This is a genomic window from Pseudomonas sp. RL (assembly GCF_000647775.1).
In the GTDB taxonomy this organism is placed as follows: Bacteria; Pseudomonadota; Gammaproteobacteria; order Pseudomonadales; family Pseudomonadaceae; genus Serpens; species Serpens flexibilis.
Map to the genome: position 1 here is coordinate 1 of NZ_JBOY01000004.1, position 107120 is coordinate 107120.

Genomic DNA, 107120 nt, shown 5'->3' on the forward strand with positions numbered 1-107120 from the left:
GGCCGACCTGGACGCCGCGCTGGCCCTGCTGCGCCACGCGCGGCCACGCATCGTGCTGCACGACGCGCATCTGCGTGTGTTGCGCCAGCTGCCGGCACGCCACGCGGTTCGCCAGACGGAGCCTGTACATGTCTGAGTTTTCCGCATCGGTGTGCGCCAGCCTGCTGCGCCAGGGCCGCACGCTGGAGCGGGCCAGTCGCCTGCTGGGACTGACCGGCCTGCTGGCCGGCGGCGTCCAGGCGCTGAGCGGTCCGCCGCACGTGCCGTTCGGCCTGCTCTGCCTGGGCGTGTTCCTGCTCTGGCTGACGCAACTGTACTGGGCTCTGCGCGTGGCCTTCGACGCCGAGCTGTTCGACCGGCTGGCCGGTAGCGACACCCCGTTGCCGACTCTCGATAGCGCGCTGCGCGAACTGGGCCTGAAACCGGCCGGCCAGGACAGCCGTACGCTGCCGGCCCGTTGCCAGGCCGCGCTGCGCCTGCTGCGCAGGCAGGGCGTACTGCTGGCTGCCCAGGGACTGCTGGCCGGCGCCGCGCTGCTGACCGTTCTGCTGATCTGAAGGAATCCCCCCATGCTGAGCCTATTCTGCGCCTTCACCATCACCTCCGCCGCCCGCCTGCTGACTGGCGCGCGCAGCCTGTGGCTGGGCTGCCGGCCCGAGGCGGTGCAGCGCATCTACTTTGCCAACCACAGCAGCCATATCGATTTCCTGCTGCTCTGGTCGGCGCTGCCCGCGCCGCTGCGCGCGCGCACCCGGCCGGTGGCCGGCGCCGACTACTGGCTGAAGAGCCGGCTGCGCCGCTACCTGATCACCCGGGTGTTCAACGGCGTGCTGGTCGACCGGGCCGGCGAGGCCGGCGGCAATCCACTGCAGCCATTGCTTGACGCGCTGGAGCGGGGCGATTCGCTGATCTTCTTCCCGGAAGGCACGCGCAACCGCGAGGAGGGCCTGCTGCCGTTCAAGAGCGGGCTCTATCACTTGGGGCGGGCGCAGCCGCAGGTGGAACTGGTGCCGGTGTGGATCGCCAACCTCAACCGGGTGATGCCCAAGGGCCGCGCCATCCCCCTGCCGCTGCTGTGCACGCTGAGCTTCGGCGCGCCGCTGGCGGTGGGCGACGACGACAAGCCCGCCTTCCTGGAACGCGCCCGCGCGGCGCTGCTGGCCCTGGCCCCGGAGCATGCCTGAGATGGATCGACATACCCTCCTGCTGTTCGCCGGCATCGGCGCCCTGCTGCTGCTCGCCTCGCTGATCGGCTGGCTGCTCAAACGCCGCGCCGGCGGACCGAGCCCGACCATCGACAACCTCAACGCGCGCATCGCCGCCTGGTGGATGATGGTGCTGGTGATCGGCGGCGCCTTCCTGCTCGGGCATGGCGCGGTGACCCTGCTGTTCGCGCTGGTGTCGTTCTACGCGCTGCGCGAGTTCATGACCCTGACGCCGACCCGGCAGAGCGACTACTGGCCGCTGGTGGCGGCGTTCTATGTGGTGCTGCCGGCGCAGTACCTGCTGATCGGCTACGGCTGGTACGGACTGTTCTCGATCTTCATCCCGGTCTACGTGTTCCTGCTGCTGCCGATCCTCGCCTCGCTGGGCGGCGACACCACGCACTTCCTGGAGCGCGCCTCCAAGGTGCAGTGGGGGCTGATGATCGCGGTGTTCTGCATTTCCCACGTGCCGGCGCTGCTGACCCTGGAGATCGCCGGCTACGAGGGGCGCAACCTGTTGTTGATCGCCTGGCTGGTGCTGGTGGTGCAGCTATCGGACGTGCTGCAGTACGTGTGCGGCAAGCTGGCCGGCAAGCACAGGATCGCGCCGCGGCTATCGCCGTCGAAGACTGTGGAGGGCTTCGTGGGTGGCGTCGCGCTGGCCACGCTGGTCGGCGCGCTTTTGTGGTGGATCACCCCGTTCAGCTTCTGGCAGGCGCTGGGCCTGGCGCTGGTGGTCAACCTGCTGGGTTTCTTCGGCGGGCTGGTGATGAGCGCCATCAAGCGCGATCGCGGCGTGAAGGACTGGGGACACATGATCGAAGGCCACGGCGGCATGCTCGACCGGCTGGATTCGGTGTGCTTCGCCGCGCCGATCTTCTTCCACCTGGTGCGCTACTACTGGACCTGAATCACTCCAGCACCCTGACCTTCGCCGCGCCCAGCGCGTAGGCGGCATCGGCCGCCGCGTTGCTGGCCGCCTCGATGCGCAGGCGGCCGTCGACCTCCAGCGGCGCGTAGATGTCGTCGATGCGGATGCCCTTCGGGTAGCGCACCAGCACGATCTGGTTGGGCGGCGGCGGCGGCACGTGGATGCAGGCGCCCGGATAGGGCACCAGGAAGAACTCGACGAAACGCCCCTGTTCGTCGCTTTCCAGCGGCACCGGGTAGCCGGCCAGGCGGATCTCCCGGTTGTCAAGGGCCGCGACGGTGCGGGTGGAGTACATGACTTCGGGCAGGCCGGGCGCCTGCTTCAGATAGCCGCCCCCGTCGCTGAAGCCCTGGGCCTCGGCGCCGATGTGTTCGATTTCCGGCATGGCTTCCAGCGCCGCCAGATCCTCGGGCGGCAGCAGCTCCAGCCAGTCCAGCTCGGCGGGCGCGGCGTGCAGCGACAGGGAAACGGTGAACAGCAGCGGAATGAACAAATTTCGCATGGACGACTCGGCTCATGGACAGGACGGGGCCGCGCGCGACCCCGACAAAGACAGCGGCGTGAGGGTCAGGTTCGCTTGCGCGTCACCATGCCATAGATCACCAGCAGGATGATCGCGCCAATCACCGCGCCGATGAATCCGGCCGGCTCGCCAGCGTCGTAGAAGCCCACCGCCTGGCCGCCGTAGGTGGCCAGCAGGGCGCCGCCGATGCCCAGCAGGATGGTCATGATCCAGCCCATGCTGTCGTCGCCCGGTTTGAGGAAGCGCGCGATCAGCCCGACGATCAGGCCGATGATGATGGTTCCAATGATGCCCATGAGTCCTCCGTCCCAACGGGTTGCGTGGCGGTTGCCACTCCGTTGCTTGGGACCGTTGGGCTGCCGGGCAGTTCGCGGCGGTGCACTGCAGTGATTGTGGGAGCGGACTTGTCCGCGAGCTTCCGGGTGCGGCCTGCAGCCTGGCCGGCGCTGGAAAAGCTCGCGGACAAGCCCGCTTCCATCAGATCCACTCCCAGAGGAGAGGGGGCAGTTCTCAGCCCCTGGCGATCAGCGCCTGCACTTCGGCGATGCGTGCCTGCAGGGTGGCGGCGTCCTGGCAGCGCAGGGTGGCGTGGCCGACCTTGCGGCCCGCCTTGAACGCCTTGCCGTAGTGGTGCAGGTGGCAGTCGGCGATACGCAGCACTGCATCGGTCGGCGGCACCGAACCCAGGAAGTTGAGCATGGCGCTCTCGCCCACCTTGGCGGTGGAGCCCAGCGGCAGGCCGGCCACGGCACGCAGGTGGTTCTCGAACTGGCTGCACTCGGCGCCCTCGATGGTCCAGTGCCCGGAGTTGTGCACACGCGGGGCGATTTCGTTGGCCTTCAGGCCGCCGTCCACCTCGAAGAACTCGAAGGCGAGCACGCCGACGTAGTCGAGCTTGGTCAGCACGCGGCTGATGTAGTCCTCGGCCAGCCCCTGCAGCGGGTGGTCGGTGCTGGCGATGGACAGGTTCAGCACGCCGCCCACGTGGGTGTTGTGGGACAGCGGGTAGAAGCGGGTTTCCCCGTCGCGACCGCGCACCGCCACCAGCGACACCTCGCCGGTGAAGGGCACGAAGCCTTCGAGGATGCAGGGCACGCTGCCCAGCTCCGCGAAGGCGCCGCTCACGTCGGCGGGCTGGCGCAGGACCTTCTGGCCCTTGCCGTCGTAGCCCAGGGTACGGGTCTTGAGCACGGCCGGCAGGCCGATGGCGGCCACGGCGGCGTCCAGGTCGGCCTGGGACTGGATGTCGGCGAACTCGGGAGTCGGAATGCCCAGTTCCTTGAACAGGGACTTCTCGAACCAGCGGTCGCGGGCGATGCGCAACGATTCGGCGACCGGGTAGACCGGCACGTACTGGGACAGGAACGCCACGGTTTCCGCCGGCACGTTCTCGAACTCGAAGGTCACCAGGTCGACGCTCTCGGCCATGCGGCGCAGCGCCTCGGGATCGTCGTAGCCGGCCAGCAGGTGTTCGCCCAGCGCGGCGGCGCAGGCGTCCGGCGCGGGGTCGAGGAAGACGAAGTTCATGTCCAGCGGCGTGCCCGCCAGCGCCAGCATGCGACCCAGCTGGCCGCCACCGATTACACCGATTTTCATGGTCGTGTCCTTTGCGTTACGCCTGACGCGGGTCCGGGTTGTCCAGCACCGTACGGGTCTGCTCCTCGCGGAACTGCTTGAGGGCCGCATGGTACTGAGGGTGCTTGCCGCCGAGGATGCTCGCCGCCAGCAGCGCAGCGTTGATGGCGCCGGCCTTGCCGATGGCCAGGGTGGCGACCGGGATGCCACCGGGCATCTGCACGATGGACAGCAGCGAATCCACACCCGAGAGCATCGACGACTGCACCGGCACGCCGAGCACCGGCAGGTGGGTCTTGGCCGCGCACATGCCCGGCAGGTGGGCCGCGCCGCCGGCGCCGGCTATGATCACTTCGATGCCGCGCTCCTCGGCCTGTTCGGCGTACTGGAACAGCAGATCCGGGGTGCGGTGCGCGGACACCACCTTCACCTCGTGGGGAATACCGAGCTTCTCCAGCATCTCCACCGTATGACTCAGGGTGCTCCAATCGGACTTGGAACCCATGATCACGCCAACCAGTGCGCTCATCCTCGTGCCTCTTTGCGGTGCGCCGGTCGGCGCGCTCAAAAACCAACAAGCCACGCGGCTCGGGCGTGGCTTGTCATGTCGGGGCAAACCAGCGGGCCGGCTGGCTTGAAGGCGCGGCATTATACCGGAAAGGCGCGGCTGTCGCGCCTGTGGCTTGTCGGCAGGTGTATCCGCTCGTTGGCCCCTGCTCCGCCATTTGCTGCCACACTCTGCCGAGCCGCCTCGTCACCCGGAGATCCCCATGACACGTCTCGTTTCCTTTTTGTTGCTCAGCCTGAGCCTGTTTTCCATCGGCCCTCTGCAGGCCGCCCGGCTGGAGGCCGCCGCGGTGGCCGCGCCAGATCGTCACTCGGCCGAGGTGGCCGCCCAGGTGCTGCGGCGCGGCGGCAACGCGGTGGACGCCGCCGTGGCCACCGGCTTCGCCCTGGCGGTGACCCACCCGGAGGCCGGCAACATCGGTGGCGGCGGCTTCATGACACTGGTGGTGGACGGTCAGGGCTATTTCCTCGACTACCGTGAGATGGCGCCCCAGGGAGCCCGACGCGACATGTACCTGGACGAGAGCGGCGAGGTGGTGGCGGATCTCAGCACCGTCGGCGCCCGGGCCGCCGGCGTGCCCGGCACGGTGATGGGCCTGTGGGAAGCGCACCGCCGCTTCGGCAGCCTGCCGTGGGCCGAGCTGCTGACCCCGGCCATCGTACTGGCGCGCCAGGGCTTTATCGTCGACGAGCGGCAAGTGGCGGAGCGCGACGGAGCGGCGAAGTTCTTCGCCGGGCGCACCAATTTCGATCGCTACTTCGGCGGCATGCAGGCTGGCAAACGCTTCGTCCAGGAAGAGCTGGCCCAGACGCTGGAGCGCATTGCGGACCGGGGGCCGGAGGATTTCTACCGTGGCCGCACCGCCGAACTGCTGGTGGCGCAGATGCAGCGCAGCGACGGGCTGATCAGCGCCACCGACCTGCACGCCTACCGCGCCATCTGGCGCGAGCCGCTGCGCTTCGAGTGGCAGGGCCAGGTGGTGTATACCGCGCCGCCGCCCAGCTCTGGCGGTATCGCGCTGGCGCAGTTGCTCGGCATCAAGGCGCTGCGCGCACAGGACTTCGCCGGCGTGCCTCTCAACTCGGCGCGCTATGTGCACCTGCTGGCGGAAATCGAGAAGCGCGTGTTCGCCGACCGCGCCGACTATCTCGGCGATCCGGACTATTTCGACGTGCCCACCGCGCAGCTGACCGCCCCCGAGTACCTGCAACGCCGCGCGGCGGAGATCGATCCGCAGCGCATCTCGCCGACCGAGGCGGTACGCCCGGGGCTGGAATCGCCGCAGACCACGCACTTCTCCATCATCGATGCCGACGGCAACGCAGTGAGCAACACCTACACCCTGAACCTGGATTTCGGTAACGGGCTGGTGGTGGAAGGCGCGGGCTTCCTGCTCAACAACGAGATGGACGACTTCAGCGCCAAGCCCGGCGTGGCCAACGCCTTCGGGGTGATCGGCAGCGACGCCAACGCCATCGACGCCGGCAAGCGCATGCTGTCGTCGATGAGCCCGACCATACTGACCCGCGACAGCCAGGTGACGCTGGCGGTGGGGACGCCCGGCGGCTCGCGCATCTTCACCACCGTGTTCCAGGTATTGAGCAACCTTTACGACCATGGCCTGCCGCTGCCCGAGGCGCTGAAGGCGCAGCGCGTGCATCACCAGTTGCTGCCCAGGGACACGATCTTTCTCGACCCCCATTCGCCGCTCAAGGGCTCGGCCGCCCAGGAACTGCGGGCGATGGGCTATACGCTGACCGAGCAGGGCTGGCCGATGGGCGACGTGCAGGCGGTGCAGGTGCTCGACGGCCGGCCGCTGCCGGCTTCCGACCCGCGTGGCCGCGGGCAGGCGCTGATCGTTGAGGTCAACCGCGCGCCCGAGGCGGAAAGCACAGCACCGGCTGCGCTGTAACCGTAGGGTGGATCGCGCTTCACCGATCCACCAACGCGCCGCAGGCGCGCCGTGCCGGCGCGTTGGTGGCCAATGGAAAACGTTGACCACCCTACGGTGGGCTGGGCGTAGGATGGTTCGCGCTTTATCGAGCCACCGAGCGCGCCGCCAGGTGCGGCGCGTCGATGGCCAATGTTGTCCACCCTCCCCGGGCGCGCCTACGCCGGCTCGGCGCCCGCCTCCATCAGCTTGCGCCATAGCAGCCGCACCTGGGCCTTGCGCACCAGGGCGCAGCGGTGCAGGCGGATCTCCAGCGGCACGCGCCAGCTGGCGTCGCCGCACTCCACCAGTTCGCCGCGCGCCAGTTCGGCCTCGACGCTCAGGCGCGGCACCCAGGCGACGCCCAGGCCCTGCAGCGCCATGCTCTTCAGGCTGTCCGCCATCGCTGTCTCGTAGACGGTGACGTAGCGCAGGTTGCGCTGGCGCAGCAGCGCGCCCACCGAACGGCCGAGGAAGGCCCCGGCGCTGTAGGCGAGCAGCGGCACGCTGGCGCTGTCGTTCAGGTCGAACAGCGGGCGGCCCTGGGCATCCGGGGCGCACACCGGGATGATCTCGCTGTTGGCCAAGTGCAGCGAAGGGAAGATTTCCGGGTCCATCTGGAGCACGGCATCCGGATCATGGAACGCCAGCATCAGGTCGCAGGTGCCCTCACGCAGCGCATGCACCGCCTCGCCCACGTTGGTGGCCACCAGGCGCGAGGCGAAATGGATGCCGTCGTTGCGCAGCCCAGCCACCCACTGGGGAAAGAAGCCCAGTGCCAGGGAATGCGCGGCGGCCACCTGCAGTACCTCGCCCTGCTGGCCTTCCAGGTGATGCAGATGACGCAGCGCCTCGCCGAGCTGCTCAACCACGTTGCGCGCGGTGACCAGAAACAGCTGGCCCGCCTCGGTGAGTTCCACCGGCGAATGGCTGCGGTTGACCAGCGTCAGACCGACGGTCTCTTCCAGACTGCGAATTCGCCGGCTGAAGGCCGGCTGGGTCACGAAACGTCGCTCGGCAGCCTTGGAAAAGCTGCGCGTGGTGGCCAGCGCGACAAAATCCTCCAGCCACTTGGTCTCCAGATTCATGCCATTCCTCGTTCCGTTCGGCGGGCCTGGAAAAGTCACAGCAAGGTTATGCCGTTTGTGCATGGGACAGCAATTAAAGGCATTGGTCGACGATCGGTCGCAGGCCCTATGATTCGGGCGTTCGCAGACACAACCTGCCTCTCGATTACTTGTCATGGTCATGCAGACAAGGCCGACCCCTCAGGGCGCCCCAACTCCTGACCACACGCGCCAAAAGCGCCACCTAGGAGTACCTGACATGCGCACCAACGCACGCCCGATGACCACCGCCGTCCAGCCCCCCGCCCGCTACATGCCGTTCCTCGGCCTGGCCTTCACCAGTTCCAAGGCAAACCGCACCGCCAAGGCACTGGCCGCCGCCACCCAGCGCGTTTAAGTTGTTCCCAGGGCCATCATGCCCCTGGGAGGAACATGCACACACTGATTCTCTACACCGGTGGCACCATCGGCATGCACGCCAGTGCGGGCGGTCTGGTGCCCGCCGGTGGCTTCGAAGCCCGCCTGCGGGCCGAAGCGGCCCGCCGTCCGGACGCCTCTGCTGTTGAGTGGCGTTTCCGCGAACTCTCCCCGCCCATCGACAGCGCCAACATGAGTCAGGCCCACTGGCTGGCCATGCGTGACGTCATTGTCGAAGCCGTCGAGCGGGACGCTTTCCAGGCAGTGCTGGTGCTGCACGGCACCGACACGCTGGCCTACAGCGCCGCCGCCCTGAGCTTTCTGTTGCTTGGCCTGCCCGTTCCGGTCGTGCTGACCGGCTCCATGCTGCCCGCCAGCGTGCCCGGGAGCGACGCCTGGGACAATCTGTTCGGCGCCTTGCGGCATCTCGCGGAGGGTGCCGCTCCGGGCGTGCATCTGTTCTTCCATGGCCATCTGCTGCAGGGCACGCGGGTGACCAAGCGCAGCAGTGAGCAGTTCGACGCCTTTGCCGAGGCCCTGCGCCCCGTCGCGCATCCTCGATTCCTGTCCCCGCCGGCACCCGATTACCGTATCCCGCGCCGGGAAGTGAACCTGGCTTGCCTTCCCCTATACCCCGGTCTGCGCGCCGAGCATGTGCAGGCCCTGCTGGACACCGGGCTGCAGGCCTTGCTGCTGGAGTGCTACGGCAGTGGCACGGGCCCGGCCGATAACGCCGCGCTGATCGAGGTCCTGAGCCAGGCCCACACACGCGGTGTGGTCCTCGCTGCCATCAGCCAGTGCCCGGAGGGCCGGGTGGATTTCGCCACCTACGCTGCCGGCAGCCAGTTGGCCGCCTGCGGCGTGATCAGCGGTGGCGGCATGACCCGCGAAGCCGCCCTGGCCAAGCTGTTCGCCCTGCTGGGCGCGGGCCTGGACCCGGCAACGGTCGAAACCCTGTTCGGCGAAGACCTGTGCGGAGAGCTGACCGGGACGGGTGCTTGCCACTAAGCTAGGCGCGTCTGTGCTTGTCGAGGAGATGCGTCATGAGCCGCCGATTACCCGTGGAAATCCGCCCGGTCGGGCCCGACGACCATGACGCCTGGCTGCCCCTGTGGCAGGGCTACCAGCGCTTCTACATGATGAGCCTGGAGCCGGCGGTCAGCGCCGCCACCTGGCAGCGCTTCCTGGATGCCAGCGAAGGACAGCACGCCGCCCTCGCCTGGGCCGATGGCCAGGCAGTGGGCCTGGTGCACTGGCTGTACCACCGCAACACCTGGACGCTGAATCCGGTCTGCTACCTGCAGGACCTGTTCATCGCCCGTGACCTGCGCAGCCAGGGCGTCGGTCGGCAGTTGATCGAGCATGTCGAGCAGCAGGCCCGCCAGGTGCCCTGCGACGAGCTCTACTGGCTGACCCACGAGACCAACACCAATGCGATCCGCCTGTATGCACGGGTGGCCGAGCGCACGGGCTTCGTGCAGTTCCTGAAGACGCTCAAGAGCTGAGATTCCGGCCGACTGAAAGCAAAATGGGGGCAGATCGTCGTACCGGCGTCATGGCCCGGAGCATCACTCGTGCCAGCGCCGCTCACTGTTTTCCAGCAGGCTGGCGGCCTGTTCCGGACCGTTGCTGCCGGCCGGGTAGGGCTTCGGACGCTGGTAGTACTCCTGCCAGCCCTGCAGGATCGGATCGATCCAGCGCCAGGCGGCTTCCACCTCGTCGCGCCGCATGAACAGCGTCGAGTCGCCCTCGATCACGTCCAGCAGCAGCCGCTCGTAGGCATCCCAGCGCCGACGCTGGCGGAAGGCATCAGCCAGGTTGAGGTCCAGCTCCACCGGCTCCAGGCTCATGCCCTTGCCCGGCTGCTTGGCCATCAGTTGCAGGCTGATGCGCTCCTCCGGCTGCAGGCGGATGATCAGCCGGTTGGCCTCGCTGCCATTGAACAGGCGGTGCGGCACTGGCTTGAACTGGATGACGATCTCCGAGGTCTTGCGCGCCATGCGCTTGCCGGTGCGCAGGTAGAACGGCACACCGGCCCAGCGCCAGTTGTCGATCTCCGCCTGCACGGCGACGAAGGTTTCGGTGTCGCTGTCGTTGTCGACGTTCTTCTCGAAGTAGTAGGCCGGCACGTCATGCCCGCCGATGCGCCCGGCCACGTACTGGCCACGCACCGTCTTGTCCTGCACATCCAGGCCAGTGATCGGCTTGAGGGCCTCGAGCACCTTGACCTTCTCGCTGCGCACCGAATCGGCGTCGAAACGCACCGGTGCCTCCATGGCCACCAGGCACAAGAGCTGCAGCAGGTGGTTCTGCAGCATGTCGCGCATCGCGCCAGCGTTGTCGTAGTAGGCGCCGCGGTTTTCCACGCCGAGGGTCTCGCACACGCTGATCTGCACGTGGTCGATGTGCCCGGAACGCCACACCGGCTCGAACAGGGCGTTGGCGAAGCGCAGCGCCATGAGGTTCTGCACCGTTTCCTTGCCCAGGTAGTGGTCGATGCGGAAGATCTGCGGCTCATCGAACGCCTGGCCAATGCCGGCGTTGATCGCCTGGGCCGAGGCCAGCGAGCGGCCGATGGGCTTTTCCAGCACGATGCGGGTGTGCTCGCCGGTCAGCCGGGCCGTGGCCAGCGAGGCGGCGATGTCCTGGAACAGGTCCGGCGCGGTGGCCATGTAATAGATGCGCCCGCGCCGGCAAGCGCCCTGCTCCAGGTAGCGGGCCAGGCGGCCGTAGTCGGCGCTCTGGCTGGCGTCCATGGCCAGGTAGTCCAGGCGCGCGGCGAAGCCCTGCCAGGCCTCGTTGTCGAAGGTGGCGCGCGGGATGTGTGCGCGGCAGTGGCGCTCGGCCAGGGCCTGATAGGCGGCCCGCTGCAATGGCGTGCGCGCCAGCGCCAGGATGCGCATGTCCGCCGGCAGACGGCCATCGCGATGCAGGTGATACAGGGCCGGCAGCAACTTGTGCAACGCCAGGTCGCCTGTGCCGCCGAAAACCAGCATGTCGCAGGGAAGTGTCACCGGTCACGCTCCAGAGTTGGCCTCGTGCTGGCGGTGTCATGTAGTATTACTACAAAACCCACTACAGCCCCGGCCGCCGATCATACCCGAGTCCTGCCCTTGAATCTGTTGCAACACATCGCCCAGTCCCGCCACCTGCTCCGCAAGTCGGAGCTCAAGGTCGCCGACCATCTCCTGCTCGATCCCGCGGCAGTCATCCACAGCTCCATGGCGGATCTGGCGCACAGCGTTGGAGTCAGTGAGCCCACCATCGTGCGCTTCTGCCGCGCCATCGGCTGCACCGGTTTCCAGGATCTCAAGCTCAAGCTGGCGCAGAGCCTGGCCGCAGGCGCTAGCTTCGGCCAGTTCGCCATTCGCGAGGATGATTCGGTCACCGACTTCAGCCTGAAGATCTTCGACACCACCCTGCACACGCTGATGGAGGTGCGCGAGCGGCTGAACGTGCAGTCGCTCGAGAAGGCCATCGCCGCCATCGCCAAGGCGCAGCGCGTGGAGTTCTACGGCTTCGGCGCCTCCGGCGCGGTGGCCACCGACGCGCAGCACAAGTTCTTCCGCCTGCTGCTCACCGCCGCCGCCTATTCCGACCCGCACATGCAGGCCATGTCGGCGGTGACCCTCAAGCCGGGCGACGTGGCCATCTGCATCTCGCAGTCAGGCCGCTCCAAGGACCTGCTGACCACCGCGCACCTGGTACGCGAAACCGGCGCCACGCTGATCACCCTCTGCCCGGGGCAGACGCCACTGGCCGAGCTGTCGGACGTGAACCTGGCCATCGACGTGCAGGAAGACACCGAGATCTACACACCGCTCACCTCGCGCATCGCCCACCTGGTGGTGATCGACGTGCTGGCCATGGGTGTGGCCATGTCCCGCGGCCCGGACCTGGTCGAGCACCTCAAGAGCGTGAAGCGCAGCCTGCGCAGCCTGCGGCTGTCGCCCAAGTCGGTGAAGAACCTGGAAGAGTGAGACGCACGGTTCGTAGGGCGGTCAGCGCTTTCCTGGCCGCCGGCCGGCATCCACACCGGCGGACAAGAACAACGTTGTCCGCCCTACGGATTCGATGCGGCTCCGCAGCCGCCTGTCATCCTTAACCCGCCTGTCAGCGAACCGTCCCGCAACCGTCATGTCCTTTTGCAAGGCTGAAGCTCCCACATACTCGGGAGACTTCGCCATGCACCGTCACGTCGATACCTACCCCCAGGATGATGCCAAGGCCCGCCGCAAGCAGGAGGAAATCCGCCGCATGCGCTACCGCCGGGCCATCGAGCGCTACTGGGAGGAGCGCCAGCTGCGCGCCACGCTGACGCCCTACTGAACCCGCTGCGCGAAGCGCTCGGCCAGCGCGGTGAGGCTGCCGCGCTCGCGGCGCACGAAGTCGAAGAACGCCTGCGCTACCGGCGACAGCTGCTTGTCGCGCGCATGCACCACGCACCAACTGCGCCGCAGCGGCAGCTCGGCCACCGGCAACTCGACCAGCTCGCCATCGGCCAGCTCGCGGCGCACCGCGTGGCGCGGCAGCAGCGCCAGGCCCAGTCCGGCGATCACGCCTTCGCGCTGCGCTTCCAGCGAACCGAGCTCCAGCGTCTGCGGGAAATGCGCGCGCTTCTGGTGGCAGTACTCCTCCGTCACCGCGCGCGTGGCCGAGCCCTGCTCGCGCACCAGCAGCAGGTGGCTGGTCAGGTCCTGCAGCTGCAGTCCGGAGCGTTGCGCCAGCGGATGGTCCGAACGCGCCACGGCGATGATCGGGTTGTCCAGGAACGGCAGGAACTCCAGCCCCATGTCGGCCGGGACCATGGTCATGATCAACAGGTCGTCACGGTGCACCGACAGGCGCTTGAGCGCCTGAGCATGGTTGACCACGGCCATCTGCAGGCTGACCTCCGGGTGGCGCGCCCGAAACGCCGCAAACAGGTGCGGCACGAAGTACTGGGCGCTGGTTTCCACCGCCAGGCGCAGCTGGCCCTGCAGTGAGCCGCGCAGGTCGGACAGCTGCATATCGAGGTTTTCCAGCCGACCGAGGACATCCAGGCAGGCACGCTGCAGTGCCTCGGCAGCTTCGGTCAGGTGCAGCTTGCGCCCCACGTACTCGAACAACGGCTGGCCGACCAGCTCTTCCAGCTGGCGCATCTGCAGGCTGATGGCCGGCTGGGTGAGTGCCATGGCCTCGGCGGCGCGACTGTAGGAACGGTGGTCACAGACGGCCAGGAACACCTGCATCTGGCGCAGCGTCAGGCGGTTCAGCGATTTGCGCATGGGCCTCGTTGCCTTTAGTGGGGTGCGGTTTCCAGCCGGATATAAGGAATTACTTATTAACTGGCAAATAAATATTGATTTTTCTTAATCGCGGCACTGGGCGTAGGGTAACGCCATCGAATCCGCTGCGGCGGATCGCGTTTCTGAGGCGAGGACTACAACAGTGATCAAGAAAATCCTCATCGCCAACCGCGGCGAGATTGCCGTGCGCATCGTGCGTGCCTGCGCCGAGATGGGCATCCGTTCGGTGGCTGTGTACGCCGAGGCCGATCGCCATGCGCTGCACGTCAAGCGCGCCGACGAAGCCTACAACCTCGGCGATGACCCGTTGGCCGGCTACCTGAACCCGCGCAAACTGGTGAACCTGGCGGTGGAAACCGGCTGCGACGCGCTGCATCCCGGCTATGGCTTCCTGTCCGAGAACCCTGAACTGGCGGAGATCTGCGCTGCGCGCGGGATCACCTTCATCGGACCGTCCGCCGAGGTCATTCGCCGCATGGGCGACAAGACCGAGGCGCGCCGCTCAATGATTGCCGCCGGCGTGCCGGTCACCCCGGGCACCGAAGACAACGTCGCCGACCTGGCCGATGCACTGCGCGAGGCCGAGCGGCTCGGCTACCCGGTGATGCTCAAGGCCACCTCCGGCGGCGGCGGACGCGGCATCCGCCGTTGCAACGACCGCGCCGAACTGGAATACGCCTGGCCGCGCGTGATCTCGGAGGCCACCAAGGCCTTCGGCAACGCCGAGGTGTTCCTGGAGAAGTGCATCGTCAACCCGAAGCACATCGAGGCGCAGATCCTCGCCGACCGCTTCGGCAACACCGTGCACCTGTTCGAGCGCGACTGCTCGATCCAGCGCCGCAACCAGAAGCTCATCGAGATCGCCCCCAGCCCGCAGCTGACCCCCGAGCAGCGCGCTTACATCGGCGAACTGGCGGTACGCGCCGCCAAGGCGGTGGGCTACGAGAACGCCGGCACCGTGGAGTTCCTGCTCGCCGAGGGCGAGGTGTACTTCATGGAGATGAATACCCGCGTGCAGGTGGAACACACCATCACCGAGGAAATCACCGGCATCGACATCGTCCGCGAGCAGATCCGCATCGCCTCGGGCCTGCCGCTGTCCGTGCAGCAGGACGACATCCAGCATCGCGGCTTCGCCCTGCAGTTCCGCATTAATGCCGAGGACCCGCGCAACAACTTCCTGCCCTGCTTCGGCAAGATCACCCGCTACTACGCCCCCGGCGGCCCGGGTGTGCGTACCGACACGGCGATCTACACCGGCTACACCATTCCGCCGTACTACGACTCGATGTGCCTGAAGCTGATCGTCTGGGCGCTGACCTGGGAAGAAGCCGTCGCCCGCGGCTCGCGCGCGCTGGACGACATGCGCCTGCAGGGGGTGAAGACCACCGCCACCTATTACCAGCAGATCCTGGCCAATCCGGATTTTCGCAGCGGCCGCTTCAACACCAGCTTCGTCGACGAGCACCCGGAACTGCTGAACTACTCGATCAAACGCAAGCCGGGCGAACTGGCCCTGGCCATTGCCGCGGCGATCGCCGCCCACGCCGGCCTGTGAGGGACTGAACCATGACCAAGAAGATCACCGTTACCGACACCATCCTGCGTGATGCGCACCAGTCGCTGCTGGCCACCCGCATGCGCACCGAGGACATGCTGCCGATCTGCGACAAGCTGGATCGCGTGGGTTACTGGTCGCTGGAAATCTGGGGCGGCGCCACCTTCGACGCCTGCGTGCGCTTCCTCAAGGAAGACCCGTGGGAACGCCTGCGCCAGCTGCGCGCCGCGCTACCCAACACCCGTCTGCAGATGCTCTTGCGCGGCCAGAACCTGCTCGGCTATCGCCACTACAGCGACGACGTGGTGGAAGCCTTCGTCGCCAAGGCGGCCGAGAACGGCATCGACGTGTTCCGCATCTTCGACGCCATGAACGACGTGCGGAACCTGGAAACCGCCATCCGCGCGGTGAAGAAGGCCGGCAAGCACGCCCAGGGGACCCTCGCCTACACCACCAGCCCGGTGCACACCATCGACGCCTTCGTCGAGCAGGCCCGGCAGATGGCCGCCATGGGCGTGGACTCCATCGCCATCAAGGACATGGCCGGCCTGCTGACGCCCTACGCCACCGGCGCGCTGGTCAAGGCCCTCAAGCAGGCGCTGCCGCAGCTGGAGGTGGTGGTGCACTCCCACGACACCGCCGGCGTGGCCAGCATGTGCCAGCTGAAGGCCATCGAGAACGGCGCCGACCGCATCGATACCGCCATCTCCAGCCTGGCCTGGGGCACCAGCCACCCAGGCACCGAGTCGATGGTCGCCGCCCTGCGTGGCAGCGAGTACGACACCGGCCTCGACCTGGAGCTGCTGCAGGAGATCGGCCTGTATTTCTACGGGGTGCGCAAGAAGTACCACCAGTTCGAAAGCGAATTCACCGGCGTGGATACCCGCGTGCAGGTCAACCAGGTGCCGGGGGGGATGATTTCCAACCTGGCCAACCAGCTCAAGGAGCAGGGCGCCCTGCACCGCATGGACGAGGTACTCGCGGAAATTCCGCGGGTGCGCAAGGACCTTGGCTACCCGCCGCTGGTCACCCCGACTTCGCAGATCGTCGGTACCCAGGCGTTCTTCAACGTGCTGGCCGGCGAGCGCTACAAGACCATCACCAACGAGGTGAAGCTGTACCTGCAGGGCCGCTACGGCAAGGCGCCGGGCGAGGTGAACGAACACCTGCGCTTCCAGGCCATCGGCCATGAGGAGGTGATCGTCTGCCGTCCGGCCGACCTGCTCAAGCCGGAAATGGACCGCCTGCGCGCGGAGATCGGCGGGCTGGCAACGTCCGAGGAGGACGTGCTGACCTTCGCCATGTTCCCGGACATCGGCCGCAAGTTCCTGGAAGAGCGCGCCGCCGGCACCCTGACCCCGGAACCGCTGCTGCCGATGTCCAACGGCACCGGCGCCAGTCCGGCCGACGAGGGCGTGCCCACCGAGTTCATCATCGATGTGCACGGCGAGACTTACCGCGTGGACATCACCGGCGTGGGCGTGAAAGGCGGCGGCAAGCGCCACTTCTTCCTGTCCATCGACGGCATGCCCGAGGAGGTGGTGTTCGAGCCGCTCAACACCTTCGTGGCCGGCGGAGCGGGCAACCGCAAGCAGGTCAGCGCCCCCGGGGATGTCAGCACCCACATGCCGGGCAACATCGTCGATGTGCTGGTCAAGGAAGGCGATGTGGTCAAGGCCGGCCAACCCGTGCTGATCGCCGAGGCGATGAAGATGGAAACCGAGGTACAGGCGCCGATCGCCGGCACGGTAAAGGCCGTGCATGTGGCCAAGGGGGACCGCGTCACGCCGGGCGAAGTGCTGATCGAGATCGCCGGCTGATTCCCAACACAGTTTCCTCATCGGGGAGCAGGATGCTCCCCTTTTTTATGGAGGGCTTTTTGTGGGAGCGGACGCGTCCGCGAGCCTTCCGGCGACCGCCCAGACTGTCGAGCCCAACAGCTCGCGAATGAATTCGCTCCTACAAAAAGGAGTGGGCCGCCCTGCTGCGCAGCCTGCCGCCATCCGCCGCGCAGCTTGTTGCGCAATTTCCCGTGACACGCCGCACACCGCGCCTGCAACAGGCTTCCAACCCATTGATGCAAAAGACTTTTATGCTTCAGGCACGCCGCTTGCCATGGGATCGGGGCAACCCTACCCATCTACAAGGAGCGTACCCATGCCAACTCCCGCCTACCTGACCATCGAGGGCAGCAAGCAGGGCCTGATCACCGCCGGCACCTTCACCGAGGATTCGGTCGGCAACATCTTCCAGGAAGGCCATGAGGACCAGATCCTCGTCCAGGCCTTCAGCCATCAGGTGATCATTCCCCGCGACCCGCAGTCCGGCCAGCCGACCGGCCAGCGCGTGCACAAGCCGCTGATGGTCAGCAAGGTGTTCGACAAGTCGTCGCCGCTGATCTTCAACGCCCTGACCTCCGGCGAGCGCCTGAACAAGTGCCGCCTGGAATGGTTCCGCACCTCCTCCACCGGCACCCAGGAGCACTACTTCACCATCGAGCTGGAGGACGCGGTGATCGTCGACGTGCAGTCGCGCATGCCCAACTGCCAGGACCCGGACATGACCCACTTCACCCACCTGGAAGACGTCTATTTCACTTACCGCAAGATCATCTGGACCCATGAAGTCGCCGGCACCTCCGGCTCGGACGACTGGCGCGCGCCGAACGTGTAAGCCTGGAAGGGCGCTCCGCAACCGGGGCGCCCTCGCCGACAAGGAATGTCTATGTCGAGCCCCCGCTTCAACCTGTCGCTGGCTGACCTGGAGCTGCAGGTGCTGGCCTTCGAGGCCGTGGAAATCATCGGCCAGCCCTACTCCATCGACCTGCACCTGGTCAGCCGGCAGCCGGACCTCGACCTGGCGGCCCTGCTGCGTCAGCCGGCCTGGCTCGATCTCGGCCAGGGCCGCGGCCTGCATGGCCTGGTCTGGCGCGTCGAGCAGACCCAGTGCACCGTACATATCAGCCATTACCGCATCGAGCTGCGCCCCGCACTTGCCTGGCTGGAGCAGCGGCGCAACTGCCGCATCTACCAGCAGAAGAGCGTGCCGCAGATCCTCCGGCAGCTGCTGGCCGAGCATGGCATCCAGGGCGACGCCTGCCAGTTCCCAGAAGCGGAGTATCCCGCCCGCGAGTACTGCGTGCAGTACGCGGAAAGCGACCTGCACTTCCTGCGGCGGCTGTGCGAAGAGGAAGGCCTGCACTACCACTTCCGCCACAGCGCGAAACAGGGTCATGTGCTGGTTTTCGGCGATGATCAGACGGTCTTTCCTCGGCTGTGCGCGCTCCAGCCGTTCCGGCCCGACAGCGGCCAGCCGCAGGAAACTCCGGCCATCCAGCGCTTCACCGTGCGCCTGGAAAGCCGCAGCGACACCGTGACCCTGCGCGATCATGACGAGCGCCAGCCCCGCCTGCAGATGCAGAGCAGTGCCTCGCAGGCCGACACGCCTTCCAGCACCGGTGAGCAATACCACTACCCGGGCCGCTTCACCGATCGCAGCCGCGGCACCCAGCTCGCCCGTCGCGCACTGGAAGGTCTTCAGCATGATGCCCTGCGCGCCGAAGGCAGCAGCAGCCAGCCCTTGCTTGCCAGCGGTCACTTCCTGGAGCTGCAAGGCCATCCCCGCGACGACTTCAACCAGCTATGGCTGCTCACCGAGGTTCACCACCAGGGCTACCAGCCGCAAGTGCTCGAAGCCTTAGCCGGCCACCGCGAATCCGCACCCGCGGACCCGCCCGGCTACCGCAACCGCTTCGTCGCCATCCCCTGGCAAGCGCCCTACCGCCTGCCCTGCCTGCAGGCCAGACCCAGCCTGCTCTCTGCCCAGACGGCGGTGGTCACCGGACCGGACGACGAGGACATCCACTGCGACGAGCTGGGCCGCGTCCAGGTGCGCTTCCACTGGGAGCGCGAAGCCGCTGCCGATACGCACAGCCGCGCCTGGCTGCGCGTGGCCAGTGGCTGGGCCGATGACCAGTACGGCGCCCTGCTCATCCCACGTGTCGGCATGGAGGTGCTGGTCAGCTTCCTGGATGGCGACCCTGACCGCCCGCTGGTCACCGGTTGCCTCTACCACGCCGAACATGAACCGCCCTGCCCGCTGCCGGACCAGCGCGCCTGCAGTGTGTTCCGGACCCGCAGCTCGCCCGGCGGCCAAGGCTTCCACGAACTGCGCATCGATGACCGCCAGGGCGCCGAACGCATCCACGTACACGCCCAGCGCGACTGGGAACAGCACATCAACCATGACCATCGCCTGTGGATCGGCAACCAACGCCACTGTACCGTCGCGGGCGACAGCCACAGCGCGCTCAAGGGCGAGGAACACCGCATCACCCACGGCAACCGCCTGGCGGAGCTCAGGGCCGACGACCACCTCACCGTGCAGGGCAGCCAGCACCTGAAGCTGGGGGCCGGGCAGTTCATCGAGGCCGGTCAGGAAATTCATCTCGCCAGCGGCGAGAAGATCGTCCTGCAAGCCGGCAGCGAACTGACCCTCAAGGTCGGCGGCAGCTTCGTGAAGCTGGACGCCAGCGGCGTGACGCTGGTGGGGGCGCAGGTGAGGCTGAATTCGGGCGGAAGCGCGGGGAAAGGCGCCGGGGCGCAGCCATTGCTGCCGCAGGTGAGTGAAACCGACACGCCACCAGCGGCGAGCGAACGTTCGGCATCCCACCAGGCCGCTGGGCAGCACAGCGATCTCGACGCTGCTGAGCCGGGTGAACGAACCCTGATCGTCGACGTCTGGGGCGATCCCGCGCTCGGCAGCCAACTGCAACTGCTTGATCCCAAGGACCAGGGTCATGAGTGAACTGAAGGACCAGACCATCGAGCAGGGCGTACGCAAGCGCACCGAGTATGACGACGCACGCCAGGCACGCCTGGTGTTGAACATCGCGCGCAGCGACGGCGGCACCCTGACCATCCCGTTGCTGGACGACGCGCGCAGCACGACAGAACAACCGGATCTTCAGAAAAACACCCTACTCGCCGTCCTGCCGCTGGCCCGCCTGCCGGGGTACGACAGGCAGAACGAAGCGCCCAAGGGGGCACTGCCCCGGCCGGGTCGCATCTATGTCTTCTGGGGGAACCGGCTGTGGCGCGAGCTGGAGGCTGATGGCACGGGACAGCTGTTCGAAGTAGACCTGGCCCATTGGCGCAAGCAGGCCGAACAGGGGCTGGACGCCGACGAACGCCCACCCGTCGGCGCCCGCCAGTACCTGATCCTGCTGCCCATGCTGCTGCAGGGCCGGGCGATCGCCGGCGAACTGCACATGGCCTACAGCGAACTGCCGTGGACCTGGGAGTACATCGCGTGGTTGGAGCAGGAGGTTGGGCGCATCAGACAACGCTGTAACCCGCTCGGCCCAACCTGGTCGGCGGCTCTGGTGGGACCCGAACGCTGGCGGGCCACCCAGGCCATGCCGGTAATCCCCATCACCCGCATCAGCAAAGGCCTACGTGCCCGCGACCCACACCTGGAAAACTTGCTCGAAGATCCCCTGCTCTTCCATGCAGGAGCCACGGACTTCCCACTCACCTCCCTGGTCAGGCAGCGCGAACAGCGCCAAACGGAACTGGCCGGTTTTCTGAAGGCTCCGCCGCCCGGGCCGCTGCCGGCGTTCCCGGACCATCCGGACTTGTTGAGCGAATACCAGTTGCGCGACTACCCACAACTGATCGGCGTGATGCTGGAGGATCCCTTGTTCGCCTTGCGACATGCGGTCGTCCAGTCGCGCCTCGCCGCCGAGCTGCTGCAAACGCTCAACGCCCTGGTGCCGCACCAGGAATTTGGTCGGTATGCCGAGCTGCTGTATCAAACAGTCATGCCCGCCCAGAGTCCTCTCAATGAGTTGAGGAGGTATGTCGGTATCGGCGACCTGAAAAAGGCCACTCTGCATGACGAGCGAGAATACGCCCGAGAACAGCTCTACCAACACCAAGAACACATCCTGAGGCTGGTCGAGCGACTGCCTCCCTTCTGGAACGATTTCCAACACAGCCACGATGAGCGGCTGATGGAGCCTTATGCCCAACTGGTCGAGCTGCTGGAGATACTCAATCGCTCCCCGAACGGCTGCGACCCACGCTGCATCGAGCCGGAGGACAGTAAAGTCAGTGCTGGCGTGAACCGACTCACCCGGCAACTGATCGAGGCTACCCATGCGCTGACCAAGGGCTTGATGGGCGCAGGGGAGGAGTTGCCAGAAACCGCCCGCCGCCTGCGGGCCCTGGCCGACAACCCCATGGACGTAAACGCTGAACGCTTGGGGCTGAGTGCCCTGAGTCTGTTCAATCACACCTATGCGGGTCAGAACCTGACGCTGGCCATTGATGAACTGCTCAATCATGTCGCCAATGCCAGCGCGCTGGCCGTGAAACGCCTAGCCGAGAGTGACAAAACCATTCAAGTGCAGTTGCACCGCAGCTTTGCGCCCAGTTTCTCGTTGCTGCAAAAACTGCACAGTCTGGCCAGAAGGCTCAAGCTGCTGCCCCAGGCCGAGGCCCTGGAAAAAAACCTGGTGGTGCTGGGCGCCCATGGCGACGGTTTCAGCTTCGGCTTGACGGCAGCCGAGCGCGCCACCCTGACCCGCACCGAGGACTATCGAAAGGCAAGCCTTCAGGGGCGCAGCGGGCAGACGCTGGTTACCAGCAGTGGCAAGGAAGCCGAGCGCTTGGGCTTTGCCCAAAAAGAGCTGGGGAAGGTCATGGTGGTGGCGGCGGAAGCCGATGATCCGCTGCTGGCCGAATACAGAAAATGGCGTGTTGGCACTACTCGTCTGGATGCCGCCAGAAGCCTGTCCGAGGGCAAAAGCCTGCCTGTTCTGGCAACGGTGTTTGCGGGGTTTAATTTGTATGCGAATACAGTGGGGGCGATGCATTTAAAGAGTAGTGGAGAAAAGAGCCGATATAACGCAGGAATAGCAGGAGCATTGGCTGACCTGGCAATTGCCGGCAATAACGTGGCGCTGAAGCTACTGGCTGATTCCAAAATGACAACTCACCCCTGGTATGTCTTCTGGGAACAGCGTGGCTTTCAAACCACCGGATTTTGGGCGGAGAACCTGGTCAAGCGCACCGGTGGCAGCAGCCTGTTGAGCTATGGCCGTTTTGGTTCGGCATTTGCGATGGGCATAGTTACCGCAGGCCTGTTTCTCTGGGATGCCGGTCGCGCCCTGCGCGACGGCGAGGACGACATCGCCACCGCCCATCTAGTCGCCGCTACTGGCTCGGCCATCTGGGGTTTCTACACCATCGGCCTGCTGGCCAGCCCCTGGCTGCTCGGGTTGGGGGTGGGCCTGCTGGTCACCGGGGTCGTCGGTACGGTGCTACTGGCCGATGGCGCCGTGGAACAGGCGATCAAGCACGGTCCCTTTGGCATCGAGCCGCGTCTCCCTCATATGAACGATCCCTTGCAGGCGTATCAGCAATTGCTCGGAGCGCTGGGTGAGCCGCGTGTACGGTTGGAGCGCCTGCAGCACTGGCAACAGCAATCCAGCGAGGAGGATCACAAGCAACTCCACGCTGCGTTGCAGGAAGCGCGTATGCACCTGGAACCGAACGACTGGGCTGTGGAACTGAGCACGCCATTACTGAATCAATTCCGCACTGTTCAGGAGTGCAAGCTGATCGCCGTCGAAACGGAGCACAGACGCAGCGATACTTCAGGTTGGACCCAGCATCCGCGACTCAATCCAATCGCAAAGCTCGGGCCGATACGGCTGACCGATAACCGTATGCTCTTCATCTATTCCGCCCTGCACGAAGCAAGCTCCGGGTATGACACACGCCCATATCGTCACCCGCCAACTTACAACCTGAAAGTCTATATCCAACTTGAACTGGGCAAATCGGACGAGGACAAGCACGACCTCTTCCCCGGTTACAACCAGATTGTTCTTCCCCAACCACAGCCGCGCCAATGGCAGGCGTTTACCGCGGCACGCACACTGGATGTAAATGCCGACAACATTCCTTACTGGTTGATTGCACAACGAGCCTTTGCGAAATGAAAACCCCCATGTCCCCCACGATCTACGCCGACTCGGCCTACCGCAGCACGGATATTCCTGCACAGCCGCCGCATAAATGGAGCCAGGATGCCAATCGCTCCAGTCTGACCCGTATTCCATTGCACTGGGGAAACTATGCCAATTTGGAAGGTTGGAAGGATGTGGATGCTCAGTTAAGGCCGAACCAAGCTGGCTTTCTGGACGGGAACCAAGAGAATGATTTGTATATCAATCATAAGCGCTGGAATTTTGATAACACCGCCAAGTGGCTAATCCTGCACCCTTTTCTAAAGTTCAGTTCGATTGTTGGGATCCCGTGGCTTTTGTGGTTGATAGCCATTTCAATGCCAAAAAATTCCGCATCATTTCTTTCGGCATTTACCGCAGTTGCAATGATGGGATTAAGCTTGTGGTTAATAGGAAAGGAAAAGCCCAGTTTTAAATATTATTTAATTCAAACCGGTATCGGGCTTCTCGTTGGCTTAACAATGTCGATTCTGGAATATCAGTCCTCCGATGACCCGGATTATTTATGGGCGTGCCTCGGCATGGCCTTCAGCGTCTTTATGGGTCTGATCGGCTGGGATTACCTGCTCGACCTGTACCTGCGGGTCTTCAAGCACGACGGCAGTGGCTTCAATCGCCAGACCGGCATGCTCACCATTGGGCGCCGCTTCCAGAAGCCCTTCACCGCGCCCTTCTATGAGTTCGACGCAACCACGCAGTACCGGCCCGGCCCCCATGGCAGCGGCGGCTACGCTATCTGGCTGCACCATCGCTACACCACGATGGAAGTCTGCCTCGGCGCCAAGCTGCACTCCTTGGACTTCAGCCTCAACGAGGCCATGGCCTTCTGGGACACCCTGCAACGCTACATGGATGTCACCCAGCCCTTGCCTGATCTGCCGATCCTCGAGCAGTTCCGCCACCTGGACCCCACCACGGCGACCCATGACCGGGAATACCGGCGCAACCCACGCCACTGGCGCGACATGAATCATGCGGACTGGGAAAGCCACGGCCGTGGGGAAATGATGCAGCGCACCCGCAACCATAAATGGCAAACACGGCCATGCATCCTGCAAGCGAGGATCGACCCCAACCTCACCATCGAAGCCTATTACCGCTGCCAGGAAGCCAAGGGCATTCAGGCCACACCCCAGGCCGAGGATTTCACCTTCAGCCGATGCTGATCTCGGGACCCAACCCGAGCATCCGCCCATCAGGCCCTGCAGTCTCGGCAGGTGCAGCCGCCTTGGACCGGGCGCGCCGGCGCTAATGCATATATCCCCTTATGGAATATAAAAATTCTTAAAAGATATTTTTAAGAATAAGAAAGCCTCTCTATAGTCCGCTCCACCCTCCCCCGGGGAGGGGAATCCGATGGAGCACTTCCCATGAGCACAACGCCCCGCAGCCTCGACGTGCCGGCCGAAGACGCTTCCTTGCTGCGCGAGATTCATGCCGCCCTGCGCAACCTGCGCTACGGCTCGGTGGAGATCACCGTGCACGACAGCCGTGTCGTGCAAATCGAGCGCAAGGAAAAGTACCGGCTGAGCGAGCCGCGCAAGTAATCGCCGAAGAACAACGACACGGCCCGACTGGACAACCGGAGGGCGCGCCCAGACGCACCACTGCCGCAATCCGAATCCGTCATTCCAGGAGCTTCACATGTCCATTCGCCGTTTCGCGTTCGCCGCCCTCGCCGGCGCGCTGTTCACCACCCAGGCCCTGGCGGCCGACACGCTGCTCAACGTGTCCTACGACCCGACCCGCGAGCTGTACCAGGAATTCAACTCCGCCTTTGCCCAGCACTGGAAAGCCCAAGGCAAGGGGGACGTCACCATCCAGCAATCCCACGGCGGTTCGGGCAAGCAGGCCCGCTCGGTGATCGACGGCCTGCGCGCCGATGTGGTGACCCTGGCGCTGGCCGGCGACATCGATGAACTGCACCGCCTCGGCAAGCTGATCCCCGCCGACTGGCAGTCGCGCCTGCCGGACGCCAGCACGCCCTACACCTCGACCATCGTGTTCCTGGTGCGCAAGGGCAACCCCAAGGGACTGAAGGACTGGGGCGACCTGGTGAAGCCGGGCGTGGAAGTCATTACCCCGAACCCGAAGACCTCCGGTGGCGCGCGCTGGAACTTCCTGGCCGCCTGGGCGTGGGCCAAGAAGCAGTACGGCAGCGATGAGAAAGCCCAGGAATACGTGACCCAGCTGTACAAGCAGGTGCCCGTGCTGGATACCGGGGCCCGCGGCTCGACCATCACCTTCGTGAACAACCGGATCGGCGACGTGCTGCTGGCCTGGGAGAACGAGGCGTTCCTGGCGCTGAAGGAGGAAGGTGGCGACGCGCTGGAAATCGTCGTGCCGTCTCTATCGATCCTCGCCGAGCCGCCGGTCGCCGTGGTGGACCGCAATGTCGAGCGCAAGGGCACGCGCGAACTGGCCACCGCATACCTGAACCACCTGTACAGCGTAGAGGGCCAGCACATCGCCGCCAAGAACTTCTACCGGCCGCGCAATGCCAAGGTGGCCGCCGAGTTCGCCGAGCAGTTCCCGCAACTGGAACTGGTGACCATCGATGGCGCCTTCAATGGCTGGAAGGAGGCGCAACCGAAGTTCTTCAGCGATGGCGGCGTGTTCGACCAGATCTACCAGGCCCACTGACGGTAGGGGTATTCCATGTTGCGCCGCACCTCCCCCGTCATCCCCGGCTTCGGACTGACCCTCGGCTACACGCTGTGCTACCTCAGCTTCCTGGTGCTGATTCCGCTGGCCGCGCTGTTCGTGAAGACTGCCGAGCTGACCTGGGAGCAGTTCGTGGCCATCACCACCTCGGCGCGCGTACTGGCAGCGCTGAAGCTCAGTTTCGCCACCGCGTTTGGCGCCGCGTTGCTCAACGGGGTGATCGGTACGCTGCTGGCCTGGGTGCTGGTGCGCTATCGCTTCCCCGGCCGCAAGCTGATCGACGCGCTGATCGACCTGCCGTTCGCCCTGCCGACCGCCGTGGCCGGCATCGCGCTCACCGCGCTGTACGCGCCCAACGGCCTGATCGGCCAGCTCGCCAGCGCCGTGGGCCTGAAAATCGCCTATAGCCCGCTGGGCATCACCCTGGCGCTGACCTTCGTCACCCTGCCCTTCGTGGTGCGCACCCTGCAGCCGGTGCTGGCCGACATCCCCCGGGAGGTCGAGGAGGCCGCCAGTTGCCTGGGCGCCAAGCCGCTGCAGGTGTTCCGCCACGTGTTGGTGCCGGCGCTGCTGCCGGCCTGGCTCACCGGTTTCGCCCTGGCCTTCGCGCGGGGCGTGGGCGAATACGGCTCGGTGATCTTCATCGCCGGCAACATGCCGGGCAAGACCGAGATCCTGCCGCTGCTGATCATGGTCAAGCTCGACCAGTACGACTACGCCGGCGCTACCGCCATCGGTGTGCTGATGCTGGTGGTCGCCTTCATCCTGCTGCTGCTGATCAATCTGCTGCAGCGCTACATCCGGAGCCGCTGAGGAGCATGCCCATGAGCAGTCTTTCCGTGGCGGTGCCGCTTCCCGCCGTTGCCCGCCAGGCCCCGCTACAGTGGGGACGCCTGACGCTGATCGGCGCCGCGTGGAGCGTGTTCGCCTTCTTTCTGCTGCTGCCGCTGGTGATCGTGCTGACCGAGGCCCTGCAGGCCGGCGTCGACACCTTCTTCAGCGCCATTTTCGAGCCCGATGCCCTCGCCGCCCTGCGCCTGACCCTGCTGGCCGTGGCCATTTCCGTGCCGCTCAATGTGCTGTTCGGCGTGGCCGCCGCCTGGTGCGTGAGCAAGTACGAGTTTCGCGGCAAGAGCATTCTGGTGACCCTGATCGACCTGCCCTTCTCGGTGTCGCCGGTAATTGCCGGTCTGGTCTATGTGCTGCTGTTCGGCGCCCAGGGCCTGTTCGGCGAATGGCTGCTGGAGCACGACATCCAGATCATCTTCGCGGTGCCGGGCATCGTGCTGGCCACGCTGTTCGTCACCGTGCCGTTCGTGGCCCGCGAACTGATCCCGCTGATGCAGGAACAGGGCACCCAGGAAGAGGAAGCCGCTCGCCTGCTGGGCGCCAGCGGCTGGCAGATGTTCTGGCACGTCACCGTGCCGAACATCCGCTGGGGGCTGATTTATGGCGTGGTACTCTGCACCGCTCGCGCCATGGGCGAATTCGGCGCCGTGTCGGTGGTGTCCGGGCACATTCGCGGCCTGACCAACACCCTGCCGCTGCATGTCGAAATTCTCTACAACGAATACAACCACGTCGCCGCGTTCAGCGTCGCCAGCCTGCTGCTGGCACTGGCCCTGGTCATCCTGCTGCTCAAGCAATGGAGCGAATCGCGCATCAACCGCCTACGCCACAGTGGCGCGGAGGAATAAACCTGTGAGTATCGAAGTCCGTAACGTGAACAAGCAGTTCGGCGCCTTCCGCGCGCTGAACGACATCAACCTGGATATCCACAGCGGCGAGCTGGTCGCCCTGCTCGGCCCGTCCGGCTGCGGCAAGACCACCCTGCTGCGCATCATCGCCGGCCTGGAAACCCCGGACAGCGGCTCGATCGTGTTCCACGGCGAGGACGTCTCGACCCGCGACGTGCGCGACCGCAACGTCGGCTTCGTGTTCCAGCACTACGCGCTGTTCCGCCACATGACCATCTTCGACAACGTCGCCTTCGGCCTGCGCATGAAGCCCAAGTCGGAACGCCCGGACGAAGCCACCATCGCCCGCCGCGTCAAGGAGCTGCTGGAGATGGTCCAGCTCGACTGGCTGGGCGACCGCTACCCCGAGCAGCTGTCCGGCGGCCAGCGCCAGCGCATCGCCCTGGCCCGCGCCCTGGCGGTCGAACCCAAGATCCTGCTGCTCGACGAGCCCTTCGGCGCCTTGGACGCCAAGGTGCGCAAGGAGCTGCGCCGCTGGCTGGCGCGCCTGCACGAGGAGATCAATCTCACCTCCGTGTTCGTCACCCACGACCAGGAGGAAGCCATGGAAGTGGCCGACCGCATCGTGGTGATGAACAAGGGCGTGATCGAGCAGATCGGTTCGCCGGCCGAGGTCTACGAGCACCCGGCCAACCCGTTCGTCTACCACTTCCTCGGCGATGCCAACCGCCTGTACATGGGCGAGGAACACCACATCCTGTTCCGTCCCCACGAGATCTCGCTGTCGCGCAGCGCCGCGGACGAGCATCGCCCCGCCGAGGTCCGCGACATCCGCCCGCTGGGCGCCATCACCCGGGTGACGCTGAAGGTGGACGGCCAGGAAGAGCCCATCGAGGCCGAAGTGGCCAAGGACGACGCCAGCCTGGTCGACCTGGCACGCGGCCAGACGCTCTACTTCAAGCCCAAGGCCGGCGTGCCGGCCCATCTGTCCTGAGGACGAGGCAGCGCTCACAAAACCGGCGTCAGGGATGACGTTGCGCTATCACGGGGGTTAGGCTGTCACCGACTGCCGTCACCTGCTCACTACAACAATTACAGGAGCACCCCCATGCATCGCTTCGCCCCGTTGCGCCGAGGGCTCGGCGCTATCCTGATGCTGCTGGCCACCCTGCCCGCACATACCTTTGCCGCCCCCACCCCCGTCGAGCGCGCGCAGATCCAGGCCACGCGCGCCACCAGCAGTCTGATGCTGGTACGCGGCGAAGGCTTCCAGAAGGCGCATCTGCAGCGCCTGGAAGAAGACCTGCAGGCACTCGGCCAGGCCATGCAGGCCCTGGTTCCGGACGAAACCCTGCGCCGCCGCCATCAGGCGCTGGTCGACCAGTTGCGACAAGGCGTCGACTTCGGCCCTGGCGAGGAAAACATGCCCTGGCGCTACCCCGAGGCGCTGAGCCAGGCGCTGCGGGATTTCCTTACCGGCCTGCGCGCGCACCCGGACGCCACGCCCGCCGAACTGGCCGCCAAGATCGAGTACCTGTCGGTGCAGTACCTGAGCCGCGCCTATTTCGGCAACTTCGAGATCGCCCGCGAGCAGCCGAACGCCTACCTGGGTCAGGACGAGCGCACCCTGGTGCCGGCGATCGACAAGGAAGTGGAAACCCTGTCGGGTCAGAACCCGGAACTGGGCGACAAGCTCAAGACCCGCTGGAATTACCTGCGTAACGCCTTCATGGACATGAACAGCCAGAGCACGGCCATGGTCAGCCTGTCCGGCCGCCCCTTCGCGCCACTGGCCGTGGACCGCCACACCCGCAACCTCAGCGAGCAGTGGATGGCGCTGGAGTAGGCGCCGCCCCGGCGGACAAAGACAACGTTGTCCGCCCTACACCGAAACTACCCGTAGGGTGGACAGCGCTTTTCCTGTCCACCAACCGGTGTGCACCGCCCTGGCGGACGAGCATCAGGCCAACTCGGCGAAGCACTCCGCCAGAATCGCCAGGCCACGCTGCAGCTGCTCGTCCGGCACCGTCAGCGGCACCAGGATGCGGATAACGTTGCCGTAGCTGCCGCACGACAACAGGATCAAGCCCTTCTCCCGCGCGCGTGCCACGATCTTTCCGGTCAGCTCGGCCGCAGGCTTATGCGGGTCACCGCCCTCGCACAGCTCCATCGCCACCATGGCGCCCAACCCGCGCACTTCGGCGATCACCGGATGCTTGCCCTGCAACTGCCGCAGGCGGGCGGTCATCATCTCGCCCAGCGCACGGCTGCGCGCCAGCAACTGTTCCTCCTCGAACACCTCCAGCACCGCCAGCGCCGCCGCGCAGGCAATCGGGCTGCCGGCGTAGGTGCCGCCCAGCCCGCCGGGGGCGATGACGTCCATGATCTCCGCCTTGCCGCACACCCCCGAGAGCGGGAAGCCACCGGCGATGGACTTGGCGAAGGTAGTAAGGTCCGGCACCACGCCCAGCTGCTCCATGGCGAAGAAGCTGCCGGTGCGCCCGGCGCCGGTCTGCACCTCGTCGGCGATCAGCAGGATGCCGTGCTGGTCGCACAACGCGCGCAAGCGCTGCAGGAAGTCCTTGGGCGCCACATGGAAACCGCCCTCGCCCTGCACCGGCTCGATGACGATGGCGGCGATGTCGCGCGGCTCGGCGTCGTTCTTGAAGATGCGCTCGATGCTGGCGATGGCGTCATCCACGCTCACCCCGTGCAGCGCGCAGGGGTACTGGGCGCGGAACACGCCGCCGGGCATCAGGCCCATGCCGGCGGCATAGGGCACCTTCTTGCCGGTCAGCGCCAGGGTCATCATGGTGCGACCGTGGTAGCCGCTGGTGAAGGCGATCACCCCGGCGCGGCCGGTGGCGGCGCGGGCGATCTTCACGGCGTTTTCCACCGCCTCGGAGCCGGAGGTCACCAGCAGGGTCTTCTTGGCGAAGTCGCCGGGCACGCGGGCGGCGATCTTCTCGCAGAGCTCCACGTAGGGCTCGTAGGCCAGCACCTGGAAACAGGTGTGCGACAGCTTGCCCAGCTGCGCTTGCACGGCGGCCACCACCTTCGGGTGCAGGTGGCCGGTATTGAGCACGGCGATGCCGCCGGCGAAGTCGATGTACTCGCGGCCTTCCACGTCCCAGACGGTGGCGTTCTCCGCCCGCTCGGCGAAGATCGGATGAATCTGCCCCACCCCGCGCGGCACGGCGGCCATGCGGCGTTGCATCAGCGTTTCGTTGCTCTTGCTCATGATCGTCCTCACAGCCCCAGACACAGGTATTTGAGTTCCAGGTATTCCTCGATGCCGTACTTGCTGCCCTCGCGGCCCAGGCCCGAGGCCTTGACGCCACCGAACGGCGCCACCTCGTTGGAGATGATTCCGGTGTTGATGCCAACCATGCCGTACTCCAGCGCCTCGGCGACGCGGAACACCCGGGACAGGTCGCGGGCATAGAAATAGGCGGCCAGGCCGAACTCGGTGTCGTTGGCCATGGCGATGACTTCGTCCTCGCCCTTGAAGCGGAACAGCGGCGCCAGCGGGCCGAAGGTTTCCTCGCGGGACACCCGGGCGTTGCGCGGCACGTTGACCAGGATGGTGGGCTCGAAATAGCTGCCGCCCAGCGCGTGGGGCTGGCCGCCCAGCACCACTTCGGCGCCCTTGCCCAGGGCGTCGTCGATATGCTCGCGGACCTTGGCCACTGCCTTGTCGTCGATCAGCGGGCCGGTGGTCACGCCGGCCTCCAGGCCGTTGCCGACCTTCAACTTGCTCACCGCCGCCTTGAGCTTCTCGACGAAGGCGTCGTAGACGCCTTCCTGCACGTACAGGCGGTTGGCGCATACGCAGGTCTGCCCGGCATTGCGGTACTTGGAGGCCATGGCGCCTTCCACCGCCTTGTCCAGGTCGGCGTCGTCGAAGACGATGAAGGGCGCGTTACCGCCCAGTTCCAGGGACAGCTTCTTGATGTCCGGCGCACATTGGGCCATCAGCTGGCGGCCAATCTCGGTGGAGCCGGTGAAGGACAGCTTGCGCACGATGGGGTTGCCGGTCAGCTCATTGCCGATCTCGCTGGCCGAGCCGGTCACCACGCTGAGCACCCCGGCGGGAATGCCGGCGCGCTCGGCCAGGGCCACCAGCGCCAGCGCGGAAAAGGGGGTTTGCGACGCGGGCTTGACCACCATGGTGCAGCCGGCGGCCAGCGCCGGGCCGGCCTTGCGGGTGATCATCGCGGCCGGGAAGTTCCACGGGGTGATCGCGGCGGTCACACCGATCGGCTGCTTGATGACGATCAGGCGCTTGTCGGCCTGGTGGCCGGGAATGGTGTCGCCATAGACGCGCTTGGCCTCTTCGGCGAACCACTCGATGAAGGACGCGGCGTAAGCGATCTCGCCCTTGGCCTCGGCCAGCGGCTTGCCCTGCTCCAGGGTCATCAGCCGGGCCAGATCGTCCTGGTTCTCCATCAGCAGCTCGAACCAGCGGCGCAGCTTCTGCGCGCGCTCCTTGGCCGTGAGTGCGCGCCAGGCCGGCAGCGCGCGGTTGGCGGCCTCGATGGCGCGGCGGGTTTCTGCAGCGCCCAGCTTCGGCACCGTGCCCAGCACTTCACCCGTGGCGGGGTTGTTCACGACGATGGTCTGGCCGCCGTCGGCGTCGACCCAGGCGCCGTCGATGTAGGCCTGCTGACGGAACAGCGTGGAATCGTTGAGTTGCATGGCAGTCTCCCAGCGCCGCTGCGCTTCAGGAATGTTTGAAATTTCAAACGCAATCCTAGGATTGGCCACTGGGAAGGGCAATAGACGTTTGAAAAATTCTACGGCAACGACCCTCTCGCCGCCGTTTGAACCCCGCCGCACCGGCGCCGTGGACGCCCGCGGGCGAGATGAGTATCATGGCGGCGCTCAACGCATCCGTAGCTCAGCTGGATAGAGTACTGCCCTCCGAAGGCAGGGGTCGTGGGTTCGAATCCCGCCGGATGCGCCATCTATCAGTTTCTAGCTGTCTCTACCAGTCTACGAAACGCCCTGAAAAGCCCGCCCCGTGCGGGCTTTCTTGTCTCTGGCTGTCTCGCCCAGGCTTTCAGCCGGGTGACCGTGGCGTTTTCATCGCCCAGGCAATCAGGGTTTTTTCCACATCGTCCTTCGACAGGTATTCCTGTTCCAGACGGCCGCGCTCCCGCGTCAGCAGGTACCGGTAGAAGCTGGCCTCGTCCGGCTCCAGCCCCTCGGGGACGGCGCCCTGCGCCTTGACCGGCTCGACGACCGCGCGGGTTGATTCGTATCGATCGAAAAGCGACCTTTCCATCAGCAACGCCTGGACATCCGGTTGCCGTTGCCTCGCGCGCGCCAACATCAGCAATCCCCAGGTGTCCATATCGCCCCAGTAGCCGAGCGACTTGTCGGCCAGATGAACGGAAGCAAGCCACCGCAGATCCAGGCCCGCGCCGAGGACGGCGATGGTGTCGGGCAGGTCCGGCAGCAGATGAATGCATTGCTCGTTCTCCACCACCAACACACGGGAACAGGGCAAGTCGACTTCCGCCAATTCGGCGGTGGTCAGCCTGAGCCTCTTGAACGGTAGAAGGCCGGGCGACAGCGGAGCCAGCAGCACCCAGTGGCTATTCTCGTCGAAGGCGTCCAGGAAGGTGGCCAATCCTTGCGCAGAGACCTCGCCTTCAAAGCGCTCGTCCATAAGCCTGGTCAGCAGGGCGGCATTGCGCTCGAAAAACTTGGTGTCCACACCCTGCTCGGCCAGCAGGCGCAGCGGCCGCCCCTGGGCGCATCCCGGAGAGAGTCGGGCCGCCAGCCGTGCGGCGGTGATGACTTCGCTGGCTGCCTTTCTCAGCCAGAGACCGCGCTGGCTAACCAGCATCGCGTGAAAGGCGCTGTCGGTCTGTTCCACCAGCGCCTCGAGCATCCGATATTCCCGCGCCACGTCTGGATCGCCCGTGGCGGCAACCCACTCCGACGGGTTGCGCAGTCGCCAGGTCATGGGCATCTGGATCGGTTCGAGAGCGGCACGGTAACCGACCGGTTCCCATTCGACCTCGCCGATCCGCACCCGCCGCCACGCGTCGACATGCCCCCGCACCACCTGTGGATTGGCGGCGATAAGGCCCGCCGACGGCCTGCCGATGGTGAGTTCGAGGGGCCAAGCGCCGCGGCCAAGCAACCGTTCACGTCGAATACCCGGCTGCCGCCACTGGCGAGCCAGTCCCTTGCCGATCTCAGCGGGCGACTTCATGGCGGGCCTGGCGGTGGCGCTGGTGGTATTCGTCCAGGGTTTCCCAGCTCAACGAGGTCAGGCTGGATTCCTGGCCCCGGCGGTGGACCACAATGGCCGAGCGCGTGTGATGGCGCAGCAGGCGCATTTCCTTGTTCGGGGTAATGAACACCGCGTGCAGGCCGAATTCCCGCAGGGCGGCGATAATGCGGCCGGCGACCGCCTGGGAACTGCGCGAAAACGCCTCGTCGAGAACAATGGTGCCGAACAGCGGCCGGCTGCTGCCGTCGGGGCAGAGCGCGTAGCTCAGGGAGGCGGTGAGCACGTAGGAGGCGATGATTTCCTTTTCGCCGCCGCTGCCGCCCTGGGAGCCCGTTCGGGTTTCAATGATCTCCCCGCTCTCGCGATCGATCACCGAGACAGCGAACTCCAGTCGGAAGCGTGGGTCCAGAAGCGCCCGGGCGCCCTGGGTTCGGCTATGTTCGCAGGCGTTTCTCAACAGCCCCACGAGCTCCTGCAATGCCTTGTAGTGGCTCTCACCCTCATCGTCGATAAAGCGCGCCGAGTTCAGATGCCGCTGCGCGCGTTGCAGCGTGCGCACGCTTTCATGAACCACCTTGCCGGCGACCAGGCGCAGATAGCGGCCCGGCTGAAAGTCGACACGCTGCATCGTGCTGTTCAAATCCTCCAGGCGCTCCTCGATCATCGACACTTCGTGGTCGATGTGGCTGAGCAACTGGGTGACTCCGTCGTCGGAGGATCGATTGAGATATTCCAGAAAGCGCTTGAGCTTCTCGGGCAGCGCCTCCTCGGTCAGCACGCGCAGGCGCTCCAGGTACTTGGGTATGTCCACCAGCTCCCGCCCGACTTCCGCAAGGGCTCCGGTGTCCACCTTCAGCGCGTCGGACATGCGCTTGGCGAGTTCCACTTGCTGGGCGGCCAACTTGTCGCCGAGGGACTTGAGCTGTTGCTGAAGCTCACGCGAATGGGCGCGCTCCCGCTCGGGGATATCGCCCAGGTCCGCGGGCGCCAGGGTGGGAAAATGCGCCGTCGCCAGCTCCCGCTCCGCATCGCTCAGGCCCTTTTCGGCAGCGCGATACGCCTTGTCGGCGCTGGCTGCGGCCTGGTCAAACCGCGTTCTCAACTCGGCGCACTGCCTGATCAGTTGGCGGAGCTGACGCTCCAGCGACTCGCGCACACGCTCGGCTTCATCCAGTTCATCCTTGACCCCCGCCACATCGGAGTCGGGGCGCGTCAGGGAGGTCAGTTGCGCCCGCAGCGAATCCAGTTGGGCCTGTGCGCCCGGCAGATCAATGGTTTCGAAGCGCAGCTCTTCGAGGCTTTTCAACAGCGAGCCGTCGGCCTCCAACTGACGGACCTCGTCTCGGGCCGCACTCAACGCCTGCCGGGCGGGCCCGAGCTGCCCCTGCGCCTCCCGAATCTGCTCGGCCAAAGCGGCCAGGCGGTCGCGGTTGTCGAAACCGGTGAGCCAATCCTGGTCCAGGCGCCTCTGATCCTGCTTTTCGAAGAAGCGCTCCTTGCCCGACATCAAGCCCTGAATCGTCATGGCATGGTGCGTCTGGCGCAGTTGCTCCGGGCTTTCGACACAGTGGCGATCATGGCCCGCCAGCAGCGCCTTCACGGTTTCCCGGTACGGATGCGGCTTGAAGGTCAGCTTGCGGACAAATCCATCTTCGAAGAACACCGGCGATGTTGCCGGCTCCTTCACCTCCAGCAGGCGAACATGCAGGTGGTTGTGTCGCTGATTCACCCAATGCAATGCGGCCCGGGATGCCTCCCCCGGCACCAGGATGCGCAGCCGGTGGCTGCCAATGGCCCGCTCGACGGCGCCTCGCCAGGCCTGTTCCTCGGGCTTGATCTGAACCAGTTCGGCGACGAAGGGCAGGGCCGATTCCTCCAGCCCAAGTTCCTGCGCCAGGGCGCTGCGAAAGGCATGGAATGGCCCGGGTACGTTCGAACCAGGCCGACTCTCGACCTCCGCCTGATCCCGCTGCAACGCCTGGAGTCGATCGGCCAGCTCCCTCTCGGCGACCCCCGCCGCGAATGCCTGCGAGCGCGCGCGCTCGATCCGGGTACCGAGGGCTTCCAAGCGACCGGCGAGCTGTTCCTGGTTGCCTTGCAACGCCGCCGCCGAGAGTTCATCCGACATGTCCAGGCGCTTGGCCAAACGGCGATATCTTTCGGCCTGCACCTTCCGTTCGTCATGGATCGAGACCCAGTCCGCGATGCGTCCGCGCAACTGATCGATCCCGGCTCCGCCCACCTGCAGATACCGCTGGCGTTGCTGGTCAACCAGCATCCTCTGGGCATCCAGGTGGCGCTGGCATTGCTCCCGATCCCGTTCGGCCTGCTCGCAAGCGTTCTCCAGTCGGTTGGTTTCTGACAGCCAAAGGCGATGCCCCTGCTCGGCAAACCACGTCGGCAGGATGCCTTCAAGCGCCTGTTTCTCCCGCAATTGTCCCTGCAGGTCCCGGTGTCGCTCCCAGCCCTCCGCCACCGGCTGCAACGCACGCTGCTGTTTCCGGGCGACCTCCAGCTCTCGGTGGATGTCGGTCAGATCATCGAAACTGTCGACAACCTCGGCGGCCCGCTCAAAGGCCGAACGATCATCCAGCACCAGCTCACGGAAAATTTCGTCGATGCTGTTGAGCTGCTTCAAGCCGGCGGCGCGATTGAGCAGGGTGAAGGCGTTTTCGCCAACCTCGAAGTAGTCCCTCAACCTGGCCAGGAAGGTTTTTTTGCTTGAATACGGCCAGACACCCGTGCCGTCCTTCCCCATCTGGCGCAAGGCCCGCATGCCACCCGCTCGGTACTGACCGAGCCAGTGCTCCAGGGTCTGCTCGGGTGATTCGCTCAACAGCCAGAGCTTCTTCAGATCCGAGGCCGAGGAACTCGTGCCCTCGAACCAGAGCACCGTCCCCAGGCGTACCTGTGCGCCATCCCGCTCCAGGGTGGCGGCGATCGCGGTGACCGTCTTGCCCTGGCGAGCAATGTGGGACTGTTCCACCCCACCATCCCCGGGGCCGGAAATACCCCGCACGTAGGAAACCAGATCGCGATCGCTTTCATGCCCCCCGGTGGAGGCCAGGTTATAGCGCGGGTTGGCGCACAACAGGGTCATCAGCGCGTCCACCAGAGTGGTTTTTCCGCTACCCGTTGGGCCGATCACAGCGGTGCCGGCGGGATCGATCTCCGCACGGTGATATCCCCGGAAGCCGCCCCAGTTATAGAGTTCGAGGCTGGTCAGGATGAAGGTCTCGCTTCGAGGCCAGGGTGCCGCCTGCGTCATGCCATGTCCTCCTCGCCCTCGGGAGCCGCCGCACCTTTCGTCTGTTCGCGCAGCCACACTACCAGCGCCTGAAGATTTTCCGGGTTCGCCAGATGGGTAATGATGGGGCGAATGACGACGCGATCATGCGCGTCCAGAGCCGATACCAGGCCATGTCCCTTCAACTGATCCAGCAGCGTGATGACGCGGTTGCGCTCCTTCGCCTCGCTGCCCAGCTCCCCCAGGTAAACCTGCAACTGGGGGATCAGCTCATCCACGGCAACGAGCGCCTGACTGGCGCCGGTGCCGCTTTCCTGTTCGTAGGCAATGAACTGCTGGCGCAATACGGCAATCAGCAAGGACTGCTCCAAGCTCAGCCGTTGCCGGCGCACCAGCGGGTGTGACCACTCATCCTGCTCGGCCAGGTCATCCTGGCGAACGGTGATGAACACCAACCCGCGCACCTCATCGACCCCCATGGCAAGATCGAGCGGCTCCAGAATGTTGGCCACCTCCTCGGCGTGGGAAAGCGCCGAGCGATACAGGTTGGGTTTGTGACTCTCTTCCAGCAGCCCGTACTTGAGCATCTCCTGGACCGCTTCGCGCACCCGTTTCGGCGTCGAGCGCTCATCGGCGACGCTCAGCGCCGCAGGTTCGTCAGGCAGGTTGCCATCCGGCGCGGAGGCCTGCGCCAGCCCCTCCGTATCCGCGCCGGTAGCGCCGCTCATCCGATCAAAAATCCCCGCCATGCTTACAGCTCCCAATCAATGTCCTTGAGCGCCTCGGGATCGAGGCCGGCATACGGCAGGTCAAAGCGCCAGTGTTGCGCATCCGCATCGACCAGATCGACGATCTGACGTTCCTCCGCCAGCACCTCGATACCCGCCTCACGCGCCATGGCCAGCCAGAGCGCGAAGGTCTCCAGATCATGGGTTGGCGGCAGCAGAGAGGCGAGTTCTCCAAGGCTGACCACCCGGTCCCGCTCGAGCAATACCTGCAGCGTTTCCTGGATCAGCGCCTCGCGATCCAGCCCGTCGAAGGCGGCCCAGAAATCATCATCGATCTGTTCCAGTCCGGCGGCCCTGGGGTGTAGGTCCAGCTCGTCCGCCTCGCCATCATCCTGTGCCTTGAAGCGCAGACGTTCGATGGCCGGAACACCCGTGATGGCGACGCCAACGGGCGGCAGGCAAACAGGCTGGCGGCGCACCGACTGGCGTTGCCAGTCGACGCCGAGCGCCAGGTTGAAGAAGTCGTTGAGTAAGTGGCCAACGCGGTGGTGCTCGGCGGCCAGGCCCGTTTTCATGAAGCCGCGCACATCGCGCTCGCTCCTGGCGCGCGCCTGCAGCACGGCCTGCGATTCACGCACCAGACGCAGCGCCAGCCAACGCAGCTCAAGTTGCTGGGGGCGGCTCAGCGCCTTCGGCGCCGCGGGGTGGCGGAGGATGGTGCGCAACCGTTCGCGCATGGCATCCAGCTCGATGGACTGCCGCAATTGCTGCTGGAAGCTCTCGAATACTCGACCCTCCGGCGTGTTAAGCAGCGTTTCCTGGCTATCCAGCAGCCGATCGACAATTTCACCGCGGTGGGATTGCTCACTGATGATGGAGTGCCTCAGGGCGCGATCCGCCTCGCGCCAGGAATCCTCAACCCGCCGAAAATCCGCGCGCAAGCCGGTGGCGAGGTTATAGACCTCGCGTATGCCTTCCACCGCCTGCGCTTCGCCCAGCACGACGACATGCCCGGCTTCCACCTGTTCCAGCTCATGCTCCAGAGCCTGTATCCTGCGTCGCAGACTGGCAATGCGGCTGGTCGGACTGGGATTCAGTCCGGTTTCCAGGTTTTCGATTTCGCGCTGCACCACCGAAAGCCGGGACGCGGTCGACGTCATGATCCGGCTGTCCAGCGAATCCACGAACTGAATGGCCGACTCCAGAGCATCCGTTGCGTAGATGCGTCCTTCGCGTTCGACGACCAGACGACGCTTGATCCATTCACGCAGTTCACGGCCCGCCTGTAGATGCGTTGCCTCCGTTTCGATCTGGTAAAGCTCCTGACTGGCATAAGCCGTCAGCATGTCGGCCAATGCCTGTAGCGCATCGTCATAGGGAACCCCGTCGTGCGCCTGCACGAACAGTGTTCTCAGGCATCCCAGTACCAGCGGTGCGCGACGCGACGCGAGCAAAAGCCAAGCGGGATGCTGGTTGCGGGCGGATACATAGCGTTCTGAACGCTGCTGCGCGTTTTCTTCCACGGGCCACTGTTCCTGGGGGTCCAGAACGGATCACCAAAGTAAATCATGGCCTCATGATACGTGCCTACCTTGCGGGTGGGCATGTATGCCTAAGCTACACCCCACCCAAGCAGTCGCGCGCCACTTCCGCTGAACAACGTCCTGGTTTACCCATTTTGGGAAACTCCGAAAAAGCTTCCTGATTTGGCAAAATCCGTAGACTTCACCCGCCGCCTCGTTCGCTGATACCCATGCCGCGCGTGCATCCACCGCGCTGAGGCAACTGGAAATGGCCGAGCTATATCAGACCAGTAAGCAGAACATCGGCAAGCACATCCAAGCCAACATCGCCGATGGGGAGCTGGCCGAAGGGGCAGTGAGCAGTCAAAAAAAGAAACACTGATCGCATCGGATTCACAACCGCGGCTACGACCGCCCCCGCCTAGCCCCCGGCCCGAATAGTCTCCATAATCGGCCCACATCGTCGGGCCGCGACGCCTGTCCGCCACACCGAATCCCTCCACCGCCCCATCCTGGACCCGATGAAGACACCGAAACGACTGGAGCCTCTCCAAGAGGACGGCCTGATTGACGAAGTGGTTCGCCCGCTGATGAGCGGCAAGGAAGCGTCCGTGTACGTCGTGCGCTGCGGTGACGAGCTGCGCTGTGCCAAGGTGTACAAGGAGGCCAACAAGCGCGGCTTCCGCCAGGCCGCCGAGTACCAGGAAGGCCGCAAGGTACGCAACAGCCGCGCCGCCCGGGCCATGGCCAAGGGCTCCAGATACGGTCGCAAGGAACAGGAAGAAGCCTGGCAGAACGCCGAGGTGTCCGCACTGTTCCGCCTGGCCAACGCCGGCGTGCGCGTCCCCAAGCCCTACGATTTCCAGGACGGCGTGCTGCTCATGGAGCTGGTCACCGACGGCTACGGCGAGGTGGCGCCGCGCCTCAACGACGTCGACCTGCTGCCGGAGGATGCTCGCGAATTTCACGCCTTCATGATCGGCGAGATCGTCAAGATGCTCTGCGCCGGCCTGGTGCATGGCGACCTGTCGGAATTCAACGTGCTGCTCGGCCTCGAGGGCCCGGTGATCATCGACCTGCCCCAGGCCGTGGACGCCGCCGGCAACAACCACGCCTACAGCATGCTGGAGCGGGACGTGGCCAACATGGCGGCCTATTTCGGGCAATACGCCCCGGAATTGCGCGACACCCGCTATGCCCAGGAAATGTGGGCGCTGTACGAGGAAGGCAAGCTAGTGCCCGAAACACCGCTGTCGGGCGAGTTCGCCGACCCCGAGGATGCGGCGGATGTCGACGCGGTGCTGCGGGAAATCAAGGCGGCCCTCGCCGATCAGGCACGCAAGGAAGCGGCGTTGAAAGAGACGGAGGAAACCGAGCCCATGCCGCCGTGGATGGCTTAGCGGAGTCGCAGGCACCTGCGGTTCCGGGGCGACAGCTGTCTGCCCAGCAACGCCTCATGGACGAGTTCCCTTTTCTTCTTAAGCAACAAAAACCCTGGGGCGTGAGCAATGGGTATCACCTACCGACCGGACGACGACCTGGCCTTTCTCCAATACTGCACCGAAGACGATATTCGTCAGTTGGCCGAATTCATCATCTATGACAAGGACGGCGATGAGCGCATCGCCAGCGAGATCCTGGCCGACCCGGACTTCAAGGCGCGCAACGGCCAGCCCGATCAGTGGCGCAAATCCTGGAAGCTGGTCGCCGGCGAGTTGCAGCATTTCGGCGGCGATACGCTGGTCAACTTGTTCAGGCGTCAGGGTGTTCCCTATCGGGAAGTGCTCACGGATGTCTGTGGCAAGCTGAAGGTGAAGTACGACAAGCAAGGCAGCACCTACGACGTAGAGAACAGCCTGATCGAGCGGCTGGTCGAGCTGTCCTGGAGCGAAATGTCGGAAGACCAGCGGCAGGCCACCCTCGACAGCCTCGAAATGGAAGCGCTGGGAGGCGCTGGCTGGAGTCTGGTCAATAAAATGATCCGCAGCAGCTCGGGTTCCCTCGCGTGGTCGTCCTGGCTGGCCCAGTCGGCTCAGGCCGTCTTCTCTCCCTTTTCGCTGAAGGCGGTTGGCGCCGGCGCAGTCGGTCTCCTCGCCCAACGCGGCGCGGGGGTCGTTGCCGGCCCCCTGGCGGCAGTTGCTCTGGCCGTACCGATGATCACCGGCACCGCCTACCGGGTCACCGTGCCCGCCACCATTCAAATCGCCTATATGCGCCGCAAGTACGAACAACAGGACCGCTTCTGATGAACGCCACCGTAGATCTGCTGCAAAAAATCTGGGTACTCGACGAGGCGGCCCTGTCCGACAAGCTCCGCGAGGCGCTGGCCTCAGGCAAGGCCGTCATTCACGACGGCGTCGCCTACTGGGCGGAGGGCAGCGGCAAGAAGGGCATCATCCAGCACCTGCCCTTCAAGGAAACGGCCATCAAGTCCGCCGAGGAAGCCATCAAGGCGGCGCAGATGACCACGGTAATCGCCACCGCCGCTTCGACCTGCATCATTCTCGGCGCGCTGATCATCCAGACCCGCTACCTGGCGGCGAAACTGGACCGCATCCAAAGCACGGTGGACGAGATTTCCCGCGATCTGCATGCACAGAACATCGTCTACTACATGGACAAGATCACCGATTACATCGGCGGTGTCGAAGTCGCCCGCACGCTGTTGAAAGACCGCAGCCTGGCCGACGAAATCCGCGAAGTGGCCTATCCGCTGCTCGCCTCCGTGGCCGCCAAACGCAACCACGCGCTCTCGTTCATCGACAACATCCTCAACCTGGCGCGCAACACCCAGGAACTGAGCAACCGGCACTACGAACTGGTGATCAACTTCGCCCACATGATGATGGAGATCATGCCGCTGGGCATTCACACCGAATACCTGCTGGCCTCGCGCATCGGCAAGCCCCGCCTGGCCGAGCAGATCCTGCTGGACGGAACCCAGCGCTACGAGGCCGCCATGGGCCTCTACAAGGGCTTCCTGAACGAACAGCATCGGGCGCTGGTGCGCGGCAGCATCGGTGACAAGGCGGAAATCTTCCATCGCATCGAACACAAGGCCGAGCAACTGATCGGCTCCGAGGAAAATCGCCTGCTGCTCTCCCTGCCATCGGGACGCCTGGCCGTGGAACCGCCCGACCACGCGCGTTGACGACAACCGAGCGGCAGTCCCGGGCCAACGCCCGTGGCTGACACCGGAACAATCATGGCCATTGGCCGGCCATCTTGGTTAAGCTCCCCCGTGCCGCAGTCGCACCAAGGATCGAGCATGGCCGCCAGCAGTAACTTCGCCTTCCTCCAGGAACACGACCCCGTCTTCCTGCAGCTCGCCAGTACCGCTGAACAGGTCTTTGCCAGCGACCCCAACACCACGCTGATCAAGCTGCGCCAGCTCGGCGAGGCGCTGGCACAGGACCTGGCCAGCCGCGCCGGCATCGAATTCGACGCCACCACCACCCAGGCCGATCTGCTCTACAAGCTCGGCCGCGAGATCCAGCTCGATCGCAACATCGTCAGCCTGTTCCATACCCTGCGCATCGAGGGCAACAAGGCCACCCACCAGTTCCGCACCCAGCACCGCGAGGCGCTGGACGGGCTGAAAGTCGCCCGTGAACTCTGCGTCTGGTACCACAAGGCGCTGGGCAAGGCGGGCAGCGGCTTCAAGGCCGGCGCCTTTGTCATGCCCAGCGACCCGAGCGCGCCGCTGCGCGAACTGCACGGCGAGATCGAGCAGCTCCGAGCGCGCCTGCTCGAATCGAACGAACAGCTGGAGTCCAATCAGCAGCTCGCCGAGCTGCTCAGGCGCGAGGCCGAGGAATACGCCGTACTGGCCGAGCAGATGGATGCCGAAGCCCGTCGCTATAAACAGCAGGCCGCCGCTCACGAAGCGGAGCTGGCCCGATTGCGCGCCGAGCATGAACACAGCCTGAAAGCCCTGCGCCAGGAGCTGGAAGCCCAGCCCCAGGCCAGCCAGCAGGTGCTGCACAAGACCCAGCAGGCCAGCAGCAGCTTCGATCTGTCGGAAGACCTCACCCGCATCCTCATCGACCAACAACTGATCGACGCCGGCTGGGAAGCCGATTCGCTCGACCTCACCTACAGCAAGGGCGCGCGCCCGGAAAAGGGCAAGAACAAGGCCATCGCCGAATGGCCGACCAGCAGTCCGAAGGCCTGCGCCGACTACGTGCTGTTCATCGGCCTCACCCCGGTGGCCATCGTCGAAGCCAAGCGCAAGCGCATCAACATCGCCGACCGCATTCCCCAGGCCGAGCGCTATGCCCGCGACTACCGCGTCAGCGCCGACCAGCACGCCGCCTGGCAATTGGCCGGTCAGGGCCAGCCCTGGACCGACGGCCAGGGCGGCGGTTTCCAGGTACCCTTCGCCTTCGCCTGCAACGGCCGCCCATACATCAAGCAACTGGCCGAACAGTCCGGCACCTGGTTCCGCGACCTGCGCAGCCCGGCCAACATCCGTCGCCCGCTGCCCAGCTTCCATACTCCGCAAGGCCTGCTCGACCTGCTCAAGCGCAGCCGCGAAGACGCCGAAGCCCGCCTCAAGCAGGAAGGCTTCGCTTATCTGAGGCTGCGCCCCTATCAGGAGAAGGCCATCCAGGCCGTGGAACAGGCACTGGCCAACCAGCGGCGCGAGTGCCTGCTGGCCATGGCCACCGGCACCGGCAAGACGCGCACAGTCATCGGCCTGCTCTACCGCTTCCTGAAAGCCGAGCGCTTCAAGCGCATCCTCTTTCTGGTCGACCGCACCGCCCTGGGCCAGCAGGCGCTGGAAGCCTTCAACGACATGACCCTGGAGCAGAACCAGACGCTGGCGCAGATCTACGACATCAAGACGCTCGGCGACATGGCCGCCGAAGCCGCCACCCGCATGCAGGTGGCCACCGTGCAGGCGATGGTCAAGCGCATCTTCCAGTCCGACAATCCGCCGCCCATCGACCAGTTCGACTGCATCATCGTCGACGAGGCCCACCGCGGTTACACCCTCGATCAGGAAATGACCGAGGGCGAACTGGCGGTGCGCGATGTCAGCCAGTACCTCTCGCAATACCGCCGCGTGCTGGACTATTTCGACGCCTGCCGCATCGGCCTCACCGCCACCCCGGCCAAGCACACCAGCGAGATCTTCGGCCGCCCGGTGTTCACCTACAGCTACCGCGAAGCCGTGGCGGACGACTGGCTGATCGACCACGAACCACCGATCCGCTACGTCACCCAACTGGCCAAGAACGGCATCCACTTTGCCCAGGGCGAAACCGTCAACCTGCTCGACGCCCAGACGGGGGAAATCGAAACCGCCGAGCTGGAGGACGAGCTCAATTTCCACATCGAGTCGTTCAACCGCAGCGTGATCAACGAATCCTTCGACCGGGTGATCTGCGCGGAGCTGGCCAAGGACCTCGACCCGTTCGGCGAAGAGAAGACCATGGTCTTCTGCGTCAGCCAGAAGCACGCCGAGCGCGTGAAGAACCTGCTCGACGAAGCCTTTTCCGAGCTGTACGAGGCGCAGTACAACCAGGCCGCCGTGCAGATCATCACCGGCCAGAGCGACCGTGTGGAACAGCTCATCCGCTGCTACAAGAACGAGCGCTTTCCCAACATCGCCATCACCGTCGACCTGCTCACCACCGGCATCGACGTGCCGCGCATCGGCAACCTGGTGTTCATGCGCCGCGTGCGCTCGCGCATCCTCTACGAGCAGATGAAGGGCCGCGCCACCCGGCGCTGCGACGAGATCGGCAAGACCGTCTTCCGTATCTTCGACCCGGTGGACCTGTACGCCGCGCTGGAGCCGGTGGACACCATGAAGCCGCTGGTGAAGAACCCGGACATTCCGCTGGAGCAGCTGGTGACGGAGCTGACCGACAGCGCCAGCCTGGAGGCTCCCGGCAGCCAGGAAGGCAGCAGCCATGCCCATGACGTGCTCGACCAGCTCAGCCAGCGCATCATGCGCATCCTGCGCAAGGCGCAGCACAAGGCCGAACACAAGCCGACGCTCAGGCAGCGGCTCGGCGAACTTGAGGAACTGTGGGGCGTCCCGCCCGCCGAGCTGCACAAGCACCTGCATGACCTGGGTCCTCAAGAGGCCGCACGGTTCGTGCGCACCCACACGCGCCTGCTGGAACAACTGGCCAACGTGCAGGCCCTGCTGGCCTCGGAGAATTACCCGGTCATCTCCACTCACCAAGACGAACTGCTGTCCCGCGAGCAGAACTACGGCCAGCATCAGAAGCCGGCGGACTACCTGGAAGACTTCAACGCCTTCATCCGCAACAAGCTCAACCAGTCCGCGGCGCTGGGCGTGGTGGTCAACCGTCCCCGCGACCTGACCCGCGAGCAGCTGCGCGAAGTGCGCCTGCTGCTGGACGACGCCGGCTTCAGCGAAGCCAGCCTGAAGAGCGCCTGGCGCAACGCCACCAACCAGGACATCGCCGCCAGCATCATCGGCTACATCCGCCAGGCCGCCATCGGAGAGGCGCTGATGCCCTTCGAGCAGCGCGTGCAGCAGGCCATGCAGCGCATCTACGCCCTGCACGCCTGGACCCAGCCCCAGCGCAAGTGGCTGGAACGCCTGGCCACGCAGCTGGTGCATGAAGTAGTGCTCGACCGCGACCAGCTCAACGAAGCCTTCGCCACCCACGGCGGCCTGCGCCTGGTGAACAAGCACCTGGATGACCGGCTGGATACCGTGCTGGAGGTGCTGAATGAGCACCTGTGGCCGCGGGTCGGCTAGCCGGTGAGCCGAATAGCTCGCATAATCGGCTCACCCAATGAGCCGAATAGACCGGTTATTCGGCTCACGCCCGATTGAGACGCCCATGCATACCTGGATCTGGCAGCACCCCGACTGGCCCCGTTTCACCTGGCAGGCTGACCGTCTGGCCGCCCCGCTGCGCGCCTGCGCCCAGGCCCAGGGTCAGCTGCTGGGCATGGCCGGCGCGGTCGGCCTTGAGGCCGAGGCGCACAACAGCCTGGATACGTTGCTGCAGAACATCGTCACCTCCTCGGCCATCGAGGGCGAAACGCTCAATGTCGGCTCGGTACGCTCCTCGTTGGCCCGCCGTCTGGGCCTTGCCGTGGAAGGCCGGCCCAGCCCGCGCAGCGAAGGCCTGGCCGAGCTGTTGCTCGACGCCACCCGCCATTACGACCAGCCGCTCACCGTCGAACGCCTGTACACCTGGCATCGCTGGCTGTTTCCGGCGGATGACTTCCCCCTGGCCAGCCGCGTCCGCGTGGGCGATCTGCGCGGCGAAGAGCCCATGCAGGTGGTGTCCGGTCGGCAGGATCGGCCCACCGTGCATTTCGAGGCACCGCCGCGCCAGGGACTGGAAGAGCAGCTCGCCGCGTTTCTGCGCTGGTTCGAACAGAGCCGCCACGAGGCCAGCCTCGACCCGCTGCTGCGCGCCGGCATCGCCCATTTCTGGTTCGTCACCCTGCACCCTTTCGATGACGGCAACGGCCGCCTGACCCGCGCGCTCACCGACCTGGCGCTGGCCCAGGGCGAACGCCAGGCCATCCGCTTCTACGCCATGTCGGCCAGCATTCTGGAGGATCGCGCGGGCTACTACCGCGTACTGGAAGCCAGCCAGAAGGCCGGCCTGGACATCACCGACTGGCTGGAATGGTTTCTCGCCACCTTGCTGGACAGCCTGGAGCGGGCCCTGGCGCGCATCGACCGCGTGCTGGTCAAGGCGCGCTTCTGGCACGCGCACCGCGACGTGGCGCTGTCCGCCGAACAGGTGAAAGTCCTCAACCGCTTGCTCGACGGCGGCGAACGCGGCTTCGAAAGCGGCATCAGCGCCGCCCAATACCAGGCGGTGGCCCAGGTTTCCAAGGCCACCGCCACCCGCCACCTGAGCGACCTGCTCGACAAGGGCTGCCTCGTGCGCCTGCCCGGTGGCGGACGCAGCACCCGCTATCAGATCAACCGGCCCGGCGGCACCAGCCCGGCCCCGACCCCGAGTACCCCATGACCCAATCCGACATCGTCCAGAAGCTCTGGAACCTCTGCGATATCCTGCGTGACGACGGCATCAACTACAGCGATTACGTCACCGAGCTGGTGCTGCTGCTGTTCATCAAGATGGAATACGAGCAGACCCAGAGCGACAGCCGCTTCGCCCACCGCCTGCCCGAAGGCGCGCGCTGGCCGGACCTGACCGGCAAATCCGGGCTGGGGCTGCTCAACCACTACCGCAAGATGCTGCTGGAGCTTGGCCAGAGCCACGACCCGCTGATCGCCGCCATCTACGCCGACGCGCAGACCCGCCTCAAGGAACCGCGCCACCTGGAGCAACTGGTCAGGAACCTGGACGAACTGGACTGGTTCAGCGCCAAGCAGGACGGCCTGGGCGACCTCTACGAAGGCCTGCTGGAAAAGAACGCCGGGGAAACCAAGTCCGGCGCCGGCCAGTACTTCACCCCGCGCCCGCTGATCGACAGCATCATCCGCTGCATCCAGCCGCAGCCGAGTGAAATCATCCAGGACCCGGCCGCCGGTACGGCGGGCTTTCTGATCGCCGCCGACGCCTATATCAAGCAGCACACCGACGAGCTGTTCGAGCTGCCGCTGGACAAGCAGCTGTTCCAACGCCGCAAGGCGTTTATCGGCATCGAACTGGTGCCCGGCACTCGCCGCCTGGCGCTGATGAACTGTCTGCTGCACGGCATGGAAGGTGACGAGGAAGGCGTGGTGCGCCTGGGCAACGCCCTGGGCCAGACCGGCGCCAGCCTGCCCAAGGTGGACGTGATCCTGTCCAACCCGCCGTTCGGCACCGCCAAGGGCGGCGGCGGCCCGACCCGCGACGACCTCACCTACAAGACCAGCAACAAGCAGCTGGCCTTCCTGCAGCACATCTACCGGGGCCTGAAACCCGGCGGCCGCGCCGCCGTGGTGCTGCCCGACAACGTGCTGTTCGAGGCCGGCGTGGGCACCGACGTGCGCCGCGACCTGCTGGACAAGTGCAACCTGCACACCCTGCTGCGCCTGCCCACCGGCATCTTCTACGCCCAGGGCGTGAAGACCAACGTGCTGTTCTTCCAGAAGGGCACTGCCGACGATCCCTGGCAGAGCGAAGGCTGCACCAAGCGGGTATGGATCTATGACCTGCGCACCAACATGCCCAGCTTCGGCAAGCGCACCCCGTTCGGCGCCCAGCACCTGAAGCCCTTCGAGGACGCCTACGGCAGCGACCCCAACGGCAACAGCCCGCGCACGGAGAACGTGGAAGGTGCCGGCGAGACCAGCCGCTTCCGCTGCTTTACCCGCGAGCAGATCCGCGAACGCGGCGATTCGCTGGACATCAGTTGGCTCAAGGACGCCGACAGCCTGGACGCCGCCGACCTGCCCGCTCCGGACGTGCTGGCCGGCGAGGCCATGGCAGAGCTGACCGAGGCGCTGCGCGAGCTGGATCAGCTGATGCAGGCGCTGGGGGCCGGGGATGAGGCGGAGCAGCAGAAGCGGATGCTGGCGGAGGTGATGGGGTTGGCGGTGGTGGAGGAAGATGGGGATGAGTGAGTTGCCGAAGGGGTGGGCAAGCGCAACGCTGAATGAACTTCTAGGTACAGGCAGTCTTTTTTCTGATGGTGATTGGGTCGAAAGCAAAGACCAGGACCCTGAAGGCCAAAACAGGCTAATACAGCTTGCCGACATTGGCGATGGCTCTTTTATCAATAAATCTTCACGATTTGTGAATGACGAAAAATTCGCCACCTTAAATTGCACCGAAGTAAAAGCCGGTGACATTCTGATCGCACGCATGCCTGACCCACTTGGGCGAGCTTGCCTTATGCCCGAGCTACCTCAACGCTGTCTGACTGTTGTCGATGTTGCCATTTTCCGTGTGGGCGAGACTGGAATATCGAACAAATTCCTGATGTACTTCTTAAACTCCAAATCAGTCAGAGATGAAATTCATATAAACTCTTCTGGAACTACCCGCAAGCGAATTTCCCGTGGAAAACTTGGCGAGATTCAGCTCCCTATTCCACCACAAGCCGAACAAACCCGCATCGCCCAAAAACTCGATGAACTACTGGCCCAGGTCGATACCCTCAAGGCCCGCATCGACGCCATCCCCGCGCTGCTCAAACGCTTCCGCCAATCAGTCCTCGCTGCGGCGGTTTCCGGGCGGTTGACGGAGAATTGGCGCGGCCATGATCGTATTCTTCCTCCCTGTGAAGTTGAGAGCTATGCCTGCTCTATCAAAAATTCCGGCTTTAAGCCGAAAGGAAAAAACCTTCGAAATCCTATAGCAAGTGAAATACCTGGCTGGATCAAAATCCAACTAGGGTCGTTATTTTCCGTTCGCTCTGGCGACGGACTAACAGCTAAAGAAATGGATACTTCAGGAAGTATTCCTGTCTATGGCGGAAATGGGGTAAACGGCATCCACTCTGTTGCAAACATGTTTAACAGGGCGATTGTCATCGGCCGGGTCGGTTACTACTGCGGCTCAGTGCATATGACCCCTAATAAAGCATGGGTTACCGATAACGCATTAATCGTTAACTACCCAAAAGAGCTTATCGACTCGAATTTTGCATACTGGCTCCTAAAGGGAACCAACCTAAGGAGCAACATCTCTTCCACCGCCCAGCCAGTAATTTCAGGTGAAAAAATATATCCTCTAGAAGTTCACATCCCTCCTCTAAATGAGCAAACCGAAATCGTCCGCCGCGTCGAACAGCTCTTTGCCTTCGCCGATCAGTTGGAAGCCAAGGTCGCCACCGCCCAGGCCCGTATCGACCGCCTGACCCAGAGCATCCTGGCCAAGGCCTTCCGCGGCGAGCTGGTGCCCCAGGACCCGAACGACGAACCGGCCAGCGTGCTGCTGGAGCGCATCCAGGCCCAGCGCGCCGCCGCGCCCAAGGCCAAGCGCGGCCGCAAGGCCACGGCCTGATGCAGGGCGGTCAAGGCTCGCCTTGGCCGCCGAGCACGGCGGCCAGCCTCATCCACCGCCACTACTCACCCGGCCATCCGCATGCTCAACCTGTGCGTGTCCCGGGCAACGAACGCGGACGGCCCGAGGCTGCATGGCTCCCTTGGCCCCGCATATCTCGCAAACGGACCGGCTTTGCTCGGTAACCCTGTCCAGCAGTTGCCAGTGCTCCGGCCGGACGCTCACCTTGCCGAAGCGCAGCTCTCCAAACTTTTCCTTGAAAAGGCGGATGCTGGAATACGGGCCAGGCCCGCTCGACAACTCCGCACCCAGCCGATCGAGGAGCGAATACCAGCCATTGCCTGCCTCTGCGCGCGTCAGCTCACCAAACACCTGCGGGTAACGTTCCCTTAACGACTCAACCAGCGATACGTCCATGACTCCTTTGCTCCTTCAGACACCTACGCCAGTCGTATAATGCCGAAACGCCATTAAGGAGTCGTTGTGTGTGAATACATCAAACTGGATCGGCCTTTTTAACCGCGCGTTCAAGGCCATGGATTACCGCCTGGAGCAGGTACTGCAACTGCAAAGCTGCCGTGAGCACTGGATTCAGGCCGAACTCAGCCTCTACGCCTATTTCTACGACAATCTGGAAATCTGGACCGACGCCGATATCGGCAACGGCAAAAAGGCCGATCTGTACGCTGTCGATGAGCAGGGAAGAAATACGATGGTTGCCGAGATCAAATGCCTGGGTGACTACTCACAGTCCAAGTGTCTGGAAGGCGACTGGTCCATCCGCAACGATATCGAGCGCTTGCAGCAGGTTGACTGCTCGACCCGTCTTTTCATCCTGGTGATCCCGCATCTGGATGAAGGCCACGCCGAAACCCGTGTGGGAGCGCGGCTCAGAGCGGAAAACTGGGCTGGCCAGGAGGGGCAGGCCGTAGACGTCGCCCTGTCTTCCGCCAGCGTGCGCATCTGGGCTGTCTGAACCTCGTATCGCCGATGGCACACCCTGTCCCACCGTCAGCCGGCGGAACAGGGTTCGGCCCTGACGCTGTTGCGCACCGGGAACAGGCGCACAGCCTCCTCGTCCAGGCGCTCTTAAGATGCCAGGCGCCATCCATGGGACCGAGGCAACGTTCAGGTCCTTCACGCAGCAGGGACCGCCATGATCACCCACGCCATTCTTCAACCCTTGATCAGCGCCATGATCTGGCTGATTCCCATGATGCTGCTGGTGGTGCTGCTGAAAAGCCCGTGGTTCAAGGGCTGGATCGGTGAGCAACTGGTGCGGCTGTCCGCCCATTACCAACTCGACCGCCAGGTTTATCGGCGCCTGCATGACGTAACCCTGTCCACGCCGGATGGCACGACCCAGATCGACCATGTCTTCGTTTCGCCCTTCGGCATCTTCGTGGTGGAAACCAAGAACATGAGCGGCTGGATCTTCGGCGGCGACAAGCAAGCCCAGTGGACACAGCAACTCTACAAGCGGCGCTTCAGGTTCCAGAACCCGCTGCGGCAGAACCACAAGCACCTCAAGGCGCTGGAAGCGGCGCTGGGCGTCGCACCCGAGCATATTCATTCCGTGATCGTGTTTGTCGGTGGCAGCAGCTTCAAAACGCCAATGCCAGCCAACGTGACGGAAGGCATCGGTTTCATTCGCCATATCCGCGCCTTTCAGCAGCCGGTGTTTTCCGACGCGCAGGTCGAGGCCATGGTTCAGGCGCTGCAAGGCGGCCGCCTGGCTCCAACGCTGGCGACGCGGCGCGAGCATGTCGAACGGCTCCGGCAGCGCAGTGATCCGACCGCGACCCGCCAATGCCCGCGCTGCGGCAGCGCGCTGGTCATTCGCAACATCAAGCGCGGTCCGAAGGCCGGTCAGCAATTCTGGGGTTGCAGCACCTTTCCGAAGTGCCGCGCCCACCAGCCGTTGGGGTAAGGCTTTCAGTTCAGCCTGACCATCGGGCTTTCGTGCAGGCACCGACCGGAAGCTCGCGACTGAAGTCGCTCCTACGGGTCCGGTGTGGATCGGCCTCGTAGGGTGGAAAACTCGCGCAGCGATTGTCCACCGCTCCCCCCAGCGCGGTGCCTTGGTGGAAAAGCCTGCGGCGTTTTCCACCCTACGGTGCCGCTCAGCCGATGGTCATCAGGCTTGCGTTGCCCCCCGCCGCCGCCGTGTTCACGCTCAGGGTTCGTTCGATCAGCAAGCGCTCCAGCGGGATGTCCGTGTCGCCGGCCGGCAGGCCGATCACGGCGACCAGCGGACCGTCGCGGCGGGCGAGTTGCTGGCTGATGCCGCGTAGCTGGTCGGCGTCGCCGTGGTGCATCACCGCGTCGAAGGCGACGGCTTCGCCGTTCCAGTCACGAATCAGGCTGATCCGGTCCTGCACGACCCGGGGCAACGCGCCACGCAGCGCGCGGTTGGCTTCGTCGTCGGGCCAGAACAGGTGGTTGCCCACCGCCAGGCCGGCGGCCAGCTGGCAGAGGCGGTCGCCTTCGTCGTTGGCCAGGCTGAGCACGCTCTCCCGGGGCAGCAGCAGGTAACTGTTGCGCTCTCCGGTCGGGCCGTTGAGCACCCGGCTCAGGCCGCTCTGCGAGTCGGCGGCGTAGCGGTCGCACAGCTCCACCAGGGGGCCGCGTTCATGCTGCATCGCCCAGTCGCGCAGGGCGGCCAGCGGTCGGCCGAGCTGGGCGTCCAGTTGCTCGCGCAGGCCGGGGTCGGCGGGGCTCGGTTCGTCGTGGCGGGCGAAGGTTCTGCGCAGGGCATCCTCGGGTCGGCTGGACAGCAAACGGTAGAGGTACAGCGGCCCGCCGGCCTTGGGCCCGGTGCCGGACAGCCCTTCCCCGCCGAACGGCTGCACGCCGACCACCGCGCCGATCATGTTGCGGTTCACGTACAGGTTGCCGGCCTGCACCTGGTCCACCGCCTGGGCGATGGTTTCGTCGATGCGCGTGTGGATGCCGAAGGTCAGCCCGTAGCCAGTGCCGTTGATCTGTTCGATCAGCCGGTCCAGGTTCTCGCGTTGATAGCGCACCACGTGGAGGACCGGACCGAACACCTCGCGGCCCAGCTCCTGGATGCTGTCCAGCTCGATCAGCGTGGGCAGCACGAAGGTGCCGTACTGCAGGTTGGCGCCCACGGTGCGCGCCGCCTGGTGGACGCTGTGGCGCCGCTCGCGCATGGCCTGGATATGCCGTTCCAGGCCGGCCTTGGCTTCGGCGTCGATCACCGGGCCGATGTCCACCGCCAGTTGGTCGGGGTTGCCGAGCCGGTATTCGGCCATGGCGCCCTTGAGCATGGTGAGGATTCGGTCGGCCACGTCCTCCTGCAGGCACAGCACGCGCAGCGCCGAGCAGCGCTGGCCGGCGCTGTCAAAGGCCGAGGCGACCACGTCGGTGACCACCTGCTCGGCCAGCGCCGAGGAGTCGACGATCATGGCGTTCTGCCCGCCGGTTTCGGCGATCAGCGGCACCGGCCGGCCGCGGGCATCCAGACGGCCGGCGAGGTTGGCGGCGATCAGCCGCGCCACTTCGGTGGAGCCGGTGAAGATCACGCCCTTGACCCGCTCGTCGCGCACCAGCGCATCACCCACGTCCTCGCCGCGCCCGGGCAGCAGTTGCAGCGCGCCGCGCGGCACGCCGGCCTGGTGCAGCAGGTGCACGGCCTGGGCGGCGATCAGCGGGGTCTGTTCCGCCGGTTTGGCCAGCACCGTGTTGCCGGCGGCCAGCGCGGCGGCCACTTGGCCGGTGAAGATCGCCAGCGGGAAGTTCCACGGGCTGATGCAGACCACCGGGCCGAGCGGCCGGTGGGTGTCGTTGGCGAAGTCGGCGCGCACCTGGGCGGCGTAGTAGCGCAGGAAGTCCACCGCCTCGCGCACTTCGCCGATGGCGTTGGCGAAGGTCTTGCCGGCCTCGCGCACGGTGATGCCGACCAGCGCCTGCAGGTCGCCCTCGAACAGGTCGGCGGCCCGTTCGAGGATCTGCGCGCGCTGCTCGGGCGGCGTGGCCTGCCAGCCGGCGCCGGCGCGCTCGGCGGCGGCGACGGCATTGCCCACATCCGCCAGGCTGGCCAGCTGCACCTCGCCGACCTGGTCACGCTGGTCCGCCGGGTTGCGCACCGGCAGCGTCTGGCTGCCGTCGACCGGGCCATCCAGCAGTGGCTCGGCGCGCCAGTCCACATGGGCGCCAGCGAGCAACGCGCCGGACAGCGAACCCAGGCGATGCTCGTTGGACAGGTCGAGGCCGAAGGAATTGAGCCGCGCCTCGCCGTACAGCTCGCGCGGCAGCGGGATGCGCGGGTGCGGCAGGCCCAGGGCGCCCTCCCGGGCCGCCAGGCTTTCCGCCTTGGCCACCGGGTCTTCGACCAGCTCGCGCAGGTTGACGTCCGGGTCGGCGATCAGGTTGACGAACGAGGTGTTGGCGCCGTTTTCCAACAGGCGGCGCACCAGGTAGGCCAGCAGCGTTTCATGGGTGCCGACCGGCGCGTAGATGCGGCACGGGCGGTTCAGCTTGCCGTCGGCCACCTTGCCGACCACCTGTTCATAGAGCGGCTCGCCCATGCCGTGCAGGCACTGGAACTCGTACTGGCCGAGGTAGTAGTTGTTGCCGGCCAGGTGATAGATCGTCGCCATGGTATGGGCGTTGTGGGTGGCGAACTGCGGGAAGATGGCGTCCGGCACGGCCAGCAGCTTGCGCGCACAGGCGATGTAGGACACGTCCGTGTACACCTTGCGGGTGAACACCGGGTAACCCTCCAGGCCGTCCATTTGGGCACGTTTGATCTCGCTGTCCCAGTAGGCGCCCTTGACCAGGCGGATCATCAGGCGGTGCCCGCTGCGCCGCGCCAGGTCGATCAGGTGGTCGACCACGTGGAAGCAGCGCTTCTGGTAGCCCTGGATGACGAAACCGATCCCGTTCCAGCCGCGCAGCGACGGCTCGAAGCACAGGCGTTCCAGCAGGTCGAGGGAGATTTCCAGGCGGTCGGCTTCCTCGGCGTCGATGTTCAGGCCGATGTCGTACTGGCGCGCCAATTGGGTCAGGCCGAGCACGCGCGGGTACAGCTCGTTGATCACCCGCTCGAATTGCGCGCGGCTGTAGCGCGGGTGCAGCGCGGAGAGCTTGATGGAGATGCCCGGACCTTCGTAGATGCCGCGTCCGTGGGAGGCCTTGCCGATGGCGTGGATGGCCTGCTCGTAGGAGGCCAGGTAGCGCAGCGCGTCGTCCTCGGTGAGGGCCGCCTCGCCGAGCATGTCGTAGGAGTAGCGGAAGCCCTTGGCCTCCATCTTGCCGGCGTTGGCCAGCGCCTCACCGATGGTTTCGCCGGTGACGAACTGCTCGCCCATCATGCGCATGGCCATGTCCACGCCCTTGCGGATCACCGGCTCGCCGCCCTTGCCGATCAGGCGGTTCAGGGCGCTGGAGAGTCCGGTTTCGGTGTGCGTGGCGACCAGCCGACCGGTGAGCAGCAGTCCCCAGGAGGCGGCATTGACGAACAGGGAGGGGCTCTGGCCGAGGTGCTGCTGCCAGTTGCCGGCGCTGATCTTGTCGCGGATCAGCGCATCGCGGGTGCCCTTGTCGGGGATGCGCAGCAGGGCCTCGGCCAGGCACATCAGCGCCACGCCTTCCTGGGAGGACAGGGAAAATTCCTGCAGCAGCCCCTGCACCAGCCCGGCGCGGCCCATGCCGGCCTTCTGATTGCGCAGGGTTTCCGCCAGCCGGTAGGCCAGGCTGCTGGCCTTGGTGCTCAGCTCGGCGGGCAGGCGCGCCTGCTCGACCAGCACCGGCACCACTTCCGGTTCGGGTCTCCGGTAGGCCGCCGTGATGGCTTCACGCAGTACGGATTGTGGGTGCACGCTTTCGGCGAAGGCCAGGAAGGGCTGGTAACGGACGTCCTCCCGGGGTTCTTCCTCGAGTTCGTCCGGCAGGCTGTCCTCGGGGGTGTCCGGAACGTCGCCGCGCTCGATCTGTTCCATGTACAGGTGGATGGCCTGCCGGATCAGCCAGTTCGGTGTGCGGTCGATCCGTTGCGCGGCGGCTTCAAGCCGCGCGCGAGTGGTGTCGTCGAGTTTCACGCCAAACGTGCTGCTCATGCTCTGCCCTCCGAACCCTGTTGTCGGTACCCCGGCGCTGGATGGCCTGGCGGCCCGGCTGCTCAACCCTCAACCAGTGTAGCTTTCGAAAAAGCGCAGGGGCGGAGGGCGCGCAGGCCTTGTGGGAGCTCAACCGGCGCGGCGGAAGGTCAGGTTGATGCGTTGCGCGCCCAGCAGTGGATGCTGGCCGTCCTTGAGTGCCAGCACGCCGTGATAGCGCAGCCGATCCTCGCCACCCCACACCAGCACATCGCCATGCAGCAGCGACACACGCTCCGGTTTGTCGGCGCGGCGCATGCCACCGAACTGGAAGACCGCCGGCAGGCCCAGGGAGACCGAGACGATCGGGGCGGTGAAGTCGCGTTCGTCCTTGTCCTGATGCAGCGACAGGCGGGTGCCGGGCAGGTAGCGGTTGATCAGGCAGGCGTCGGGCAGGAAGCCGGGAAAACCGGCTGTGGCAGCGGCCTGTTCGGCCAGTTGGCGGAACGCCGGGGGCAGGGGCGGCCAGGGTTGGCCGGTGTCGGGATCGGTCGGGCTGTAGCGGTAGCCGTGACGGTCGCTGATCCAGCCGAGCGGACCGCAGTTGGTCTGCGCCACGGACATGCGCAGGCCGCCCGGCGTGCGCATGTGGCGAAAGGGAGCGGCGGCTTCGATCAGGCGCAGCTCGGCCAGCAGGGTATCGATCCAGGGCTGGGCGAAGCCGCGCAGCAGCCAGGTGGCGGGGCCCAGCTGAAGGCGACCGGACTGGATGGGCTCGGCGAACAGATCGGTGGTCGGGAACATCGGCATAGCCGGCCTCCCTGAGCGGGATATGAGCCAAGTGTACGCCCGGGACCCAGGCGCAGCGTAGGGCGGACATCGCGGTTTTTGTCCGCCCTAGCGTGCACACCGGGCGGTGGACAGTTAAAAGCGATGCCCACCCTATGCCAGCATGCACACCGGACGGTGGACAATGAACAACGATGTCCACCCTACGACTCGTGAATCAGCGCGCGTCGGCAGCCTGCTTGGCTTCCGGCAGGAACCAGTTCATGACCAGCGCGCAGATGCCGCCGGTGGCCACGCCGGACTCCAGCACGCTGCGCAGGCCGGCCGGCAGATGGGCGAGGAATTCCGGCACCTGGGAGAAGCCCAGGCCCAGGGCCAGCGACACGGAGATGATCAGCAGCGCGCGGCGATCCAGGTCGATGCCGGCGAGGATGTTGATGCCCGCCGCCGCCACGGCGCCGAACATCACCAGCGCGGCGCCGCCGAGCACCGGCTCCGGCACCGCCTGCAGCACGCCGGCCACCGCCGGGAACAGGCCGAGGATCACCAGCATGGCGGCCAGCCACATGCCGATGTAGCGGCTGGCGATGCCGGTGAGCTGGATGATGCCGTTGTTCTGGGCAAACACTGAGCTGGGGAAGGTGTTGAAGAAGCCGGCCAGCAGCGAGTTGGCGCCGTTGACCAGCACGCCACCCTTGATGCGCTGCATCCACAGCGGGCCTTCCACCGGCTGGCGGGAGATCTTGCTGGTGGCGGTCACGTCGCCGATGGCTTCCAGCGAGGTCACCAGGTAGATCACCACCATGGGGATGAACAGGCTCCACGACCAACCCAGGCCGAAGTGCAGCGGCATCGGCACCTGGAACAGGTCGGCCTCGCGCATGCCGGTGAAGTCCAGGCGGCCCAGGTAGGCGGCCAGCGCATAGCCGGCGGCCAGGGCGATGATGATGGCGCAGCTGCGCAGCCAGACCACCGGGATGCGGTTGAGGATGACGATCAGCGCCAGCACCACGCCGGAGAGCAGCAGGTTCTCGCCATTGGCGAAGGTGCCGTTGCCCATGGCCGCGTAACCGCCGCCCATGCTGATCAGGCCGACCTTGATCAGCGTCAGGCCGATCATCAGTACCACGATGCCGGTCACCAGCGGGGTGATCAGCCGCTTCACGAACGGCAGCACGCGCGACACGCCCATTTCGATGAACGAGCCGGCGATGACCACGCCGAAGATGGCGGCCATCACGGCTTCCACCGGCATGCCGTCCTTGACCATCAGCACACCGCCGGCGATCAGCGGGCCGACGAAGTTGAAACTGGTGCCCTGCACGATCAGCAGGCCCGCACCGAACGGCCCGAAGCGCCGGCACTGCACGAAGGTGGCGATGCCGGAGATCACCAGCGACATGGAGACGATGATGTTGGTGTCGCGCGGCGACACGCCGATGGCCTGGCAGATCAGCAGGCCCGGGGTGACGATCGGCACGATGATCGCCAGCAGGTGCTGCAGCGCGGCGAGGAAGGCAATCCAGGGGCGCGGACGGTCGTTCAGGCCATAGACCAGGTCATGGCGCGGTTCGGCGGAGGTAGGGGAAGTCATGGCAGAGAGCCCGGCTGTAAAAAGCGGCGGATTCTACTCCTGCCAGGCGGAGGGGGACAGGGTGGGCGCGTTCGGACGGCCCATCCGGGAGCCGCTGCCTGGTGGACAAGGAAAACGTTGTCCACCCTACGGCAAGTTTTGTCCCGCCCAATGAAAACGCCGCTTCCGGGGAAGCGGCGTTCGGGCGAAGCCAGGATCGCTCAGCGGGTGGCTTCGATCAGTTCCTGCTGGGCCTTGGCCGCGCGGAATTCCTCGTAGAGGATCTCTTCGTTCTGCGGCGACAGCTTGCGCTTGCTCTGGCGCATGATGCTGTCGAACAGGCCCTTGGTGGCCTCCGGCTGCATGGCGACCATCACGCACAGGTTGCGCTGGCCGTTGATGTTCACGAAATCCACCTTGGCCGGACGCGAGCCGACGATGTACTCGTTGGCGACCTGGCGCGAAACGGATTCGAAGGTGCTGCCGGTTTCGTTCTGGCCGCCGCCGGTGGAGCTGCGCTGGTATTCCTTGTCCATGGCCTGGACCTTGATGCCGATTTCCTTGGTCAGGCTGGCACGGGCACTGGCGGTGGCCTGGGCGCGGTCCAGGCTGAAGTTGCCGGTGTCACGCACGCAGCTGGTGGAGGCGATGCCGCCATCGACCATCGGCGCCATGACCCAGTCCGGCAGGCTGGCGCTGGTTTCAGCGGGCTTTGTACCGCAACCGGTCAGCACGGCGGCGGTAAGAGCGGTCAGGCAAAACAGCGAAGAGAAACGCTTCATTCGGGAACTCCCTGGGATTTCAGCGGTAAGTCGACGGCACAACGCCGCCAACCGAGGTTGTTATCGACACAGTTACAGCAACCGATAGCCCGGCAGGCGCGAGGCGACCCGCTGGAGGTAGTTGCGGGTTTCCTCGTAGGGCAGCCGGGCGCGCATGTGCTCGAAGTTGGCCTTGGGCGACAGGCGATTGATCTGCTCCGCCGCCTTGTTGATGTTGGTGTTGCCGATATAGCTGCGCGCGACGTTGCCGGCACCGGTGTTGTAGGCGGCGATGGCGCAGTAGAGGCGGCTTTCCGGATCCTTGACGGCCTTCAGGTAGCGGGTCTGCAACAGGTGCAGATAGGCCGCGCCCAGCTGGATGTTCTTGGCCGAATCGTACAGGTAGGACGGTGCCACGACGCGCGACTGGCCGTAGACCAGTTCGGTCGCATCCTTGCCCGCCGAGCCCGGCACGATCTGCATCAGGCCATACGCCGGAATCGGCGAACGCGCCAGCGGATTGAAGGCGCTTTCGGTATGCATCACCGCCAGGATCAGCGCGGGTTCGATCTTCCAGCGGCTGCCCTGCTCGCGCGCCTGGTCGAGGAATTCCCGGGCCTTGTACGCGGGGCGCTGTTCCGGCAGGGGAACCGAAATGGTCACCAGGCCGTTGCTTTGCGTGGTCTCGGCCTGCCCGACCAGCTGCTCGGAGACCTGACGCACCTCCCGCTCGGACGGTGCCGGGGAACTGAACAGCTCGCTGAGCACCGCCTTGTGCTCGCCGGCCGACCGTTCGACCAGGCTCGGCGCGGCCTGGCTGACCGCCTGTTCGACCGCCGCGGTCAGCGGATCGTTGCGGGCGGCATCGGCCACATCGGTGGAAAGCAGGCCGCGCATTTCGCTCAGCAGGCGTGCCCGGTCGGGCCCCCCCGCTTCCGGACGGAAGCTCAGGGTGATGCGGTTCGTCTCGAAGTCCACGACGCGCTGCACCGTCTGATCGCCGCTGTACTCGACCCAGCGGGTCTTGCTGCTCAGTTCGGCATTGCGCCAGTAGGCGGCCAGCTCGCGCTGACGCTCCCGAGCCGCCGCCGCATAGCTGTTGCTGTAGGCGGCAAAGCCGGCGGCCAGCTCACGCTGGTAGGCCTGGAAGTCCGCATCGCGGCCCTGGTTGAACGCCTGTTGCTGGATCTGCTGCGAACGGCGAAACGCCTCGAATTCGCTCTCGGCCCGGGCGCCCGTCAGCGTCAGCCCAGCCAGTGCGCCGAGTGACGTGGTGAGGAAAGAACGTCTGTCCATCCGCTATCCGTTCCTGAAATGCAAAACGCCTGACACCGGCACGTGGCGGGTGTCAGGCTTGATGAATCACATCTTGACGATGTCTCGGATGGTACCGATGTGATCGCCCAGGCCCTTCTTGAACTGCAGGCGGACCGGCTGACCGATGCGAATCTTCTCGGCGATCTCTTCCTCGACGAGGATCCAGGCGGACTCGCTGCCGATCTGGTTGGACACGCGGGCGGTCCCCAGCGAGAAGGTTTCGATGCTGGTCTGGTTGGTCAGCGGGTTGTTCATGCGGGTGACATTGGTGATCTCCACGGTGTCGCCCTGCTTGATGCCGTGCTTGCCACCCAAGGTCACTTTGACGGCCACCTGATCCTTGCTGACGCGCTGTTCGATCACATAGCCAGTAGGCGCGAACTGGTTCTGCAGGTTGGTGCGCATACGTTCCACGGCGCGGGTCGCAGCGTTGCGGGCAAACTGCTCGGCGCCAGTCTGGGAGAGCGCGCAATCCCCGCTGTAACGGACATCCTCGCTGGAATACGTCGAACCGGAGAGCTCTTCGGTGGTTACCGGACGCATGGACGGCATCTTGTAGATGCGCACGCTGCCGGCCACATCGCCGTTGTATTTGCACGAGGGCGCAATGGTTACCGTGTTGCCCTTGTTGTCAACGAAGCGCTTGCCTTCGGTGAACTGGGCGCCTGCAGCCGCCTGGGACACCACGCCGAGGATGGCGAAGTCCGCCACCTGCTCGCCCTGGTACTCCGCCTTGCCGTGCATCTCGGCCAGCGCCAGCTCCTTGCGCAGCTTGTTGGCCAGCTTGCGGTCCACCAGCTCCACGTTGGTGGCCGCCAGGTACTTCTCGATCTCGCTGGCGATGGTGCTGCCGACACGGGCCGACTTGGCCAGCGGGATATCGCCATCCTCGGCCTCGAACACCACGACGCGAGGCTTGCCCCCGGCGAGCTCGGCCTTGCTCGGCATCACATCGCTGTTCAGCAGAGCCCTCGGCTCCATGGCATCCAGGTTCTTGATGGTGGTGGACGAGCAACCGGCCATCGCCAGTGCCATGGTCAGCAACGCTACTTTCTTCATGGTTCCCTCCCCGGGTAAACAAGCCATACAGCTCAGCTGTCCTGTCGATGCAGGACTCAGTTGAGGCGTAGGTCGGTCAGAATCTGCTCGACCCCGCCGGAATTCAGGAACTTGCGCAGGGCGTCTTGGCGCGCCCCGTCGTAACTGATCATCGAGATGCCGTTCAGCCGATAGCTTTTGCGCGCCACCACGCTGTTGCGGTCGTCCAGCAGCGCCACCGAGAGGTCGATGACCGCATTCAGGTTGCCGAACATCTCCTGGTTGGCGACCGTGCCCTTGATCTCCAGTCGTCCATCGGCTCGCCCGGAAGAAACGGTACGCACGTTAAGCGCCTGGCCGATCGCCTCGGCCACGGGCTCAAAGGCCGGAGACGTCTGCAACTGCAGGGTCAGGCTCTGCAGAGCCTGGGCGCAGTCGCGCTGGTAGGTCTCATGGCGCTCCATGGCTGGATTGGCGTCGAAGAAGGTGTCAGCGGTGGACAGCACCAGGGTCAGCAGGCGCGCCTGGTCGATGAGGGCGGGCGCGGCCTGGCAGCCCAGGAAGCGCTGGAAGGGCCGTGCAGTCAGCGTGGGATCCAGACGGCGGCGCAGGTCCGCCTCAACGGTTTCCAGCTGCAGTTGGGTATCGCGGACGAAATCCTCGCGAGACATTTCCACCAGAACGAAATAGCGGCCACCGACCAGTTCGGCCTGGCGAACGTTGTAGGCGGAGAGCTTGATGTCCTGGATATAGGCTTCGACCGTTTCCTGGTAGCTGCGGGTAACGGTATTGCCGGAGATGCCACCGTGGGAAACGGCGTCGCTGCGGATGCGCGTGCTCAGCTTGCCGGCGATGGAGCGCAACGCCTGTTGCGTGGCCTCGTTCAGGTTCGGGCCTTCGCCGACACCGTAAAAGGCGCTGAGGTTGTCCTGGGGCGGGGCGCTGACCCATGCGGGAAGCGCCGCAGCCTGGGCCACAGGCGACAGGCTTGCCAGCACCAGCATGGCCGAAAGACCCCAGACCAGGCGTTGCCGCCGCGTGGCCAACTCCATGTACAGACGCTCCTTTCTTGCGGACTACCCTGCGGGGGGTGATGGCAATGTGATGTTGATGGTGGCGGATTATCATCAGCATCAGCCGCCCTGTCTAGAAAGTTGACACGGGTCACGCTTAGACAAAGAGATGAGAGGAGGTACTAGACGTTACGACGATGGCGTGATCAACAGCCGGATCAGCTGCTGTGAGGGAGTTATCGGGCAGGCGAGGACTTCCGGTTGTCGCCGAGGGGACCGGTGGGAGGGTTTAACGGCCGGCGCTCCGGCCATGCAAGGGCATCAGGCCAGCAGGCTGACCACGTTGTAGCGGTTCAGGTTGGCCTGGCTGACGATGATCTGCGATTGCGCGATATAGCTGTTGGCGCCTGAGCGCAGCACCTTGAGCAGCGAGCCCAGGTAGTTCTGCGCCCACTGCTGCTCGTCACCGTCCAGCTGCTCTCGCAGGAACTGGCGGATGTCCGCTTCACGCTCGCGAATCTGCTCGCGCAGGGCGGCGATGCGGTCCAGGGCGGCGATCACGTTGTCGAGGATGCTGCGCATCTCGCTGGTGGACTCCAGCTGCGAGTCGCTGGGCAGGCCCAGCAAGCCGTCTTCGGCGCTTTCCACACGGGCAAAGCTGTCCTTGGCGAACAGCTTGCCTTCGCCGCGCACGGCCAACTGGTCGCGCAGCGCCGCCCAATCGCTTTCCCGGGCGGAGAACTTCAGCAGACCTTCGTTATCCAGTTCGGCGCGCAGACCGGCCTGGCCCAGGCTGACGTTGAAGCGGCGCAGTACCTGCTCGTCGCTCAGGCCCTCGTCCAGCACCACCGCCAGTGGCTCCGGCAGTTGACGGCCGGCGGTGAACACCAGGGTCTCCTGGCCGGCCTGATGGATCTGGTCGATGGACTCCAGGCCTTGCAGGCTGAAGCGCACACGCACCGGCTCGGTCAACTTGAGCTGGTAACCCGGGTCGATGACGTTGTCATCCAGACGGATGCGCTGCTGCAGGATGGCATTGACTTTCTGCAGCGCCTCGCGGGCGCCATCCATCTCCGCCGCGTTGGCCGAGGGCGCGCTCAGCTGGCGGCCGAGCTTGAGCTTCAGCTGGCTGAGCCGGGCCTGCACCTGGTTCAGGTAGCTGCTGGCCGACTGCATGGCCGACAGCTGCTGATTGAGCTGCAGACCGTAGGTGCTGCTTTGGCGCGGCGCCGACTCGTTGCGCGGCGTTTCCCGCTCGGTGGCCTGGGTGGCGCCGCTGGCGCGTTGCAGGGCGACACCCTTGAGGTCGGACGTCTGCCGATCTAGCGCAAACGGCGTGACGGCCGGCAGTTGCTTGTCAACCTTCATGGTGTCCCCTTCCCTTACATCAGGTCGAACAGATTCAGACTATGCAGCTTCAGGTAGGACTTCTGGGTCGCCTGCAGCGCCACCTGGTAGTTGGCCAGGTCCAGCGAGGCCTTGGCGTAGTCCAAGGAGGACAGCTCACCCTCGATTTTCTGGTTGGCCAGCGACACGTCGGCCTGGCTGTCCTTGAGCAGCGACAGGGTGTTCTGGCGGCCGCCGAGCTCGGTGATCTGGCTGCTCAGGGAGGCGAGGACCTTGTCCAGGCTGCCGATGACGTCGCCGATATCCGGGTTGGGCGCGACGCCGATATTGCCGGGATCATTCAACATCAATTGTGCCAGCTCATGCAGCTGGTTAAGGAAACCCGCTCCTCCGCCCAGTATCTGACGGGCCGTGATGTTGTCCTCGATGAAGACATCATTGGCCACCGCGACCTTGCGCAAACCATCGTTGCCTTGGATGGAGTATGGATTGGCTAACGCCGCGTCGAACGCGATGGCGGCCTGGTTGGTCGTGGTGCCCGAGAAGTAGTAGCGGCCCTCTTCGTCGCGCACGTTCAGGTAGCTGACGAAGGTTTCCTCCAGGGTCAGCAACTCGGCGGCCATGCTGCCCAGGTCTTCGTCCGAGTTGGCGCCGCGGTTGGCCGCCCAGAGCAGCAGGTCGCGGATCTCCAGCAGGGTGTCGGAACCGGCCTGCAGGTTGGTTTCCGCCGCCGACAGGCGCCCGGACAGCGCCTTGATGTTGCTCTGGTACTGGTTGAGATTGGCTTCTTCCCGGGCGATGCGCAGCAGGCGCACGCTGGCGATGGGATCGTCCGACGGCACGATGATGCGATCGCCGGTGGCCATCTGTTGCATCAGCTTGCCGGTGGCGGCCGCGTTGATGCCCAGCGAGCTGTTCATGATGGCGTTGATCTGGGCGTTGGTGATACGCATGGGGCAGTCTCGCTGGCGGATCAGAACATGCCCAGCACGCTGTCGAACAGCGCACCGGCGGTGGTGATGACCTTCAGGTTGGCCTGGTAGGCCTGCTGGTAGTTCATCAGGTTGACGCCTTCCTCATCGAGGTTCACGGCGCTGATGCTGTCGCGCTGCGACTGGGCCTGGGCTTGCACCGACTTCGACGTCTCGGCATCGGCCTGGCTCTGGCGGCTGGCGCTGGCGACACCGCCAAGCAGGGTGGCGTAGGCGTCGTTGAGGGTAACGTTGGCAGTTGCTCCGCCGATGGTGATGCCGGGAACCGTCTGGTTCTTGAGGGTCAGCAGTTCCAGGAGCTTGACGTTGTTGCCGGGTTCCGCGGCGTTGGAAGAAAATGCTAGCTCCTCCGGCGCCAGATCCTTGACCTCAAGGACTTGGGAAATGCTGCCTGCCTTGTAGGTGAACAGGTCCTGCCCGGGATTACCATTCACGTCAAAGGCGCCGGTATTCAGCACGCCATTGAACAGATCGGCGATGCCCTTGGCGATCTGGCCTACCGTCTCTTGCGTCGCGCGCAGCGAGTTGTATTCGGCATCGTGCAGGCCGCCCAACTGGCCGCCCCAAGCAACATCCACGCCCAGCTTAAACTCGGTACCCGCGAAGGTAAGGGTAAATTCCTGATCCTTGGTGGCATTGTTCTCGAGCGCCACCCTGGCCGCCGTGGGCCCTGCCACCAACGGCTCGCCGTTGGCCAGCGACAGGCTGAAGCTGCCATCGGCCGCTTCCTGCACGCGCACGTCCGCCAGCTCGGCCAGGTCCTGCACCAGCGCGTCACGCTGGTCGCGCAGCGCCTTGGCATCGCCGTTACTGGCCTCGACATGGGTGATGCGCTTGTTGAGCAGGGCAATGTTCTCGGTCAAGCCGTTGAGCTCGACAACAATGGCCTCACGTTGGCCGCGCAGACCATTTAGCTGGGCTTCGATGTTGTTGCTCAGGCCGTTGACGCGCTGGGCCAGCGCCTTGGCCTCGTTGAGAATCTGCTGACGCAGTGCAATCGAGTCGGGCGTCGAGGTGGCCTCGCTGAGTGCGGCGTAGAAGTTATCCAGGCCGCCACTGATGTTGGCACCCTCGCTGGCCATCAGCGATTCCAGTGAATCCAGGTACTTGCTGCGCGTCTCGTTCAAGCCCTGGTCTGAGGTCGCGCGCCACAGCTGCCGATTGACGAAGTCGTCGGCGATGCGGCGAATGTTGTTGACCTGCACGCCACGACCGCTGCTCAGGGCGGTATGCCCGCTCAGCGAGCCCATTTCCACGCCCAAACGGCTGTAGCCGGGGGTCTTGACGTTGGCGACGTTCTGGCCGGTGGCGGTCAGCGCCACCTGCATGGCGCGAACGCCGCTATAGCCGATCTGGCTCAAGAGACTCACGAGCGATTCTCCTTGGTGTCAGGGCGAATCGGCAGGGCAAAGGCCGCCGATGCGTGCGTGGACGCACCGCTGGGTGGGTCTATCCCGACCGGGTCCGTCATCTGTTGATCCTGAAAGGCGACCGCATCGTCCGCGGACTTAAATGTCCCCGTTTGCGACCAGCTGCCGCCAATCGGCGCCTGCATGGCCTGGCTGGGTCGTGGCTCGCCTCCCATCTGTTCGACGATCATGCTGGCGATGCCGGTCTGGCGCTGGCCGGCCAGGTGCTCGGCCAGTACTTCGTCATAGAAGTCACGCATGGTGTCCAGCTCGCGACTGCGCATCAGGCTGTCCTCGGACAGCACATCGCCGGCCTTGCGCATCTGCTTGAGGATCTGCTGCAGGAACATCGCCTCGAACTGCTCGGCGGCCGCCTGCAACTGGTCATTGCGCGAGATGCCGGTCACCTCGGGATTGTTGCGCCAGCTCTGCAGGCTGCCCGGAAGGGAAAGAATGCTCATGGTCAGATCACGATCAGTTCGGCGTTGAGCGCCCCGGCGCGTTCCAGCGCCTGGAGGATGCTCATCACATCATCCGGGGTGGCGCCCAGGCTGTTCACGGTGTTGATGATGCTGTCCAGGCTGGCCCCGTCAGGCCACTTGAACATGGCGTTGCGATCCTGGGCGACTTCCACCTGCGAGCGCGGCACCACGGCCGTCTGGCCCTCGCTGAAGGGAGCCGGCTGGCTGACCTGCGGGGTTTCGCTGATGGTGACGGTGAGGTTGCCATGGGCAACGGCGGCAGCCTTGACGCGCACACCCTCGCCCATGACCACCGTGCCGGTGCGGCTGTTGAATACCACCTTGGGACGTTCGCGGCCTTCGTCGACATCGATCATTTCCAGCAGCGCCATGAAGCTCATGCGCTGGGTACTGGTGACCGGGGCACGCACCGAAACCTTGGTGGCGTTCAGGGCGCTGGCCACGTTGCCGCCGATCTGGTCGTTGATCGCCCGCACGATGTTGGTGACCGTCTGGAAACCGGGATTGCGCAGGTTGAGCATGACCTCCGGGCGGTCGGCGAAGTCGCTGTCGATGCTCCGCTCGATGGTGGCGCCGTTGGGCACCCGGCCGGTGGTGGCGCTGTTGATCGCCACGCTGGAGCCGCTGTTGCCTTCGGCCTTCAGGCCGCCGACCACCAGGTTGCCCTGGGCCAGCGCGTAGACCTCGCCATCAACGCCGCGCAGCGGAGTGAGCAGCAACTGGCCGCCACGCAGGCTCTTCGCATCGCCCAGCGAAGAAACCGTCACATCAATGGTCTGCCCCGGGCCGTAGGACGGCGGCACGCTGGCGGTGACCGTGACCGCGGCGACGTTCTTCAGCTTGGGGTCGACGTTGGGCGGCAGGTTGACGCCGAACTGCTGGATCAGGTTGGTCACCGACTGGCTGGTGAACTTCACCTGGTTCTTGTCACCGGTGCCGTCCAGACCGACCACCAGGCCGTAACCGATGAGCTGGTTCTCGCGAATGCCTTCGACATCCACCAGATCCATCAGCGGCACCGCCCGCACGGCGGCGGGCAGCATCAGCAGGAACAGGAGGGGAAACAGCTTGCGCATGGCATACACCGTCAGAAGGGGAACCAGGGGCTGGTGAAGAAGCGCGTCAGCCAGCCGGCAGAGTTGCTGTCGTTGAGCACGCCCTTGCCGGCGTAGGAAATGCGCGCATCGGCGATGCTCTGGGAGGACACCTGGTTGTAGCGGTTGATGTCCTCGGGTCGCACCAGGCCGCTGAGGCGGATGAACTCGTCACCCTGGTTCAGGCGCAGGCTCTTCTCGCCACGCACCAGCAGCACACCGTTGGGCAGCACTTGATGCACGGTCACCGCAATGGCGCCAGCCAGGCTGTTCTGTTGCGAACTGCGCGCCGAGCCGGTGAAGTCACGCTCGCCGCTGGCCGAACTTTCCAGACGCTCGTAGGTGTTTCCGAACAAGGTGGGGATACCAATGCCGACCGAGGCCTCCTTGCCGAAGCTGGTGCCGGCGCTCTTGCTCGACTGGGTCTGCTCGTTGAGCACCACGGTCAGGATGTCGCCCACCTGGAAGGCGCGCTTGTCGTACATCAGCGCGCTGCCGTTGCCGCGATAGAGGCCGCCGGCAACCGGCTTGGGCTGCTGGTAGTCCAGGGCCGGCGGCTGGTAGAGGCTGGCATCCTCGGTCTCTTCGCGCAGCTCGTGAAAGCTGGCGCAACCGCCGAGCAGCAGCGCAAGGGTGAGCGTCAGGGTGCGTTTCATGGCCATCACACGGACTGGTTGAGGTACTGCATCATGCCCGAGCTGGCATCCAGCACCTTGGCGTTGGCCTCGTAGGCACGCTGGATGGCGATCATCTGCACCATGGCTTCCACCACCTGGACGTTGGAGCCTTCCAGGGCGTACTGCTTGAGCTGGCCGAGGCCGTCGGTGCCGGCCACGCCTTCCACCGCCTCGCCGCTGGCGGCGGTTTCGCGGTAGAGGTTGCCGCCCAGGGCTTCCAGGCCGGCCGGATTGACGAAATTGACCAGCAGGATCTGGCCCAGCTCTTCCTGCTGTCCCTGGGCATTGGTGATGGTCACGGTGCCGTCACTGCCCACGTTGAAATTGGTGCTGCCTTCGGGCACCACGATCTGATCGACCAGCGGCAGGCCCTGGGAATTGACCAGCAGACCCTCGGCATTCAGATGCAGTTGACCATTTTCGGTGTAGTAGGTCTCGCCATCAGCGCCTTCGACGCGGAAGAAGCCTCGACCGATGATGGCCAGGTCCATCGGCTGGCCAGTGGTCTGGATGTTGCCTTCGGTGAAGATCTTCTGGGTACCGACCACGCGTACGCCGTTGCCCAGCTGCAGGCCGGACGGCACGGTGTTGATCTGGTCCGCCTGGGCACCCGGCTGGACCTCGATGGAATAGAACAGGTCCTCGAAGACCGCGCGGTCGCTCTTGAAGCCCGTGGTGTTCACGTTGGCCAGGTTGTTGGCCACGGTGGTCATCGCCGTGTCCTGGGCGATCAGGCCGGTCTTGCTGACCCAGAGTGCTGAACTCATCTGTCGATCCTCTCTTCAAAGCCGCCCCGGCGTTACCGAAGCGGGGAAATCCGCTGCTCGTCCCCCTCTCCCATCAAGGGGAGAGAGGGGTTGCCGCTTAGCCGCGTAGCAACCGGTTGCCGGCCTCGGCCAGCGTGGTGGCGGCCTTCATCATCTTCACCTGGGTCTCGAACAGGCGGCTCAGGCTCATGGTGGAGACCAGTTCGTTGATCGCCGAGACGTTGCTGGACTCCAGGTAGCCGCTGGCCAGGGCCACGGTTTCACTGGCTTCCAGAGGCTCGTTGTCACGCGCCATCAGCAGGCCCTCGGGGGTCTTCACCAGGTCGACGCCCTGGCTGTCGACGCGCTTGAGGCGTCCGACCTCGACCATCAGGAAGTCGCCGCGCGGCAGCACGGAAACGGTGCCATCGCTGCCGATGTGCAGCTGGTCGTACTCGGGCAGCACCAACGGGCCACCCTCACCGAGCAGCACGCGGCCGCCAACGGTGAGCTGCATGTCGGCATCCACCTGCAGACTGCCCTGACGGGTGTAGGCCTCGCCGGCACCGTGCTGCACCGCCAGCAGGCCCTGGCCCTGGATGGCCACGTCCAGTGCCCGGCCGGTGAAGTTCAGCGGGCCGGGGCTCAGGTCGACGCCGTTGTTCTCGACCCGTGCCATATGCCGGCTGTCGTAACCCTGGCCTGCCACCTGCACGGCGGCGGCGCGTTCCATGTCGGCGCGAAAGCCGGCGGTGTTGACGTTGGCCAGGTTGTTGGCGTGAATCTGCAGCGCCTGCATGCTGCGGTTGGCCGCAGTCATCGCCGTGTATCCGAGACGATCCATGGGTCAGCCGCCTTACATCGCGCTGAACAGGATCTGGTCGAGATCCTTCTGGGTGGAAATGACCTTGGTGTTGGCCTGGTAGTTGCGCTGGCCCTGCATCAGGCTCACCAGCTCCTCGGTCAGGTCGACGTTGGAGTTCTCCAGGGTGCCGGCATTCACCGTACCGAACTGGGCCACGCCAGGCGCGCCGGTCAGCGCGTCACCCGAATCGGTGGTGGCGGTCCAGGCGGTCCCGCTGACGTTCTTCAGCCCTTCCGGGTTGATGAAGCTGGCCAGCACCACCTGGCCCTGCAGCTGGCTCTGGCCGTTGCTGTAGTTGACGAACACATTGCCCTTGCTATCGATGCCGATGCCGGTCTGCTCGCCAGAGGTGTAGCCGGACGCCAGGTTGGTGGAGACGCCGAAGTTGGTGCCGTACTGGGTGGTACCGGTGTAGTCGATGGCAACACTTAATGCATCCGCCCCGGCTGGAGCAGCTGTAACCGTCACAGCTCCCGCCGGGCCAGTGAGAGTGCCGTCAGAGTCGAAGTTCAGGGTCTGGGGGTTAGCACCGCCCATCAATGCACCACCCAGGTAATAGTGGGCTTCCCACTCGTTGGCGGTGCCGGTTGCAACGAAGTACTGGGTCAAGGTGTGCTCCTTGCCCAGCGAGTCGTAGACCTTGGTGGTGTAGGTGGAGTTGTACGACTTGGGGTCGGCCGGACTGAAAGTAATGGGCGCACCCAGGCCGTCCACCGGTTGTTTCATATTCGCGTCCAGGTTGGCCACGAACTCAACGCTGTCGGTGGCCCGCGCCGGCAGGGTCGCCGCCTTGATGCGCAGGTCGCCCAGGCTGCCAGTCAGCAGGTTGCCGTTGGCATCGGTGGGATAGCCCTGCAGCTTCTGGCCGGCCTTGTTGACGATGAAGTTGGCCGAGTCGGTGCCGAACACGCCGGCGCGGCTGTACTGGGTCTCGCCATTGGTGCCCTTCACCACGAAGAAGCCACCGCCGGAAATGGCCAGGTCCAGGGTGCGGCCGGTGTTGATCAGCGCGCCGCCCAGGCTGATGCTCTGGGTATTGCCCAGCACTTCCACACCCATGGCCTGGGTGTCGGCGTACACGCTGCCGAACTCGGTGCGCGAGGACTTGAAGCCGGTGGTGCTGGAGTTGGCGATGTTGTTGCTGACGGTGTTCAGCTGTTCGGAGACGGCGTTCAGGCCGGTCAGGGCGATGTTGAAGCTCATGGTCTTCCCTCGATGATCAACAGGCTCAGCCGCGCTGGCCGAACTGGACGATTTGGTAGAACGGCACGCTGCCTATGCCGGCAATGTTCAGCACCGGGCCGCTGTCGCTGACGCGCACGTCGCTGACCTTGCCGGCCACCTGCAGGCGGGGCTCCTCACCGGTGGCGGTCTCGATGCGCACCTTGTAGGTGCCGGGCTTGAGGCCCAGGGCGGCGGGATCCAGCGCCACGTCGACGCGACCGGCATCCTGGCGACCCAGAGCCACCGAGGTCTCCACGCCGTTGGCGTCGGTCAGCCAGAGCACGGTATTGGTGGACGTGTGCTGCAGGTCGAACTGGGCGTCGACCTTACCTTCCAGCTCCAGGCTGTCGGTGTGCACGGTAACGTTCTGGCCGACCAGGCTGGCGGCAGTAAGCATCTGCAAGTTGTCGGCCAGCACCAGGCTGCTCTGCTGCAGCTTGGTCATGTTCTCCAGGCTCTGCACCTGGGAGATGGTCGCGTACTGCTCGACGAACTGGGTGCTGTCCATCGGGTTGGTGGGATCCTGGTTCTGGATCTGCGCCACCATCAGCGTGATGAACTGATTGCTCAGTTGGCCGGCCTCGCTGACGCTGATGGTGTCATCCGGCAGCGCATACGGGTTCGAGTTATTGGTTACGCCACTGACACTCATCAGATTTCTCCCAGGCGCAGCAGGCTCTGCTGCATGCTTTTCAGGCGATTCAACACTTCGACGTTGGTTTCGAAGCTGCGGGTGGCCGACATCATGTCGGTCATTTCCTCGATCTGGTTGAGCGCCGGATAGAACACGTAACCATCGGCACCCGCCAGCGGATTGCCCGGTTCGTAGCGCTTGATGGGCTCGCGGCCGGTGGTCACCACGTCCAGCACCTGCACATGGGCGCCGCCCATGCCGACGCCGCGGGTCAGCTGATCGTTGTTGTAGATCGCGGCGAATACCGGACGCCGGGCGGCATAGACATCCTCGGGCGAGGCTGCAGCGGAGTCGATGTTGGCCAGGTTGCTGGCCACGGTATTCAGGCGCACGGTCTGTGCGTTCATGGCCGAACCGGCGATGCGGTAGATGGATTCAAATGCCATGATCAACGTCCCTCGATGGCTTGCTTGAGGCCGCTGAACTTCTGCGTCAGGAAGGTCAGGCTGGTCTGGAAGTCCATGGAGTTGCGCGAGAATTCGGCCTGCTCGACGCTCAGCTCCACCGTGTTGCCGTCCAGGGAGGCCTGGTAGGGCACGCGATACTTGAGGGGCGAATCGATTGTCAGGGCGCTGAATTCTTCACCGGCGTCCAGGCGGCGCATGGCACTGGCGAAATCGATATCGCGAGCCTGGAAACCAGGCGTATCCACGTTGGCCAGGTTGGCGGCGAGAATCTCGCTGCGCTGCATGCGCACCTGCAGGGCATGGGCATGCACACCGACCACGTCATCAATCCGTATACTCATGGGCAACCCCAAAAAACTGTCACTCCGCACGGAGTAGCAGCTTTTATGCCACTTAGCCATTACTGCATAGGTCTTTGATTTTGAAGGGTTTTTACGAAGTCAACGGAACAGCGAGAGGCGAATCGGCAGATGCCGCGACAGTAAAACGCCAGAGGGGAGGAAAGGCTTTTTCCGCCTGTGCCGGACTGCTGATGGCGCTCCAGGCGGGTACCGCGCAGGCCGCCACGGCCAGTTCACAAATCGATCAGGCCCTGCGTCAGCACCTGCAACCCCTGATGGAGCGCGAGGCCCGGCAGCTTGGCTGGCAGCAACCTCGCCTGAGCCTGGACATGAGCCTGCCGGCCCCGGTCGAGCGACTGCCGGCCTGCTCGCGGGAGCTGCAGGTGCAGAACCTATCCGGGCGCCAGGAGCTGCTCGCCCGGCAGCGCTTCCGCCTGAGCTGCCCACAGCCGCAATGGAGCCAGGATGTCACCGCCCAGGCCAACGTCAGCGTGCTGCTGCTGGTGGCAAGGCACATCCTGGACCGCGACCAGGCATTGTCCGCCGAGGATGTGAAGATCGAGCGCCAGCAGGTGGCCCGCCATGACCGCGGCTTCTTCAGCAAGGTCGAGCAGGTGACGGGAAAGACCGCCAAGCGCCGCATTCGCGCCGGCCAGATGCTCACCGCCGACCTGCTGGACGCGCCCCTGTGGGTGCGCCGCGGCCAGTCGGTGACCATCGTCGCTCGCCACGACGGCATCGAGGCCAGCACCCTGGGCGAAGCGCTGGCTAACGGCCGCGAAGGCGAGATCGTCCGGGTACGCAACCGCAGCAGCGAGAAGATCATCGACACCCAGGTGATCGGTGATGGCGTGGTGACCAGCACCTGGCGGTGAGGGCGCAACCCCGTGTCCGCCACCCACCAAGCGGCTAGCCTTTGCGCACCTGCTCCAGCAGCGCCTCACGCCAGCTCGCCTCGGCCGGCAGCGCCAGGAAATGCGGATTGAGGAACGCTTCGCGTGCCGGATAACGCAGCGGCTCGCCGCGCACATCCAGCACCGCGCCGCCGGCGCCTTCCAGCACGCCCTGGGCAGCGGCGGTGTCCCACTGCGAGGTGGGCGCCAAGCGCGGGTAGCAGTCGGCAGCACCCTCGGCGAGCAGGCAGAACTTCAGCGAACTGCCGACATTGGCCAATTCCAGCGTGCCGAAGTGCTGGCCGAGGGTGCCAAGCAAACGCTCCTGCTCCGGACTGGAATGCCGCCGGCTGGCCACCACGGTGAACCTCTCGACCGGCGCATGTCGCACCCGAATCGCCTCGACCTGGCCGTTGCGCTGACGCCAGGCACCCAGGGCGGCGCCGCCGTAATAGCAGCGACCGTCCGCCGGCACGCCGACCACGCCGAACAGCACCTGCCCCCGCTCCACCAGCGCCACGTTGACGGTGAACTCGGTGCTGCCGGCAATGAATTCCTTGGTGCCATCCAGCGGGTCCACCAGCCACCAGCGATCCCAGCCGGCGCGCTCGGCCAGCGGAATCGCGCAGCTCTCTTCAGACAGGACCGGGATCTCGGCAGACAGCGCGGACAGCCCCTCGATCAGCACCCGGTTGGCAGCCAGGTCAGCGGCGGTCACCGGCGAATCGTCGGCCTTCTGCTCCACGGCCAGCTCCTGGCGCCAGAACGGCAGGATGGCCGCGCCGGCGCGCTCGACCAGCGCGATAACCGCTGGCAACAGGGCATGAATATTCAATTCGCTCACAGCACCAGCTCTCCGCGCTGGACCAGCAGATCGCGGGTCAGGTAGAGCGCCGCCAGGGCACGACCCTCGCTGAACTGCGGGTGCGCCACCAGGCTCGACAATTCACGCAGATTGACCCGGCTCACCGCCATCGGCTCGGGCTCGTCGCCGGGCAGGCGTTCCTCGTAAAGGTCGCGGGCCAACACCACGCGAATGCGCTGGTTCATGTAACCGGGTGACAGCGACAGGTCGGTGAGGTACTCCAGGCGCTCGGCACCGAAGCCAGCTTCTTCCTTGAGCTCGCGATTGGCGGCGTCGAGCACTTCCTCGCCGGGTTCGATCAGCCCCTTGGGCAGCGACAGCTGGTAGTCGTCGGTGCCGGCGCAGTATTCCTCCACCAGCAGCGCATGCTCGGCGTCGGCCATCGCTACCACCATGACTGCGCCATAGCCGGCCTTGCCCACCAGACGCTCGTACGTACGCTCCACCCCGTTGCTGAAGCGCAGCTGCAATTCCTCGACGGCAAACAACCGGCTGCGAGCGACAATCTCGCGGGCCAGCACGGCGGGTTTCTCTCGCATGGCATTCTCCGGAACGGGCATGCAGGTATCATAACCGCCTTTTTCCGCCGTACCGCGCCACAGATCGTGGCTGCCCGGAGTCCGCAATGCCCCTCCTGCCCTGGAACACCATCGATACCGTGCTGCTGGACATGGACGGCACCCTGCTGGACCTGCATTTCGACAATCATTTCTGGCTGGAACACCTGCCGCAGCGCTATGCCGAACGCCACGGCATCAGCCGCGCCATGGCGGACATGGAGCTGCAGCCGCTGTTCGCCCGCCACGCGGGCCAGTTGACGTGGTACTGCCTGGATTTCTGGAGTCGCGAGCTGAACCTGCCGATCGTCGAACTCAAGCGCGAGGTGGCGCACCTGATCAGCCTGCGCACCGACGCCGATACCTTCCTCGCCGCCCTGCGCCGTGCCGGCAAACGCGTGGCACTGATCACCAATGCGCACCGCGATTCGCTGTCGCTGAAACTGGAGCGCGTGGCGCTGGCACCCTACTTCGACCGGCTGATCAGCTCCCATGACTACGGCTTCCCCAAGGAAGACGCGCAGTTCTGGTACGCCCTGCAGGCGGATTTCGGCTTCGACCCGGCGCGCAGCCTGTTCATCGACGACAGCCTGGCGATCCTGCGCAGTGCCCGCGCCTACGGCATCGCCCACCTGCTGGCGGTGCGCCAGCCGGACAGCCGTCAGGGGGAACGGGACACCGCGGAGTTCGCCGCGCAGGAGGATTACCGGGCGCTGCTGGAAGGATTGACCATGTAGGGTGGTCAACGCTGCACGTTGGCCACCACGGCGGCCGGAAAGAACGCCGACCGCCCTCCGGCTCTGAACAGTGGAGCGAATTCATTCGCGGGCTATTGGGGCGCCCGGCTAGGGGCGCCCGGCGAGGGGCGCCCAATATGCCACCTGAAAAACAAAGCCCCTGCGAGGCAGGGGCTTTTGTTCGAACTCAGCGGTTGCGGGTCAGCAACGCCGGCTTTTCACCGCGCGGCCGGCTGTCGGGCAACTCGTCCAGCTGTTCCAGGCTCGGCAGGCGCTCGCGGTGTTTGTGGATGATCACCGGCTGGCGCTCGGAACGGCGCGGCGTGGCCGACAACGGCGAGTCGCTGTTGCCGCTGCTGCCATTGGGCGTCAGCACGCGGCCGCTGCCCTGGGGCTTGCCGCGTCCGCCGGCGCCGCCTTTCTTGCGATTCTGGCCGCCGGCCGGCTTGCCGCCTGCGTTCGCACCCGCACCGCCGCGCGCCGGACGGGGGTTCCCCCCCGCATTGGCCTGACCGCCACGCCGGCCACGGCCGTTCTGCGCCTGGTTGGCCGGGGGCACGTAGTCAACGCGGTTGCCGAAGTTGTCGATCTCGTCGTCGAGGAACTCCTCCGGATCACGTTCCGGCGGCAATGCCGGGCGAATGGCCGCGCCGGCCGCCTGCTGGGGCTTGCCGCGGCCCTGACCGCCACGGGTACGACGGCCCTTGCCTGCGCCTTCGGTGGACGACCGCTGTTCGCCGCCGCGCCCTTCCGCAGGCTTCTTGTCGCCAGCCGCGCGGGCCGGTTTCTTCTCGCCACGACCGCCGGATTTCTGCTCGTCGTTGCGGCGGCCACGGCCCTGTGGCTGGCGGGGTTCGCGCACTTCCGGCGCTTCCGCTTCCAGGCTGGCCAGGTCGAAGCCCATCAGGTCGCCGTCTGGGATGCGCTGCTTGGTCATGCGCTCGATGCTCTTGAGCAGCTTTTCCTCGTCCGGCGCCACCAGCGAAATGGCTTCACCGCTGCGCCCGGCCCGGCCGGTGCGGCCGATGCGGTGCACATAGTCTTCCTCGACGTTGGGCAGCTCGTAGTTGACCACGTGGGGCAACTGGTCGATGTCCAGGCCGCGGGCGGCGATGTCGGTGGCCACCATCACGCGAATGGTGTTGGCCTTGAAGTCGGCCAGCGCCTTGGTGCGCGCGTTCTGGCTCTTGTTGCCGTGGATCGCGGCGGCGGAAAGGCCGTGCTTTTCCAGGTACTCGGCCAGGCGGTTGGCGCCGTGCTTGGTGCGGGTGAACACCAGCACCTGCTCCCAGGCGCCCAGGGTGATCAGGTGCGCCAGCAGTGCGCGCTTGTGGGTCGCTGGCACGCGGTAGACACGCTGCTCGATGCGCTCCACGGTGGTGTTCGGCGGGGTGACCTCGATGCGCTCGGGATCGTGCAGCAGCTTGCCGGCCAGGTTGATGATGTCCTGGGAGAAGGTCGCCGAGAACAGCAGGTTCTGGCGCTTGGCCGGCAGGCGGGCGAGGACCTTCTTCACGTCATGGATGAAGCCCATGTCGAGCATGCGGTCGGCCTCGTCGAGGACGAGGATTTCCACATGGGAGAGGTCGACGGCGCCCTGGCCGACCAGGTCGAGCAGGCGACCGGGGCAGGCCACCAGGACGTCCAGCCCCTTGGCCAGTGCCTGGACCTGGGGATTCATGCCCACCCCGCCGAACACGCAGGCGCTCTTGAGGGGCAGGTCACGGGCATACAGCTTGAAGCTGTCATGCACCTGGGCGGCCAGCTCGCGGGTCGGCGCCAGCACCAGCACGCGCGGCTGCTTGGCGGCGTGGCGGTGGGCCTTGTCCGGGTGGCCACCCGGGAACAGCAATTCGAGTACGGGCAGCGCGAAACCGCCGGTTTTGCCGGTGCCCGTCTGGGCGGCAACCATCAGGTCGCGGCCTTGCAACACGGCGGGAATGGCCCGCTGTTGCACCGGAGTGGGCTGGGCGTAGCCAGCGGCCTCGACGGCGCCGGCCAGTGCCTCGGAGAGACCGAGGGAAGCAAAGGACATGGGTGATCCTGTCTGTATGTGGGGCTAAGCCCGATGAAAAGGACGCCTGGCATGAATCGTCATGGGAGGGAGACGATCCCGACCGGTACTGCCGACGTGAAGAGAGTCGGGGTCCGGGCGCGAGCCGGGGCGGACCGGGGGAGTGTATACCAGCGCGGAAGGTTGTGGTGCCGTTTTTTCTGACCGGGTCCACAGGGTGGGGGTTCCGTGGGCGGTCGCGCGGTATTCAGCCGAAGGGCTGGATTGAGGGCCGCTATCGCGGCCGAAGCCTCTCCTACAGGTCCACGGGCCGGTGCAGGAGCGGCTTCAGCCGCGAAAACCACGCAGGGGTCAGGGTCAGCGCGGCAGCTTGAGGTTGTTCCAGATCGCCAGGCTCGGCTCGGCCTGGTTCAGGGCATAGAAGTGCAGGCCCGGCGCGCCGCCGGCCAGCAGTTTCTCGCACATTTCGGTCACCACCTGCTCGCCGAACGCCTGGATGCTGGCCACGTCATCGCCGTAGGCTTCCAGCTGCTTGCGCACCCAGCGCGGGATTTCCGCACCGCAGGCATCCGAGAAGCGCGCCAGGCTGGTGTAGTTGGTGATCGGCATGATGCCCGGCACGATCGGCAGATCAACACCCTGCTTCTGCGCGCGCTCGACGAAATGGAAGTAGCTGTCGGCGTTGAAGAAGTACTGGGTGATGGCACTGTCGGCACCGGCCTGGGCCTTGCGCACGAAGTTCTTCAGGTCATCCTCGAAATTGCGCGCCTGCGGATGCATTTCCGGATAGGCGGCGATTTCGATATGGAAGTGGTCACCGGTCTCGGCGCGGATGAACTCCACCAGCTCGTTGGCGTAGCGCAGCTCGCCGCTGGCCAGGCCCATGCCGGACGGCAGGTCGCCGCGCAGGGCGACGATGCGGCGGATGCCGGCGTCCTTGTAGGTGTTGAGCAACGCACGCAGCTCGGCCTTGCTGTCGCCGACGCAGGACAGGTGGGGCGCGGTCGGCACGCCCACCTGGCGATCGAGGGTCAGCACGGTGTTCAGCGTGCCTTCGCGGGTCGAACCACCAGCGCCGTAGGTGCAGGAGAAGAAGTCCGGTCGGCACTCGGCCAGACGGCGGGCAGTTACCAGCAGTTTTTCATGCCCGACTTCGGTCTTCGGCGGGAAGAACTCGAAGCTGTAGCGGCGTTCCTGGGACATGGAAAGAATCCTTGAATGCGCAGGGTGGAAAACGCGCGCAGCGCTTTCCACCGCCTGGGAACGGCAGGTGGAAAAGGCCGTTGGCCGTTTTCCACCCTACGGGATCAGTAGCGGTAGGTATCCGGCTTGAACGGACCTTCCACGGTTACGCCGATGTACTCGGCCTGCTTCGGGGTCAGACGGGTGATGACGCCGCCGAAACCCTTCACCATCTCCAGCGCCACTTCCTCATCCAGCTTCTTGGGCAGCACTTCGACGGTCAGGCGCTGGGCCTTCTGGTCGGCCGGCAGGTTGGCGAACTTCTGCTCGTACAGGTGGATCTGGGCCAGCACCTGGTTGGCGAACGAACCGTCCATGATGCGGCTCGGGTGGCCGGTGGCGTTGCCCAGGTTCACCAGACGACCTTCGGCCAGCAGGATCAGGTAGTCGTCGTTGGTCGGGTCGATGGCCTTGCCGGTGCGGTGGATCTTGTGCACCTGCGGCTTGACCTCTTCCCAGCCCCAGTTGGCGCGCATGAAGGCGGTGTCGATCTCGTTGTCGAAGTGACCGATGTTGCACACAACGGCGCGCTTCTTCAGGGCCTTGAGCATGCCGGCGTCGCAGACGTTGGTGTTGCCGGTGGTGGTGACGATCAGGTCGATCTTGCCCAGCAGCGCGGTGTCGATGCAGGCGTCGGTGCCGTCATTGATGCCGTTCTTGTAGGGGGAAACGAGCTCGAAGCCGTCCATGCAGGCCTGCATCGCGCAGATCGGGTCGACTTCCGAGACCTTGACAATCATGCCTTCCTGGCGCAGCGACTGGGCCGAGCCCTTGCCCACGTCGCCGTAGCCGATCACCAGCGCCTGCTTGCCCGACAGCAGGTGGTCGGTGCCGCGCTTGATGGCGTCGTTCAGGCTGTGGCGGCAACCGTACTTGTTGTCGTTCTTGCTCTTGGTCACCGAGTCGTTGACGTTGATCGCCGGGACTTTCAGGGTGCCGTTCTTGAGCATGTCCAGCAGACGGTGCACGCCGGTGGTGGTTTCCTCGGTGATGCCGTGGATCTTCTCCAGCATCTGCGGGTATTTCTTGTGCAGGATCTCGGTCAGGTCACCGCCGTCGTCCAGCACCATGTTGGCGTCCCACGGCTTGCCGTCCTTGAGGATGGTCTGCTCGATGCACCACTCGTACTCCTCCTCGGTCTCGCCCTTCCAGGCGAACACCGGGATGCCGGCGGCGGCGATGGCGGCGGCGGCCTGGTCCTGGGTGGAGAAGATGTTGCAGGACGACCAGCGCACTTCGGCGCCCAGGGCGATCAGCGTCTCGATCAGCACGCCGGTCTGGATGGTCATGTGGATGCAGCCGAGAATCTTGGCGCCCTTCAGAGGCTGGGAGGCGGCGTACTTGCGACGCAGGCCCATCAGGGCCGGCATCTCGGACTCGGCGATGATCAGTTCCTTGCGTCCCCAGTCGGCCAGGGAGATGTCGGCAACCTTGTAGTCGGTAAAGGTGGCAGGCGTCATGACAGCGCTCATTGAAGAGTTCTCCATTCGTAGTGTGCGAATGGGCGCCGTTGATGCGTTCGGATAAACGCCCCGGTCGAGCCTGACGGGCTGCTCCATGCAAGAGCAGCCCGCTGCAGCGCCCCTCGACCGGGTGGCGGGCACGACCGGAGCGGAGCCGGCCGTGAAAAAGTTGCCGGCGATTATAGCGGCAGCACGGCCTCGACCCAACCCCGGCTGGCCGCGCCGGCGAACTCACCCCCGCGCGAAGGCTCGAAACAACGACCCCACCCTTCTGGAGGACGCCGCCATGCCCCGTCTGGCCCGGCTCGGCCTGTTGCTCGCCCCGCTCTATTGCGCGCCTGCCCTGGGCGCCGCCTGCTATGTAACGGAGGAAACCTCGGGGACCCTGCCGGATCCGGTGGTGCCTGCCAAGTGCTTCTATTTCGAAGGCATGGATGAAACCGATGCCATGCAGTGGGCTTGCCGCGACAAGGACGACGTCAGCCAGACCCACCGCGAACTGCGCCAGCAGTGCCCGCCGCAACCCCAGGCGCGCTGCACGGCCCGCATGACGCCGGAAACCCTGGCCAACGAACAATCGTTCGGCCAGCGCGCCCCGGGAGAGGCCCTGCCCAGCACCCTGCCGGACGGCGCGCGGATCGTCACGCTCTACTACGAGGTCACCGACCAGGAGCAGGCGCGCATCGACTGCCAAACCCTCGGTGGCGACTGGGAACCGGCCCGGTAAAAGCCTGACATCATCCAGGGCTTTTCTTGCCCGGTGGGAGGGGGATAATCGCGGGCTGATTTTCCCAACCCCAAGGTTTCCCGATCATGACGTTGAAAGTTGTAGGCGTGGCGCTGCTCGCCGCCCTGGTGCTGTCCGGTTGCGAACGCATCGATCCGAATTCCCCGCTCGGCCAGCGCAAGGCCATCTTCAAGGACATGATGAAGACCAGCGAGGACCTCGGCGGCATGCTGCGCGGCCGGCTGGTATTCAACGAGGAAAAATTCGTCGCCGGCGCCGCCCACCTGGACACCATCAGCCGCCAGCCCTGGCAGCACTTCCCGCAGATCAAGGACAGCGACAAGACCTCGGCCCGCGACGATGTCTGGCAGCGCCAGGAACGCTTCGACGAACTGGCCCGCGCCCAGGAGGCCGCCACCGCCGCGCTGGTGGCCGCCACCGTAGCACGCCCGCTGGAGCCCAAGGCGCTGGCCGCGCCGATGCAGCGCGTGGAGGATGCCTGCGAGAGCTGCCATCAGGAATTCCGGGCGTACTGATCCGGTATCTTCGATGGCCCGGGCCGGCTGCGGCCGGCCAGGTGCACGCCGAACCTAGAAGCTCGCGAATGAATTCCGCTCCCACAAGCGGTGCGGACCCGCGCGCTTTCGTGGGAGCGGACTGGTCCGCTAGCTTTGGGCGGTCGAATTCACTCCCACCGGGCGATGCGGGACAGCCTTTAGTCCGGCGCCTGTACCCTCGGCGGTAGGTGGCCGCTGCTGCCGTCGCGCTTGCCCAGCTGCAGGAAGATCGCCGCGGCAAGCATCGACAGTCCGCCCAGGCACAGGAAGGTCAGCTGGAAGGCGCCGAGCACATCGCGCTGCGGCGTGCTGAAACCGCCCAGCAATGCCGCCGCCGAGGCCACGCCCAGCCCCATCGCCAGTTGCACCACCACCGCCAACAGGCTGTTGCCGCTGCTGGTCTGCTGGTCCTGCAGGTCGATCAGCGCGATGGTGTTCATGGCGCTGAACTGCAGCGAGTTGCAGGCGCCGATCAGCGCCAGTTGTGCCAGCAGCAACGCCAGCGGCGTGTCCTCGCCAGTGACGCCCAGGCTGGCGATCAGTGCACCGAGCAGCAGGGTGTTACCCACCAGCAGGCAACGGTAGCCGAAACGATCTATAAGCCCCTTGGCCAACGGCTTGATGGCCATGGCGGCCAGCGCCAGCGGAATCATGCTCATGCCCGCTTCGGCCGGCGAGTACCCGAGCGCCACCTGCAGCAGCAGCGGCACCAGAAACGGCAGCGCGCCACTGCCCAGCCGGCCGAACAGATTGCCGAGAATGCCCACAGCGAAGCTGCGCGTGTTAAACAACGTCGGCGAGAACAGCGGTCGCTCGATGCGCCCGGCGCGCAGCCAGTAGGCGGACAGGCAGGCCGCGCCACCGAACAGCAACAGCAGCACCCGCGCGGTGGGCATGCCCAGGTCGCCCAGGCCTTCCAGAGCGATGGTGATCTGCAGCATCGCCGCGCCGAACAGCAGGAAACCCAGGGTATCGAACTGGCTGCGCTGGGCGCCGCGCAGGTCGGGCATGAAACGCAGCGCAAACCAGGCGCCCAGCGCGCCCACCGGCAGGTTGATCAGGAAGATCCAGTGCCAGCTGGCGTACTCCACCAGCCAGCCGCCGAGGGTCGGCCCCAGCAACGGGCCGATCAGGCCGGGAATGGTCACCAGGCTCATCACCCGCACCAGCTCGCTGCGCGGGTAGGCGCGCAGCACTACCAGCCGCCCCACCGGCATCATCAAGGCGCCGCCCAGGGCCTGCACGATACGCGCACCGATCAACTGCGGCAGGCTCAACGACAGGGCGCACAGCAACGACCCGACGGAAAACAGCAGGATCGCGCTGAAGAAAATCCGCCGCGTGCCGAAACGATCGGCGATCCAGCCGGACGCCGGAATCAGCAGCGCCACGGTGAGCATGTAGGCGATCACCACGCCCTGCATGCGCAGCGGGTCCTCCGCCAGATCGGCGGCCATGGCCGGCAGCGCGGTGTTGAGGATGGTGCCGTCCAGGGTCTGCATGAAGAACGCCACCGCGACCAGCCAGGGCAGGATCCGGGCGGTGCGTTCGTCCAGCGGATGCGAAGTCATGGCGAGTTCCGGAAACGGGGGCGCCAGTTTAACGGATGCGCCCTGGCGATTGGCCGCCACTATTGACCGTCTAGTCACTCTCTACTGGCAATCAGCCAACAGTGCTGGCAGATTGCCGCGCACCGGCGCCCTGTGCGCCTCGAACACCCGCGTGAGGCCTCCAATGTTGTCCCGTCTCTCCATCCAGCGCACCCTCGCCCTCTCCTTCGGCGCCATTCTCGCCGCGCTGTTCGCCTTCAGCCTCTACCTGCAGGTCGGCATCAGCCGGGTAGGTGACCGGCTGGAAAGCCTGGTCGATCGCAACATCAGCCTGCTCGCCACCATTTCCCACCTGCGCTACAGCACCGTCACCTACCGGCGCTTCGCTCTGGACTACGGGCTGACCGTCAATCCTGCCGAGCACCGGGTCATCCTCGAGAAGGTCGAGGCCAACAACCGCGCCGTGGATCGCTACCTGCGCCAGATGGAAGCCCTGGCCAGCACCCCCGCCCTGAATCGCTTCATCCGTGACTTCAGCGCCGGCATGCAGGACTACCATCGCATGCAGGACAACTACATCGGCCTGATCGGCCAGGGGCGCATCGACGAGGCCCGCCGCACCATCCTCGGTCCGATGCTGGCGCCGTTCGACCGCCTGGTCGGCCTGCTGGCCGACCTGCAGACCGAGATCGTCAGCGAAGCCGAGCAGTTGAAGACCGAACAGCTGGCCGCGCTCCAGCGCCAGCAGCTGCTGCAGGCGGTGTTCGGTGTGCTGCTGCTGTTGTTCACCCTGACCATGGGCTGGCTGATCACCGGCAAGATCAAGCGTCCGCTGCAACTGCTCAGCGGCCAGATGCACCGCGTCGGCCAGGGCGATCTGAGCGAAGCGCTGCGCCTGCGCGAGTTCGACGAGGACGAGCTGGGTGCGCTGGCCAGGGACTTTCACGCCATGCAGCAGGGCATCGCCACGCTGGTCAGCGAAGTGCAGGTGCGTCTGAAGGAACTGGACCTGGCGACCGATCAGGTACTTGGCCTGTCGCGTGACGGCTCGCGGATCCTCGATGCCCAGCAGCACGACATCGGCCAGATCGCCTCGGCGATGAACCAGATGGAAGCCACCTTCCAGGAGATGGCGCGCACCACCACCCACGCCGCCGAGGTCGCCAGCCGGGCCAGCGGCCAGGCCCACAGCAGCGACCAGGTGGTCAGCGGGGCCATCGGCCAGCTGACCCAGGCCGCCGCCGAGATCGAGGAAGCCGGCCGTCTGGCCAGCGTCCTGCAGCAGGACAGCACGGCCATCGGCGCGATCTCCGACGTGATCAGTCAGATCGCCGACCAGACCAACCTGCTGGCGCTCAATGCGGCCATCGAGGCCGCCCGCGCCGGTGAGCAGGGCCGTGGCTTCGCGGTGGTAGCCGACGAGGTGCGCAACCTGGCCAGGCGCACCCAGGACTCCATCGGCGAAATCAACGACATCATCACCCAGTTGCAGAACCGCAGTGCGCAGATCGGCGACAGCATGCAGCGCGGCCAGACCAGCATGCAGCAGAGCGTCGAGCAGGCCGGCGCGGCCGGGGGCTCGATGCGCGAGATCAGCCGGTCGGTGGTGGAAATCTCCGATCTGAACATCCAGATCGCTACTGCCGTGGAACAGCAGAACCAGGTCACCCAGGAGTTGAACCGCAACCTGGAGAGCATCAACGGCAACTCCGAGAAAGTGGCGGCCAGCGCCCGCCGGGCCGGCGAAGCCGGCCAGCACCTGGAAGCGCTGACCGAGCGGCTGCGCGAGCTGGTCGGCCGCTTCCGCCTGAGCTGACCTTCGGCCCGCGAGCCCCCAAGGGTTATCCACAGCCCTTGCGGGCAGGCGGGTGCAGCGCAACGGAACTCTGCCGCCGCCCGGGCCTCACAGCTGCATCGGGTTTCTTTCGTACAGGAGTTTTTCGATGCGTATTCCGTCCCTGGCCCTGCTGTCCCTATCCCTGCTCGCCAGCACCCCGCTGCTCGCGGCCAACTGGCCTGACGCCGCGCGGAAACAGTTCGTCGACGAGTGCGTGCGCAGCGCCGATGCCAACACGCCCCCGGCCAAGGCCCGCGCCTACTGCGAATGCTCGGCCGAGCGGGTCAGCAGCGAATTCAGCGACGCGGAGATCCGCCAGCTGCAAGGCCAGGCCAATCTGGACGACCGCACCCGCGAACGCCTCGGCCAGGCCGCCAGCCAGTGCCTGCATCATCTGAACCCCTGACGTGATCGGGCCCGACCCTGGTTGCCAGGCCGATGCTCCACCGGCCGGCGTAAAGCCGGCCCTACAGGATTTCTGCACGCTCCGGGCTGTAGGAGCGAACTCAATCCCGAGCTTCTGGCGCGGCCGGCCAGGCGCCAGCGGGCATGGAAAGCTCGCGGACAAGTCCGCTCCCACAGGCCACTCCCCGCACATCCTGCAACATCCCTACGACTGCGCCAGCACCTCTTCCGCCCGATGACAGGCCAACCCATGCGCTTCGGCAACGCCGGGGTGCGTGACACAGCCGCGCGCCAGGTTCAGCCCATCGCGCAGCCGCGGATTTTCCTGCAGGGCGCGCTTGCAGCCCTTCTCGGCCAGCTCGATGACGAACGGCAGGGTGGCGTTGTTCAGCGCCAGGGTGGCGGTGCGCGCCACCGCGCCGGGCATGTTGCTGACGCAGTAGTGCACCACCTCGTCGACCACGTAGGTGGGCGCGTCATGGGTAGTGGGTCGCGAGGTTTGCGCGCAGCCGCCCTGGTCAATGGCCACGTCGACCAGCACCGAGCCCGGTAACATGCGGCGCACCAGGTCGGCATCGATCAGCTTGGGCGCTGCGGCGCCGGGTATCAGCACCGCGCCGATCACCAGATCGGCGCCCAGCACGCGTTTTTCCACCGCGTCGCGACTGGCGTACAGGGTGTGAATGCGATTGCCGTACTGGGCGTCCAGCCGGCGCAGCGCCTCGATACGGGTGTCCAACACACTGACATCGGCACCCAGGCCGACCGCCATCGCCAGCGCCTGGCTACCCACCACGCCGGCGCCGAGAATGGTCACCCGCCCCGCCGGCACGCCGGGCACGCCGCCGAGCAGCACGCCGCGCCCGCCCTGCGGCGTTTCCAGGCAATGGGCGCCGGCCTGGATGGCCATGCGCCCGGCCACCTCGGACATCGGCGCTAGCAGCGGCAGGCCGCCCTGCGCATCGCTGACTGTTTCGTAGGCGATGCACAGCGCGCCGCTGTTGAGCAGGTCCTCGGTCTGCTGGCGATCCGCGGCCAGGTGCAGGTAGGTGAACAGGCAGTGCTCGGGAGTCAGCCAGGCGCGCTCCTGGGCCTGTGGCTCCTTGACCTTGACGATCAGCTCGCAGGCACCGAACAGGGTATCGGCATCAGCGACGATCAGCGCGCCGGCCGCCTGGTAGTCCGCATCACGAAAGCCGATGGCGCTGCCGGCCTGGCTCTGCACCAGCACCTTGTGGCCGCGGCCGACCAGCTCGGCCACGGCGGCCGGGGTCAGACCGACGCGGCTTTCCTGCGGCTTGATTTCCTTGGGTACGCCGATTTCCATGGACGGTCACTCCCGTCGAAACCCGCCGAGCAGATCGATCGGCAGGGGAAAAATGATCGTGGAGTTTTTGTCCACGGCGATCGAGCTCAGGGTCTGCATGTAGCGCAGCTGCATGGCGCCGGGCTGGCGGGCCAGCACCTCGGCGGCCTGCATGAGTTTTTCCGAGGCCTGCAATTCGCCCTCGGCGTGGATGACCTTGGCGCGCCGCTCCCGTTCGGCCTCGGCCTGTCGGGCGATGGCGCGCACCATGGATTCGTCCAGGTCGACGTGCTTGATCTCCACATTGGAGACCTTGATGCCCCAGGCGTCGGTCTGCGCATCGAGCACCTGCTGGATATCAGTGTTGAGCTGCTCGCGCTCGGCCAGCATGTCGTCCAGCTCGTGCTTGCCGAGTACCGAGCGCAGGGTGGTCTGCGCCAGCTGGCTGGTGGCGGCGTGGTAGTCCTCGACCTGGATGATCGCCTTCTGCGCATCCAGCACCCGGTAGTAGATGACGGCGTTGACCTTCACCGAGACGTTGTCGCGGGAGATCACGTCCTGGGTCGGCACATCCAGCACCAGGGTACGCAGGTCGACGCGCACCATCTGCTGCAGGCCGGGAATCACCAGGATCAGCCCCGGCCCCTTGACCTTCCAGAAGCGGCCTAGCTGGAACACCACGCCACGCTCGTACTCGCGCAGGATACGGAACGCCGACAACACCAGCGCGACCAGCAGCATCAGCAGCACGCCGAAGCTGAATGAATAACCCATCATGGTTCCACCTCCTGGTCGGGACTTACCCGCAACGTCAGACCGTCGCGCGCCAGCACCTGCACCCGTTGCCCGACCTGTAGCGGTTCGCCGCTGCGCACCTGCCAGCGCTCACCCTGCAGGCTCACCCAGCCTTGGCGAGGGTCGTTCTCCAGCGCGTCGACGCGCGCCAGACTGCCCACCAGCCCCGCGTCGCCGGCCACCTGGCGCTGCCGGCGGGCGCGCAGCGCCATGCCGAGGATCGCCAGCATCAACGCGGCACTGGCGGCCGCGGTGACCAGGATCACCGACAACGGGATACCAAAGCCGGGCACCTCGGTGTCGATGAGGATCAGCGCGCCGAACACGAACGCCGCGATGCCGCCGAAACCGAGCACGCCGAAGCTGGGCAGGAACGCCTCGGCGGCCATGCACACCAGCCCGAGCAGGATCAGCGCCACGCCGGCATAGTTCACCGGCAACAGCTGCAGGGCATAGAGGCCGAGGATCAGGCAGATGCCGCCCATCACTCCGCCGATGCCGGTGCCCGGGCTGGAGAACTCGAAGATCAGCCCGTAGATGCCGATCATCATCAGCACCAGCGCCACGCTGGGATTGGTGATCACGGAGAGGATGCGCGTCCGCCAGTCTGGCTGGTGCGCTTCCAGGGGCGCGCCCGCGGCAGCCAGGCTGCGCGGCCCGGCGGCGGTCTGCAGGGTCTTGCCGTCCAGCTGGGCGAGCAGGCCCGGCAGATCGGCGGCCAGGTAATCGATGACCTTCAGCTTCAGGGCTTCCTCGGCGGCCAGGCTGGCCGCCTCGCGCACCGCCTGCTCGGCCCACTCGGCATTGCGCCCGCGCAGCTGCGCCAGGCCGCGGATGTAGGCGGCGGCGTCGTTGACCTGCTTGCGGGTCATGGCGTCGTCCGGCTTCTGTGCCTGCTCGCCTTCGGGAGACGGCTGTTGCGGCGGCCCGCCCGGCGCACCGCCCACCGCCACCGGGGTGGCCGCGCCCAGGTTGGTGCCCGGCGCCATGGCGGCCACATGACTGGCGTAGAGGATGTAGGTGCCGGCGCTGGCGGCCCGCGCGCCGCTGGGCGCGACGTAGCTGGCCACCGGCACCGGGCTGGCGAGGATCGCCTTGATGATGTCGCGCATGGAGCTGTCCAGTCCGCCGGGCGTGTCGATGCGCAGCACCACCAGTTGCGCGCCCTGCTCGGCAGCGCGGGCCAGGCCACGTACCAGGTAGTCGGCGCTGGCCGGACCGATCACCCCCTCGACGCTCAGCACCCACACGGGTGCCGGGACGGCCTGGGCCAGCCCGGCGGACAGCACCAGCAACATGCCGAGCAGCATGCGTCGCACGGCAATACCTCCTGGCAGGGATCGGTCTGCTCAGGATAGACGAGGGCCGCCAGGGGGCTGGCTCGCTGCCGCGATGAAGGCGATCCTGCGGCGTGCCGCCTGGCTCCCCTCTCCCTGGATGGGAGAGGGGAGCCAGCCCGTGGGGATCCACGCCCCAGCACCCACCCATCAGCGGTGTCACGTCAGCGGCCAATTCGCTACTCTGGCCGCGTTCCCGTCGTAGCGGAGCCTTCGATGCCCTCGCCGTCCCTTCGTCATTCCCTGCAGCGCCTGTGGAGTACCGACACCCTCGCCTACAGCCTGCGCGTGTTCATCGCGCTGGCCGGCGCCATGCTGGTCGGCCTGCTGGAAGGCCGCCTGGACCTGGTGATCCCGCTGTTCCTCGGGGTGATCGCCAGCGCGCTGGCGGAAACCGACGACAACTGGCTGGGCCGCCTGCAGGCGGTGGCGGTGACGCTGCTGTGCTTCGCCGTGGCGGCCTTCTCGGTGCAGCTGCTGTTCCTGCATCCCTGGCTGTTCGTCAGCGGGCTGGCGGTCGCCACCTTCGCACTGACCATGCTCGGCGCGGTCGGCCCGCGCTACGCGACCCTCGGCTGGGCGACGCTGATCCTGGCCATCTACACCATGATCGGCGTGGAACAGCGCGGCGGAGTACCCGGCAGCTTCTGGCACGAACCGCTGCTGCTATTGGCCGGCGCGGCCTGGTACGGCGCGCTGTCGGTGCTGTGGGCGGCGCTGTTCGTGCACCAGCCGGTTCAGCAGGGCCTGGCGCGGCTGTTCGAGGAGCTGGGCCTGTACCTGAAGATCAAGAGCAGCCTGCTCGAGCCGCTGCGCCAGCTGGATGTCGAGGAGCGTCGCCTGGAGCTGGCGCGGCAGAACGGGCGGGTGGTCAACGCGCTGAACCAGGCCAAGGAGATCCTGCTGCACCGCTTCGCCAACGGTCGGCCCTCGGCGCGCCTGAGCCGCTACCTGCGCCTGTACTTCACCGCCCAGGACATCCATGAACGGGCCAGCTCCTCGCACTACCCGTACAACGAGCTGGCCGAGGCGTTCTTTCACAGCGACGTCATGTTCCGCTGCCAGCGCCTGCTCAACCAGCAGGGCAATGCCTGCCGCACCCTGGGTCGGGCCATCCGCCTGCGCGAACCCTTCGACCACGGCGAAAGCCGCGCCGCGCTGGACGACCTGCAGGCCTCGCTGGCGCATCTGCGCGAACAGAACCGGCCGGAGTGGCGCAAGCTGCTGCGTTCGGTGAACGCACTGGCCAACAACCTGGAAACCCTGGAGCGCAAGCTGGCCGGCGCCAGCAACCCGGATGCCCTGGCCGACGAGCAGGATCCCAGCCTGTTCGACCGCTCGCCGCGCAGCCTGCGCGAAGCGCTGCAGCGTATCCGCCTGCAGCTGACGCCCACCTCGCTGGTGTTCCGCCATGCCCTGCGGCTGTCCATCGCGCTGTGCGCCGGCTACGGCATCCTGCACTGGATCGATCCGACCCAGGGCTATTGGATCCTGCTCACCACCCTGTTCGTCTGCCAGCCGAACTACGGCGCAACCCGCACGCGGCTGGTGCAGCGCATCCTCGGCACGCTGATCGGCCTGGTGTGTGGCTGGGCGTTGATCAGCCTGTTCCCCCAGGCGCTGCTACAGGCGTTCCTGGCGGTGATCGCCGGCGTGCTGTTCTTCGCCACCCGCGCCAGCCGCTACACCGTCGCCACGGCCGCCATCACCCTGCTGGTGCTGCTCAGCTTCAACCAGATCGGCGATGGCTACGGGCTGATCTGGCCGCGGCTGTTCGACACCCTGCTCGGCAGCCTGATCGCCATTGTCGCGGTGTTCCTGATCCTGCCGGACTGGCAGGGCCGACGCCTCGACCGCCTGCTGGCCAGCACGCTGACCAGCCATGCCGAATACCTGCGCGAAATCCTCGCCCAGTACGTGAGCGGCAAGCGCGACGACCTGGCCTACCGGGTGGCGCGACGCAACGCACACAACGCCGACGCGGCGCTGTCCACCACGCTGTCCAACATGCTCATGGAACCGGGGCACTTCCGCCGGGACACCGAGCAGGGTTTCCGCTTCCTGGTGGTCACCCACACCCTGCTGGGCTATCTGTCGGCGCTGGGCGCCCACCGCGCGCCGCTGGGCACGGATCAGGACGCGACCCTGCTGGAGGAGGCCGGCGCGCGCATCGTCGCGGCGCTGGAGGAGATTGCGGGGGGGCTGACCGGCAATTCGGTGCTGGCCGTGCACAACGAGGAAGAGCAGGCCCTGGCCGAACAACTGGAGCAGTTGCCGGACAGCCTGGATGACAATCACCGCCTGGTGCAGACCCAGCTGGCGCTGATCTGCCGGCAACTGGCCCGCCTGCGCACGCTGGGCAGCCACCTGCTCAAACGCGAACAGGCGGCCAGCGTGCGCCAGGGCGGGTGAGGCTCAGTCCTGGGCGGGGTTGGTGTTCATGTCGCTTTCCTCCGGCACACCGCTGGGTGTGGTGGGCGGCGGAGTGGGCGTGGTGGGCGGCGCCGGCTCGGCCGGCGGCGGAACCGGCTGGACCGGCTCGTTGGTCTGCGGGGCCGGGGTGGTATCGATCCGATCCTCTTCATCGGGACCACAGCCCACCAGCACGACACCGAGCAGCGCCGGCAGAATGAGATGCGCAAGACGCATGGGTTTACCTCCATGAACCTGGGGCCGGACTAGACCAGCCGGATTTTTTGCGGAAACGGCCCCGTTCACTACCGGGCCACGCTTGTCTGACTGCGAACGGCCGCGAGAGTGCCCGAGCCGCTGTCTACAGGAGCCGCTTCGGCCGCAACCCACCACCGTGCCGATCCGGTGGCGGCTCAACCCCCTCCCACGGCGATCTGCCAACCGCTTGGCTATGCTCCCGGGCCGATCCCCCGCGCAAGGACGCACCCATGCCCTCCCTTCGCCCGCTGCTCGCGGCGCTCAGCCTGTGCATGCCGCTCGCCCAGGCCTGCCCCGACTGGTCCGTCGAACGCGCCAAGGCCGAACTGCATCAGCTCGCCGACCAACTGGCGCAGTGGGACAGCGCCTATCACCGCGACGGTCGCTCACCCATTGCCGACGAGCTCTACGACCAGGCCAGCCAGCGCTTCGCCCGTTGGCGCGACTGCTTTCCGGAACAGGCGCCGCCCGCACCGCAGCCCCTGGCCGGGCTGGCTGGCCCCGTCGCCCACCCCGTGCCGCAGACCGGGTTAAGCAAGCTGGCGGACGATGAGATCGAGGGTTGGCTGGCCCGCCGCGAGGCAGTGTGGATTCAGCCCAAGGTGGATGGCGTGGCGGTCACCCTGGTGTACCGCGCCGGCCAGCTGGCACAGGCCATCAGCCGGGGCGACGGTCGGCATGGCCAGGACTGGACCCAGCGGGTACGCAAGCTGCCGGCCGTGCCGCAGCGCCTGCCGCAAGCGCTCGACGCCGTGCTGCACGGCGAGCTGTACTGGCGTGTGCCCGGTCATGTGCAGGCCGAACGCGGCGGCCAGGGCGCTCGGGCGCGGGTCGCCGGCCTGCTGGCCCGGCAGACGCTTGGCGCCGAGGAGGCTGCCGGCATCGGCCTTTTCGTCTGGGACTGGCCGGACGGCCCCGCCGATCCCGCGCAGCGACTGACCGGGCTGGAAAGCCTGGGATTCGCCGACAGCCCGGCCTTCAGCCATCGCGTCGCCGATACCGGCGAGGCGCGGCGCTGGCGGGAACACTGGTTCCGAAGCGACCTGCCCTTCGCCACCGATGGCGTGGTGTTGCGCCAGGCCGCACGCCCGCATGGCCAGCACTGGCAGGCGCAGCCGCCGAGCTGGGCGGCGGCCTGGAAATATCCAGCGCGCCAGGCGCTGGGCGAGGTGCGCGAGATCGAGTTCCGGATCGGGCGCAGTGGGCGCATCACGCCGCTGCTCCATCTGCAACCGACACGGCTGGATGACCGCAGCGTGCGCAAGGTCTCGGCCGGCTCGCTGTCGCGCTGGCGCTCGCTGGACATCCGACCCGGCGACCAGGTCGCCATCGGCCTGGCCGGCGGCAGCATCCCCCGGCTGGACGGCGTGGTCTGGCGCTCGCCGCTGCGGGAGGCGGTGGACGCGCCGGACATCACCGCCTACCACCCGCTGAGCTGCTGGCACCCGACGCCGGGCTGCGCAGGGCAGTTCCTGGCTCGCCTGGAATGGCTGTCGAGCCGGCAGGGGCTGGATCTGTCCGGGCTCGGCCCGGGCAGCTGGCGCGCGTTGCTGGAGGCCGGGCTCCTGGACCACGGACTGCTGGCCTGGATGCGCCTCGCACCCGGCGATCTTGCGCAGGTACCGGGCATACGGGCCAGGCCGTTACTGGAGGGCGCCGAACGGGCGCGCCGGCGCCCGCTCGAACGCTGGCTGATCGCACTCGGCATGCCGTCCGGCATTCAGCTGGCAGCGGAAGATGACTGGCGACGCCTGTCCAGCCGCTCGGAAGACGAGTGGCGGCGGCAAGCGGGACTGAGCGCGCAACGCGCCCGTCAGGCCCAGCGCTTTTTCCAGCATCCCGCCGTGCAGGCGCTGGCGGCGCAGTTGGCGGAAGCCGGTGTCAGCGGGTTCGCCGCGAGATCACAGCCGCCCCGGTGAGCAAGGTGACCCGCGCTAACAGCTCGCGAATGAATTCGCTCCCACGGAATTGCGCCGGTGGGAGCGGACTTGTCCGCGAGCTGTTGGTGCATCCACAGGTACTCAGTCGCGCTTGACCACCTTGGCCAGCACTACCTTGGGTCCCTTCATCTTCTTGACGATGATGCGCAGGCCGGAGGTTTCCAGGGCTTCCTCCTCCTCGGGCATGCGGTTGAGGGTTTCGTAGATCAGCCCGGCCAGGGTGTCCGCCTCGATGTGGTCCAGGTCGACGCCCAGCAGGCGCTCGATCTTGAACAGCGGGGTGTCGCCGCGCACCAGCAGCTTGCCCGGCTGGTAGGCCAGCACGCCGCGCTCGGCCTTGCGGTGTTCGTCCTGGATGTCGCCGACCAGGGCTTCCAGCACGTCCTCCATGGTCAGGTAGCCGATCACCTTGCCGTCGGCCTCCTCCACCAGGGCGAAGTGCACGCCGCCCTTGCGGAACTCCTCCAGCAGGGTGGTCAGCGGCATGTGCCGGGAGATGCGCTCCACCGGGCGGATCACCTCGTCCAGGTCCAGCTGCTGCGGCAGCTCGCCGAGGCGGGCCAGTTCCAGCAGCAGGTCCTTGATGTGCACCAGGCCGATGAACTCGCCGCTGGCCTCGTCGTACACCGGGTAGCGGCTGTACTTGTGGCGACGCAGGGTGCCGAACAGCTCCTCAAGCGGCGCGTTGCGCTTGATGTACACCAGGTCCTCGCGGGAGTTGGCCCAGTCGGCCACCTCGAGCTCGCCCATCTCCACCGCCGAAGCCAGCACGCGGATGTCCTGGTCGCTGGGGTCGTGGGCGCGACTGGAATGCAGGATCAGCTTCAGCTCGTCGCGGCTGTAGTGATGTTCGTGGTGCGGCCCCGGCTCGCCCTGGCCGGCGAAGCGCAGGATGGCGTTGGCGCTGGCGTTGAGCAGGAAGATCGCCGGGTACATGGCCCAGTAGAACAGGTACAGCGGCACCGCCGTCCACAGCGACAGCAGCTCCGGCTTGCGGATGGCCCAGGACTTGGGCGCCAGCTCGCCGACCACGATGTGCAGGTAGGAAATGATGAAGAAGGCGACCGCGAAGGCGGCGCCATGGATGACCACCGGGTTGGTCACGCCGAGGGCGGCGAACAGCGGTTCGAGCAGGTGCGCGAAGGCCGGCTCGCCGACCCAGCCCAGGCCCAGCGAGGCCAGGGTGATGCCCAGCTGGCAGGCCGACAGGTAGGCGTCGAGCTGGCGGTGCACGGTGCGCAGGATGTGTCCGCGCCAGCCATGCTGGCTGGCGATGGCCTCCACCTTGGTCGAGCGCAGCTTGACCATGGCGAATTCGGCGGCCACGAAGAAACCGTTGAGCAGAACGAGGAAGAAGGCGAACAGGACAAGGCCGAAATCGGCGAAGTAGGTGGAAACGCTGAGACTAGGGGAAGGGTCCATGGTGGTTCGGGTTGGCCAATGATTCGCGCAAGATGGCTATTCAGATGGGCTTTTTCAAGCCCGACGGTCAATCGGAGGCGCTTTGCGCCGTGTCGCGCACCCGCTGGGTCAGCGGAAAATGGCAGGTGAAGGTGCTGCCCTTGCCGGGCTGGCTGACGATTTCCAGTCGCCCGCGATGGCGCAGTAGCACATGCTTGACGATGGCCAGGCCGAGCCCTGTACCGCCGGTGTCGGCGGCACGGCTGGCGTCCACCCGGTAGAAGCGCTCGGTGAGGCGCGGGAGGTGCTTGGCTTCGATGCCAATGCCACTGTCGCGCACCGCCAGGTGCGCGCCCTGCTCGTCGCTCCACCACCGAACATGGATCTCACCGCCAGCCGGCGTGTACTTCACCGCGTTGAACACCAGGTTGGAGAAGGCGCTGCGCAGTTCGCTGTCGCAGCCCTTGAGCAGCAGGCCGGCCTCGGCCTCCAGGGAGATGCGGTGACCGCGCGTGCCGGACAGCGCCACGGCATCGGTGCGGATCGTCTGCAACAGGCGCTCGACCGCCACCGGCTGGTTCTCAGCCGGGTAATCGGTGGCCTCCAGACGCGCCAGCAGCAGCAGGTCGTCCAGCAGGTGCGACATGCGCGTGGCCTGCTGCTGCATCTGCTGCATGGGGCGCAGCCAGCGCGGCGCCAGGGTATCGGCATGGTCGAGCAGGGTTTCCAGGTAACCGCTGATCACCGTCAGCGGCGTGCGCAGTTCGTGGGAGACGTTGGCCACGAAGTCCTTGCGCATCTGCTCCAGCTGCTGCATGCGCGTCACGTCGCGCACCACCATCAGGTGCTCGCGCTGGCCATACAGGGTGATGAAGATCTGCAGGTGCAGGTTCGGGTCCACCGGCGAACGCAGACTCAGCGGCTCGGCGAACTCCTTGCGTTCGAAGTACTCCTTGAAGCGCGGGTGGCGCACCAGGTTGATCACCGGCTGGCCACTGTCCTGCGGACTCTTGAGGCCAAGCAGGCGGCTGCCGGCCGGGTTCCACCATTCCAGGTTGCCATCGCTGTCGAGCATCACCACCGCATCCTGCAGGGCGGTGGTGGACTGCTGGGCACGATCGATCACCGCCTGCAGCCGCTCGCGGGCCTCGCGGTTGCGGCGTTGCAGCAGGTAGATGCGGTCGTAGAGCGCTTCCCACAGGCCGCGCGCCTCGGGCACCTCGTCGCGGGGATTGGCGTTTTCCAGCCAGCGCTGCAGACGCAGCAGGTCACGCAGTACCCAGGCCAGATAGGCGGCCAGGCACAGCGCCAGGCTCCAACCCCAGGCGCCGCTGATCAGGCCGAGCAACAGGGTCGCCGCCAGCAGCAGCAGGCCGTGGCGCAACAGCACAGCGGCAGGATTGGCTTTCACATTCAGGCTCGGGTGGAGAAACGGTAGCCGGTGCCGCGCACCGTCTGGACCAGCGACTCGTAGTCGCTGCCCAGCGCCTTGCGCAGCCGGCGGATATGCACGTCGACGGTACGCTCTTCCACATACACATTGCCACCCCAGACCTGGTCCAGCAGTTGGCCACGGGTATAGGCGCGCTCCTGGTGGGTCATGAAGAACTGCAGCAGGCGGTACTCGGTGGGTCCCATCTCGGCCGCGCGACCATCGATGGTCACCCGGTGGCTGACCGGGTCCAGGCGCAGGCCGCCCACCTCGATGGGCGTCTCGTCGTCATCCGCGCCGGTGCGACGCAGCACGGCCTTCAGGCGCGCCACCAGCTCGCGGGGCGAGAACGGCTTGGTGATGTAGTCGTCGGCGCCGACCTCCAGGCCCTGCACCTTGTTGTCCTCTTCGCCCTTGGCGGTGAGCATGATGATCGGCGTGGCGGCGGTCAGCTCGTCGCGCTTCAGGCGCCGCGCCAGTTCGATGCCCGAGGTCCCGGGCAGCATCCAGTCGAGCAGGATCAGGTCCGGCTTGCGATCGACGATCAGGCTGTGCGCCTGCTGGCTGTCGGCCGCTTCCAGACACTGGTAGCCGGCCATCTCCAGCGCCACCGCGATCATCTCGCGGATCGGCGCCTCGTCATCGACGATCAGAATGGTCTTGCCTGCCATGGTTTCCCTATGCGATTCCGGTCAATGCCGGGCATTAGATAACGGAATTGTTGCAGCGGTGTGACAGGTGAGTGGCGCGCCGTGCGTCGGACGCTCCCGGCAAACAGCCGTCGCAGGCACTCCAACCGGATGAATATCGCGAGGGGTACCTGCCATGAAAATGCCGATCCCGTTATTCAGCGCTGTCGTCGCACTGACGCTGCTTTCCGGCCTGACCCACGCCCAGGCGCCCGCCACGGTCCAGGATGATCGCCTGGTCGACCCGCAGGGCATGACGCTCTACACCTACGGCAAGGACAGCGAGGGGCAGTCCAACTGCACCGAGCAATGCGCGGACATCTGGCCACCGCTGATCGCCGCGGAAGGCGCACAGCCGAGCGGCAAATGGAGCCTTGTCACCCGCCAGGATGGCACGATGCAATGGGCCTACGACGGCAAGCCGCTGTACACCTACGCCAAGGACAAGCAGCCCGGCGACACCACCGGCGACACGCTGATGGGCGTCTGGCATGTGGCCAAGCCGTAGGCCGTCGTGAAACGCCTGTGGGAGCGGAGCGGACTTGTCCCCCAGGCTGCGGTGGCGCCGGCGCAAAAGCATCGCCTGAAGCCCCTCCCGCAGGCTCCCGGGCCATGGGAGGCGCTAGCGCAGCAGGTAATCCACCACCACGCCGAGGAAGATCGCCAGCCCGGCCCAGTGGTTGTGCAGGAAGGCCTGGAAACACACCAGCGGCTCACGGTTGCGGGTGCGCCAGAACTCCCAGAGGAAGCAGGCCAGCGCCACGCCCAGGCCGAGGTGGAAATACAGGCCGAGCCCGAAACGCGCGCCGGCCAGCAGCAGGAACACTAGCGACAGGCACTGCAGGGTGAAGATGATCAGCCGGTCAGCCTCGCCGAACAGGATGGCGGTCGAGCGCACGCCGATCTTCAGGTCGTCCTCGCGGTCGGCCATGGCGTAGTAGGTGTCGTAGCCGACGGTCCACACCACGTTGGCGATGAACAGCACCCAGGCCTCCGGCGGCAGCACGCCGCGCTCGGCGGTGAAGCACATGAGGATGCCCCAGGAGTACGCGGCGCCGAGCACCACCTGCGGGTAGTAGGTGTAGCGCTTCATGAACGGGTACAGCGCGGCCACCGCCAGGGCGCCGAACGACAGCCACACGGTGACGGCGTTGGTCAACAGCACCAGGCCGAAACTCAGCGCCACCAGCACGGCGAACAGCAGCCAGGCTTCCTTTACCCGCACCTTGCCGGCGGCCAGCGGCCGGGTACGGGTGCGTGCCACATGGCCGTCGAAGTTGCGGTCGGCGAAGTCGTTGATCACGCAGCCGGCCGAGCGCATGAGGATCACGCCCAGGGTGAAGATGGCCACGTGGGCGACACTCGGCGCACCCTCGCCGGCAATCCACAGCGCCGCCAGGGTCGGCCAGAGCAGCAGGTAGATGCCGATCGGCTTGTCCAGGCGCATCAGCTGGACGAAGTCCCAGGCGCGGGGATGCAGGCGATTGAACGATTGCAGCAGCTGCGTGTACATGGGTTCTCCGGTGACTAGGGGTTGCCGTCGGCGGCGCGTACCGCCCGCCAGTGCGGCGGCAGGAAGATCTCGGCGACCAGCACGCCGACCGAACCGCGCTGGAAGCAGGAGCGCCGCGCCCAGAGTCCGGCCTGAGCCGCCTCGGCGGGCAGCCAGGCGGGCGGGTAGTGGCAGATCTCGAAGGGGCTGCGCCCGAAGGCCTTGTCGCTGAACAGCAGATGGCCCAGCGGGCGCTTGCCCAAGTGCTGCAGGTCCAGCTCCAGCGCCTGCAGTGCCTCGCGGCTGGCCACGCTGCGGGCGAACACCCAGGGCTCGCCGTGCCCGCAAAGATAGACCTCGCGCACCCACCCGGTGCTGCCGGGCGCCAGGCCCAGCACGGCGCATTCGTCGTCGCGCAACCCGTGCCAGCCTTCCAGCAGCGGGCGCACGGAAAAATCGCCGCCGGCGAGGGTGGTCAGGCGCAGGGTCAGGGAGCCCGGCTCGAACAGCCAGTCCCGCACGCTGGCATCGAGCGGGGCGGCCAGGCAATCGGCGGTCAGCCAGGGAGAAAGGTCGGACACGATTGAATCGGCAGTTGGGGTACGAAGGCCGGCAGTCTACCGCACCCTACCAAGGAAAGGGTCCGCCACCCTTGGCGCATCGCGGTGCTTGGGATAGCGTGCCGGTTCGTGGCAACCCAGCGAGACAATGCAGATGAAGACCTGGCAATGCGCGGTATGCGGACTGATCTATGACGAAGCCAAGGGCTGGCCCGAAGACGGCATCGCCCCCGGCACCCCCTGGGCACAGGTGCCCGAGGATTGGGTATGCCCCGACTGCGGGGTCAGCAAGAGCGACTTCGTGATGATGGAAGTGGCCTGATGGCGCAACCCAAACCCGTGGTGATAGTCGGCACCGGGCTGGCCGGCTACGGCCTGGCCCGGGAGTTTCGCAAGCTCGATGTGCAGACCCCGCTGCTGCTGATCAGCGCCGACGACGGCCGTTCCTATTCCAAGCCGATGCTCTCCACCGCCTTCGCCAAGGGCCAGGATGCCGAGGCGCTGGTGATGGCCGAACCGGGCGCGCTGGCCGAGCAGTTGCATGCCGAGATCCGCACCCACACCCGAGTGACCGCCATCGACCCGCAGGCCCGCCGCCTGTGGCTGGATGCCGAGCCCGTCGACTACCGCGACCTGGTGCTGGCGCTGGGTGCCGAGTGCGTGCGGGTACCGGTGGATGGCGATGCCACCGGGCGCATTCTCACCGTCAACGACCTGGAGGACTACGCACGCTTTCGCGCCGCGCTGAAGGGCAAACGGCGGGTGCTGATCCTCGGCGCCGGGCTGATCGGCTGCGAGTTCGCCAACGACCTGCGCCTGGGTGGTTACGAGGTGGACCTGGTCGGTCTGTCCGAGCAACCGATGCCGGAACTGCTGCAACCGGCGCTGGGCGACGCTCTGAGCGATGCGCTGCGGCAGCTCGGCGTGGGCCTGTATCTGGGCCGCACGCTGGCCAGCCTGAACCAGGCCGGCGACGGCCTGCAGGCGCTGCTGTCCGACGGGACGCGCCTGGACTGCGACCTGGTGCTTTCGGCGATAGGCCTGCGCCCGCGCACCGCGCTGGCCCAGGCGGCAGGCCTGGCCACTGGGCGCGGCATCCGTGTCGACCGGCAGCTGCGCAGCTCCGCACCGCACATCTATGCGCTGGGCGATTGCGCCGAGGTCGAAGGCCTCAACCTGCTTTACGTGATGCCGCTGATGGCCGGCGCTCGCGCCCTGGCCCGCACGCTGGCGGGCGAGCCGAGCGAGGTGCGCTACGGCCCCATGCCGGTGACGGTCAAGACCCCGGCTTGTCCGCTGGTGGTGGCGCCGCCGCCCCCGGGCCGCACCGGCGAGTGGCAACTGGAGGGCGAGGGCCTCGACTGGCGCGCGCTGTGTCGCGATGCCGACGGCACCCTGCTGGGTTACGGCCTGAGTGGAGAGGCCGTGCAGGGGCGTCTGGCACTCAACCGGGAACTGCCGTCGCTGCTCGATTGAGGCGCGCCGCACGACGTTCCGTCGGTTCTGGGCAGCGGTTGGCACCTCAGGCGACGTTCGAGGACTGGCGTGGCCCGTGGGCACATGCCATCCTCGAAGTGACTGCCGCGGGCTAGAGCCCCCGCAGCACGGGGCGCTGTTCACCCGAACAGCACGGACACAACAACAAGAACAACAATGACACCGTCGAAGAGGCATCACTTTATGCGCAAACCGGAACTCGCCGCCGCCATCGCGGACAAGGCCGATCTCACCCGCGAGCAGGCCAATCGTGTGCTCAACGCCGTCCTGGAAGAAATCACCGATGCGCTGAACCGCAAGGAAAGCGTCACCCTGGTCGGCTTTGGCACCTTTGTGCAACGCCACCGGGGCGCCCGCACCGGCAAGAATCCGCAAACCGGTGAACCCGTGAAGATCAAGGCAAGCAACACCGTGGCGTTCAAACCCGGAAAGTCGCTACGCGACGCCATCAACTGATCGCTACACGGCCCGCCTGCCTGGCGGGCCGTTGTTTGCATTTTTCTACACAAGTTCGGCTGCTGGGGCGTTATTTGGCCGCTAGAATCGCGCGCTTAACAACAATTACCCCCTTTCGAGGCCGCGATGAAATTTCGTTTTCTACTCTGGATGCTGGGCCGCCTGATGAACAAGGCCAGCCACACCAACCCCGAGTTCCAGCAGCAGCTGGCCGAGAAGGACCTGGTGTTCCAGTTGCACACCCTGGATGGCCGGGTGGCCCGCCATTTCATCGTCAAGGATCAGCGGATCACCAGCAAACGCGGACCCGCCACTCAGCCGGCCTTCGCCCTGGGCTTTCGTGACGCGGCCTACGGCTTTGCCACCCTCACCGCCAAGAACAAGCAGCTGGCCTTCATGAAGGGCATCCAGGACAAGGACATCCAGATCCAGGGCAATCCGATGCTGGTGATGTGGTTCCAGGGGCTGACCAAGTACCTGAAGCCGAAGAAGAAGGCCTGATCCCGACACTGGCCGGCTACTGAACCGCGGTCTAACGCGGACACACCTTCCTTTCCACTCTCCCGGCGCGCCGCGGCGGCCAGAACAGCGCTGACTGCCCTACGGGGCAGCCCTACTCCTGCGGCTCGTCGTCTCGCGACTGCTGGAACTGGCTGGCCATTTCGCGCAGCGCCGCTTCGGCGCGCAGCACCTTCTGCAAGGCATCCTCGGCCTGCTCGGCCGTGATGCCCAGGCGCTGATAGAGCGCCTCGGGGATCGGCTGCTCCAGGCCATGGCCGATCTTCTGGCCGCGCAGCAGGTTGACCGCCAGGTACACCAGATTGGCGTAGGCGCAGTGCGGCCCGGCGTAATCCGGGTCGTTCTGGAAGCGCAGCGCGGTGAAGATCTCTTCCTGCATCTCCCAGTTACGCATCATCCAGCTGCCGATCTGCTCGCGGGTAATGCCCAGCAGATGCTGCTCGATGTGGCCGTGCCAGAGGTGCGGGTTGGTTTCCAGGTGCTGGCAGATCAGGTTGAAGTGCGGCGGGAAGATATGCGCCAGCAGCAGGTAGCCGAAGTTGTGCAGTAGCCCGCCGAGATAGGCCAGGCCGGTTTCCGGACGCTGGCCGGCAGGAATCATCCGGGTCAGCCCCTCGATCAGCGCGGCGGTATAGATCGCCTGCTGCCAGTAGGGCGTGTTCTGCTGGTTGGGATCACTGAGCTGGCTCAGGTGGCGCCCCAGGGCCAGGCCGAGCGCCAGGTTGATCACCAGGTCGAAGCCGAGCACACGGATGATCGCTTCTTCCACCGAACGCACCTTGCCGGGCGCGGCATACAGCGGCGAGCTCGCCCAGCGCATCACCTGCGCGGCCAGCGCCGGATCGGTTTCCACCACCGAGGTGATGTCTTCGATGGTGGCATTCGGGTTGGCGCGCAGCTTGATGATGCGCTGCGCGGTGCGGGTCAGCGGCGGAATCTCCATGGTCTCGCCGAGACGCTGCTGGATGCGGCGGGCGGTAAAGGTCTTCACCGCCTGATCGATTTCGCTGCTGTCGTCGCCCGGTCGGTCGAGGTTCGGGCGGATGTTGCCCAGGGGTTCACCGAAGCGGCCGGGACGCGCCTTGGCCAGCAGCATCTGGAAATGCTCGCGGCCGATCTCCAGCAGCAACCCCGGGGCGCCCGACTCGATCAGCAGCACCGGTTGCTCCAGCAGACGCTCGTCGTACAGACAGGGAGAGCTGGTAATCGCCGGCAGCGCCGGCAGGCAGCCCAGGCCATGACGGCTGAGCATGCGCTTGAGGCGCTCCGGGCGCACCGGGCCCAGTTGCCGCTCGCTGAAGGCGGCCAGGCGCTTGAGATCGAGCAGCTGGTTACGCGGATACAGCACCAGGGCGGCGCCCAGGTTGTCTTCCAGCAGCACGGCCTGGATACGCTGTGCCGGCGGAATACCCGGCTCCTCGGGTCGGGTGCGCAAGGGTACGGCCAGGCGGCGCAGCAGCTGCTGGATCAATAAGGGAGCGGTCGAAGGCTGTTCGGCCGGGACGATGGTGCACTCGTTCATGGGTACATCCGGGTCTGAAACGGGTGTTTGCAAGGCATATCGGCGCTGCCTCGGATTTCCCAAGGGTGGCCAATCACAAAATTGTCACACCTGGCCGTACTGCTGGCCGTGCCGCAGCCAGCGCGACAGCAGGGGGCCCACATGCTGCGGCCAGCGCGCCAGCAGCTGTTGCGCAGCCTCACGCACCGCCGGCAACAGGTCGGCGTCACGCATCAGGTCGGCAACCTTGAACTGCAGCAGGCCGGTCTGCCGGGTGCCGAGCATCTCGCCGGGACCGCGCAGCTCCAGATCCTTCTCGGCGATCAGGAAGCCGTCGGTGGTCTCGCGCATGATCGCCAGTCGCTCACGGCCCAGCTGCGATAGCGGCGCATGATAGAGCAGGACGCAGTGGCTGACTGCACTGCCCCGACCGACGCGACCGCGCAGCTGGTGCAACTGGGCGAGTCCCAGACGCTCGGGGTTCTCGATGATCATCAGGCTGGCGTTGGGCACATCCACGCCCACTTCGATCACCGTGGTGGCTACCAGCAACTGGATGTCACCCGCCTTGAACGCCTCCATCACCGCCGCCTTCTCGGCCGGCTTCATGCGCCCGTGGATCAGGCCGACACGCAGCTCGCCCAGCGCGGCGGACAGTTCTTCGTAGCTGGTCTGCGCCGCCTGGCAGGTCAGTTCCTCGGATTCCTCGATCAGCGTGCACACCCAGTAGGCCTGGCGTCCTTCGTGGCAGGCCGCGCGCACCCGCTCGATGACTTCCGGGCGGCGGCTGTCGGCGATGGCCAAGGTGTTCACCGGCGTGCGGCCGGGCGGTAGCTCGTCGAGGATCGAGGTGTCCAGGTCGGCGTAGGCGCTCATCGCCAGGGTGCGCGGGATCGGCGTGGCGGTCATGATCAGCTGGTGCGGACACAGCCGGCCATCCACGCCCTTCTGGCGCAGCGCCAGGCGCTGCTGCACACCGAAGCGGTGCTGCTCGTCGATGATCACCAGCGCCAGCTTGGCGAAGCGTACCTCGTCTTGGAACAGCGCATGGGTGCCAACCACCATCGGGCAGCCGCCGGCGATCCGCTCCAGCGCGGCGGCGCGCGCCTTGCCCTTGAGCTTGCCGGCCAGCCAGGCGACGTCGATGCCCAGTGGCTCGAACCAGCGGCTGAAGTTGAGAAAGTGCTGCTCGGCGAGAATTTCGGTGGGCGCCATCAGGGCCACCTGGTAGCCGGCTTCCAGCGCCTGCAGGGCCGCCAGCGCGGCGACCACCGTCTTGCCGGCGCCCACGTCACCCTGCACCAGGCGCAGCATGGGTTCAGGTTGCGCCAGGTCGTAGGCGATCTCCGCGCCGACGCGGCGTTGCGCACCGGTGGGCGCGAAACCCAGACCCTGCAGATACAACTCCGGCAGGCGCGTGGCCGGCGGCAGCGCCGGGGCCTGTTGGGCGCGAATGCTCTCGCGCAGGCGCTGCAGGGATAGCTGGTGGGTGAGCAGCTCCTCGAAGGCCAGGCGCTGCTGTGCCCAGTGCTGGCCCTCGGCCAGTTCATGCAGGTCGGCATCCGGCGGCGGGCGGTGCAGGTAGCGGATCGCCTCGGCCAGCGGGCCGAGCCGGTATTCCTCGGCCAGCTCCGCCGGCAGCCAGTCGGGCAGGCTGTTGGGGCCGAGCCGCGCCAACGCCTGCTCGCTCAGGGTACGCAGGCGCTGCTGGGTCAGGCCTTCGGTGGTTGGATAGATGGGGGTAAGCGTCTGCTCGACCGGCGCCGGCTCGGCGCCGCTCATGGCGCGGTATTCCGGATGGTAGATTTCCAGGCCGGTGGCCCCGGGGCGCACCTCGCCATAACAGCGCAGTGGAGTGCCGCGTTTGAGGCCGTCCTTCTGCGCCTGGCTGAAATGGAAGAAGCGCAGGCTCAGCGTGCCGCTGCCATCCTGCAGGCGCACCAGCAGGCTGCGCCGCCGGCCCATGACCACATCCGCGCCGGCCACCACGCCCTCGACCACCGCATCCTGGCCGGGACGCAGGGCGCCGATCGGCGTGACACGGGTGCGGTCCTGGTAGCGCAACGGCAGGTGGAACAGCACGTCCTGGAGATTTTCCAGGCCGACCTTGGCCAGCTTCTCCGCCAGCGCCGCACCCACCCCCTTGAGGGCCGTGACCGGGACCTGCGCCAGTTCGCTCATGCGGGTTCGGCGGTGCCCAGCGCTTGTGGCCGGGCCACCGAACACAGGCGGATGGAATCGGCCAGCACCTCGATGGCCTTCGGCCGCGGGAAGCTGGCGCGCCAGGCGATGGCCACGGTGCGGAAGGGCACCGGCGGTGTCAGCGGCCGGGTCTCCAGTACGCCCGGCGCGTAGTGGTGGCTCTCCACCGCCGAGAACGGCAGCACCGAGACACCCAGCCCTGAGGCCACCATGTGGCGGATGGTCTCCAGCGAGCTGGATTCCACCGTGGTGTGTTGCGCGGCATCGCCCTTGCGGCTGGTCGGGCAGGCTTCCAGCACCTGGTCGCGGAAGCAGTGCCCCTCGCCCAGCAGCAGCAGACTCTTGTCGTTGAGCTGCTCGGCGTCGATGGTGGCGCGCGCGGTCCAGGGATGCGCGGCCGGCATCAGCACGTAGAAAGGCTCGTCGTACAGCGGCTTGGTCAGCACATCGGCTTCCTGGAACGGCAGCGCGATGATGATCGCGTCCAGCTCGCCGGTGCGCAGCTTGTCGCGCAGCACGTGGGTGAAGTTTTCCTCGATGTACAGCGGCATGTCCGGGGCGACCCGGTGCAGTTGCGGAATCAGGTGCGGGAACAGGTAGGGGCCGACGGTATAGATGGCACCGACCTTGAGCGGTGCGGCCAACTGGTTCTTGCCGGCCTGGGCCAGTTCGCGGATGCCCTGGGCCTGCTCGAGCACCTTCTGGGCCTGGGCGACGATGCCCTCGCCTACTGGCGTGAGCCGCACCGCGCTCTTGCTGCGTTCGAAGATCAGTACGCCCAGCTCGTCCTCGAGCTTCTTGACGCCCACCGAAAGCGTCGGCTGGCTGACGTGGCAGCGTTCGGCGGCGCGCCCGAAGTGCTGCTCCTGGGCGAGGGTGACGATGTAGCGCAGTTCAGTGAGCGTCATAGCGGAATTCCATTGGGCTGGCCGCAAGCATAGCGGCTGCCTTGCATGGAACCAAGAGACGCCCGCCAATGGACTGCGACCCTTAGCCGCGCTCCAGCGAGTAGACGAACGGCGCGATCACTTCCAGGCTGCCATTCTTCAGCAACTCCGCGGGCGGCGCGGGCAGCGGCTGGGCACGCCGGATCATCTGCAGCGTGGCGCGATCCAGCGAACGGCTGCCGGAACCGGCAAGCACCTGGTGGTCGAGCACCCGGCCGCGACCGTCGATGACCATGCGCACCTTCACCGTGCCTTCCTGACCGCGCTGGCGCGCATCGTGCGGGTAGCGCTTGTGACGGTTCAGGTGCCCGAGCAGCAGGCTTTCCCAGGTGGGCTGACCCTGCGCGACCTGACTACTGGCCGACTGGGCGGCTGAGGCTTCCGGCGCGCGCGCCTGCTGGCTGGGCTGGGCGGGGGGCACGTCCTCGGCCGGCTTCGGTTCAGGCGTGGGCTCCGGTTTGGGTTCCGGCTTCGGCTCGGGCTTCTTCGGCTTGGGCGGCTTCGGCCTGGGCTTGGGTTTCGGCGGCGGCGGTGGCGGCAGCTCGATTTCCGGCTCCGGCGCCTCGACGCGCTTGGGCTGCTCGA

Annotated in this window: 93 protein-coding genes, 1 tRNA gene, 3 pseudogenes and 1 riboswitch; of the genes and pseudogenes, 45 read left to right on the forward strand and 52 right to left on the reverse strand. The window is 66.0% G+C overall.

The window, feature by feature from the left end; genetic code table 11:
• Positions 1 to 128: 128 nt before the first annotated feature.
• Genes AS93_RS0100890 through AS93_RS0100900 form a run of 3 tightly spaced genes read left to right on the forward strand, consistent with a single transcriptional unit; the run spans position 129 to position 2115 of the window.
• A complete protein-coding gene (locus tag AS93_RS0100890) occupies positions 129 to 557 on the forward strand; it encodes a hypothetical protein (protein WP_037008312.1) in 429 nt (142 codons plus the stop codon).
• 12 nt (positions 558 to 569) lie between these two features.
• Positions 570 to 1184 (forward strand): lysophospholipid acyltransferase family protein, encoded by a 615-nt coding sequence (locus tag AS93_RS0100895; protein WP_027588816.1) that lies wholly within the window; start codon positions 570 to 572, stop codon positions 1182 to 1184.
• Position 1185: 1 nt separating this feature from the next.
• Entirely contained in the window at positions 1186 to 2115 is a 930-nt protein-coding gene (locus AS93_RS0100900; protein ID WP_027588817.1) for a phosphatidate cytidylyltransferase, read from the forward strand.
• Position 2116: 1 nt separating this feature from the next.
• Here AS93_RS0100900 and AS93_RS0100905 read toward each other — a convergent pair whose 3' ends face one another.
• The 4 genes from AS93_RS0100905 to purE all read right to left on the reverse strand — a co-directional run bounded on the left by AS93_RS0100905 (position 2117) and on the right by purE (position 4763).
• A complete protein-coding gene (locus tag AS93_RS0100905) occupies positions 2117 to 2638 on the reverse strand; it encodes a DUF3299 domain-containing protein (protein ID WP_027588818.1) in 522 nt (173 codons plus the stop codon).
• A 65-nt stretch (positions 2639 to 2703) separates the two neighbouring features.
• Positions 2704 to 2955, reverse strand: coding sequence for a GlsB/YeaQ/YmgE family stress response membrane protein (locus tag AS93_RS0100910; protein WP_027588819.1), 252 nt, complete (start codon positions 2953 to 2955; stop codon positions 2704 to 2706).
• 214 nt (positions 2956 to 3169) lie between these two features.
• Complete coding sequence (locus AS93_RS0100915) at positions 3170 to 4255, reverse strand: 5-(carboxyamino)imidazole ribonucleotide synthase (RefSeq protein WP_027588820.1); 1086 nt, start codon at positions 4253 to 4255, stop codon at positions 3170 to 3172.
• 16 nt (positions 4256 to 4271) lie between these two features.
• A complete protein-coding gene (gene purE, locus AS93_RS0100920; protein ID WP_027588821.1) occupies positions 4272 to 4763 on the reverse strand; it encodes a 5-(carboxyamino)imidazole ribonucleotide mutase in 492 nt (163 codons plus the stop codon).
• 241 nt (positions 4764 to 5004) lie between these two features.
• Between purE and ggt the strand changes: the two genes are divergently transcribed.
• The gene (gene ggt, locus AS93_RS18535) at positions 5005 to 6714 is read left to right on the forward strand and encodes a gamma-glutamyltransferase (protein ID WP_051587297.1); all 1710 of its coding nucleotides are present in this window, start codon (positions 5005 to 5007) and stop codon (positions 6712 to 6714) included.
• A 197-nt stretch (positions 6715 to 6911) separates the two neighbouring features.
• On the opposite strand, the gene AS93_RS0100930 is transcribed toward ggt, so the two are convergent.
• Entirely contained in the window at positions 6912 to 7820 is a 909-nt protein-coding gene (locus tag AS93_RS0100930) for a LysR substrate-binding domain-containing protein (protein ID WP_027588822.1), read from the reverse strand.
• A 238-nt stretch (positions 7821 to 8058) separates the two neighbouring features.
• On the opposite strand from AS93_RS0100930, the gene AS93_RS20480 reads away from it, so the two are divergent.
• Genes AS93_RS20480 through AS93_RS0100945 form a run of 3 tightly spaced genes read left to right on the forward strand, consistent with a single transcriptional unit; the run spans position 8059 to position 9721 of the window.
• Positions 8059 to 8196: a hypothetical protein gene (locus tag AS93_RS20480; protein ID WP_155956090.1), complete on the forward strand. Its 138-nt coding sequence runs from the start codon at positions 8059 to 8061 to the stop codon at positions 8194 to 8196.
• Positions 8197 to 8231: 35 nt separating this feature from the next.
• Positions 8232 to 9224 (forward strand): asparaginase, encoded by a 993-nt coding sequence (locus AS93_RS0100940; protein ID WP_027588823.1) that lies wholly within the window; start codon positions 8232 to 8234, stop codon positions 9222 to 9224.
• 35 nt (positions 9225 to 9259) lie between these two features.
• The gene (locus AS93_RS0100945; RefSeq protein ID WP_027588824.1) at positions 9260 to 9721 is read left to right on the forward strand and encodes a GNAT family N-acetyltransferase; all 462 of its coding nucleotides are present in this window, start codon (positions 9260 to 9262) and stop codon (positions 9719 to 9721) included.
• 63 nt (positions 9722 to 9784) lie between these two features.
• Here the strand turns inward: AS93_RS0100945 and zwf are convergent, their stop codons facing one another.
• Positions 9785 to 11212: a glucose-6-phosphate dehydrogenase gene (gene zwf / locus AS93_RS0100950; protein WP_162172908.1), complete on the reverse strand. Its 1428-nt coding sequence runs from the start codon at positions 11210 to 11212 to the stop codon at positions 9785 to 9787.
• A gap of 117 nt (positions 11213 to 11329) precedes the next feature.
• Here zwf and hexR point away from each other — a divergent pair, with 117 nt between their 5' ends.
• Together hexR and AS93_RS20805 are read left to right on the forward strand one after the other, a co-directional pair.
• A complete protein-coding gene (gene hexR / locus AS93_RS0100955; protein WP_027588826.1) occupies positions 11330 to 12196 on the forward strand; it encodes a transcriptional regulator HexR in 867 nt (288 codons plus the stop codon).
• Between the two features lie 205 nt (positions 12197 to 12401).
• Entirely contained in the window at positions 12402 to 12545 is a 144-nt protein-coding gene (locus tag AS93_RS20805) for a hypothetical protein (RefSeq protein ID WP_162172905.1), read from the forward strand.
• Here AS93_RS20805 and AS93_RS0100965 read toward each other — a convergent pair.
• On the reverse strand, positions 12539 to 13483 hold the full coding sequence (locus AS93_RS0100965) for a LysR family transcriptional regulator (protein ID WP_027588827.1): 945 nt from the start codon (positions 13481 to 13483) through the stop codon (positions 12539 to 12541). The two genes, AS93_RS20805 and AS93_RS0100965, sit on opposite strands and share 7 nt — an antisense overlap.
• A gap of 163 nt (positions 13484 to 13646) precedes the next feature.
• On the opposite strand from AS93_RS0100965, the gene AS93_RS0100970 reads away from it, so the two are divergent.
• The 12 genes from AS93_RS0100970 (at position 13647) to AS93_RS0101025 (ending at position 29304) form a co-directional block, all read left to right on the forward strand.
• Positions 13647 to 15062, forward strand: a complete 1416-nt coding sequence (locus AS93_RS0100970) for an acetyl-CoA carboxylase biotin carboxylase subunit (RefSeq protein WP_027588828.1) — start codon at positions 13647 to 13649, stop codon at positions 15060 to 15062.
• An 11-nt stretch (positions 15063 to 15073) separates the two neighbouring features.
• Positions 15074 to 16882: a sodium-extruding oxaloacetate decarboxylase subunit alpha gene (gene oadA / locus AS93_RS0100975; protein WP_027588829.1), complete on the forward strand. Its 1809-nt coding sequence runs from the start codon at positions 15074 to 15076 to the stop codon at positions 16880 to 16882.
• Positions 16883 to 17219: 337 nt separating this feature from the next.
• Positions 17220 to 17735 (forward strand): Hcp family type VI secretion system effector, encoded by a 516-nt coding sequence (locus tag AS93_RS0100980; RefSeq protein ID WP_027588830.1) that lies wholly within the window; start codon positions 17220 to 17222, stop codon positions 17733 to 17735.
• A 51-nt stretch (positions 17736 to 17786) separates the two neighbouring features.
• On the forward strand, positions 17787 to 19868 hold the full coding sequence (gene tssI, locus AS93_RS0100985; RefSeq protein ID WP_256214655.1) for a type VI secretion system tip protein TssI/VgrG: 2082 nt from the start codon (positions 17787 to 17789) through the stop codon (positions 19866 to 19868).
• The gene (locus AS93_RS0100990) at positions 19861 to 23070 is read left to right on the forward strand and encodes a hypothetical protein (RefSeq protein ID WP_027588832.1); all 3210 of its coding nucleotides are present in this window, start codon (positions 19861 to 19863) and stop codon (positions 23068 to 23070) included. Before tssI ends, AS93_RS0100990 begins: the two co-directional genes overlap by 8 nt.
• Before the next feature lie 8 nt (positions 23071 to 23078).
• Positions 23079 to 24263 (forward strand): hypothetical protein, encoded by a 1185-nt coding sequence (locus AS93_RS21020; RefSeq protein WP_256214656.1) that lies wholly within the window; start codon positions 23079 to 23081, stop codon positions 24261 to 24263.
• Between the two features lie 204 nt (positions 24264 to 24467).
• Entirely contained in the window at positions 24468 to 24644 is a 177-nt protein-coding gene (gene oscA / locus AS93_RS20020; RefSeq protein WP_065365679.1) for a sulfur starvation response protein OscA, read from the forward strand.
• A 97-nt stretch (positions 24645 to 24741) separates the two neighbouring features.
• The gene (locus AS93_RS0101005; RefSeq protein WP_027588834.1) at positions 24742 to 25740 is read left to right on the forward strand and encodes a sulfate ABC transporter substrate-binding protein; all 999 of its coding nucleotides are present in this window, start codon (positions 24742 to 24744) and stop codon (positions 25738 to 25740) included.
• A gap of 15 nt (positions 25741 to 25755) precedes the next feature.
• Positions 25756 to 26574 carry a sulfate ABC transporter permease subunit CysT gene (cysT, locus tag AS93_RS0101010; protein ID WP_027588835.1) on the forward strand — a complete coding sequence of 273 codons (819 nt, stop codon included), beginning with the start codon at positions 25756 to 25758 and terminating at the stop codon, positions 26572 to 26574.
• Positions 26575 to 26585: 11 nt separating this feature from the next.
• Positions 26586 to 27458, forward strand: coding sequence for a sulfate ABC transporter permease subunit CysW (cysW, locus tag AS93_RS0101015; RefSeq protein ID WP_027588836.1), 873 nt, complete (start codon positions 26586 to 26588; stop codon positions 27456 to 27458).
• 4 nt (positions 27459 to 27462) lie between these two features.
• Positions 27463 to 28452, forward strand: coding sequence for a sulfate ABC transporter ATP-binding protein (locus AS93_RS0101020; RefSeq protein WP_027588837.1), 990 nt, complete (start codon positions 27463 to 27465; stop codon positions 28450 to 28452).
• Between the two features lie 114 nt (positions 28453 to 28566).
• Positions 28567 to 29304 (forward strand): hypothetical protein, encoded by a 738-nt coding sequence (locus AS93_RS0101025; RefSeq protein WP_051587298.1) that lies wholly within the window; start codon positions 28567 to 28569, stop codon positions 29302 to 29304.
• 114 nt (positions 29305 to 29418) lie between these two features.
• On the opposite strand, the gene gabT is transcribed toward AS93_RS0101025, so the two are convergent.
• A complete protein-coding gene (gene gabT, locus AS93_RS0101030) occupies positions 29419 to 30699 on the reverse strand; it encodes a 4-aminobutyrate--2-oxoglutarate transaminase (protein WP_027588839.1) in 1281 nt (426 codons plus the stop codon).
• An 8-nt stretch (positions 30700 to 30707) separates the two neighbouring features.
• A complete protein-coding gene (gabD, locus tag AS93_RS0101035) occupies positions 30708 to 32156 on the reverse strand; it encodes an NADP-dependent succinate-semialdehyde dehydrogenase (protein ID WP_027588840.1) in 1449 nt (482 codons plus the stop codon).
• A 191-nt stretch (positions 32157 to 32347) separates the two neighbouring features.
• Here gabD and AS93_RS0101040 point away from each other — a divergent pair.
• Positions 32348 to 32424, forward strand: a tRNA-Arg gene (locus AS93_RS0101040).
• Between the two features lie 96 nt (positions 32425 to 32520).
• Here AS93_RS0101040 and AS93_RS0101045 read toward each other — a convergent pair.
• Genes AS93_RS0101045 through AS93_RS0101060 form a run of 4 tightly spaced genes read right to left on the reverse strand, consistent with a single transcriptional unit; the run spans position 32521 to position 39203 of the window.
• Positions 32521 to 33684, reverse strand: a complete 1164-nt coding sequence (locus AS93_RS0101045; RefSeq protein ID WP_027588841.1) for a Wadjet anti-phage system protein JetD domain-containing protein — start codon at positions 33682 to 33684, stop codon at positions 32521 to 32523.
• Complete coding sequence (locus AS93_RS0101050) at positions 33668 to 36973, reverse strand: ATP-binding protein (protein ID WP_027588842.1); 3306 nt, start codon at positions 36971 to 36973, stop codon at positions 33668 to 33670. Before AS93_RS0101050 ends, AS93_RS0101045 begins: the two co-directional genes overlap by 17 nt.
• On the reverse strand, positions 36970 to 37701 hold the full coding sequence (locus AS93_RS0101055; RefSeq protein WP_027588843.1) for a DUF4194 domain-containing protein: 732 nt from the start codon (positions 37699 to 37701) through the stop codon (positions 36970 to 36972). Before AS93_RS0101055 ends, AS93_RS0101050 begins: the two co-directional genes overlap by 4 nt.
• Before the next feature lie 2 nt (positions 37702 to 37703).
• Entirely contained in the window at positions 37704 to 39203 is a 1500-nt protein-coding gene (locus tag AS93_RS0101060) for a DUF3375 domain-containing protein (protein ID WP_081798180.1), read from the reverse strand.
• Positions 39204 to 39724: 521 nt separating this feature from the next.
• On the opposite strand from AS93_RS0101060, the gene AS93_RS0101070 reads away from it, so the two are divergent.
• The 7 genes from AS93_RS0101070 (at position 39725) to AS93_RS20485 (ending at position 50116) form a co-directional block, all read left to right on the forward strand.
• A complete protein-coding gene (locus tag AS93_RS0101070; protein ID WP_027588845.1) occupies positions 39725 to 40603 on the forward strand; it encodes a PA4780 family RIO1-like protein kinase in 879 nt (292 codons plus the stop codon).
• Between the two features lie 108 nt (positions 40604 to 40711).
• Positions 40712 to 41449 carry a DUF3944 domain-containing protein gene (locus AS93_RS0101075; protein WP_027588846.1) on the forward strand — a complete coding sequence of 246 codons (738 nt, stop codon included), beginning with the start codon at positions 40712 to 40714 and terminating at the stop codon, positions 41447 to 41449.
• On the forward strand, positions 41449 to 42354 hold the full coding sequence (locus AS93_RS0101080) for a hypothetical protein (RefSeq protein ID WP_027588847.1): 906 nt from the start codon (positions 41449 to 41451) through the stop codon (positions 42352 to 42354). The genes AS93_RS0101075 and AS93_RS0101080 overlap by 1 nt, the downstream gene beginning before the upstream one ends.
• A 117-nt stretch (positions 42355 to 42471) precedes the next feature.
• On the forward strand, positions 42472 to 45948 hold the full coding sequence (gene hsdR, locus AS93_RS0101085) for a type I restriction-modification system endonuclease (protein WP_027588848.1): 3477 nt from the start codon (positions 42472 to 42474) through the stop codon (positions 45946 to 45948).
• Between the two features lie 73 nt (positions 45949 to 46021).
• The gene (locus AS93_RS0101090; RefSeq protein WP_027588849.1) at positions 46022 to 47188 is read left to right on the forward strand and encodes a Fic family protein; all 1167 of its coding nucleotides are present in this window, start codon (positions 46022 to 46024) and stop codon (positions 47186 to 47188) included.
• The gene (locus tag AS93_RS0101095) at positions 47185 to 48732 is read left to right on the forward strand and encodes an N-6 DNA methylase (protein ID WP_027588850.1); all 1548 of its coding nucleotides are present in this window, start codon (positions 47185 to 47187) and stop codon (positions 48730 to 48732) included. The genes AS93_RS0101090 and AS93_RS0101095 overlap by 4 nt, the downstream gene beginning before the upstream one ends.
• Positions 48725 to 50116, forward strand: coding sequence for a restriction endonuclease subunit S (locus AS93_RS20485; protein ID WP_218185746.1), 1392 nt, complete (start codon positions 48725 to 48727; stop codon positions 50114 to 50116). The genes AS93_RS0101095 and AS93_RS20485 overlap by 8 nt, the downstream gene beginning before the upstream one ends.
• 48 nt (positions 50117 to 50164) lie before the next feature.
• Here AS93_RS20485 and AS93_RS0101105 read toward each other — a convergent pair whose 3' ends face one another.
• A complete protein-coding gene (locus tag AS93_RS0101105; protein ID WP_027588852.1) occupies positions 50165 to 50533 on the reverse strand; it encodes a hypothetical protein in 369 nt (122 codons plus the stop codon).
• 70 nt (positions 50534 to 50603) lie between these two features.
• Between AS93_RS0101105 and AS93_RS0101110 the strand changes: the two genes are divergently transcribed.
• A complete protein-coding gene (locus AS93_RS0101110) occupies positions 50604 to 51092 on the forward strand; it encodes a hypothetical protein (RefSeq protein ID WP_027588853.1) in 489 nt (162 codons plus the stop codon).
• Between the two features lie 180 nt (positions 51093 to 51272).
• Positions 51273 to 52046, forward strand: a complete 774-nt coding sequence (locus AS93_RS0101115) for an NERD domain-containing protein (protein ID WP_027588854.1) — start codon at positions 51273 to 51275, stop codon at positions 52044 to 52046.
• A gap of 193 nt (positions 52047 to 52239) precedes the next feature.
• On the opposite strand, the gene putA is transcribed toward AS93_RS0101115, so the two are convergent.
• From putA to flgB, 19 genes and pseudogenes are all read right to left on the reverse strand, one after another.
• On the reverse strand, positions 52240 to 56196 hold the full coding sequence (gene putA, locus AS93_RS0101120; protein ID WP_027588855.1) for a trifunctional transcriptional regulator/proline dehydrogenase/L-glutamate gamma-semialdehyde dehydrogenase: 3957 nt from the start codon (positions 56194 to 56196) through the stop codon (positions 52240 to 52242).
• A gap of 129 nt (positions 56197 to 56325) precedes the next feature.
• The gene (gene alkB, locus AS93_RS0101125; protein WP_081798181.1) at positions 56326 to 56985 is read right to left on the reverse strand and encodes a DNA oxidative demethylase AlkB; all 660 of its coding nucleotides are present in this window, start codon (positions 56983 to 56985) and stop codon (positions 56326 to 56328) included.
• 196 nt (positions 56986 to 57181) lie between these two features.
• Positions 57182 to 58558, reverse strand: a complete 1377-nt coding sequence (locus tag AS93_RS0101130) for a uracil-xanthine permease family protein (protein WP_027588857.1) — start codon at positions 58556 to 58558, stop codon at positions 57182 to 57184.
• 200 nt (positions 58559 to 58758) lie between these two features.
• Positions 58759 to 59319 carry a hypothetical protein gene (locus tag AS93_RS0101135; protein ID WP_027588858.1) on the reverse strand — a complete coding sequence of 187 codons (561 nt, stop codon included), beginning with the start codon at positions 59317 to 59319 and terminating at the stop codon, positions 58759 to 58761.
• A gap of 72 nt (positions 59320 to 59391) precedes the next feature.
• Positions 59392 to 60594: a transglycosylase SLT domain-containing protein gene (locus tag AS93_RS19885; RefSeq protein ID WP_051587299.1), complete on the reverse strand. Its 1203-nt coding sequence runs from the start codon at positions 60592 to 60594 to the stop codon at positions 59392 to 59394.
• A gap of 66 nt (positions 60595 to 60660) precedes the next feature.
• A complete protein-coding gene (locus tag AS93_RS0101145) occupies positions 60661 to 61674 on the reverse strand; it encodes a hypothetical protein (protein WP_027588859.1) in 1014 nt (337 codons plus the stop codon).
• A gap of 56 nt (positions 61675 to 61730) precedes the next feature.
• The gene (locus tag AS93_RS0101150) at positions 61731 to 62705 is read right to left on the reverse strand and encodes an LPP20 family lipoprotein (RefSeq protein ID WP_027588860.1); all 975 of its coding nucleotides are present in this window, start codon (positions 62703 to 62705) and stop codon (positions 61731 to 61733) included.
• Between the two features lie 282 nt (positions 62706 to 62987).
• Complete coding sequence (locus AS93_RS0101155; protein ID WP_027588861.1) at positions 62988 to 64034, reverse strand: hypothetical protein; 1047 nt, start codon at positions 64032 to 64034, stop codon at positions 62988 to 62990.
• Positions 64035 to 64048: 14 nt separating this feature from the next.
• Positions 64049 to 64966: a flagellar hook-associated protein FlgL gene (gene flgL / locus AS93_RS0101160; protein ID WP_027588862.1), complete on the reverse strand. Its 918-nt coding sequence runs from the start codon at positions 64964 to 64966 to the stop codon at positions 64049 to 64051.
• 20 nt (positions 64967 to 64986) lie between these two features.
• On the reverse strand, positions 64987 to 66375 hold the full coding sequence (gene flgK / locus AS93_RS0101165; protein ID WP_027588863.1) for a flagellar hook-associated protein FlgK: 1389 nt from the start codon (positions 66373 to 66375) through the stop codon (positions 64987 to 64989).
• Between the two features lie 212 nt (positions 66376 to 66587).
• Positions 66588 to 66875 (reverse strand): annotated as a pseudogene (locus AS93_RS20490) (rod-binding protein); the annotation flags it as partial.
• 2 nt (positions 66876 to 66877) lie between these two features.
• Positions 66878 to 67972 (reverse strand): flagellar basal body P-ring protein FlgI, encoded by a 1095-nt coding sequence (locus AS93_RS0101175; protein ID WP_027588865.1) that lies wholly within the window; start codon positions 67970 to 67972, stop codon positions 66878 to 66880.
• Positions 67973 to 67983: 11 nt separating this feature from the next.
• Positions 67984 to 68646 carry a flagellar basal body L-ring protein FlgH gene (flgH, locus tag AS93_RS0101180; protein WP_027588866.1) on the reverse strand — a complete coding sequence of 221 codons (663 nt, stop codon included), beginning with the start codon at positions 68644 to 68646 and terminating at the stop codon, positions 67984 to 67986.
• A gap of 5 nt (positions 68647 to 68651) precedes the next feature.
• Complete coding sequence (flgG, locus tag AS93_RS0101185; protein ID WP_027588867.1) at positions 68652 to 69434, reverse strand: flagellar basal-body rod protein FlgG; 783 nt, start codon at positions 69432 to 69434, stop codon at positions 68652 to 68654.
• A 97-nt stretch (positions 69435 to 69531) separates the two neighbouring features.
• A complete protein-coding gene (locus AS93_RS0101190) occupies positions 69532 to 70257 on the reverse strand; it encodes a flagellar basal body rod protein FlgF (protein ID WP_027588868.1) in 726 nt (241 codons plus the stop codon).
• A 12-nt stretch (positions 70258 to 70269) separates the two neighbouring features.
• On the reverse strand, positions 70270 to 71481 hold the full coding sequence (gene flgE, locus AS93_RS0101195; RefSeq protein ID WP_027588869.1) for a flagellar hook protein FlgE: 1212 nt from the start codon (positions 71479 to 71481) through the stop codon (positions 70270 to 70272).
• Between the two features lie 25 nt (positions 71482 to 71506).
• Positions 71507 to 72154: a flagellar hook capping FlgD N-terminal domain-containing protein gene (locus AS93_RS0101200; RefSeq protein WP_037008319.1), complete on the reverse strand. Its 648-nt coding sequence runs from the start codon at positions 72152 to 72154 to the stop codon at positions 71507 to 71509.
• Positions 72154 to 72582 (reverse strand): flagellar basal body rod protein FlgC, encoded by a 429-nt coding sequence (gene flgC / locus AS93_RS0101205; protein WP_027588871.1) that lies wholly within the window; start codon positions 72580 to 72582, stop codon positions 72154 to 72156. Before flgC ends, AS93_RS0101200 begins: the two co-directional genes overlap by 1 nt.
• 2 nt (positions 72583 to 72584) lie before the next feature.
• On the reverse strand, positions 72585 to 72944 hold the full coding sequence (gene flgB / locus AS93_RS0101210) for a flagellar basal body rod protein FlgB (protein WP_027588872.1): 360 nt from the start codon (positions 72942 to 72944) through the stop codon (positions 72585 to 72587).
• A gap of 191 nt (positions 72945 to 73135) precedes the next feature.
• On the opposite strand from flgB, the gene flgA reads away from it, so the two are divergent.
• Positions 73136 to 73819, forward strand: a complete 684-nt coding sequence (gene flgA / locus AS93_RS0101215) for a flagellar basal body P-ring formation chaperone FlgA (RefSeq protein ID WP_027588873.1) — start codon at positions 73136 to 73138, stop codon at positions 73817 to 73819.
• Positions 73820 to 73853: 34 nt separating this feature from the next.
• On the opposite strand, the gene cysQ is transcribed toward flgA, so the two are convergent.
• Both cysQ and nudE read right to left on the reverse strand, forming a co-directional pair.
• The gene (gene cysQ, locus AS93_RS0101220) at positions 73854 to 74672 is read right to left on the reverse strand and encodes a 3'(2'),5'-bisphosphate nucleotidase CysQ (protein WP_027588874.1); all 819 of its coding nucleotides are present in this window, start codon (positions 74670 to 74672) and stop codon (positions 73854 to 73856) included.
• Between the two features lie 5 nt (positions 74673 to 74677).
• Positions 74678 to 75241, reverse strand: coding sequence for an ADP compounds hydrolase NudE (nudE, locus tag AS93_RS0101225; RefSeq protein WP_027588875.1), 564 nt, complete (start codon positions 75239 to 75241; stop codon positions 74678 to 74680).
• Between the two features lie 86 nt (positions 75242 to 75327).
• Between nudE and yrfG the strand changes: the two genes are divergently transcribed.
• A complete protein-coding gene (gene yrfG / locus AS93_RS0101230; RefSeq protein WP_027588876.1) occupies positions 75328 to 75996 on the forward strand; it encodes a GMP/IMP nucleotidase in 669 nt (222 codons plus the stop codon).
• 187 nt (positions 75997 to 76183) lie between these two features.
• Here the strand turns inward: yrfG and AS93_RS0101235 are convergent, their stop codons facing one another.
• The 3 genes from AS93_RS0101235 to ahcY form a co-directional block, all read right to left on the reverse strand.
• Positions 76184 to 78031 carry a DEAD/DEAH box helicase gene (locus AS93_RS0101235; RefSeq protein ID WP_027588877.1) on the reverse strand — a complete coding sequence of 616 codons (1848 nt, stop codon included), beginning with the start codon at positions 78029 to 78031 and terminating at the stop codon, positions 76184 to 76186.
• Positions 78032 to 78367: 336 nt separating this feature from the next.
• The gene (gene metF, locus AS93_RS0101240; protein WP_027588878.1) at positions 78368 to 79213 is read right to left on the reverse strand and encodes a methylenetetrahydrofolate reductase [NAD(P)H]; all 846 of its coding nucleotides are present in this window, start codon (positions 79211 to 79213) and stop codon (positions 78368 to 78370) included.
• 104 nt (positions 79214 to 79317) lie between these two features.
• Positions 79318 to 80724 carry an adenosylhomocysteinase gene (gene ahcY / locus AS93_RS0101245; RefSeq protein ID WP_027588879.1) on the reverse strand — a complete coding sequence of 469 codons (1407 nt, stop codon included), beginning with the start codon at positions 80722 to 80724 and terminating at the stop codon, positions 79318 to 79320.
• A 23-nt stretch (positions 80725 to 80747) separates the two neighbouring features.
• A riboswitch (S-adenosyl-L-homocysteine riboswitch) is annotated at positions 80748 to 80845 on the reverse strand.
• A gap of 156 nt (positions 80846 to 81001) precedes the next feature.
• Between ahcY and AS93_RS0101250 the strand changes: the two genes are divergently transcribed.
• Both AS93_RS0101250 and AS93_RS0101255 read left to right on the forward strand, forming a co-directional pair.
• Positions 81002 to 81442 (forward strand): hypothetical protein, encoded by a 441-nt coding sequence (locus AS93_RS0101250; RefSeq protein WP_037008325.1) that lies wholly within the window; start codon positions 81002 to 81004, stop codon positions 81440 to 81442.
• Positions 81443 to 81528: 86 nt separating this feature from the next.
• Positions 81529 to 81978, forward strand: coding sequence for a cytochrome c (locus AS93_RS0101255; protein ID WP_027588881.1), 450 nt, complete (start codon positions 81529 to 81531; stop codon positions 81976 to 81978).
• 179 nt (positions 81979 to 82157) lie between these two features.
• Here AS93_RS0101255 and mdtD read toward each other — a convergent pair whose 3' ends face one another.
• The gene (gene mdtD / locus AS93_RS0101260) at positions 82158 to 83570 is read right to left on the reverse strand and encodes a multidrug transporter subunit MdtD (protein ID WP_027588882.1); all 1413 of its coding nucleotides are present in this window, start codon (positions 83568 to 83570) and stop codon (positions 82158 to 82160) included.
• A gap of 163 nt (positions 83571 to 83733) precedes the next feature.
• On the opposite strand from mdtD, the pseudogene AS93_RS21025 reads away from it, so the two are divergent.
• From AS93_RS21025 to AS93_RS0101270, 3 genes and pseudogenes are all read left to right on the forward strand, one after another.
• Positions 83734 to 84501 (forward strand): annotated as a pseudogene (locus AS93_RS21025) (MCP four helix bundle domain-containing protein); the annotation flags it as partial.
• A 216-nt stretch (positions 84502 to 84717) separates the two neighbouring features.
• Positions 84718 to 85365: pseudogene (locus AS93_RS21030) on the forward strand (methyl-accepting chemotaxis protein); the annotation flags it as partial.
• Between the two features lie 127 nt (positions 85366 to 85492).
• Positions 85493 to 85792: a hypothetical protein gene (locus AS93_RS0101270; protein ID WP_027588884.1), complete on the forward strand. Its 300-nt coding sequence runs from the start codon at positions 85493 to 85495 to the stop codon at positions 85790 to 85792.
• Between the two features lie 204 nt (positions 85793 to 85996).
• Here AS93_RS0101270 and ald read toward each other — a convergent pair whose 3' ends face one another.
• Genes ald through AS93_RS0101285 form a run of 3 tightly spaced genes read right to left on the reverse strand, consistent with a single transcriptional unit; the run spans position 85997 to position 89202 of the window.
• A complete protein-coding gene (gene ald, locus AS93_RS0101275; protein WP_027588885.1) occupies positions 85997 to 87118 on the reverse strand; it encodes an alanine dehydrogenase in 1122 nt (373 codons plus the stop codon).
• 6 nt (positions 87119 to 87124) lie between these two features.
• Positions 87125 to 87874, reverse strand: a complete 750-nt coding sequence (locus tag AS93_RS0101280) for a slipin family protein (RefSeq protein WP_162172907.1) — start codon at positions 87872 to 87874, stop codon at positions 87125 to 87127.
• The gene (locus tag AS93_RS0101285) at positions 87871 to 89202 is read right to left on the reverse strand and encodes a nodulation protein NfeD (protein ID WP_037008327.1); all 1332 of its coding nucleotides are present in this window, start codon (positions 89200 to 89202) and stop codon (positions 87871 to 87873) included. The genes AS93_RS0101280 and AS93_RS0101285 overlap by 4 nt, the downstream gene beginning before the upstream one ends.
• Positions 89203 to 89445: 243 nt before the next feature.
• Between AS93_RS0101285 and yccS the strand changes: the two genes are divergently transcribed.
• Positions 89446 to 91641 carry a YccS family putative transporter gene (yccS, locus tag AS93_RS0101290; RefSeq protein WP_027588888.1) on the forward strand — a complete coding sequence of 732 codons (2196 nt, stop codon included), beginning with the start codon at positions 89446 to 89448 and terminating at the stop codon, positions 91639 to 91641.
• A 3-nt stretch (positions 91642 to 91644) separates the two neighbouring features.
• Here the strand turns inward: yccS and AS93_RS18550 are convergent, their stop codons facing one another.
• Complete coding sequence (locus tag AS93_RS18550) at positions 91645 to 91878, reverse strand: hypothetical protein (protein ID WP_037008330.1); 234 nt, start codon at positions 91876 to 91878, stop codon at positions 91645 to 91647.
• Between the two features lie 251 nt (positions 91879 to 92129).
• Between AS93_RS18550 and ligB the strand changes: the two genes are divergently transcribed.
• Positions 92130 to 93818 carry an NAD-dependent DNA ligase LigB gene (gene ligB / locus AS93_RS0101300; RefSeq protein WP_027588889.1) on the forward strand — a complete coding sequence of 563 codons (1689 nt, stop codon included), beginning with the start codon at positions 92130 to 92132 and terminating at the stop codon, positions 93816 to 93818.
• Between the two features lie 102 nt (positions 93819 to 93920).
• Here ligB and AS93_RS0101305 read toward each other — a convergent pair whose 3' ends face one another.
• The 3 genes from AS93_RS0101305 to phoB form a co-directional block, all read right to left on the reverse strand.
• Positions 93921 to 95261 carry a hemolysin family protein gene (locus AS93_RS0101305; protein ID WP_027588890.1) on the reverse strand — a complete coding sequence of 447 codons (1341 nt, stop codon included), beginning with the start codon at positions 95259 to 95261 and terminating at the stop codon, positions 93921 to 93923.
• A gap of 67 nt (positions 95262 to 95328) precedes the next feature.
• Positions 95329 to 96651 (reverse strand): phosphate regulon sensor histidine kinase PhoR, encoded by a 1323-nt coding sequence (gene phoR / locus AS93_RS0101310; protein WP_037008332.1) that lies wholly within the window; start codon positions 96649 to 96651, stop codon positions 95329 to 95331.
• A 2-nt stretch (positions 96652 to 96653) separates the two neighbouring features.
• On the reverse strand, positions 96654 to 97343 hold the full coding sequence (gene phoB, locus AS93_RS0101315) for a phosphate regulon transcriptional regulator PhoB (protein ID WP_027588892.1): 690 nt from the start codon (positions 97341 to 97343) through the stop codon (positions 96654 to 96656).
• A gap of 154 nt (positions 97344 to 97497) precedes the next feature.
• Between phoB and AS93_RS0101320 the strand changes: the two genes are divergently transcribed.
• Positions 97498 to 97869: a hypothetical protein gene (locus AS93_RS0101320; RefSeq protein WP_027588893.1), complete on the forward strand. Its 372-nt coding sequence runs from the start codon at positions 97498 to 97500 to the stop codon at positions 97867 to 97869.
• Positions 97870 to 97983: 114 nt separating this feature from the next.
• Here the strand turns inward: AS93_RS0101320 and ubiA are convergent, their stop codons facing one another.
• Together ubiA and AS93_RS0101330 are read right to left on the reverse strand one after the other, a co-directional pair.
• Positions 97984 to 98874, reverse strand: a complete 891-nt coding sequence (gene ubiA / locus AS93_RS0101325) for a 4-hydroxybenzoate octaprenyltransferase (protein WP_027588894.1) — start codon at positions 98872 to 98874, stop codon at positions 97984 to 97986.
• A gap of 14 nt (positions 98875 to 98888) precedes the next feature.
• Positions 98889 to 99413, reverse strand: coding sequence for a chorismate lyase (locus AS93_RS0101330; protein WP_234703320.1), 525 nt, complete (start codon positions 99411 to 99413; stop codon positions 98889 to 98891).
• A 154-nt stretch (positions 99414 to 99567) separates the two neighbouring features.
• Here AS93_RS0101330 and AS93_RS0101335 point away from each other — a divergent pair, with 154 nt between their 5' ends.
• The 4 genes from AS93_RS0101335 (at position 99568) to AS93_RS0101350 (ending at position 101867) form a co-directional block, all read left to right on the forward strand.
• Positions 99568 to 99735, forward strand: a complete 168-nt coding sequence (locus AS93_RS0101335; protein ID WP_027588896.1) for a rubredoxin — start codon at positions 99568 to 99570, stop codon at positions 99733 to 99735.
• Complete coding sequence (locus AS93_RS0101340) at positions 99735 to 100889, forward strand: FAD-dependent oxidoreductase (protein ID WP_037008334.1); 1155 nt, start codon at positions 99735 to 99737, stop codon at positions 100887 to 100889. Before AS93_RS0101335 ends, AS93_RS0101340 begins: the two co-directional genes overlap by 1 nt.
• 204 nt (positions 100890 to 101093) lie before the next feature.
• Entirely contained in the window at positions 101094 to 101366 is a 273-nt protein-coding gene (locus AS93_RS0101345) for an HU family DNA-binding protein (RefSeq protein ID WP_027588898.1), read from the forward strand.
• A 126-nt stretch (positions 101367 to 101492) separates the two neighbouring features.
• Positions 101493 to 101867 carry a hypothetical protein gene (locus tag AS93_RS0101350; RefSeq protein ID WP_027588899.1) on the forward strand — a complete coding sequence of 125 codons (375 nt, stop codon included), beginning with the start codon at positions 101493 to 101495 and terminating at the stop codon, positions 101865 to 101867.
• Positions 101868 to 101979: 112 nt separating this feature from the next.
• On the opposite strand, the gene AS93_RS0101355 is transcribed toward AS93_RS0101350, so the two are convergent.
• From AS93_RS0101355 to AS93_RS0101370, 4 genes are all read right to left on the reverse strand, one after another.
• Positions 101980 to 103407 carry an HDOD domain-containing protein gene (locus AS93_RS0101355; RefSeq protein ID WP_027588900.1) on the reverse strand — a complete coding sequence of 476 codons (1428 nt, stop codon included), beginning with the start codon at positions 103405 to 103407 and terminating at the stop codon, positions 101980 to 101982.
• Positions 103408 to 103491: 84 nt separating this feature from the next.
• Positions 103492 to 105567 (reverse strand): ATP-dependent DNA helicase RecG, encoded by a 2076-nt coding sequence (gene recG / locus AS93_RS0101360; protein WP_027588901.1) that lies wholly within the window; start codon positions 105565 to 105567, stop codon positions 103492 to 103494.
• A complete protein-coding gene (locus tag AS93_RS0101365; RefSeq protein WP_027588902.1) occupies positions 105564 to 106496 on the reverse strand; it encodes a hydrogen peroxide-inducible genes activator in 933 nt (310 codons plus the stop codon). Before AS93_RS0101365 ends, recG begins: the two co-directional genes overlap by 4 nt.
• A gap of 82 nt (positions 106497 to 106578) precedes the next feature.
• The coding region (locus tag AS93_RS0101370) for an energy transducer TonB (protein WP_027588903.1) at positions 106579 to 107120 on the reverse strand (542 nt) is incomplete at its 5' end.

Bases quoted from the DNA above. Each gene is read 5' to 3' on its own strand.
- AS93_RS0100890 (WP_037008312.1), top strand. From the start codon at position 129: ATGTCTGAGTTTTCCGCATCGGTGTGCGCCAGCCTGCTGCGCCAGGGC.
- AS93_RS0100895 (WP_027588816.1), top strand. From the start codon at position 570: ATGCTGAGCCTATTCTGCGCCTTCACCATCACCTCCGCCGCCCGCCTG.
- AS93_RS0100900 (WP_027588817.1), top strand. From the start codon at position 1,186: ATGGATCGACATACCCTCCTGCTGTTCGCCGGCATCGGCGCCCTGCTG.
- AS93_RS0100905 (WP_027588818.1), bottom strand. From the start codon at position 2,638: ATGCGAAATTTGTTCATTCCGCTGCTGTTCACCGTTTCCCTGTCGCTG.
- AS93_RS0100910 (WP_027588819.1), bottom strand. From the start codon at position 2,955: ATGGGCATCATTGGAACCATCATCATCGGCCTGATCGTCGGGCTGATC.
- AS93_RS0100915 (WP_027588820.1), bottom strand. From the start codon at position 4,255: ATGAAAATCGGTGTAATCGGTGGCGGCCAGCTGGGTCGCATGCTGGCG.
- purE (WP_027588821.1), bottom strand. From the start codon at position 4,763: ATGAGCGCACTGGTTGGCGTGATCATGGGTTCCAAGTCCGATTGGAGC.
- ggt (WP_051587297.1), top strand. From the start codon at position 5,005: ATGACACGTCTCGTTTCCTTTTTGTTGCTCAGCCTGAGCCTGTTTTCC.
- AS93_RS0100930 (WP_027588822.1), bottom strand. From the start codon at position 7,820: ATGAATCTGGAGACCAAGTGGCTGGAGGATTTTGTCGCGCTGGCCACC.
- AS93_RS20480 (WP_155956090.1), top strand. From the start codon at position 8,059: ATGCGCACCAACGCACGCCCGATGACCACCGCCGTCCAGCCCCCCGCC.
- AS93_RS0100940 (WP_027588823.1), top strand. From the start codon at position 8,232: ATGCACACACTGATTCTCTACACCGGTGGCACCATCGGCATGCACGCC.
- AS93_RS0100945 (WP_027588824.1), top strand. From the start codon at position 9,260: ATGAGCCGCCGATTACCCGTGGAAATCCGCCCGGTCGGGCCCGACGAC.
- zwf (WP_162172908.1), bottom strand. From the start codon at position 11,212: ATGCTGGTTTTCGGCGGCACAGGCGACCTGGCGTTGCACAAGTTGCTG.
- AS93_RS20805 (WP_162172905.1), top strand. From the start codon at position 12,402: ATGCACCGTCACGTCGATACCTACCCCCAGGATGATGCCAAGGCCCGC.
- AS93_RS0100965 (WP_027588827.1), bottom strand. From the start codon at position 13,483: ATGCGCAAATCGCTGAACCGCCTGACGCTGCGCCAGATGCAGGTGTTC.
- oadA (WP_027588829.1), top strand. From the start codon at position 15,074: ATGACCAAGAAGATCACCGTTACCGACACCATCCTGCGTGATGCGCAC.
- AS93_RS0100980 (WP_027588830.1), top strand. From the start codon at position 17,220: ATGCCAACTCCCGCCTACCTGACCATCGAGGGCAGCAAGCAGGGCCTG.
- tssI (WP_256214655.1), top strand. From the start codon at position 17,787: ATGTCGAGCCCCCGCTTCAACCTGTCGCTGGCTGACCTGGAGCTGCAG.
- AS93_RS0100990 (WP_027588832.1), top strand. From the start codon at position 19,861: ATGAGTGAACTGAAGGACCAGACCATCGAGCAGGGCGTACGCAAGCGC.
- AS93_RS21020 (WP_256214656.1), top strand. From the start codon at position 23,079: ATGTCCCCCACGATCTACGCCGACTCGGCCTACCGCAGCACGGATATT.
- oscA (WP_065365679.1), top strand. From the start codon at position 24,468: ATGAGCACAACGCCCCGCAGCCTCGACGTGCCGGCCGAAGACGCTTCC.
- AS93_RS0101005 (WP_027588834.1), top strand. From the start codon at position 24,742: ATGTCCATTCGCCGTTTCGCGTTCGCCGCCCTCGCCGGCGCGCTGTTC.
- cysT (WP_027588835.1), top strand. From the start codon at position 25,756: ATGTTGCGCCGCACCTCCCCCGTCATCCCCGGCTTCGGACTGACCCTC.
- cysW (WP_027588836.1), top strand. From the start codon at position 26,586: ATGAGCAGTCTTTCCGTGGCGGTGCCGCTTCCCGCCGTTGCCCGCCAG.
- AS93_RS0101025 (WP_051587298.1), top strand. From the start codon at position 28,567: ATGCATCGCTTCGCCCCGTTGCGCCGAGGGCTCGGCGCTATCCTGATG.
- gabT (WP_027588839.1), bottom strand. From the start codon at position 30,699: ATGAGCAAGAGCAACGAAACGCTGATGCAACGCCGCATGGCCGCCGTG.
- gabD (WP_027588840.1), bottom strand. From the start codon at position 32,156: ATGCAACTCAACGATTCCACGCTGTTCCGTCAGCAGGCCTACATCGAC.
- AS93_RS0101045 (WP_027588841.1), bottom strand. From the start codon at position 33,684: ATGAAGTCGCCCGCTGAGATCGGCAAGGGACTGGCTCGCCAGTGGCGG.
- AS93_RS0101050 (WP_027588842.1), bottom strand. From the start codon at position 36,973: ATGACGCAGGCGGCACCCTGGCCTCGAAGCGAGACCTTCATCCTGACC.
- AS93_RS0101055 (WP_027588843.1), bottom strand. From the start codon at position 37,701: ATGGCGGGGATTTTTGATCGGATGAGCGGCGCTACCGGCGCGGATACG.
- AS93_RS0101070 (WP_027588845.1), top strand. From the start codon at position 39,725: ATGAAGACACCGAAACGACTGGAGCCTCTCCAAGAGGACGGCCTGATT.
- AS93_RS0101075 (WP_027588846.1), top strand. From the start codon at position 40,712: ATGGGTATCACCTACCGACCGGACGACGACCTGGCCTTTCTCCAATAC.
- AS93_RS0101080 (WP_027588847.1), top strand. From the start codon at position 41,449: ATGAACGCCACCGTAGATCTGCTGCAAAAAATCTGGGTACTCGACGAG.
- hsdR (WP_027588848.1), top strand. From the start codon at position 42,472: ATGGCCGCCAGCAGTAACTTCGCCTTCCTCCAGGAACACGACCCCGTC.
- AS93_RS0101095 (WP_027588850.1), top strand. From the start codon at position 47,185: ATGACCCAATCCGACATCGTCCAGAAGCTCTGGAACCTCTGCGATATC.
- AS93_RS20485 (WP_218185746.1), top strand. From the start codon at position 48,725: ATGAGTGAGTTGCCGAAGGGGTGGGCAAGCGCAACGCTGAATGAACTT.
- AS93_RS0101105 (WP_027588852.1), bottom strand. From the start codon at position 50,533: ATGGACGTATCGCTGGTTGAGTCGTTAAGGGAACGTTACCCGCAGGTG.
- AS93_RS0101115 (WP_027588854.1), top strand. From the start codon at position 51,273: ATGATCACCCACGCCATTCTTCAACCCTTGATCAGCGCCATGATCTGG.
- putA (WP_027588855.1), bottom strand. From the start codon at position 56,196: ATGAGCAGCACGTTTGGCGTGAAACTCGACGACACCACTCGCGCGCGG.
- alkB (WP_081798181.1), bottom strand. From the start codon at position 56,985: ATGCCGATGTTCCCGACCACCGATCTGTTCGCCGAGCCCATCCAGTCC.
- AS93_RS0101130 (WP_027588857.1), bottom strand. From the start codon at position 58,558: ATGACTTCCCCTACCTCCGCCGAACCGCGCCATGACCTGGTCTATGGC.
- AS93_RS0101135 (WP_027588858.1), bottom strand. From the start codon at position 59,319: ATGAAGCGTTTCTCTTCGCTGTTTTGCCTGACCGCTCTTACCGCCGCC.
- AS93_RS19885 (WP_051587299.1), bottom strand. From the start codon at position 60,594: ATGGACAGACGTTCTTTCCTCACCACGTCACTCGGCGCACTGGCTGGG.
- AS93_RS0101145 (WP_027588859.1), bottom strand. From the start codon at position 61,674: ATGAAGAAAGTAGCGTTGCTGACCATGGCACTGGCGATGGCCGGTTGC.
- AS93_RS0101150 (WP_027588860.1), bottom strand. From the start codon at position 62,705: ATGGAGTTGGCCACGCGGCGGCAACGCCTGGTCTGGGGTCTTTCGGCC.
- AS93_RS0101155 (WP_027588861.1), bottom strand. From the start codon at position 64,034: ATGAAGGTTGACAAGCAACTGCCGGCCGTCACGCCGTTTGCGCTAGAT.
- flgL (WP_027588862.1), bottom strand. From the start codon at position 64,966: ATGCGTATCACCAACGCCCAGATCAACGCCATCATGAACAGCTCGCTG.
- AS93_RS0101175 (WP_027588865.1), bottom strand. From the start codon at position 67,972: ATGCGCAAGCTGTTTCCCCTCCTGTTCCTGCTGATGCTGCCCGCCGCC.
- flgH (WP_027588866.1), bottom strand. From the start codon at position 68,646: ATGAAACGCACCCTGACGCTCACCCTTGCGCTGCTGCTCGGCGGTTGC.
- flgG (WP_027588867.1), bottom strand. From the start codon at position 69,434: ATGAGTTCAGCACTCTGGGTCAGCAAGACCGGCCTGATCGCCCAGGAC.
- AS93_RS0101190 (WP_027588868.1), bottom strand. From the start codon at position 70,257: ATGGATCGTCTCGGATACACGGCGATGACTGCGGCCAACCGCAGCATG.
- flgE (WP_027588869.1), bottom strand. From the start codon at position 71,481: ATGAGCTTCAACATCGCCCTGACCGGCCTGAACGCCGTCTCCGAACAG.
- AS93_RS0101200 (WP_037008319.1), bottom strand. From the start codon at position 72,154: ATGAGTGTCAGTGGCGTAACCAATAACTCGAACCCGTATGCGCTGCCG.
- flgC (WP_027588871.1), bottom strand. From the start codon at position 72,582: ATGGCATTTGAATCCATCTACCGCATCGCCGGTTCGGCCATGAACGCA.
- flgB (WP_027588872.1), bottom strand. From the start codon at position 72,944: ATGAGTATACGGATTGATGACGTGGTCGGTGTGCATGCCCATGCCCTG.
- flgA (WP_027588873.1), top strand. From the start codon at position 73,136: ATGGCGCTCCAGGCGGGTACCGCGCAGGCCGCCACGGCCAGTTCACAA.
- nudE (WP_027588875.1), bottom strand. From the start codon at position 75,241: ATGCGAGAGAAACCCGCCGTGCTGGCCCGCGAGATTGTCGCTCGCAGC.
- yrfG (WP_027588876.1), top strand. From the start codon at position 75,328: ATGCCCCTCCTGCCCTGGAACACCATCGATACCGTGCTGCTGGACATG.
- AS93_RS0101235 (WP_027588877.1), bottom strand. From the start codon at position 78,031: ATGTCCTTTGCTTCCCTCGGTCTCTCCGAGGCACTGGCCGGCGCCGTC.
- metF (WP_027588878.1), bottom strand. From the start codon at position 79,213: ATGTCCCAGGAACGCCGCTACAGCTTCGAGTTCTTCCCGCCGAAGACC.
- ahcY (WP_027588879.1), bottom strand. From the start codon at position 80,724: ATGAGCGCTGTCATGACGCCTGCCACCTTTACCGACTACAAGGTTGCC.
- AS93_RS0101250 (WP_037008325.1), top strand. From the start codon at position 81,002: ATGCCCCGTCTGGCCCGGCTCGGCCTGTTGCTCGCCCCGCTCTATTGC.
- AS93_RS0101255 (WP_027588881.1), top strand. From the start codon at position 81,529: ATGACGTTGAAAGTTGTAGGCGTGGCGCTGCTCGCCGCCCTGGTGCTG.
- mdtD (WP_027588882.1), bottom strand. From the start codon at position 83,570: ATGACTTCGCATCCGCTGGACGAACGCACCGCCCGGATCCTGCCCTGG.
- AS93_RS0101270 (WP_027588884.1), top strand. From the start codon at position 85,493: ATGCGTATTCCGTCCCTGGCCCTGCTGTCCCTATCCCTGCTCGCCAGC.
- ald (WP_027588885.1), bottom strand. From the start codon at position 87,118: ATGGAAATCGGCGTACCCAAGGAAATCAAGCCGCAGGAAAGCCGCGTC.
- AS93_RS0101280 (WP_162172907.1), bottom strand. From the start codon at position 87,874: ATGATGGGTTATTCATTCAGCTTCGGCGTGCTGCTGATGCTGCTGGTC.
- AS93_RS0101285 (WP_037008327.1), bottom strand. From the start codon at position 89,202: ATGCTGCTCGGCATGTTGCTGGTGCTGTCCGCCGGGCTGGCCCAGGCC.
- yccS (WP_027588888.1), top strand. From the start codon at position 89,446: ATGCCCTCGCCGTCCCTTCGTCATTCCCTGCAGCGCCTGTGGAGTACC.
- AS93_RS18550 (WP_037008330.1), bottom strand. From the start codon at position 91,878: ATGCGTCTTGCGCATCTCATTCTGCCGGCGCTGCTCGGTGTCGTGCTG.
- ligB (WP_027588889.1), top strand. From the start codon at position 92,130: ATGCCCTCCCTTCGCCCGCTGCTCGCGGCGCTCAGCCTGTGCATGCCG.
- AS93_RS0101305 (WP_027588890.1), bottom strand. From the start codon at position 95,261: ATGGACCCTTCCCCTAGTCTCAGCGTTTCCACCTACTTCGCCGATTTC.
- phoB (WP_027588892.1), bottom strand. From the start codon at position 97,343: ATGGCAGGCAAGACCATTCTGATCGTCGATGACGAGGCGCCGATCCGC.
- AS93_RS0101320 (WP_027588893.1), top strand. From the start codon at position 97,498: ATGAAAATGCCGATCCCGTTATTCAGCGCTGTCGTCGCACTGACGCTG.
- ubiA (WP_027588894.1), bottom strand. From the start codon at position 98,874: ATGTACACGCAGCTGCTGCAATCGTTCAATCGCCTGCATCCCCGCGCC.
- AS93_RS0101335 (WP_027588896.1), top strand. From the start codon at position 99,568: ATGAAGACCTGGCAATGCGCGGTATGCGGACTGATCTATGACGAAGCC.
- AS93_RS0101340 (WP_037008334.1), top strand. From the start codon at position 99,735: ATGGCGCAACCCAAACCCGTGGTGATAGTCGGCACCGGGCTGGCCGGC.
- AS93_RS0101345 (WP_027588898.1), top strand. From the start codon at position 101,094: ATGCGCAAACCGGAACTCGCCGCCGCCATCGCGGACAAGGCCGATCTC.
- AS93_RS0101350 (WP_027588899.1), top strand. From the start codon at position 101,493: ATGAAATTTCGTTTTCTACTCTGGATGCTGGGCCGCCTGATGAACAAG.
- AS93_RS0101355 (WP_027588900.1), bottom strand. From the start codon at position 103,407: ATGAACGAGTGCACCATCGTCCCGGCCGAACAGCCTTCGACCGCTCCC.
- recG (WP_027588901.1), bottom strand. From the start codon at position 105,567: ATGAGCGAACTGGCGCAGGTCCCGGTCACGGCCCTCAAGGGGGTGGGT.
- AS93_RS0101365 (WP_027588902.1), bottom strand. From the start codon at position 106,496: ATGACGCTCACTGAACTGCGCTACATCGTCACCCTCGCCCAGGAGCAG.